Origin of the sequence: Chryseobacterium scophthalmum (assembly GCF_900143185.1) — a bacterium.
GTDB classification, from domain to species: domain Bacteria; phylum Bacteroidota; class Bacteroidia; order Flavobacteriales; family Weeksellaceae; genus Chryseobacterium; species Chryseobacterium scophthalmum.
The window spans coordinates 115,343-230,685 of sequence record NZ_FSRQ01000001.1 but is presented as its reverse complement, the minus strand read 5'-3'; the positions used below and the strand labels follow the sequence as shown (position 1 = coordinate 230,685).

General features: G+C 33.9%; 76 protein-coding genes, 2 tRNA genes and 1 CRISPR repeat array (1 of these 79 cut by a window edge). Of the genes, 27 read left to right on the top strand and 51 right to left on the bottom strand.

From position 1 onward, the window contains the following. A protein-coding gene (gene typA / locus BUR17_RS00940) for a translational GTPase TypA (RefSeq protein ID WP_074228138.1) crosses the window boundary here: on the bottom strand, window positions 1-495 show its 5' portion. It extends 1,314 nt beyond the left edge of the window; 495 of the gene's 1,809 nt are visible here — the first part of the coding sequence; the start codon lies at window positions 493-495; its stop codon lies beyond the left edge, outside the window. A gap of 358 nt (window positions 496-853) precedes the next feature. On the opposite strand from typA, the gene BUR17_RS00935 reads away from it, so the two are divergent. Beyond that, the gene (locus BUR17_RS00935; RefSeq protein WP_074228137.1) at window positions 854-3,268 is read left to right on the top strand and encodes a hypothetical protein; all 2,415 of its coding nucleotides are present in this window, start codon (window positions 854-856) and stop codon (window positions 3,266-3,268) included. A 63-nt stretch (window positions 3,269-3,331) separates the two neighbouring features. Next, a CRISPR array of direct repeats spans window positions 3,332-6,840; the repeat unit is 47 nt; unit sequence GTTGTGAATTGCTTTCATTTTTGAGTATCTTTGAGATATAACACAAC. 276 nt (window positions 6,841-7,116) lie between these two features. Here the strand turns inward: BUR17_RS00935 and cas2 are convergent. The 4 genes from cas2 to BUR17_RS00915 all read right to left on the bottom strand — a co-directional run bounded on the left by cas2 (window position 7,117) and on the right by BUR17_RS00915 (window position 13,122). Beyond that, on the bottom strand, window positions 7,117-7,455 hold the full coding sequence (cas2, locus tag BUR17_RS00930) for a CRISPR-associated endonuclease Cas2 (RefSeq protein WP_074228136.1): 339 nt from the start codon (window positions 7,453-7,455) through the stop codon (window positions 7,117-7,119). 207 nt (window positions 7,456-7,662) lie between these two features. Then, window positions 7,663-8,556, bottom strand: coding sequence for a type II CRISPR-associated endonuclease Cas1 (gene cas1 / locus BUR17_RS00925; protein ID WP_074228135.1), 894 nt, complete (start codon window positions 8,554-8,556; stop codon window positions 7,663-7,665). A 3-nt stretch (window positions 8,557-8,559) separates the two neighbouring features. Then, a complete protein-coding gene (gene cas9 / locus BUR17_RS00920; RefSeq protein WP_074230175.1) occupies window positions 8,560-12,843 on the bottom strand; it encodes a type II CRISPR RNA-guided endonuclease Cas9 in 4,284 nt (1,427 codons plus the stop codon). Window positions 12,844-13,050: 207 nt separating this feature from the next. Then, window positions 13,051-13,122 (bottom strand) — tRNA-Phe (locus tag BUR17_RS00915). Between the two features lie 393 nt (window positions 13,123-13,515). Here BUR17_RS00915 and BUR17_RS00910 point away from each other — a divergent pair. Beyond that, window positions 13,516-15,924: a TonB-dependent receptor plug domain-containing protein gene (locus BUR17_RS00910; RefSeq protein ID WP_084550326.1), complete on the top strand. Its 2,409-nt coding sequence runs from the start codon at window positions 13,516-13,518 to the stop codon at window positions 15,922-15,924. Window positions 15,925-16,005: 81 nt separating this feature from the next. Here BUR17_RS00910 and BUR17_RS00905 read toward each other — a convergent pair whose 3' ends face one another. The 3 genes from BUR17_RS00905 to BUR17_RS00895 all read right to left on the bottom strand — a co-directional run bounded on the left by BUR17_RS00905 (window position 16,006) and on the right by BUR17_RS00895 (window position 20,522). Continuing rightward, the gene (locus BUR17_RS00905; protein ID WP_074228134.1) at window positions 16,006-16,701 is read right to left on the bottom strand and encodes a GEVED domain-containing protein; all 696 of its coding nucleotides are present in this window, start codon (window positions 16,699-16,701) and stop codon (window positions 16,006-16,008) included. Continuing rightward, window positions 16,629-19,712 (bottom strand): fibronectin type III domain-containing protein, encoded by a 3,084-nt coding sequence (locus BUR17_RS00900; protein WP_074228133.1) that lies wholly within the window; start codon window positions 19,710-19,712, stop codon window positions 16,629-16,631. The genes BUR17_RS00905 and BUR17_RS00900 overlap by 73 nt, the downstream gene beginning before the upstream one ends. A 363-nt stretch (window positions 19,713-20,075) precedes the next feature. After that, complete coding sequence (locus BUR17_RS00895; RefSeq protein ID WP_143747500.1) at window positions 20,076-20,522, bottom strand: hypothetical protein; 447 nt, start codon at window positions 20,520-20,522, stop codon at window positions 20,076-20,078. Between the two features lie 350 nt (window positions 20,523-20,872). On the opposite strand from BUR17_RS00895, the gene BUR17_RS00890 reads away from it, so the two are divergent. The 4 genes from BUR17_RS00890 to BUR17_RS00875 all read left to right on the top strand — a co-directional run bounded on the left by BUR17_RS00890 (window position 20,873) and on the right by BUR17_RS00875 (window position 24,794). Then, window positions 20,873-22,996 carry a Tex family protein gene (locus tag BUR17_RS00890; RefSeq protein WP_074228131.1) on the top strand — a complete coding sequence of 708 codons (2,124 nt, stop codon included), beginning with the start codon at window positions 20,873-20,875 and terminating at the stop codon, window positions 22,994-22,996. Between the two features lie 55 nt (window positions 22,997-23,051). Next, window positions 23,052-23,687: an HAD family hydrolase gene (locus BUR17_RS00885; RefSeq protein WP_074228130.1), complete on the top strand. Its 636-nt coding sequence runs from the start codon at window positions 23,052-23,054 to the stop codon at window positions 23,685-23,687. A 148-nt stretch (window positions 23,688-23,835) separates the two neighbouring features. Beyond that, window positions 23,836-24,396, top strand: a complete 561-nt coding sequence (locus BUR17_RS00880) for an RDD family protein (RefSeq protein WP_074228129.1) — start codon at window positions 23,836-23,838, stop codon at window positions 24,394-24,396. Then, window positions 24,396-24,794 (top strand): hypothetical protein, encoded by a 399-nt coding sequence (locus BUR17_RS00875; protein WP_074228128.1) that lies wholly within the window; start codon window positions 24,396-24,398, stop codon window positions 24,792-24,794. Before BUR17_RS00880 ends, BUR17_RS00875 begins: the two co-directional genes overlap by 1 nt. A gap of 98 nt (window positions 24,795-24,892) precedes the next feature. On the opposite strand, the gene BUR17_RS00870 is transcribed toward BUR17_RS00875, so the two are convergent. The 4 genes from BUR17_RS00870 to BUR17_RS00855 form a co-directional block, all read right to left on the bottom strand. Beyond that, complete coding sequence (locus BUR17_RS00870) at window positions 24,893-26,455, bottom strand: M20/M25/M40 family metallo-hydrolase (protein ID WP_074230173.1); 1,563 nt, start codon at window positions 26,453-26,455, stop codon at window positions 24,893-24,895. Window positions 26,456-26,684: 229 nt separating this feature from the next. Beyond that, a complete protein-coding gene (locus tag BUR17_RS00865; RefSeq protein WP_074228127.1) occupies window positions 26,685-27,518 on the bottom strand; it encodes a GLPGLI family protein in 834 nt (277 codons plus the stop codon). 6 nt (window positions 27,519-27,524) lie between these two features. Further along, a complete protein-coding gene (locus tag BUR17_RS00860) occupies window positions 27,525-28,670 on the bottom strand; it encodes a hypothetical protein (protein WP_074228126.1) in 1,146 nt (381 codons plus the stop codon). A 124-nt stretch (window positions 28,671-28,794) separates the two neighbouring features. Next, window positions 28,795-29,937, bottom strand: coding sequence for an Atu1372/SO_1960 family protein (locus tag BUR17_RS00855; RefSeq protein WP_074228125.1), 1,143 nt, complete (start codon window positions 29,935-29,937; stop codon window positions 28,795-28,797). A 63-nt stretch (window positions 29,938-30,000) separates the two neighbouring features. On the opposite strand from BUR17_RS00855, the gene BUR17_RS00850 reads away from it, so the two are divergent. Beyond that, the gene (locus BUR17_RS00850) at window positions 30,001-30,807 is read left to right on the top strand and encodes an AraC family transcriptional regulator (protein WP_074228124.1); all 807 of its coding nucleotides are present in this window, start codon (window positions 30,001-30,003) and stop codon (window positions 30,805-30,807) included. A gap of 45 nt (window positions 30,808-30,852) precedes the next feature. Here BUR17_RS00850 and BUR17_RS00845 read toward each other — a convergent pair whose 3' ends face one another. Further along, window positions 30,853-31,029, bottom strand: coding sequence for a histone H1 (locus BUR17_RS00845; RefSeq protein WP_055981058.1), 177 nt, complete (start codon window positions 31,027-31,029; stop codon window positions 30,853-30,855). 502 nt (window positions 31,030-31,531) lie between these two features. On the opposite strand from BUR17_RS00845, the gene BUR17_RS00840 reads away from it, so the two are divergent. The 12 genes from BUR17_RS00840 (at window position 31,532) to BUR17_RS00785 (ending at window position 50,640) form a co-directional block, all read left to right on the top strand. After that, entirely contained in the window at window positions 31,532-32,377 is an 846-nt protein-coding gene (locus BUR17_RS00840) for a helix-turn-helix domain-containing protein (protein ID WP_074228123.1), read from the top strand. A gap of 655 nt (window positions 32,378-33,032) precedes the next feature. Further along, window positions 33,033-33,554: a hypothetical protein gene (locus BUR17_RS00835; protein WP_074228122.1), complete on the top strand. Its 522-nt coding sequence runs from the start codon at window positions 33,033-33,035 to the stop codon at window positions 33,552-33,554. A 73-nt stretch (window positions 33,555-33,627) separates the two neighbouring features. Beyond that, window positions 33,628-34,419: a fimbrial biogenesis chaperone gene (locus tag BUR17_RS00830; RefSeq protein WP_074228121.1), complete on the top strand. Its 792-nt coding sequence runs from the start codon at window positions 33,628-33,630 to the stop codon at window positions 34,417-34,419. Further along, the gene (locus BUR17_RS00825) at window positions 34,412-35,440 is read left to right on the top strand and encodes a hypothetical protein (RefSeq protein ID WP_074228120.1); all 1,029 of its coding nucleotides are present in this window, start codon (window positions 34,412-34,414) and stop codon (window positions 35,438-35,440) included. Before BUR17_RS00830 ends, BUR17_RS00825 begins: the two co-directional genes overlap by 8 nt. A 106-nt stretch (window positions 35,441-35,546) precedes the next feature. Beyond that, the gene (locus tag BUR17_RS00820; RefSeq protein ID WP_143747499.1) at window positions 35,547-38,246 is read left to right on the top strand and encodes a COG1470 family protein; all 2,700 of its coding nucleotides are present in this window, start codon (window positions 35,547-35,549) and stop codon (window positions 38,244-38,246) included. A 404-nt stretch (window positions 38,247-38,650) separates the two neighbouring features. Then, a complete protein-coding gene (locus BUR17_RS00815; RefSeq protein ID WP_074228118.1) occupies window positions 38,651-39,715 on the top strand; it encodes a 3-oxoacyl-ACP synthase III family protein in 1,065 nt (354 codons plus the stop codon). Between the two features lie 362 nt (window positions 39,716-40,077). Next, window positions 40,078-41,481 (top strand): glycoside hydrolase family 28 protein, encoded by a 1,404-nt coding sequence (locus BUR17_RS00810; protein ID WP_074228117.1) that lies wholly within the window; start codon window positions 40,078-40,080, stop codon window positions 41,479-41,481. Window positions 41,482-41,691: 210 nt separating this feature from the next. Further along, a complete protein-coding gene (locus BUR17_RS00805; RefSeq protein ID WP_074228116.1) occupies window positions 41,692-45,300 on the top strand; it encodes a DUF4450 domain-containing protein in 3,609 nt (1,202 codons plus the stop codon). A gap of 136 nt (window positions 45,301-45,436) precedes the next feature. Next, complete coding sequence (locus BUR17_RS00800; RefSeq protein ID WP_074228115.1) at window positions 45,437-47,572, top strand: hypothetical protein; 2,136 nt, start codon at window positions 45,437-45,439, stop codon at window positions 47,570-47,572. A 586-nt stretch (window positions 47,573-48,158) separates the two neighbouring features. Next, window positions 48,159-49,205, top strand: coding sequence for a GntR family transcriptional regulator (locus tag BUR17_RS00795; protein ID WP_074228114.1), 1,047 nt, complete (start codon window positions 48,159-48,161; stop codon window positions 49,203-49,205). Between the two features lie 112 nt (window positions 49,206-49,317). Next, a complete protein-coding gene (locus BUR17_RS00790; protein ID WP_074228113.1) occupies window positions 49,318-49,761 on the top strand; it encodes a nuclear transport factor 2 family protein in 444 nt (147 codons plus the stop codon). A 150-nt stretch (window positions 49,762-49,911) separates the two neighbouring features. After that, entirely contained in the window at window positions 49,912-50,640 is a 729-nt protein-coding gene (locus BUR17_RS00785) for a leucine-rich repeat domain-containing protein (RefSeq protein WP_074228112.1), read from the top strand. A 141-nt stretch (window positions 50,641-50,781) separates the two neighbouring features. Here the strand turns inward: BUR17_RS00785 and BUR17_RS00780 are convergent, their stop codons facing one another. The 15 genes from BUR17_RS00780 to BUR17_RS00710 all read right to left on the bottom strand — a co-directional run bounded on the left by BUR17_RS00780 (window position 50,782) and on the right by BUR17_RS00710 (window position 78,008). Then, window positions 50,782-51,933 (bottom strand): alpha-hydroxy acid oxidase, encoded by a 1,152-nt coding sequence (locus BUR17_RS00780; RefSeq protein ID WP_074228111.1) that lies wholly within the window; start codon window positions 51,931-51,933, stop codon window positions 50,782-50,784. Between the two features lie 82 nt (window positions 51,934-52,015). Continuing rightward, window positions 52,016-53,401: an FGGY-family carbohydrate kinase gene (locus BUR17_RS00775; protein WP_074228110.1), complete on the bottom strand. Its 1,386-nt coding sequence runs from the start codon at window positions 53,399-53,401 to the stop codon at window positions 52,016-52,018. A gap of 225 nt (window positions 53,402-53,626) precedes the next feature. Then, window positions 53,627-54,907 carry a TIM barrel protein gene (locus BUR17_RS00770; RefSeq protein ID WP_074228109.1) on the bottom strand — a complete coding sequence of 427 codons (1,281 nt, stop codon included), beginning with the start codon at window positions 54,905-54,907 and terminating at the stop codon, window positions 53,627-53,629. Between the two features lie 374 nt (window positions 54,908-55,281). Next, window positions 55,282-57,384: a bifunctional aldolase/short-chain dehydrogenase gene (locus BUR17_RS00765; protein WP_074228108.1), complete on the bottom strand. Its 2,103-nt coding sequence runs from the start codon at window positions 57,382-57,384 to the stop codon at window positions 55,282-55,284. A gap of 196 nt (window positions 57,385-57,580) precedes the next feature. Next, window positions 57,581-59,644, bottom strand: coding sequence for a RagB/SusD family nutrient uptake outer membrane protein (locus BUR17_RS00760; protein WP_074228107.1), 2,064 nt, complete (start codon window positions 59,642-59,644; stop codon window positions 57,581-57,583). Window positions 59,645-59,662: 18 nt separating this feature from the next. Beyond that, entirely contained in the window at window positions 59,663-62,707 is a 3,045-nt protein-coding gene (locus tag BUR17_RS00755; protein ID WP_074228106.1) for a SusC/RagA family TonB-linked outer membrane protein, read from the bottom strand. A gap of 329 nt (window positions 62,708-63,036) precedes the next feature. Beyond that, window positions 63,037-64,125, bottom strand: a complete 1,089-nt coding sequence (gene rhaT / locus BUR17_RS00750; protein ID WP_074228105.1) for an L-rhamnose/proton symporter RhaT — start codon at window positions 64,123-64,125, stop codon at window positions 63,037-63,039. Between the two features lie 312 nt (window positions 64,126-64,437). Further along, window positions 64,438-65,598: a glycoside hydrolase family 88/105 protein gene (locus BUR17_RS00745; RefSeq protein ID WP_074228104.1), complete on the bottom strand. Its 1,161-nt coding sequence runs from the start codon at window positions 65,596-65,598 to the stop codon at window positions 64,438-64,440. Between the two features lie 7 nt (window positions 65,599-65,605). Beyond that, window positions 65,606-66,382, bottom strand: a complete 777-nt coding sequence (locus BUR17_RS00740; RefSeq protein ID WP_074228103.1) for a rhamnogalacturonan acetylesterase — start codon at window positions 66,380-66,382, stop codon at window positions 65,606-65,608. 6 nt (window positions 66,383-66,388) lie between these two features. Then, window positions 66,389-68,269 carry a rhamnogalacturonan lyase gene (locus BUR17_RS00735; protein ID WP_074228102.1) on the bottom strand — a complete coding sequence of 627 codons (1,881 nt, stop codon included), beginning with the start codon at window positions 68,267-68,269 and terminating at the stop codon, window positions 66,389-66,391. Window positions 68,270-68,634: 365 nt separating this feature from the next. Continuing rightward, complete coding sequence (locus tag BUR17_RS00730; protein ID WP_074228101.1) at window positions 68,635-69,438, bottom strand: lacto-N-biose phosphorylase central domain-containing protein; 804 nt, start codon at window positions 69,436-69,438, stop codon at window positions 68,635-68,637. A 9-nt stretch (window positions 69,439-69,447) separates the two neighbouring features. Further along, window positions 69,448-72,219, bottom strand: a complete 2,772-nt coding sequence (locus BUR17_RS00725) for a glycosyl hydrolase (RefSeq protein ID WP_074228100.1) — start codon at window positions 72,217-72,219, stop codon at window positions 69,448-69,450. Window positions 72,220-72,499: 280 nt separating this feature from the next. Further along, on the bottom strand, window positions 72,500-73,777 hold the full coding sequence (locus BUR17_RS00720) for a rhamnogalacturonan acetylesterase (protein ID WP_074228099.1): 1,278 nt from the start codon (window positions 73,775-73,777) through the stop codon (window positions 72,500-72,502). A gap of 2 nt (window positions 73,778-73,779) precedes the next feature. Further along, the gene (locus BUR17_RS00715) at window positions 73,780-76,584 is read right to left on the bottom strand and encodes a glycoside hydrolase family 2 protein (RefSeq protein WP_228418567.1); all 2,805 of its coding nucleotides are present in this window, start codon (window positions 76,582-76,584) and stop codon (window positions 73,780-73,782) included. A 47-nt stretch (window positions 76,585-76,631) separates the two neighbouring features. Beyond that, the gene (locus BUR17_RS00710; RefSeq protein WP_084550494.1) at window positions 76,632-78,008 is read right to left on the bottom strand and encodes a rhamnogalacturonidase; all 1,377 of its coding nucleotides are present in this window, start codon (window positions 78,006-78,008) and stop codon (window positions 76,632-76,634) included. Window positions 78,009-78,270: 262 nt separating this feature from the next. Between BUR17_RS00710 and BUR17_RS00705 the strand changes: the two genes are divergently transcribed. Both BUR17_RS00705 and BUR17_RS00700 read left to right on the top strand, forming a co-directional pair. Continuing rightward, on the top strand, window positions 78,271-78,720 hold the full coding sequence (locus BUR17_RS00705) for a GNAT family N-acetyltransferase (RefSeq protein ID WP_074228097.1): 450 nt from the start codon (window positions 78,271-78,273) through the stop codon (window positions 78,718-78,720). 9 nt (window positions 78,721-78,729) lie between these two features. Further along, window positions 78,730-79,206, top strand: a complete 477-nt coding sequence (locus tag BUR17_RS00700) for a GNAT family N-acetyltransferase (protein WP_074228096.1) — start codon at window positions 78,730-78,732, stop codon at window positions 79,204-79,206. A gap of 17 nt (window positions 79,207-79,223) precedes the next feature. Here BUR17_RS00700 and BUR17_RS00695 read toward each other — a convergent pair whose 3' ends face one another. Further along, the gene (locus tag BUR17_RS00695; protein ID WP_074228095.1) at window positions 79,224-79,790 is read right to left on the bottom strand and encodes a Crp/Fnr family transcriptional regulator; all 567 of its coding nucleotides are present in this window, start codon (window positions 79,788-79,790) and stop codon (window positions 79,224-79,226) included. 132 nt (window positions 79,791-79,922) lie between these two features. On the opposite strand from BUR17_RS00695, the gene BUR17_RS00690 reads away from it, so the two are divergent. Continuing rightward, entirely contained in the window at window positions 79,923-80,549 is a 627-nt protein-coding gene (locus BUR17_RS00690; protein ID WP_074228094.1) for a chloramphenicol acetyltransferase, read from the top strand. 83 nt (window positions 80,550-80,632) lie between these two features. Here BUR17_RS00690 and BUR17_RS00685 read toward each other — a convergent pair whose 3' ends face one another. The 7 genes from BUR17_RS00685 to BUR17_RS00660 are packed head-to-tail and all read right to left on the bottom strand — an operon-like array spanning window position 80,633 to window position 86,010. Then, window positions 80,633-81,115, bottom strand: a complete 483-nt coding sequence (locus BUR17_RS00685; protein WP_074228093.1) for a (R)-mandelonitrile lyase — start codon at window positions 81,113-81,115, stop codon at window positions 80,633-80,635. Beyond that, a complete protein-coding gene (locus BUR17_RS00680; RefSeq protein WP_074228092.1) occupies window positions 81,116-82,216 on the bottom strand; it encodes an alpha/beta hydrolase in 1,101 nt (366 codons plus the stop codon). It abuts the gene before it with no gap. Between the two features lie 17 nt (window positions 82,217-82,233). Next, complete coding sequence (locus BUR17_RS20930) at window positions 82,234-82,686, bottom strand: carboxymuconolactone decarboxylase family protein (RefSeq protein WP_228418565.1); 453 nt, start codon at window positions 82,684-82,686, stop codon at window positions 82,234-82,236. Further along, the gene (locus BUR17_RS20925) at window positions 82,614-82,973 is read right to left on the bottom strand and encodes a hypothetical protein (RefSeq protein WP_228418563.1); all 360 of its coding nucleotides are present in this window, start codon (window positions 82,971-82,973) and stop codon (window positions 82,614-82,616) included. Before BUR17_RS20925 ends, BUR17_RS20930 begins: the two co-directional genes overlap by 73 nt. Window positions 82,974-82,978: 5 nt before the next feature. Further along, window positions 82,979-83,962: an aldo/keto reductase gene (locus tag BUR17_RS00670; protein WP_074228091.1), complete on the bottom strand. Its 984-nt coding sequence runs from the start codon at window positions 83,960-83,962 to the stop codon at window positions 82,979-82,981. A gap of 13 nt (window positions 83,963-83,975) precedes the next feature. Then, a complete protein-coding gene (locus BUR17_RS00665; protein WP_074228090.1) occupies window positions 83,976-85,130 on the bottom strand; it encodes an aldo/keto reductase in 1,155 nt (384 codons plus the stop codon). Between the two features lie 28 nt (window positions 85,131-85,158). Then, window positions 85,159-86,010, bottom strand: a complete 852-nt coding sequence (locus BUR17_RS00660; protein ID WP_074228089.1) for an aldo/keto reductase — start codon at window positions 86,008-86,010, stop codon at window positions 85,159-85,161. Between the two features lie 162 nt (window positions 86,011-86,172). Here BUR17_RS00660 and BUR17_RS00655 point away from each other — a divergent pair, with 162 nt between their 5' ends. Next, a complete protein-coding gene (locus BUR17_RS00655; RefSeq protein WP_074228088.1) occupies window positions 86,173-87,069 on the top strand; it encodes a helix-turn-helix domain-containing protein in 897 nt (298 codons plus the stop codon). Window positions 87,070-87,183: 114 nt separating this feature from the next. On the opposite strand, the gene BUR17_RS00650 is transcribed toward BUR17_RS00655, so the two are convergent. The 12 genes from BUR17_RS00650 to BUR17_RS00610 form a co-directional block, all read right to left on the bottom strand. Further along, window positions 87,184-88,437, bottom strand: a complete 1,254-nt coding sequence (locus BUR17_RS00650) for an efflux RND transporter periplasmic adaptor subunit (RefSeq protein WP_074228087.1) — start codon at window positions 88,435-88,437, stop codon at window positions 87,184-87,186. 1 nt (window position 88,438) lies between these two features. After that, complete coding sequence (locus BUR17_RS00645; RefSeq protein WP_074228086.1) at window positions 88,439-92,803, bottom strand: CusA/CzcA family heavy metal efflux RND transporter; 4,365 nt, start codon at window positions 92,801-92,803, stop codon at window positions 88,439-88,441. Window positions 92,804-92,962: 159 nt separating this feature from the next. Further along, window positions 92,963-93,289, bottom strand: a complete 327-nt coding sequence (locus BUR17_RS00640) for a DUF6660 family protein (protein WP_074228085.1) — start codon at window positions 93,287-93,289, stop codon at window positions 92,963-92,965. Window positions 93,290-93,394: 105 nt separating this feature from the next. After that, entirely contained in the window at window positions 93,395-94,699 is a 1,305-nt protein-coding gene (locus BUR17_RS00635) for an HlyD family secretion protein (RefSeq protein WP_074228084.1), read from the bottom strand. 38 nt (window positions 94,700-94,737) lie between these two features. Continuing rightward, the gene (locus tag BUR17_RS00630; protein WP_074228083.1) at window positions 94,738-96,933 is read right to left on the bottom strand and encodes a peptidase domain-containing ABC transporter; all 2,196 of its coding nucleotides are present in this window, start codon (window positions 96,931-96,933) and stop codon (window positions 94,738-94,740) included. 78 nt (window positions 96,934-97,011) lie between these two features. Next, window positions 97,012-97,191 carry a bacteriocin-like protein gene (locus BUR17_RS00625; RefSeq protein ID WP_074228082.1) on the bottom strand — a complete coding sequence of 60 codons (180 nt, stop codon included), beginning with the start codon at window positions 97,189-97,191 and terminating at the stop codon, window positions 97,012-97,014. A 147-nt stretch (window positions 97,192-97,338) separates the two neighbouring features. Continuing rightward, window positions 97,339-97,500 carry a bacteriocin-like protein gene (locus BUR17_RS20825; RefSeq protein WP_167442965.1) on the bottom strand — a complete coding sequence of 54 codons (162 nt, stop codon included), beginning with the start codon at window positions 97,498-97,500 and terminating at the stop codon, window positions 97,339-97,341. A gap of 10 nt (window positions 97,501-97,510) precedes the next feature. Then, complete coding sequence (locus BUR17_RS20820) at window positions 97,511-97,657, bottom strand: bacteriocin-like protein (protein ID WP_167594288.1); 147 nt, start codon at window positions 97,655-97,657, stop codon at window positions 97,511-97,513. Between the two features lie 31 nt (window positions 97,658-97,688). Next, window positions 97,689-97,832: a bacteriocin-like protein gene (locus BUR17_RS20700; RefSeq protein WP_157969176.1), complete on the bottom strand. Its 144-nt coding sequence runs from the start codon at window positions 97,830-97,832 to the stop codon at window positions 97,689-97,691. A 97-nt stretch (window positions 97,833-97,929) separates the two neighbouring features. Continuing rightward, the gene (locus tag BUR17_RS00620; RefSeq protein WP_074228081.1) at window positions 97,930-99,438 is read right to left on the bottom strand and encodes a thioredoxin domain-containing protein; all 1,509 of its coding nucleotides are present in this window, start codon (window positions 99,436-99,438) and stop codon (window positions 97,930-97,932) included. A gap of 387 nt (window positions 99,439-99,825) precedes the next feature. Further along, window positions 99,826-100,146, bottom strand: coding sequence for a transposase (locus tag BUR17_RS00615; protein ID WP_074228080.1), 321 nt, complete (start codon window positions 100,144-100,146; stop codon window positions 99,826-99,828). 84 nt (window positions 100,147-100,230) lie between these two features. Beyond that, window positions 100,231-100,566 (bottom strand): hypothetical protein, encoded by a 336-nt coding sequence (locus BUR17_RS00610; protein WP_317043300.1) that lies wholly within the window; start codon window positions 100,564-100,566, stop codon window positions 100,231-100,233. Between the two features lie 446 nt (window positions 100,567-101,012). Here BUR17_RS00610 and BUR17_RS00605 point away from each other — a divergent pair, with 446 nt between their 5' ends. The 3 genes from BUR17_RS00605 to BUR17_RS00595 all read left to right on the top strand — a co-directional run bounded on the left by BUR17_RS00605 (window position 101,013) and on the right by BUR17_RS00595 (window position 107,990). Next, a complete protein-coding gene (locus BUR17_RS00605; RefSeq protein ID WP_074228079.1) occupies window positions 101,013-102,725 on the top strand; it encodes a helix-turn-helix transcriptional regulator in 1,713 nt (570 codons plus the stop codon). A 683-nt stretch (window positions 102,726-103,408) separates the two neighbouring features. After that, window positions 103,409-104,293 carry an ABC transporter ATP-binding protein gene (locus BUR17_RS00600; RefSeq protein WP_074228078.1) on the top strand — a complete coding sequence of 295 codons (885 nt, stop codon included), beginning with the start codon at window positions 103,409-103,411 and terminating at the stop codon, window positions 104,291-104,293. Further along, window positions 104,286-107,990, top strand: coding sequence for an ABC transporter permease/M1 family aminopeptidase (locus BUR17_RS00595; protein ID WP_074228077.1), 3,705 nt, complete (start codon window positions 104,286-104,288; stop codon window positions 107,988-107,990). Before BUR17_RS00600 ends, BUR17_RS00595 begins: the two co-directional genes overlap by 8 nt. Window positions 107,991-108,453: 463 nt before the next feature. On the opposite strand, the gene BUR17_RS00590 is transcribed toward BUR17_RS00595, so the two are convergent. The 3 genes from BUR17_RS00590 to BUR17_RS00580 all read right to left on the bottom strand — a co-directional run bounded on the left by BUR17_RS00590 (window position 108,454) and on the right by BUR17_RS00580 (window position 113,418). Further along, window positions 108,454-108,527: transfer RNA gene (locus tag BUR17_RS00590), tRNA-Arg, on the bottom strand. 75 nt (window positions 108,528-108,602) lie between these two features. Beyond that, the gene (locus tag BUR17_RS00585; RefSeq protein WP_074228076.1) at window positions 108,603-110,372 is read right to left on the bottom strand and encodes a TonB-dependent receptor; all 1,770 of its coding nucleotides are present in this window, start codon (window positions 110,370-110,372) and stop codon (window positions 108,603-108,605) included. Window positions 110,373-110,454: 82 nt separating this feature from the next. Continuing rightward, window positions 110,455-113,418 carry a tetratricopeptide repeat protein gene (locus BUR17_RS00580; RefSeq protein WP_074228075.1) on the bottom strand — a complete coding sequence of 988 codons (2,964 nt, stop codon included), beginning with the start codon at window positions 113,416-113,418 and terminating at the stop codon, window positions 110,455-110,457. A 250-nt stretch (window positions 113,419-113,668) separates the two neighbouring features. Here BUR17_RS00580 and BUR17_RS00575 point away from each other — a divergent pair, with 250 nt between their 5' ends. Then, complete coding sequence (locus tag BUR17_RS00575; RefSeq protein WP_074228074.1) at window positions 113,669-115,339, top strand: APC family permease; 1,671 nt, start codon at window positions 113,669-113,671, stop codon at window positions 115,337-115,339. Window positions 115,340-115,343 lie beyond the last annotated feature (4 nt).

The following is a 115,343-nucleotide window of genomic DNA, read 5'->3' as shown; positions in this document are numbered from 1 at the left end:
TGAACCGTAGAATGTTGGGAAATCCAACTGCTCTTCAGTAGCTTCAAGATTGAAGAATAGATCAAATACCTGATCGTGAACCTCATCCGGACGACAGTTTGGTTTGTCAACTTTGTTGATAACAACTAAAGGTCTAAGACCTAATTCTAGAGCTTTCTGCAATACGAATCTTGTTTGAGGCATTGGTCCTTCGAACGCATCTACCAACAAGATAACACCGTCTGCCATTTTCAATACTCTTTCTACCTCACCACCAAAATCGGCGTGACCAGGAGTATCGATAACGTTAATTTTTGTATCTTTATAAGTAACAGAAATATTTTTTGATAAAATGGTAATTCCTCTTTCTCTTTCAAGATCGTTGTTATCCATTATTAATTCTCCACTTTCCTGATTTTCTCTGAAAATGTTTGTAGCATGAATAATCTTATCAACCAAAGTAGTCTTACCGTGGTCAACGTGTGCGATAATCGCAATATTTCTAATGTTTTGCATGAATGATTTTTACGGGTGCGAAATTAGTGATTTTTAATGAATTAACCACTATCAATATTTATTTATTAACAAATTCATAATGAGCGAATTCCATTTTACAGACAATTTTAATCAACAATTCATCAGTTAACAACAAACTACTTTACAGCAAATTAAGAGATTAAACAGTTTTAAAATAGCTGAAAAAGAGGGATTAAATCAAAATAAATGACCTAAAACATTCCGTATGAATAATTTTATCAATTATAAAATTGCTTGAAAACATCTCTAATAAATTATTAAATCATAAAGTATATTAAATATTTTATCAGACAAACAGTTTTCACTTTATTTGTATACTCTTAATGTAGTATAGAATATGAAAAGAATAATTACATTCTGTTTTCTTTTGGCATCTTTCAGCCACATTCACTCACAACAATCTGCCGACAAGGCTCTTCAATATATTAACGAAAATCTTTCACAGGAAAATCTTTATATCCTTACAGATAAAGATTTGTATCTTTCGGGAGAAACGCTGTGGTTTAATGCAATGGTTTTCAGAAACTTCACCATATCAGATCTTTCAACCAACTTTTTTATTGAGCTCTATGATAAAAATAAAAAACAGATTCTGAGAAAAAGATTTCCTATTTTTAACGGGGTAGTTCAGGGAAGTTTTCAGATTCCTGAAAGCTTGAGTGAAGATATTTATTTCGTCAGAGCCTATACTCCGATGATGAGCAATCTGAGTGAGGATTTCCAATACATTAAGCAAATCCCTATCTACAACCCTTCTTCACCTAAAAAACTAGTTACAGATAAGTCTTCTTCATGGTCTGCGACAGTACATCCGGAAGGAAATTCTTTTATTGTTGGAAATCAGTCTAAAATAGCTATACGTCTTCATAATATCGGAATACCTCCCTCGCAATGGGAAGGATATATCATTGAAAAAGACCATCCTGAAAAGAAAATCACAACTTTTAAAGGTTTAGACGAAAATGTTGGAGTTTTCTCATTAACTCCTGAGAAAGATAAAATTTACGAAGCGGTGATTACAGACAATAATGGTTTACAAAAATCTGTAGCCCTTCCGAATGCTTCTGAAAAAGGAGTAAGTCTGCAAGTGATCAGTGAAAAAGACAATATTAAATATAAAATAAAAAATACCGGAGAAAACATCCCTTATTACACTGTTATAGCCAATATTGGTGATCAGTTGGTTTACAAAGCGAAAGTTAATCAGTTAAAAGATTCATTCCAGGCAATACCAACCAATCAACTTATCAACGGTATTTTACAGCTTACTGTATTTGATGATAAAGAAAATGTATTGGTGAGCAGAATGTGTTTTGTGATGCCACAAAACTTAAATATTTCTGTTCCGGAAGTAAAATCTGAAACTTTAAGTACGGAAAAAAGAGGGTTTAATTCTTTTAATGTGAAAGCTATTAAAGATATTCCGAGTTATTCTATTGCAGTATTTGATCCTGAAGATAAAAAATCTTTGCTGAACGAAAATCTTTTAAGCTCATTATGGCTTTCAAGTGTTATTAAGTCTAAAATAGATCGTCCTGCCCAATATTTTAGTGAAAAAAGAAATACCGATGCATTGGATGCTCTTCTCATTTCGGAACAATGGAAAATGTTTGACTGGAAAGAAATTATTTCTGGAAAACATCCGGAAATAATTAATAATGCCTCAAAATATATTTCCTATAAAGGAAAATTAACGGTAAACGCTAAACCTGCTCCTCAGCAAAACCTCATCATGTTTGTTGAGGGAGACAAATCCGGAAATCAGGTTTTTCAGGTTGAAACGGATAGTAACGGAGAATTCCTTTTTGATAATATGATTTTTGAAAAACCTATTAAAATTACTTATCAGGTTAATGGAGCTAATGCCGCTTTAAAAAGCAGAACCAATGTGTATGTGCATCCCGCCAATACTTTTATCCCATTAAAAAAAGAACTACCGACAATTGAAGGATATAAACTTGTTGATAGAAATTCTACTGTAGAAAGCAGTCAGCCGGCAGAATTAACAAAAACTATTGATGCAAGAAGATATAAAAAGGAATACAACGAAAAAGTTGCTTTAATTGAAGAGGTAAAAATAAAAGCGAAAAAGAAAAACCTCAAAGATGAACTTAACAACAAACTGAGTAGCTCTCTTTACAGAAGCATGAGTGAGATTGTTTTTGATTTTGTCAATGAGAACCAATCTGCTGCGGGTTCACAAAATATATTACAATGGCTACAAGGTCGCGCTGCCGGATTAACAATTAATTACGAAAATGGAATTCCAACCCCATACATCCGGCAAGCAAAAGCGAATGTTTATCTGGATGAAATGCTAACTGATGCAAGTACTCTTACCGGCTTATCGGCAGATAATATCGCTATGGTAAAAATTATCAAAGACGGTGCAATTGGTATGAGTGGCGGTGGTAGTGGTGGTGTACTGATTTATACCAAAAGAGGAGATATGAAACCTGTAGCCAAAGCAAATACACTTTCAGAAATGGTTAACCTCAACTTTTTTGTGATGGAAGGTTATAATGAATCTGAAGGATATCCCGATTCTGATTATGAAAATTCTGAATTATCTAAAATAACTAGCGATTACAGACCCGTACTCTACTGGAATCCTAATATGGAGATAGATCCGGATACTCCCGCAAAAGTTGATTTTTACAATAATGATACTGCAAAAAAATTCCGTTTTATGATTATGGGATTTGATGCTGAAAAATACACTCCTGTTTACTATGAAAAGTTGTTGCCTTAATAATTTTTAAGTATATAAAATTTAAACTTGCAGTTCCTGAAATTATTTTGGGAACTTTTTTATTTTTAAAATTGCTTTCATTTTTGAGTATCTTTGAGATATAACACAACGATGCTATTAAGGACAACTTGAAAGGTCGTGTTGTGAATTGCTTTCATTTTTGAGTATCTTTGAGATATAACACAACAGAAATGATATTGCCGACCATGTGAGATCTGTTGTGAATTGCTTTCATTTTTGAGTATCTTTGAGATATAACACAACACCACTTGAAATCTTCAACATTGAAAACGGGTTGTGAATTGCTTTCATTTTTGAGTATCTTTGAGATATAACACAACCCTACATCTTCTTATTACATTTGCCACAGTGTTGTGAATTGCTTTCATTTTTGAGTATCTTTGAGATATAACACAACACATCTTAATCTCAGTCATTTGCTTAGTCTGTTGTGAATTGCTTTCATTTTTGAGTATCTTTGAGATATAACACACCTCACAAAACCAAATGCGAATATTGTATTATGTTGTGAATTGCTTTCATTTTTGAGTATCTTTGAGATATAACACAACTTCTAAGTTTTTTAATTGATTTAAACCGTTGTTGTGAATTGCTTTCATTTTTGAGTATCTTTGAGATATAACACAACTTTGAAAAAGAGTTTCAAGAACATTTGTTAGTTGTGAATTGCTTTCATTTTTGAGTATCTTTGAGATATAACACAACGTTAAATGTTGTTTGCTCGTTTGGCGTTGGGTTGTGAATTGCTTTCATTTTTGAGTATCTTTGAGATATAACACAACTTGTTCAAAGCAATAGCAACTGCATCTCGTGTTGTGAATTGCTTTCATTTTTGAGTATCTTTGAGATATAACACAACAATCTGAAGTTCTGGAAGGTTCAATCGTATGTTGTGAATTGCTTTCATTTTTGAGTATCTTTGAGATATAACACAACCACTGGTCATTGATAACGGAATACTTCTTTGTTGTGAATTGCTTTCATTTTTGAGTATCTTTGAGATATAACACAACGGACTTAATTACTTAACTGCAGAAATGATAGTTGTGAATTGCTTTCATTTTTGAGTATCTTTGAGATATAACACAACTTCTCTGAATCTCGATCCACCTCTCATTGAGTTGTGAATTGCTTTCATTTTTGAGTATCTTTGAGATATAACACAACTCACCTGTCATTGTCAGTTTTCGCCCTTGCGTTGTGAATTGCTTTCATTTTTGAGTATCTTTGAGATATAACACAACAACAATCTCTAACAGCCGCCCCACAAGGGTGTTGTGAATTGCTTTCATTTTTGAGTATCTTTGAGATATAACACAACAACAAGTTCAAGTCCCGTTTTTGTACTGTGTTGTGAATTGCTTTCATTTTTGAGTATCTTTGAGATATAACACAACAACAAGTTCAAGTCCCGTTTTTGTACTGTGTTGTGAATTGCTTTCATTTTTGAGTATCTTTGAGATATAACACAACAACAAGTTCAAGTCCCGTTTTTGTACTGTGTTGTGAATTGCTTTCATTTTTGAGTATCTTTGAGATATAACACAACCCTGAGCCATTGTAGCTAATTGAGTAGCTGGTTGTGAATTGCTTTCATTTTTGAGTATCTTTGAGATATAACACAACTGGAAGGTGATTTCTTGGTAAATTCAGAACGTTGTGAATTGCTTTCATTTTTGAGTATCTTTGAGATATAACACAACCGAGCTACCATATTTACTGACAGATGGCATGTTGTGAATTGCTTTCATTTTTGAGTATCTTTGAGATATAACACAACCGAGCTACCATATTTACTGACAGATGGCATGTTGTGAATTGCTTTCATTTTTGAGTATCTTTGAGATATAACACAACTTATGGGAGGTGTATTGAGTTTATTAGCCGGTTGTGAATTGCTTTCATTTTTGAGTATCTTTGAGATATAACACAACGTTAATCAATTTATCCCTGATTGGCAATACGTTGTGAATTGCTTTCATTTTTGAGTATCTTTGAGATATAACACAACCCAACCAATTGAATGTGTCATAAGTTTAATGTTGTGAATTGCTTTCATTTTTGAGTATCTTTGAGATATAACACAACATTGCTTCCGCTAACTGAGTGTATTCTTCAGTTGTGAATTGCTTTCATTTTTGAGTATCTTTGAGATATAACACAACAAATAAATATGTTATTCTATGGGATTCAGGGTTGTGAATTGCTTTCATTTTTGAGTATCTTTGAGATATAACACAACATCATAAAAGGCTAAACGATTTTTATCATCGTTGTGAATTGCTTTCATTTTTGAGTATCTTTGAGATATAACACAACCCAAAGGACATGTGGCTCATCTGTGACTGCGTTGTGAATTGCTTTCATTTTTGAGTATCTTTGAGATATAACACAACCGAAAGATTATCCGGTAGACATCATGACGGGTTGTGAATTGCTTTCATTTTTGAGTATCTTTGAGATATAACACAACCAGTTACTGTAATTCCCAAAACTTCCGATAGTTGTGAATTGCTTTCATTTTTGAGTATCTTTGAGATATAACACAACGCTTCGAAGGTTCGACTCCTTTATCATCCAGTTGTGAATTGCTTTCATTTTTGAGTATCTTTGAGATATAACACAACTCTACCCATCACAACTACTTGTCCTGATGTGTTGTGAATTGCTTTCATTTTTGAGTATCTTTGAGATATAACACAACATAATTCTGGTTGTTTAGGTTGAAGATTATGTTGTGAATTGCTTTCATTTTTGAGTATCTTTGAGATATAACACAACAAAATCGATCTTCCTAAAGAAAAGGTCAAAGTTGTGAATTGCTTTCATTTTTGAGTATCTTTGAGATATAACACAACAAAGGGCGAGTAGGTGTTTCCGACGTATGGGTTGTGAATTGCTTTCATTTTTGAGTATCTTTGAGATATAACACAACTATTCAAATTTATAAGAGAGCTTCCACTATGTTGTGAATTGCTTTCATTTTTGAGTATCTTTGAGATATAACACAACTTCTGCTTTCAACTTTCCAATAAGATCAAGGTTGTGAATTGCTTTCATTTTTGAGTATCTTTGAGATATAACACAACAATGTATAAATAAATATCACTCGACCCCCTGTTGTGAATTGCTTTCATTTTTGAGTATCTTTGAGATATAACACAACAATATAAATACAATGGCTTGTAAATTAACAGTTGTGAATTGCTTTCATTTTTGAGTATCTTTGAGATATAACACAACTAAGGAAGAAGTACAAAAGTTCGCCGCTGCGTTGTGAATTGCTTTCATTTTTGAGTATCTTTGAGATATAACACAACACTTACGCTGGTGCTACTACCTGCCGACCGGTTGTGAATTGCTTTCATTTTTGAGTATCTTTGAGATATAACACAACTCCAGGCGCAAGCCCTTGCAGGGCCTTAGCGTTGTGAATTGCTTTCATTTTTGAGTATCTTTGAGATATAACACAACATACGATGGGTACCCAGCACCACCATTAGTGTTGTGAATTGCTTTCATTTTTGAGTATCTTTGAGATATAACACAACCTCAAAAGCTAAACCTACTGTTTATCAGTAGGTTTTATTTGTTTTTAGAATTTCAAATTTTGCGTTTTTAGATGGAGTTTAAAATTAATTTCTGTCATTTTTTGATTCGTAAGAATACCAATATTAAAACTAAAGTAATTCTAGCGGCAACCACAAAACTTACATTATTACCAAGCTTAATATTTCAACTATAAAAGTCATAAGATAAACTAAAGCCAAAAGAAAAATTGGACATAATTAAAAATAACAACTAGTGCACTTAAAAAATATCAAGCCCTAAAACAATTCTAATTGTTGAAAGGTTGGTGGAGGTTCTTCTTTATTCCGAGCAAAGAAAATTTCTATATCTCCAAATTGTTTGTCGGTGATGCACATAATGGCTACTTTTCCTGCTTTTGGGAGCATAAACTTTACTCTTTTAATATGAACCTCTGCGTTTTCTCGGCTTGGGCAATGACGGACATACATTGAAAACTGAAATAGTGTGAAACCATCATCCAACAAGCTTTTCCGAAAGCGGTTGGCGTCTTTCATATTGGCTTTGGTCTCGGTTGGCAAATCGTATAAAACTAAAACCCACATAATTCGGTAAGCGTTAAAACGGTCTTGTTTCATGGGTGAAAATGTTGTTTCGGAAGCGGTGTTCTGCGTGAGGGCGCAGCTGGAAATCCTTTTCTAGCGAAGGAAATGCGGTGGCGGGAAAAGATTGAAAGCGGAGACCGACCCTTTGTTTTTGAGCAAGGAAAAATCTCAACGGTTTTTGAAACCGATGAGGTTGAGCGGTTGGAAAAACAATGGGGCACGCCCAAATAATTTGCATTTTCATACGAATTCGGGATAAGAAATCTGACGTTTTTCGCCTGTATAACATTTGTGGAGTGAGGAAGTCGTCATTTTTACAGCGATTAATAAGGGTCTTGTGACTTGATCTATCCTTACGTCTTTGGTGGCAATCTGGAGGATGTGTGCTTTGAATTCTTTTGTCAGCTCATCTGAGTCGGGATTTTTGGTAAGCCAAATCATGACCAGTTGGTCTACGAACGGGCGATAAGGCTCCATTAAATCATCAGCGAGACAGTAAGGGTTGTATTTGTTTTTATGGAAAATTCCGAGGACAGGAAGCAAACCTGTTTCTACAATCGCACGCGCCACAATGCTTCTAAGCACAGAATATCCGAAGTTGAAAAACTGATTTGGCGAGTCGCCAAAGCGTTGCCTGAGGAAATCCAGACTGATGAGGTGTTTCCAATAATGTTGAGCTGCAATGCCTTCCATATTGGTAATATCACCACTTTTCACATTTTTTTGATACTCGAGCATCGGTTCGTAATAATTTCCCAAACGCCATAGAACTTCTTTCTGATTTTCAATTTTACATTCGATAGTTTGTTTCCAAAGTTGCTTTTTGAGCGGTTCGCTGGCTTCCAACTGGTCTTTGATTCGGTCCGAATGTTCGGTATGTCCATAAAGTGGTAACATAATTCCGTGGGGTAAATGTTGCGCATCACAGCTCACAACCACCACATTATTGCCCATCATTTTCTGAATGAGCTGATGTGAAATGGTAATTTGAAAATGATCCAACATCAACAAGCCCAAATCTTCTACCGGAACACTCCCTTTTTCTGCTTTTGTTTCCGGACATAGTATTTTCATCTGATTGTCTTTTAGTTTCAGATAGGTGGGATTACCGATGTAGATGGAGCGGGTGATCATGGGTTAATATTCTCCTATTTTTACAATATCTCCGAGATTATTGAGACGTACTTTCACAATATTCCCTAAAGGATTTGTACTTCTTATACTTATATAAGCAACATCTTTTAATTGTTGCATTTCTTCAACAGCAGTTTCCAAATGATGCCTAAACATATAATTCTTAGTTGCTAATTTTTGTACTCTAAACAAATTAGGACTTATCACATTTTTATTTTTAGGGTCTAATAAATCCAATTCGTTAGGATTGAACCCTGTTTTTTCATTAGGGAAAATAAAGTATTCATTTTGCTTCATTGTGAACAAAAATTGCCAACCTAAACCATGGTTATAGTTTTTATCGATAACAGACTCTCCTGCATTGACCAACTGAACCGCGTCAAACAACGACACTACTCTTTCCTGAAGATTTCCTTTTTCGTCTCGGTAAATAGCAACATGATGATTATTCCCTGTACTCACAAAATCTACCGGAATTTTCTTACCATTATCATCTAAAATTTCGTTCCCTAAATGATCTTTTTTGTAATGTAAAAATTCTGCATTTTTCACTCCGGAAATAGTCACTCTTTTGACAGAAATTCCTTTTGCTTCATTGAGCCAAATTGGATTTTTATCTAAATCTGAAAATGCCTTTTTAGGGTCATTTCCAAATTCCTTCAGGCGATTGAATAAAATTCGTTTTATGCCTTCATCTAAAATTTTTTCAATGATTTTTATATCTTTAAAATTCTCTGGCGTGATCTCTTTTCTAATTGAATAATCTTCTTCCAGCCAAGTTAATTTTACAGTTTCCGGGAAAAGTTCAGTTTTTTCTTCATTCAAATAAATTGGATTTTTACTCATAACATTTTTCCCGGAAAATGCTTTTTTAGGATCGTTTTCATTTTCGGAAAGCCTTTGAAGTAAGAGTTTCTTATAAGTCGGATTTGCCACTTTATTAATGGTTACTTCATCAAATTTTGCACTTATTTTTTCTTCTTTATTGACGTAATATTGATATTTCCCGTAAACAGTTTCTTTGTGCAATTGTCCTCTTGGTGTAAATTCAACTTTAGTTCTTTCGCCGTTTTTAGATTTGATTTTGTTTTTATTTCTGGTTACAACTTTATTCTTAGCTTTATGTGAAACTAAAACGTTTTCTAAATGTTCTTTAGCTTGTTTTCTGAAATTTGGAATCGGCAAATTGAAAACTCTTTTTTTATTTCCTTCATCATCATATTTCCAAGTCGTTTCTTTATCTTCAATACCGATAATTGCATTATGCTCTTTATGATTTTCGCTTTTTCTTGCATTTAAAAAATTTAGATAATGAATATGATTATGTTTGGTAAAAGCTACCGTCAAAGCATCCATTGCATGATGACGATGGTCGTTTCTTTTGCTCCAATCTACAATACGTTCTTTGAAGCTTCCATCTTTTTTCTCAACTTTTTCAATTAACCCCAAAGCTTTAAATTTTTCAAAATTAAGCTCCTGCATAATGTTGACTAAATCCCAATCTTCACGCAATCTTGCAGTAACACTTCCAGTAGTTGGCGTTACCACTCTACAGATTTCATATAAAAGATTCCTTGCTTTTTTAGCAATATATTGACTGTCGCGCAAATCTCTGTCAATAAAACCATCACCAATTTCAGCTTCTTGTTTTAATAATTTTTGATATTTGGCTTTAGAAATTCCTTCCTCTTTATTTTTCTTTCCTTGCTCGAAAAGCATTTCAATTCTTGATTTGAAATCTTCAATTCCGTTTTCTCCAAATTTTTCTGAAATATAATCAAAGGCTGTCCTGTTTCCTTTGTCTAAATTATCTTTTCTAAAAACTACAGTTTTGTTTGAAAAACTATCATCAAACATTTTAGATTGAGGAATAAGATGGTCGATATCAATCTGTTTACTGAACAAAATTTCCCTTGAAATATAAGTATTGGAATATAAATCTTTGTAACCATTATTTTTCAACTCTTCATACAAACGGTAACGGATAATATCATTTCTAGTTGGATTCTTAATATGAAATTCATTTTGAAGCAATTTAAAAATCTTTTCGTGGGCAATTTTTGAAGCGTTGATATTGGTCGTTAATTCTGCTCTTTCTTTTGCGTTTTTCTTTAAATCACGAGACAGTTCTACACGTATTTCATCAAATTTGAAATATTCAGTAATATTTCCTTCTTCGTCTTTTTTGCTGTTGGTTTCAATGATAGTGTTGATAACATTTACCAATTGATTCAATATTTTTTCAACAACAGGATTTCGTAAACTATTTTTTTTGAGTAATTCTAATTGATTTTTCAAAGGACGATTTGCAATTTCTTCTTTGGTTAAAGATAAAGCAGAATGTTTATAACCCGCCTGTAAGCAAGCTTTATCATAAGTCAATTCTTTAATATGCGGATAAATTTTCCGCATTGCCTTCGTACTTAGGTTACCATAATCATCCGAAAAAGCAACGTTTGCCAAAATCTGAGAATGTTCTTTTTTGAACCCAAATTTTTCTTCTAAAAGCCTAAACAAAGTATCATTTCCGGTTTTAGAATTATCTTCCTGATAAGAATACAGCAAATGCCAAAGTTGATAAGAAGCTTGTTTTTCGAAATCTTTTCCATCCAGCTCAGCATCAAACTCTAAAATTTCTGTATTGATATTCAATATTTCAAAAACACGTTTTACCATATCTTTTATTTCCCAAACTGATGCTTTCAGCTCAGAAATATCAATGTCGTCTTTCCCTTGAAGTTTCAATAGATCTTCGTCATACCCTTCCAATTCTAAAATTCTCAGATATGCATCAAATAAAATTTTATTCGTTCTGTTACCTTCCAATTCGGAATAATTCATTTCCCAATCGGTCGATTTATAACCTAAAAGTTCAAGGATTTTTGCAGATTTTAAATTTCCTTTACTATTTAATTCATCAAATAATTTCTGCTTGGTTTCCAAATCGAAAATAAAAATTTCCTTTTCTTCATCAAATAAAGTTGGAGCATCTGCTTTTGCAACTCTTTTTCTACTTCCTTTTTTTCTGACTAAAACATTATTTAAAACCTGCCAGATTTTAAATTCCTGAAACAAAGGCGAAGATTTCGGAGCTACTTTTAAGCCTATCGTTTTCTTATGTCCGTTGATGATTTTTTTCTGACTTTCAAATTCACAAAAACTTACCAAACCTTTTTGCGACTTTAGTTTTCGTTGATAGAAAATGATAATATCCCGAATTTCCGTTTTCCATTTTTCCGTTAATTCTGGATGAAATTTTGCCTGAATTTCCCAAATTCTCTCAAATTCATCTAAATAATCCTGACGGTAAAATACCTGATTTTTCAATCTCGTATGAGGATTTGTTTTTAACTTTTCATACAAATATTGACCAACCGTTTGATTGTTAAAATATAACTCTTTGCTTCTATCACTGATTTCACCTAAATATCCGCTGGAATTATTAAGATTATTATTGATTTCAGTAACCACAAAAGCAACTTCTTCTTTTCCCAATTGCTTATTAAGCGCTTCGCTTCTCCACAAATAAGCTTGCAGTTTTTTCTCTTCTCTCGTTTTCGCTTTATTGTCTGCTGTATTAAACCCATACTTTGTCCAAAACATGGCAGAGGTCGCACGTTGCCCTTTTCCTTTTAGTTCTTTATAAAATTCATCAGTCAAAATTTCAGGGTAAAATTGTTTCTGAAAATTCCAGATTCTATCAAATTCCGACTGCAAATCTGAACGGTAAAAATCAGGCAGATACTTTTTCTCTTCTTTTAATAACCGATAAGCCAATTGGCCTGGAGTAAGGTTTTCTTCGTATAGTTTTTTCGCGATTTCCATTCCGTCGATGATTTGACCTTCATCCTCGTTTTTTGCTTTTCTACTGCTTTTATATCCTCTTTTTTTATTAATAGCTAAAAAAACTCTAGCCAATTCTTCTTTCTCTATTTTTTCAACCGCAGATTTTGCTCTAATAAGATAAGTGGAATGAGTTGTGTCTTTTCCGTTCTCGGCTAAAATAGTTTCATTTGTAATAATATTAGCTTTCAATAAAGCATCAATAAGATTTTTTCTCCGATCTTGATAACGGTCGAGATTTCGTCTTGCGCCACGTTTCAAAGTTCTGTCTGCATTTACAGAAACAGGTTTTCCTTTTTCAAAATTGGTTTGTTCATCGGTCGTTAAAGGATTTACACGAACTCCTATTTTTTTAATAGAAGATTGTTCGGGATTTTTACCTTCGAGAATATGTGCAAATCCAATAGAAGTAACACCTAAATCTAATCCTAAAATATTTTTCACCATAACAAAAAGTTTTTTTCAAGAAAGTATAAAAATAAAATATTTTGATATATGATTTATACGGATTCCCGTATTTCATAGAAAACACAACAACAACCAATTAAAAAGAGAGATTACTTTCGCAATCTCTCTAAATGTGAAAGCAATTCACAACTGATTTATTTAAATATATAATCGTTATAAGAAAATAAATCATTAATTTTGTCGTGGAGGTAACGGGAATCGAACCCGTATGTACGAATTTTCAGGCCGCCGCATTAGCCGTTATGCTATACCCCCTAAATAAAGTTATCTTAGATGACTTTATTTTTGACAATACAAATATAGATTATATATTTTATAAATCACAATACATTTTAAATATTTATTTTTTTTATTTAACTTTATAAAGCTAAAAATGTGGAAAACCGTAAACTGATTAAAAATATTATTTTTAGATTTGTATCCGAAAGCAATTCACAATAAGGATTATTCCGTTGTGAAAACATTTAGCGCCTCGCCTATCTGCGGGGCATTTTTTATGTCTGAATATTCCGTTAATGTCTATGTAAATTAAGATTTAAGGTATAAAAACACATCTTTTAATATTAATTTCATAAAAAAACTTTCAATTATTTCTCTGATAAAAGAAAAAATGTATTTTTGAAATACAATAAAAACACGAATCCGCATATGAATATATCTTTCTCGCAAAAACCACTTATTGCATTATCATTAATTGTTGCTCCATTTTATTTTTCCCAGAACAAAGCAGAAGAAGCGCTTAAAAAGTTTGAAGAAAATTATCCTCAGGAAAAAATACACCTCCTTTTAAGTAAAAAAAATTATGTTGCAGGCGAAAATCTGTGGTTTACTTCTTTTGTATTTGACGGATACAGTCCTTCTACAATTTCCACCAATGTTTTTCTAGAGCTGTATGACCAAAATAAAAAACAGATCAGCAAAAAAATATATCCTCTAATTAATGGTAAAGGCAGCGGAAGTATTAGTTTGCCTGCTAATTTGAAAGAAGATGTTTATTACATCAGAGCTTATACCACATGGATGGGGAATTTCAGTGATGATTTTAATGAAATCATACCGATCACAGTATACAATCCTTCATCGCCTGAAAAGCTAGTAAAAAATACATCTGCTCCATGGACTGCCGCTATTTTTCCGGAGAGCGGAACTTTTATTGATGGTATCAATACAAAATTTGCAGTTAGGTTACAATCAAAAGGAGAAACACCAATAAATTGGAATGGCTTTATTACAGAAGCTCAGAATCTACAAACTAAATTAGTTACTTTTAAGGGTTTTGATCAGAATATTGGCTCTTTTAATTTCACGCCTATCAGCGGGAAAAAATATCAGCTTATTGTAGAAGACGATAAAGGAATCAAACTGACTATTAATTTACCCGAAGTCGTTTCTTCAGGAGTGAATTTACAGGTTCAAAGCCAATCTGATGCCATAAAGTTTGTTTTAAAGGGTAAAAATATTGATCAAAACTCAAAATATAAAATTATAGCAACCATTAACAGTCAGTTGGTTTATAAAGCTAATGTTTCTAATATTTCAGATCGGGTTTATTCAATTCCAACCAGTCAATTGGTGAACGGGATTCTTAATCTCACTATTTTTGACGAATCTGAGAATATTGTTGCTCAGCGACTTTGTTTTGTACAACCTCAATCCCTTAAACTTAAACAACCTTCTTTAAAAGGTACTTCATTTAGTTTAAAGCCTAGAGACAGCAATTCTTTTAACATCGGTAATGACTCATCTATGTCGACTTATCTTGTAAGCGTAACAGATAATGAAAGTGAAAATCCTGAGAATGAAAACAGTTTATTGAGTACACTTTGGCTTACTGGAGATATTACTTCAAAACTTTATAATCCTGCCCAATATTTCAGTAAAAACAGAAATATTGATGCATTGGATGCATTACTGATTTCAGAAAAATGGTCAAGATTTAATTGGCAGACCATCATGTCCGGAAATTTTCCTGCTATAAAATATAAACCCGAAAACTTTCTTTCTTACAAAGGAAAAGCTACAAAACTGGGAAAACCGGCATCGGAAGCAGAGATTAATTTAATTTTCAAAATGCCGGACCAGGGAATTAAATACAATTTAATTAAAACAGATAAAGAGGGAATGTTCACTTTGAATGGTTTGGTTTTCGAAGATTCAATGGCATTTTCTTATCAACTTAATGGTGAGAAAACAAACAAAAATTCGGTACGGGTTTATTTCCAACCCTCATTTTCATTCTTACCTTTTAGAAACAATCTACCATCTAACAATTATACACTTGTACAGCGCAATTCAACAGATACAATACCTATCGAAATAGAACGTGCTGTAGCGAATAAGAGTTCACAGACAAATTTACGAGAAAAAGAAACGCTTATTGAAGAGGTTAAAATTAAAGCACAAAAGAAAGATTTAACCAAAAAACTTAATAATGAACTCAGCAGTCCCCTTTTTAGAAGTGGAAACGAAACTGTTTTTGATTTGGTGAATGAAAACCAAAATGCACAAGGCTCTCAAAATATTTTACAATATCTGCAGGGTAGAGTTGCAGGTCTTCAGATTCAGATGCAGGGTGGTAGTTATACTGCAACAAATCGTGGTGGACCTATGGAGTTTTTCTTGGATGAAATGAGAGTTGACGCAAACCAGATTTCTAATATTCCTGTCTCAAACATTGCAATGGTAAAAGTAATTAAAGGAAATTTTGCAGGAAGCTTTGGAGGAGGAAATGGAGCAGTTGCAATCTATACCCGCCGTGGCGGAACTACCGGTTCTGGGGTAGACACTACTCTATCCTCTAATCTTACAGAGGTCAAACTCAATGGATATGATAAAGAAGTGCCTTTTAATAATGGAATTTACGATGAAGAAAGCGCAAAATCTGTGCCCGAAGATAAAAGAAGCATTTTGTATTGGAATCCTTATTTAGAAAGTAAATCGGGAGAACCGACTATTGTACAATGGTATAATAACGATGATGCAAAAAATTTCCGTGTGATGATTATTGGTTTTGACGAAAATAATGATTTACTATATTACAATGAGGTTTTAATATAAAATTTTATCAATATATCTTTAATAAAACAAAATAAGCTCTCAAAATTGAGAGCTTATTTTTATAGACGGAAATTAAATCAGTTATTCTTCTTTAATGAATTTTTTCTGCACATTTCCTTTCTTATCTTCAATATCAATAACGTATACTCCGCTAAGAAGTGCGCTTACATCAATTTTATTGTTCACGATTAATCCGCTAGAAACTAGCCTTCCAGCAGCACTATAAATCTTATAATTTGCTTTCTCACTAATATTTTTAACGTTCAAGACTGATTTAACAGGATTTGGATAAATCAAAATATCTGTCTGATTAACTGAATTGACAATTGGTAATTTTGATATTCTTACTGTATAATCTTCTACTTCCCCATCGTCAAAACTGGTACAGTTAACAGGAATTGCTCCTTTAGCCATCGCTACTCTCATCACAACATATTTAGAACTGGTCATACTGATAAAAGCATCAGATGGTACAGTAAATATTGCATTTGCAGTAGAATTTGAATTAGGTCCGTCTGCAAGAATTCTCTCATTAAGATCAAAAGTTCCGTTTCTGTCGAAGTCAATCCAAACCGCAACTCCGGAATCTGCTCCCTGAGTTTTATCAATAGTAATTTGATTTCCTGTTGATCCCTGAATCAATTCAATAAATTTAGTTGAATCTCCTGTAAAATCAGAATAAGCAGCTCCTGTTGAAACATTAATCATTTCAGGCTTACCATTCGGTGTAGCAGTAACTTTTGAAATATATTCAGAAGCAAAGTTAGTTGAATGCATATTTGGCAATAAATCACTGTAGGTGTTGTAAAATAGTAAGGAGGTGTATAATTCCCTGCTCCTCCACTACAAACATTTGCAATCTGCATTTCGTATTTAGTTAGTTCTAATAATCCTGTTATTGTATAGGTATTATTACTCACATTAATAGTCGTCCAGCTTGGTATTCCTACTTTTCTGTATTTTAATGTGTAATTATTGGTAGCTCCGGTACCCGTATAAGCATCCCAAACCACTTCTGCAGTTGTAGGAGTTAATTGAGTAATCGTAAATCCTGGAGGAGGTACTTCACACACTCTTACAGTGGTAAATATCTGTGTAATCGACCATGGATTAGGATTTGTTTCCCCATTACAAATACTTGCTACTTGCACTTCATAAGTTTTATAAGATTCAAGATTCGGTATTACATAAGTATTTATTGGTGGAGGAGGCAATGTTGGCATATTCCATACTGTAGTCCCAACCTCTCTCCATCTTAAAACATAAGTAGCATTTGGTACAATCGGATTCCATGTTACCATTGCTGAATTTGATGTAATATTAGATATCACAGCGTTCGGTGGTGTAGGATCGCATCTTGTTGTAAATGTTTCTGCGGGAGTAAAAGCACCTGCTCCTCCACTACCACATACTGCGGCAACCCTAACTTCATACATTGTTGCCGGTGTTAATCCTGTAATACTCACTGGTGGATTCCCTCCTAAAACCGAAAGGTTCATCGTTGTCCATGCAGAAGCTGGATTGGTTACCGGTCTGTATTCTAAAACAAATGCATTATTATTTGCTGCAGGAGTCCAGTTGACAATAACCGAATTATGAGTAATTGTAGTAAAAGTTGGTGCTCCTGGAGTAGCATTGTTACAGGGTTTTAATCTTACTGCGTAGTCTTCCACTTCTCCGTTAACTGCATCCTGACACATCAATGGTGCACTTCCTCGCTTCAATACAACTCTCATTGTCGTTGTATTATTTCCTGTATAAACTCCTGTTGCCGGAACATTAAATGTAATTGTAAGAGGAGTTGTAGTATTGGAAGGAGTAGTCATTATTTTTTCACTATCCGTAAATATTCCATCTCTATCCCAGTCAATCCAAGCATGTACCGAGTCTCCATAGGTAGTTCCTACCCAAGCTTTTGATACTGAAATTTGATTACCCACCGAACCTACTTCCAGGTTAATTAATGTTGCAGGCGTTGTATAACTAATATAATTGGTTTGAAGTGAAATATTCTCCATAACCGGGAAATTTATAGGCGTTACTTTTACATTTGAAATGTAATCATTCGTCCCGCTTCCATTCATATTACAATAAGTAACCGGTGGAGTCGTAAAGTCTATCAATGACGAGAAAGTTCCCTGATTTCCACCGCATACTGTAGCTATTTGTACCTGATAAGCAGTTTGCTCAATAAGACCAGTAATAGTATGAAAGCTTTGACCTGCAGGAAGAGTCAATCCAGCTGCACTTGGCAACCATGCTCCCGTAGTACCTTGCCTCCACCTGATAACATAAGTCGCATTTGCTGTTGGCATCCAAGATACATATGCTGAATTATGAGTAAGATTTCCTACAGAAATACTTGTTGGAGGTGCTGTAGTACATGGTTGAAGATCAATAAATTTAATCTGATAATCTTCAACTTCTCCGTTACCCGTAAGGTTCATACAAGGATCTGTTGGAGTGCCTGAATAGACGATAACACGCATTTTGATTTTACTGTTGCCAACATAAGCATTGGCTGGTACATCAAAATTTGCAGTTACAGGTGTTGTATTAGAATACCCGAGATTCATAATTCGTTCCCCTCCTGCAGTTCCTACGGGATTATTATTGAAAAGTCCATCACCATTAAAATCAATCCATGCATAAGTAGTATAAGTACTCGAAGCAATAGTTCTTCCTACTGACAGTGTATTGTTAACAGAATTCCTTAATAAAGTAATTGTCTTGGATGGATCAGTAGAATAATCTGTATAAGTACTTGATCCGGAATTATTAGTTACCGTTGGAACATTGGTTCCTATCATTGTAATGTTATTAATAAAACCATTGGTCACTGTAGCAGTTCCTGAACCACAGTAAATAAGAGCTGGAGTGGTAAAAGGAATTGATGCAGAGAAAGTTCCCTGAGTTCCACAGATTGTAGCAACCTCTACTTCATACTGAGTTTGCTCAATAAGACCCGAAAGCAGAACATTATTTGTAAATGGTGTAGTAATATTAATCGTTTGCCATGCTCCGGATGGTAAAACTCTGTATCTTACGACATAGGTTGCATTCTGAGTTGCAGTCCATGATACCGAAGCAGAAGTGGCCATGATATTATTGACTATAATATTAGATGGTGGCACATTCGTACACGAAGGTAAAACTGTACCGATAAGTTGAAGCCTTGGCAAAACTGCATATCTGCTTGTTGCTGTTGGAGGATTCAATGGATCCGGATTAGTGGTCGTATTATAATAAAGCATTCCTCTGTTGGGTCCTGCAGAGTAGCTTCCCCAGTTAGCTGTACAAGATGTGCTTGTAGCATTTTCGTCTACTGCAATCACAACATTACTCGTTCCATCCCAAAGGAATGGTGTCGCAAGAGGAATTTCAATCCATGTTCCTGCAGTCATTGATGGTAATGTTCCGGTATAAACCTGAGTCATTGTTCCAGCAGGAATCCAGCTTGTCGTTGTAGCAAAATCATTTTGAGCTGTATTCCCCATATAAACCACCCATTGATTGTAATTTGCCTGATTTGCTGCAGTAGTAGATACAAAAAACTTTATAGCTGTAATCATATTATTTGTTCCAACCGCTGTTGCAATTTCTGTTGCCGTATAGATTTGTTGAGAATAATTATATCCTGAGCAAGAATACACCGGTAAAAATGCATGTGTTGCTGTTCCGCCACCAATCTGTCCAGGAGTAAAAGGTTCTCCTGCTACCCATAATGATTTATCTGAAGCAGAACATACCGAACGAACCCACCAATAATAGGTTGTTCCCCCAACCAAAGGAGTGATATTAGCAGAAATTCCGGGAACAATGCTTCCTACTGTTGCAGCAGTTGGAGGAGTATTTGAAGTACTGTAATAATATTCATATCCACCTGCAGGTGTCGGAGACGGAGCTAATGGTGCTGCCCAATTCAGAGTTGCAGAGTTGGGAGTAATATTTGTTGCGGGTGCAATAACAGGTTCAAAACAAGTCGGTGCCTGTATTACTTGAACCTCATCAAGAAGTATATCGTCATAAAAATTTCCGTTGTTAGCAACATCTTTGTCAACAGTAAACTTAAGCTGAATGGTCGCTCCTACATAGCTTGCGGCAAGAGGAACTCCTACCGTTCTCCATTCTGCGGCATTACTATTATCAGACTAAATTTCAACCCATCCGCTTCCGTTATTTACCTCAAGCTTCATGCTATTATTTTCGTAAGGAGGAACCGTTCCTGTTGCTGAGGTAAGATGGTTTTTTAACCATTCAAATTTTACATAAGGATTGGTCAATCCGGTCAGATTAATCTGTGGACTGATAAGTTCGACCGTATGCACGTTATCATATGGTGAAGTTGCATCAACCCAGGCAAAAGTTCCTGCAGGTTTTCCTCCGTTTCCGGTTACCCCATAACCAGCAGATGTGTTAAATCTCCATTTAACATATAAACTTGTTGATGTACTTGTAGGGTTCTGACTTGTCCAGCAGGGAGGTAATACTCCCGCGCTGAAAGATTGTAAGAAAGGGACGGGCATAGCCGTACATTGTGCGGAGACTTTGAGCTGAAAGCACAGCAAAATCCCCAGAATTGTTAAAAATCTGTTCATAATATAGAATATGGATTAGTAATTAAGATGTTTTTTTGGATTAGAGAAACATCTGAGTTTGTAAATACAAAAGGAATAGAAGAAGTAGAAAATTTCCTCATAGGCATATTATTTTGTGATGTTGCACAAATATAGTATTTTTATTCATACCACAACATAATTATCTAAAACAATCGTATAATCTACTAAAAATGTAGATTATTTATCTTTTTTAATAAATTAATATATTTTGTTCATTACACGGTTTTTTAAATATGTTTGCCTATTAATTCTGCAAAGTATAAATTGCCATTCACAGATATTTTATTCCTCTAAAAAAGTCAGTATTTTAGCCATTCTAAAAAAGCCTCATGATTGTAACAGAATTTATACATAAAACACTTAACATATCCGATAAAAGCATTAATGCTACTTTAAAACTATTATCTGAAGACTGTACAATTCCTTTCATTTCTCGTTATCGAAAAGATGCTACAGGAAATTTAGATGAAACACAAATTGAGCAAATCTCAAAACTCAACAAACAGTTTGAAGACCTAGTAAAACGTAAGGAAAGTATTTTAAAATCTATAGAAGAACAAGATGCTTTAAATCCTGAATTAAAACAAAGAATTGAAGAAAGTTTTGATATTCAGGAGTTGGAAGATTTGTATTTACCTTTCAAAAAACGCAGAAAAACCAAAGCCGATACTGCCAAAGAAAAAGGGCTTGAGCCTTTAGCTAAAATTATTATGAGCCAAAAAGCTCAGGATATTCAGTTTTTGGCTTCAAAATATCTGAATGATCAGGTTTCTTCTGAGGAAGAAGCTCTGCAAGGTGCAAGAGATATCATGGCAGAATGGATCAATGAAAATATGTACGTCCGAAAAAATCTTCGCCGTCTTTTTCAAAGAAAAACCATTGTTACTTCGAAAGTTGTTAAAGCTAAAAAAGATGATGAAGCAGCACAAAAATTTTCACAATATTTTGAATGGGGAGAAAGCCTCAACCGAACTCCTTCTCACAGACTTTTGGCAATGCTTAGAGCTGAAGCCGAAGGCTTCGTAAAAATCAATATCGAAATCGACAAAGAAGAAGCTGTTGATTTTATTGAAAATGCGATTATTAAATCTAAAAATGAAAGTTCAGAGCAAATCGCTTTAGCCATCAAAGATTCTTATAAAAGACTTTTAGAACCAGCAATTTCCAACGAAACTCTTCAGGAAGCAAAAGAAAAAGCCGATAAAAAAGCCATCGAAATATTTTCTGAAAATTTAAGTCAGCTTTTATTAGCTCCGCCTTTAGGTGAAAAGAGAATTTTAGCGATCGATCCTGGTTTCAAAAGTGGTTGTAAAGTGGTTTGTTTGGATGAAAAAGGAGATCTACTGCACAACGAAACCATTTATCCGCATGCTCCACAAAACGAAAGCGGAATGGCGATGAAAAAAATACGTTCGATGGTAAATGCTTATAATATTCAGGCAATTTCTATCGGAAACGGAACTGCAAGCCGTGAAACTGAATTTTTCATTAAAAAAATCGGTTTTGATAAACCATTGCAGGTCTTTGTTGTTTCGGAAGCAGGAGCTTCGGTGTATTCTGCAAGTAAAATCGCAAGAGATGAGTTTCCTAGTTTTGATGTAACCGTTCGTGGCGCGGTTTCAATCGGACGAAGACTTTCTGATCCGTTGGCTGAATTGGTGAAAATTGATGCTAAATCAATTGGTGTCGGTCAATATCAGCACGATGTAGACCAGACTCAATTGAAAAACGAATTGGATTCTACGGTAATGAAATGTGTAAATTCTATCGGAATTAATTTGAATACCGCAAGCAAATCACTCTTAAGCTACGTTTCCGGAATCGGAGAAAAGATGGCGGAAAATATTGTGAATTACCGTGCTGAAAACGGAGCTTTTGAAAACAGAAAACAATTGAAAAAAGTTCCGAGACTGGGCGAAAAAGCATTTCAACAAGCTGCAGCTTTCATCAGGATTACCAATGGAGAAAATCCTTTAGACAATTCGGCAGTTCATCCTGAGGCGTATGGGATTATCGAAAAAATGGCGAAAGATTTAGGCATTAAAACCAATGAATTAGTTGCCAATAAAGAGAAAATCAATTTAATTCAACCTGAAAAATATATAACGGAAGACATCGGGATTTTAGGAATAAAAGATATTTTGAAAGAACTGGAAAAGCCGGGATTAGATCCTAGAAAAGCAGCAAAAGTTTTTGAATTTGATCCAAATGTAAAAAAGATTACCGACTTAAAAACCGGAATGATTCTTCCAGGAATTGTCAACAATATTACCGCTTTCGGGTGTTTTGTAGATTTAGGAATTAAAGAAAGCGGACTGGTACATATTTCTCAATTGAAAGACGGTTTCGTTTCTGATGTAAATGAAGTGGTAAAACTACATCAACACGTTCAGGTAAGAGTTACTGAAGTGGATGAAGCGAGGAAGAGAATTCAGCTCAGCATGGTTTTGTAAATTATCCTTTGCAAAAACTCTTCAATTATATAAATCAACCTAAATAACAATCATTTTGAACAAAAAAAATTTAATTTTCGATTTAGATGGAACGCTTTGGGATCCCAGAGCTACAATCATCAAAATCTGGAATGAGGTTTTAACCCAACGTCAACTGTTGCAAAGAGAATTGAAACCTGAAGATATGGATCAATATATGGGACTTCTATTTGATGATATTTTAAAAGATATCATTCCCGGGATTTCAGATCAACAGGTGCAGGAGATTCTTGTGGAAATTGTACAGAAGGAAAATAAGGTTTTACGTACTTATGGCGGTATTCTTTATGAAGGAGTTGCAGAAACTCTGGCGAATTTGAAAAACACACACGATCTTTTCATTGTAAGCAATTGTCAGGATGGATATATTGAGGCATTTTTAGAATACTATCAATTTAATGATCTGTTTACAGACATTGAATCTCATGGACGTACTAAAAAACCGAAAGCCGAAAACATAAAACTGCTCATGGAAAGAAATCATTTAAGCTGTGAAAATTCAGTCTACATAGGCGATACACAGACAGATCATGATTCTGCGAAAGCAAACCATTTATCATTTATTTTCTGTGAATATGGTTTTGGAGCATTGAATATTCCGGAATATAAACCTTCCGTTTCAAAATTTTCAGATCTGGAGTTTTGTATTTAAATCCTATTAACTTTGGTGATCTGAGATAAAAAGTAAAGCAAGAGCATTTATGTTCTTGCTTTTTTAGTTTGAAAATAATAGCTCCGTTGAATGATTTTAATTCAAACTCTATTGATAATTTATGAAAAATATTTAATTTTGATTATAGATGAAAAGAATATCAGAGCTTAAAGAAAGAAAAACAACTCGCAGAGCAACCCGAAATTTTGATTCGGAAGGCAGACGTATTTATGATGAATTTGAATATGATTTACCTTACAAAGCTGATTTTCCACGTAGTGAGAAGCAAAGAGAATGTGCAAAAATATTAGATATAATTCCTTTATTTTTGATTTTCCTTTTCGTTTTTAAACAAAATCTTTTTCTCTCATTTTTGTTTTCAATACCATCTGTAATAATTATTGGAAGTATTACAGAAACTCTTTGGGGGACAACTTTAGGAAAAAAGTTTTTTAAGATGATAGCTATAGATGACTTCGGAAACTTTCCTGATTTTTCTACATCTTTAAAAAGGAATTTTTTGTGTCTAGCAAACTTCTACCCTTCCTTTTCAGAGTACACAACCAAAAATGTAGCATTTGGAACTCAGACATTTTTTAGAACAGATTTAAGTATGCACATGAATAATAAATTATGTAAAACTTATATTGTAAAAGAAAATCAAATTCCGGAAATTAGAAAACTGCTCAATTTTAAAACACTAAATTAATGAAATATCTATATTTCCTATTTTTTGCACTTATTATAAGCTGTAAACCAAAATCTAAAACAAATAACGGTAAAGATTTCATCGGTTCTTGGAAAACCAATGATTCATTGAACATACAATTAGAGATAAAACAGAAAACAGATGAAAATAAAATAATTGAAGACAGATATACTGTTAAAATTTCTGAACCTCAAAAAGCTCAGCGTGAACGTGAAATTAATAATAAACAGTTCAATTATAAATTTGTAAAATCTGAAGAATACAATATATTTCCCTTTAAAGAATTTCTATATGAAAATACCACTTTAAATAAGAATTTTATAGGTTTTAAAAACCAAGATACACTCATTAGAACGTATCCGGATTTTGATAATCAGGTTTTTGTTCGTGTAAAATAAAGATTTTTTCATTTTTAAATAAAAAAAACGGGTTAAGATATGGTCTCAACCCGATTTTTCATCCAGAAATAAGTTGTTACTTAAATGATAGTTTTTATTTATTTGTAATCTTTAGAATCTCTTCTTGGCTCTTTTAATTCCGGCCATTTTGCTACTTCTCCTTTATCATTTTCAGGCATTGTTCTGCGCTCTCTGCTTGTAAATTCAGGATCTTCCGATGCCATATACGCTAACGTTGCAGTAAGAATCACATTATTTTTTACTTCATCAAAAACAATTTTATCATAAGTGTCTTTCGTAGTGTGCCATGTGTAACCAAAATAGCCCCAGTTTAGCGAGCTTAAAGAAAATCCTGGAACTCCTGCTGCAACAAATGAAGCGTGATCAGATCCTCCTCCACCCGGCATTCCCGGAAAATCTGTTTTGATGTGATCTCTCACATTTTTTGGAACTGCATTCAGCCATTTCCCGATATAATCATATGATTTTACAAAACCTTGTCCTGCAATATTTACAACTCTTCCGGTTCCGTTATCTTGGTTAAAAACTGCCTGAGTTCCTTTAATAATTTCAGGATTATCGGCAACAAAACCTCTTGATCCGTTCAAACCTTGCTCCTCACTTCCCCAAAGTCCGACAACGATGGTTCTTTTAGGATTGGGATAATATTTTTTAAGAATTCTCATCGTTTCAAGCATGGTCAAAACACCCGTTCCGTTATCTGTAGCTCCTTGAGCGCCGTCCCAAGAATCTAAATGCGCAGAAAGAATTACATATTCATTAGGTTTTTCTGAACCTTTGATCATTCCAACGGTGTTGAATGTTTTCGCATCAGGAAGGATTTTTGATTGAGCGTCAATTTTAATTCTTGGTTTGCTTCCTTTTTCAGCCATCCTGTACAACATTCCGTAATCTTCTACGTCGATATCAAACATTGGAATTTTTGAAGTTTTGGCTCCGAAAATACGGTTAGCTCCCATAATTCCTGTCCAGTTTGAAATTGCAATTCCGGCTGCACCTGCTTTTTCTAAAGCTTCGGGAAGTGTATTGTTATCATATCCGATATTTTTTACATAATCGCGGAAGTCTTTTGAAGCCTGCTCTTTTTCAGCTTTCAGTTTTTCGTACAATTCAGGAGTTGCAAATTCTTTGATCTGCTCATCTGAACGACCGATTTTCTGATATTGAGCCATCAAAACTATTTTTCCTTTTGCAGAAGGAAGCCATTGATCAAATTCTGCTTTAGAAGAAACTTTAGGAAGAACTATCACTTCCGCCTCAACTGCTTTTTTCGTTGAAGGGCTCCAAGCTAATTGTGTTGCAGAAAGAGATCTTACACGTGGATAAACCATATCAACATGTGTAGTTCCTCTTTGCCAACCTTTCCAGATTCCAAATTGTTGTAAATTGGCTTCAATTCCCCAAGATTTTAATTTATTGGCAGTCCATTCATTAGATTTCAGCATTTCCGGAGTTCCCACCAAACGCGGACCGATACCGTCTAATAGCTCGAACGCCATATCTTCTAACTGAGAATGATTATTGGTTTCGTTGACAAAACTTTCAACAATCGGATTTAATTTCTGAGTGGTTGATTGTGCATTGACAAACTGACTCGCCAAAACTACTGCAGGAACTGCAAAAAAGGTGTTTATCTTCATACTTTTATTGATTGGCATAAAGATAAAGTTATTTAGCGAAAATTAAAATTCTTAAAACCTTCTATTAAAAATAAAAAATCTATGCAAACACGTATGATCAGCGGAAAATGAATTTTTATTTTCTCCCACAGATTACACAGATTTGCACAGATCTAAAATTATAAATTACTTTTATTAGAATTTAAGGCAAACTTTTTAATTTTTAATTTTTAATTTTTAATTTTTACTTTTATAATGAATATTTTATCGCTTTATCCAACTCTATCGGATTATTATATTTCCTGATTTTTTCCTTTAATCTTTCATTGACTTCACGGGAATTGTTTTGCCCGACTTTAGTTCCATCATTTAGAAAAAATTCTTCATTTGAACGGGTTTGTTGGGTTGCATTTCTTAAATAATTGACAGGGGAATCGTAATATTTTAGCTTAGAATCTTTATATTTTGTCTCATCTACAGCAATACTGTTTCCCAACATATAATCGATGAACATATTTCCTTTAGGATTAGCAATTTTCTGGGTTTTTACCAATTCAAATTTGTAATTGTTTTTATCATCGTACAATTCTGTAATTAAACCGGGAAGTCCGTGAAATTTGTAAGGGCCTTCCTGAAAAGGAATATCAGTTGTAAACCATGCTGTCCAATTTCTACCGCCCCAATTTGTAGTCGCTTTTTGCATATTCAAATCCTTCACTTTCTTTTTTTCATTAGTAAGCTTCCAGTTTTGGGTATTTTTAGAAGAAAGTTTTAAAACAACATTTTCCAAAACATCATAATAATCATAGTCTGCCGTACCAGATTTATGAGTAATAATATGAGACGTATTAAATTTTGAACCGTCAGTAATTGGTAAATTTCTAGTTACCAAAGAATCTCCAACAAAAAAATCGCGCGGGTAATATTTAATTATTTTAGATTCAATATCGAGATGATAATTTTCTTTAGTGGTGACATTTTGTGTAGAATCTTTTTTGTATTCTACATCATAAATAAAACGGTGAGTCTGCGCTTTTCCAGTAAAACCTGCTAGTAAAACTGTTGTTAAAAGTATATTTTTCATGGTAAATTATTTCTGATTGATAAATTCTTGTTCTTCTTTTGAAAGTAAAATAGTCGCTTCTTTATCTTCTTTCACCGGAACATTTTCCCAGATACTTTTATTGAAATCTACTTTTGTGTCTAATCCCTTTTTATCAGATCTTGTAAAAGTATTGTAGACTATTTCTGTAGTAAAGCTTCTCTCATCTTTTTTACCATCATAGCTTACAAAGAATTTTTCGCCGGTAATTTTTTTAGAAGGAGGGATGTAGCTTCCGTTCTTTTTATAAAAATCAAAAATCACCCTTGCATTTCCAAGCTGATAATCAAATTCTACTCCGTCTTTATTTGTTCTTTTATAAACAGGGAAATTTTCCTGCTGATAATTTAAATCATATAACGTTATTACTTTATCTATTTTATTATAAGTAATTTCACCCGATACATCTATTCCTCTTTCAGATTGTACTTTTACATAAATAACCTGGGTGTCATTATCTTCTGAAATTAGTCGACCGGTTATTTTTGAATTCTTACTATTCATATTGGCTAACAATCGATATATTTCAAAACTAAAAAAATAATCACCCATACTTGCGTGTTCAAACTCATTTGTTTTCACATTAAAAACACCTTTCGAACTATTTTTTTTATACTTTACATTATTGAGCTGTATCTGTAATATTTCGTCATAATTCTTCTTAAATCCATCTCTAAAATTGTAAGAATTGCTTTTAGTCCACAATTTAGCTTCTGCAATTACCATAAAAAACAGGCTATCATTATTAAAACCTTTAGATTTAAAAGTAATATCATAGAGTGATGGCTTGTCAAAATATCGTTTATTATAATTCTTATGCAAATCTTCAATAATCTTCTTGATATCTACATTAATAATTTTCACTTCTTCAATATTTTTAAAAACAGGTTCAAGTTTAATGACAGAGCTGAAGTTTTTAAAATTTTCTTTCTTAAAGCCCGACGCAGAAACTTCAAAGTCTTTAGAATTCTCATCTACAGGCGCAAAACCATCTTCATTAGTATAGAGCAATTGGTTTGATAAAATAATTCTGGCGTTAGCAATAGGTTTTCCGTTTTCAGCATCTACAACCTGTAATTTTTGTGCCGAGAAAAATGCCGATAATAAAACAAATAAAAAGGAAATATGTTTCATAAAAAGTTCCGCTATGGTTTATTAGCGGAACAAATATATATTCAAATGAGAATACATTTCAATAAGGTTTGATATATTTAATATTATTTGTGATTATTTAAATTTCTTTAACGATATTTTAAAACTAATCTACTTCAAAAATCGCCTGAATTTCTACAGAAGAATTTACTGGAACAGAAGAAGCACCAAATGTAGCTCTTGCGTGTTTTCCTTTATCACCAAAAACTTCTACCGCAAGATCTGAAGCAACATTCATCAAATCAGCGTGCTTTGTATAATTATCTTTCGTATTGAAAATTCCGGTAAGTTGCACCACTTTTTTCACCTTGTCTAAATCTCCGTTCACTGCATCTTTTAAAACTGCTAAAACATTCAGCATCGTCTGTTTAGTCGCTTCTTTTACCTGATTCTCATCTATAGAAACACCCAATTTTCCGGGATATAAAATTTTTCCGTCTTTCAGAGCAACCTGATTGATGAAAATCAGATTTCCAGATCTTACGAAAGGCTGATAATTTCCGGCAGGTTTCGGAACATTAGGAAGAACGATGTTTTTCTCAGCCAAAACTTTTTCAATGCTTTTGTTTTGTGAAATTTTAATTTCAGAATTTTTGTTAAAAGTTCCTTTCAAAGCAAATACAACTTTTGCAAAGTTTTTCCCTTGTTCAAAAGCGATCTCCTTTTCACCAGAGCTTGGTCTCTCTACATTTTTAATAGAAGCAAGACTTGTTACCCCCAAAACCGTATTTCCCTGCGGAATATTTTTATCTATTTTTTCAGCCCCACGAATTCCGTTTGAGACTAAAACCATCCCGTGAACGGAAAGACTGTTCCAAAAGGCCTGAACTGCCAATTCATTTCCCGCTCCGCTTCCAGCCGACATAAAAACGGTTGCAGGCATTCCTTCCAATGCGTGATTGGTCCACAAATTCACTGTTTTAGAAAGAAATTCACTCATTCCTGTACTGATATTTCCAAAATAAACGGGTGAACCAAAAGCAATTCCATCGTATGAAGATAATTCTTCCACAGAAGCCACCGGAATATCTTTTAAACTTGTATGATTGGATGATTTTACCTGTTTAATAATACTTTGAACATTTCCATTAGCTTCAATTCCTTTAGAGATTTGCTTTGCCAATTCGTAAGTTCCGCCATTGTCAGAATGAATCAGTACTAATACTTTTGCTTTGTTATTTTGAGCCATCATTGCATTTGAAATTATTGTTAAAATAAAAACTGCTAAAAATCTATTGAGTGTTTTCATGTAAATTATTTATGATAATGCAAATTTAGTGCTGTCATTTTTATTAATTTTGCCAAAAATTTTATGCAAAACGCCAAGTCAAAATGTAGTCTCATTGAAAATGAAAACGGATTTCTGGATGATTCTATTGAGAATGAAGCTTACATTTGGTACGAAGAAAATTGGCAACATGACGATGACGAGCATCTTCATCAGCGAGCACAACTTACTTTTGTGAAAGAAGGTTACCAATATTTTCACATTGACAATAAAGTTTATCTTGTTCCGCAAAATCATGTCATCTGGATTCCGTCATTGCAAAAACATAAAATAACTTCTGAAGCAGAAACTGTAAAATTGATGGTAAGTTTATTTAAAAATATCCCGGAACACCAATTTTATAAAACAACACATGTTTTTCCTGCACCTCCGATTTTAAAAGAAATGATTTTTTATGCTAAAAAATGGAATAAAGAAATAGCTGAAAACCATGAACAGGAAGCTTTTATGAATGCATTATTGATTAGCCTTCCCAATTTTTGCAAAGAAAATACGGCGTTACAAATTCCATTACCTTCGGATTTGAGATTGCTTGAAGTCTGCCAATTTATTAATTTAAATTTCAAAAATGATTACAGTATTGAAGAATTAGCAGAAACCGCAAATCTTTCTGTAAGAAGTCTTCAGCGTATTTTCAAACAGGAAACTGGAATAAGTATAAAGAAATATGCACAATTGATTAAAATTTTGAAAAGTATAGAATTGATTAACTCCAATCAGTTTACATTAAGCGAGGTTGCTTATAAAGTGGGGTACAAAAGTCTTTCAGCATTTACATCATCTTATCAGGCGATAATGAATACGAAGCCAAAAGTAAGTAAGAATATATAATTTTAACCTAAAAAAATAAGCCGACTGAATCAGCCGGCTTATTTTTTATTTTTTTGATTCTTCAACAGAAACTTTTCTGAAGTCTTTGAACAATTTGCTTAGTTCAAGAGCTGATTTACGAGCTCTAGTTCCAGCTGCTTTGTTTCCTTTTTCAACTTGTTGGTTAGCTTCAGTTGTGAACGCTTCAAATTCTGCGTTGATTTTTTCGATAAGTTCTTTCATGTCTATAAAAATTTAGGGTGCAAATATATGGTTTAAGACCATTCCAGCCTAATTGTAGAGGCATTTTTTGATATATAGAATCTAAAATAAAATATCAAAACGCTAAAAATATAAGAGGATATTTTAAAAATACATTGATTATGAATTTAATAGCTCATTCTACGGTTTAAGATAGTATTTCAGCTGAAAAATCAATTTTAACTAAAAAATCTATCATCTCACTATTCTTATTTTCTAATTCTTCATCATTTCACCCTTAATTACATCAGATTTTTAACAAAAAAGACGAGAACAAACAAAGAAATTAATGGATTCAAAATAGTTGTATGTATGATTAAATTTAGATAAATCAAGTTTTCGACAAAACTAAAATGACATAATCAAACTTGTTTTTGATATTTCTTGAAAAATTACAACAAAATATCAAAATAAAGTAACAATTATCGCCAATTAATGCCTATTTTTGAAGAATATAACCATTTTTAAAACACAAACTTCAACAATGCATCAAGTATCCGATGAATTAAAAGAAAACGGCTTCAGCATTACTCTCGTTTCTGACATAATAGAACGCAATAATTTCTCAAGAAAATTTAATACACTAGAATATTTTGCGATCTATTTGGTTGCCGAAGATCTCAATATTACTGTTGAGCATAAGCCTTATCATATCCCCGGTGGAAATTCTGTTTTTATTGGGCCACAAAAGAAAGTAGAATTTGGCAATGCATTGGGTAAAGAAATTTATGCGATTGTTTTCACTAAAGAATTTTTCGACAAAACATCAAAAGACAGTATATATCTCAATTCAAGTATTTTTTTCAACAGTAAATCTCACATTTTTGTAGCTCCGTATTTTGGTAATAATGATTACAACAAAATCATATTAATAGAAAGGCTTAAAAGATTTTCTGCCATTGATGAAAAAAACATCTATTTTTCTGCAGCACATAACGCCATAGAAAGTTTAATTCTTGATGCTCATTTGCATATTGATCATAAAAATGATCCCAAAGAACATTTAGAATCTGTAAGCTTAGTCAACCGTTTTACTGTAATTCTTCAGAGAGATTATAAGATTGAAAAAAAAGTTTCTCACTACGCAGACGAATTAAGAGTCTCCAGCCGGAAGTTAACCGATATGACTGAATTTGTTTATGGCAAATCTGCCAAGCAAATGATTATAGAAAAAGTAAGATTCGAATGTGAGAAAGCAATTAAATTCTCAACTAAGACATTATCAGAAATTGCATTTGATTTAGGATTTAAAGATGAAGGCAACTTTACTAATTTCGTGAAAAAACACAGCGGAAAAAAACCATCTGATATGAGAGAAATGATTGGCTAAAACACCTGTAATTTCCAATAAATTTATTTTTACACTTCATATTTGCTCTATTTTATAGAGCATTTTTTATTTATGTACAATTCTTAATAATAAAAATATAAAAACATTAAAATCAAATATTTACAATTTATTTTTACGTAATAATTTATAAATTTTTACGTAAAAATTATTAAATCAAACCCACAGTAAATTGCATTACGTATATATACTGACTAGATTTGCAGTAATAATTAAAGACAATAAAAAATTATCTATATCAGAAAATAAGAAAGAACACCAAATCACAAAGTTTTTATTAGTATTATAATCTATTCTTTTCAACCAATACATTCATCATATTAATAAACTTTTCATCATCAGTTTTCAATGGTAACTGGATTTATTGAATAAAATCAATGAACCCAGTTACCTTATTTTTTTTTCCTAAGCAAAATTTGTAAAAATCCCTTTCTAAAGCTATTTAAACAGTTATTTGAATTGAATATTCTCATTAAAAATGCTTTTTATTGCAGATTATCTTGCAATCTTAGTCATCTGTGTAAAAATTTGCAAAAAATAAGCATGTTTTTGCAAATCCCAATCTCTAAATGCGCTATATCTTTGCACCCGAAAAGAATAGATAATAACTTATCTAAAATTAAAACTGATTGATAATATGAAACAATTTTTATTGGCGGCAGCAGGATTATTTGCTTTCGCAACAGCTAGCGCTCAAAACGTAACATTAAACGTGAAATTAAAACCAATTCAAACGCTAGTAGTAAACAAATCTCAAGAAGAAGTAAACTTAGAGTACAAAACAACAGATGACTATGCAAATGGTGTATCATCACCAAATGCAGATCACTTAAACATCTACAGTACAGGAGGTTTTGAAGTAAAAGTAAAAAGTGAAAACGCTGCAATGCAGAATGGAGGAAAAAGCATCCAAGCAAATACTATTAGATTAACAGCTACAGCTGGTTCAGATGCTGTTAATGGAGCTCAATACTCTCAAAACGTGGCGTTAGCTGGAACCGAAAGCACTTTGGTAACTTCTACGACTGGTGGAGCTAACAAAAAGATTAGCATTGAATATAGAGGAGCTGGACAAAATACTTACATTAACAATTATATTGCAAATCAAGATCCTACTCTTTATACAACAAAATTAATTTATACGATTGTTAGTAAATAACAAACTATAACTATAGCATATTATAGTGTCACAATTTATTTGTGACACTTTTCATGTAATTTAAAACACCATCATGAACAAAATCACTTTATTTTTCGTCTTTCTGATCATACAAATCAGTGCACAGACAGGTATTTCGGTTTCTCCACCGAGAGTATATTTTGAGTCTGCAGCAGGATCTAGTAGCACGCAAAAAATAACGGTTACTAATGTGAGTGCAGAAAATACATTAGACCTTGCAGTAAGTTTGGGAGATTGGGATTATGATGAAAAAGGTGAAAATAATATGTATGCAGCCGGTACATTGAAAAACTCTTGTGCAAGCTGGATCAATATCAAAAAAAACGATAATTACTTCAGCCTGGCTCCCGGAGAAAGAAAAGAACTGGAAGTAACCCTTACTTCACCTACAGTAAATCAGGATAAACTTTCTGCGCATACTGCTGTATTATTTGTTAGCCAAATGAATCCTGTAGATGATGTAGACAAAAAAGGAGCAAAAATTAAAGTAAGTATTCGTTCCGGAATTAAAATATTCCATAGAACACCAGAAGTTGTAAAAAGAAAGATTGAAATTAAAGATTTGAAATTTGACAGTTCAAAAAAACTGTTGAATATCACCTTTGAAAATCAATCAGATATTTGGACAGATGGAAAAATCATCACAGATATCATTAATACCAGTACTGGTAAAAAAATTACGATAGACCCTATTGTTTTTTATACGTTACCCAGAAACATTAGAAAAATAAGCATTCCTGTAGAGGATTTAAAAGACAAGGGCTCATATAACGTGTCGGTTATGATTGACTATGGAGATAACGAGACATTAGAAATGGGAGAACTAAATTTTAATTATGAGTAAGGTATTAGTCGCTCTATTCATCACAATATCCATGATAGTTAATGCACAGGTTTCATTTACTTCATGGACAAACAGCTACATGCAGGTAAATTCTTATAATGGAAATAATAATCCTGATGCATATACCGTAACATTTGCAGCCAATGGTAATTTAAACATGCCTTATTGGAAACTTTCTGCAAAACTTAAGCAAGTAATCACTTCTACAGACGGACAATATACTATCCCTGGAAATAAGATATCCTTTCAACCTATTTCTTCAACAGGGCAAGCTTATCCTAATCCTACTCCATCACTTGCGCAAATCGGAGTTCCACATAATGTATTTTTACAAGAAAATGCAGAAGTTTTTTTGGTTCCACAATCAAATGCGCCAATGTACAATATGCCCGCAACGCCAAACGGCTATTATAATCTTCAGCTTAAATACGGAATTACCATCATGGGAGGCGCGTATTTGGGAACTTATCCGGCATGGACAAGGTTTGCAGCTCCCGTAGAATTTACAGCTTACGATCAATACAACAATGTGATTGGAAAAATAAGCCATACTTTTGAATTTCATATTGCTAATTTGACGGGAACGCCACCTGTAACGCAGGAAATGTCTTTAAAAGTAAACATGAATGCTGCAAACGGTTTGCTTGAATTTAATAGCATGCAGGATTACAACAACGGAACCAGTGTTGTTTATCCTAGTGGTTTGCAAATCAGCACAAATACCAACTTTCAGATAAAAGTGCGATCACTACAAAGTCATTTGTTATCCAATATTGGTAATTATTCTATTCCTGTGGGTACAATACATCTTAGTTTGCAACCTTTAGGTCAGAGTAATCAAACTGTTTTTCCGATCACATTAAGTACAGCAAGCCAGACTCTTGCCAAAGGAAATGTATCTCAAACTACAATCTACAATTACGACATCAAATATTTTACATTGCCACAAGATGAGCAATTAATTAACGCTAAGCCTACTGAGTATTCTACTACGCTACAGTACGAAATTACTCCTCAATAAAATTTAGAAGATGCCTTTTTTAAGCAGAAGATTTTTGTTCACCCTTTTTATCGTTTTATTCAGTAGCATTTTTATAAATGCGCAAAAAACTGAATCGAATATAACGATGGAAATAGAACAAGAAAGTTCGCCATCACGTTCCAGACTTTTAAATCTTGTTGTAGTTATTCAAAATTTAAATTCTAATAATTTCAGCGGAAAACTGCAGTTTGTATGTCCGAAAGGATTTAAAATTATCTCTGGTGAAGAACCAGTGATAGAACTTAAGCCCAACGAAAAAAAATATTTACCTGTAAGAGTTATTATAGAGTCTGATGCTAAAGCAGGATCTTCACCTATACAAGTCCGCTTACTCGATCAGCTTGGAATTTTGATTGCAGAAAGAATCAAAGAACATGTTATTGAGATTAATAATGACCTCAGTTTAACAGTCTTAAACGCTCCTATTTACAGATCTTCCAGCCAAGAAACTATATCCGTTAAAGTGAGAGTAAGCAACTCGGGAAATATTTCTCAGGATATTACCCTGGTTTGCAAAATCCCTGATCCTGAAAATGGAAATCAGTTTTTGGAGCAACAAGCTGTCATTAATGTAAAAAAAGATTCTACTTTTACATTTACTTATCAGCCTTCAAAAGGTTTATCCAGATTATCAAATTTTTCAATAAGTGTATCTGGTTTTAGAAATCCTGACAAAGAAATATTTAATTCCGCTACTGTTTTTGTGCAGAATATTTCCAGTGTTCAGAAATATCAGGATCCGCAGTTCAATAATTTTGCCGAAGAAACAAAAAATCAGATTACAGCTTCTTACAGAAAGGTAGGAGATAATATCGATATGTATCAGCTAATTGGTTCGGGTGGTTTCAATTTGCCTACCGGGTTTCTATTTATGAGAGGAAATATCGCACTTCTCGACAGTCAGCCACAACCTTTGGTAACCAATACGAATATTGTTCTTCAGCAAGGTAAGGATCAATATACCATTGGAAGCGTTAATAAGCTTTTAGAAATGACTTTGGTAGGAAGAGGTGTAGAATACAGCCATACTTTCGGAAAAGACAAAAAATTGGAGGTCGGGTTTATTGATCAGAATTTTAATCTTATTGAAAAAAACAGCTTTTTAAAAAACGGTTACGGTTTCTTCACAAAAGGAACACTTAACGCCAACAACAGTTCAAGAAATATTTCGGCAGCATATATTTACCGTTACGATCCTTTTGAAAAAAGTAAGCACAGTATTTTGGGAACAGAAGCCAATTATGCTTTTGATAAAGTATGGAGCATGAATGCAAAGGTAAATGCAGGTTTAAGTTCTTACGAAACTCAGGATCTTATAAAACCTTCCTTCTCTGCTGAATCTAATTATATTGGAGCTATTAAAGATTATAATCTTAGCGGAAACTACTTTTTCAGCTCAGGATATTATCCGGGAAATAGACGTGGAAGTATACAGTTGCAGCAGAATATTTCAAAGAATTACAAAAATTACAACTTTTTCGGTAACGCTATATTCTCTAATTTTTCGCCAAAATATTACTTTTTGGACCGACCACAGGTTTCTGAAAACACAAGAATTGAGTTGGGAACTAAATTTCCGAGAGTAAAAAACATTAGTTTTGGGCTTTTTTATCAGTTTCAGAATGAAAACTCAAACAGCTACAACAATTTCTTTGGAACTTGGGAAGATAGTGAATTGCGCGATCTTACGGCACATAGAATTGTAGAACAAATTTCATGGTCAGATTACAAAACAAGACAATCTGCAGTATTTGCATTTGAAACAGGAATTGTAAAATATCCGCTTTCTGACGATCAAAAATTCCAAATGAAACTGAATGGAAATTACAGTTTTAAAAACTTCAATATCAATGCGATTTACCAATCCGGAAGTTATTACTTGTCTGAATATGCATTCTCTCATTTAGCATCAGAAGACAATGATTATAAAAGACTTACAGTTTCACTTTTCTATAACAACAGCTTCATCAAAGACAAATTCAACCTGAGTACAGGATTATCTTACGTAGATGATATTATCTATGGAAAATCGCCTTCTGCCTTTGTAAATGCAAAGTATAACAGTAAAAATTTCGGTATATTTCTGAACTCTTCATGGTACAATTATTCGGTAGGAGTTTTGGCTAATAATATTCTGACATTTGAACTTGGTTTAACTTTAAACTTAAGAAATGCTGTATTAAGTCCCGACAAGAAGGGAAAAATTCAGGTGCTTGCTTTTTATGATGAAAACAACAACAACATTTTTGATTTAGGAGAGAAAACCGCAAACGATTATATTGTAAATATCAATAATGTAGCTCTTAAAACTACAGCAGACGGAAGGGCAACTTACAAAAATGTACCTTTCGGAAAATACAGACTGAAACAGTTTACTCAGCAAGGTTGGTATTATGATGAGTATGATTTTAATGTAGATTCTTATTCATTCCCTTTAAATATTCCGCTTCATCAGAACGGAACACTTCAGGGCAAAATATTTTTTGATTATAACTCAAGAGTAGCAGTTGATTTCGAGCACAGAGCATCTTCAGTGGCATTTCAAATCATTAAGCAAAACAATGTTATCCAAAGAATCGGAAGTGACGACGAAGGAAAATTCAACTCATTTTTACCAACAGGTAACTATACAATTATCATTGATGAATCTACGCTTCCCGCCAATACATATTGCGAAACAAAAAGCTTTGATATTAATATAAAAGCTGGAGAAATTGTGGTTGTTCCTGACTTCGTTATTAAAGTAAGAGAGAAAAAAATAAATAAAAAAACTTTCAGTAATTAACATTTTACTCTTCCAAATCCTTTATTTAAATTTTTCATTTTTAATAAAAGAGAAAAAACTTTTTTTAAGATTTTGCAGAAAATAAGCTGCACGAGTATTAAAAAAATAAAATTTACTTAAAATTAAATATTTTAAAATAAAAAAAAATAACATCAATTTTAAAGATTGAAAACCTTTTTGAAATGCTTAGTTTATTTTCATCCAGTTATTTATGAGGTTTATAAGGTTAAACTATTGTTATAGATTACTTTATTCGGTTCCGTATTTTTGTATGTATCGAATGTTAAATCATTGTAATAAATTATTTTTTATAGTATCTTTCGCCACAAAAAAACTACCTTTAGTATAAAAATATTAATTATTCATAATATTTTATTGAATCTCAACAATGAGATTCCCGCAATATGAAAAGTAAAATAATAGGTGTAGGAAACTACATACCATCAGAAACCATTACCAATCTGTTTTTCGATAAGCATATTTTCCTTAATGAACAGGGCGAAAATTTAAAGGAAGAAAATTCCGTAATTACCAGTAAATTAAAAAAAATCACAGGAATTGAGGAAAGAAGATATGCAAGCAATGATCAGGTAACTTCTGATTTAGGATTTATTGCGGCTAAGAATGCAATAGAAAACTCAAAGATCGATCCTGAAACTTTAGATTATATTATTTTCGCTCATAATTTTGGCGATATAAAATCTGGCACCATACAGTCAGATGCTGTACCTAGTCTTGCGTCTAGAGTAAAACATTTATTGCAAATCAAAAATAATTTCTGTGTTGGTTACGATTTATTGTTTGGATGTCCGGGGTGGATTGAAGGAGTCATTCAGGCCAATGCATTTATCAAATCTGGTATAGCTAAAAGATGCTTGGTTATTGGAGCAGAAACGCTTTCTCGTGTTACAGATCCTCATGACAGAGACAGCATGATTTATGCAGACGGAGCAGGAGCGGTAATTTTGGAAGCCAATGAAGATGATGACGATTCGGGGATAAAATCTCATGTATCAGCTTCTTTCACACTAAAAGAGAAAGATTTTCTGAACTTCGGTAAATCTTACAACAACGATAATTGTCAGGATACTCGATACATCAAAATGGATGGCAGAAAAATCTACGAATTTGCCCTTGTGAATGTTCCAGAAGCAATGAAAAAATGTCTCGATCAAAGTGGGTATTCAATAGATCAGCTAGATAAAATAATTATTCATCAGGCAAACGAAAAGATGGATGAGGCAATTGTCAACCGATTCTATCAGTTATACGACACTCCTCCTCCAGCAGATATTATGCCGATGGTAATCAGTAAGCTCGGAAACAGCAGTGTTGCAACAATACCTTCACTATTAACTATGATTTTAAATAACGAGTTGCCTTCACATACCATCAAAAAAGATGACATCGTTTTATTTGCATCGGTGGGTGCAGGAATGAATATTAACGCATTTGTTTATAAGTTTTAAAAGGTAAATCAACTTTAAACTTTACAATATTTTTAAAATATAAAGAGAAATAATATGCTTATTTCTCTTTTTTTGTTTCTAATTTTCAGAAAATTTCCCTTTTTTCATTTTCAATTTTTTGCTTTTCGAAAAGAAATTAAATGTCTCTGTTTATTTTATTCTAAGGCGTTATTAAATAAATATTTGTCTTATTTATGTTTAAATAATTTGTAATATTGACAATATGCAATCGTTTACATACTAAAATGATTGAAAAAAATTAAAGAAACGGACAGTGCAGGATAATTTTTAGATTCAATTATTTTAGATTGCGATTAGAAAAGAAAACCAGCCTTCTTAAAAACTTACAATTCTTTAGAATTATGAAAAAATATGTTTTACTCCTTTTTGTACTCCTATTATCGGTTCAAACTTCAGCTCAGTATAAACCTTGGACTTCTGCAAAACAACCTTTAAAAGAAATTAAAGCTTTAAAAAAGCAGATCAAAAAACCAGAGTTCAGAAAAGTTGATTACCTGATTACCGATTACGGAGCAGTTGGCGATGGAAAAACAAAAAATACAGAAGCTTTCAAAAAAGCGATTGAGAAATGCAGTGCAGAAGGTGGCGGAAGAGTTGTTGTTCCAAACGGAATTTTCTTAACAGGAGCCATTTATTTAGAATCTAATGTCAATTTACATTTAAGTGACGGTTCTACGATTTTATTCAGTCAGGACAGCAACGACTACCCTATCGTTTTCACACGTTGGGAAGGTATGGAATGTATGAATTATTCATCTTTAATTTATGCTTATGAAGAAGAAAATATCGCCGTTACTGGAAAAGGTACTTTAGACGGAAATTCGGATAATGACAATTGGTGGTTTTGGTGTGGCGCAACAAAATATGGCTACAACACCTCTCGTCCAGGCAGACAAAATCCAGCTCGAGCAAAACTTCATGAATATATGGCACAAAGAAAACCTGCAAGAGAAAGAATTTTTGGTGATGGTTATTATTTGAGACCTAATTTCGTTCAGCCTTACAAGTCTAAAAACTTTTATATGGCGGATGTTTTGGTAAAAAATTCTCCAATGTGGAATTTGAATCCTGTTTTGTGTGAAAATGTTTTGATTGAAAGAGTAAAAGTAATCAGTCACGGACCAAATAATGACGGTTTTGATCCGGAAGCGTGTAAAAATGTATGGATTAAAGATTCTTATTTCGATACAGGAGACGATTGTATTGCCATTAAATCAGGAAGAGATGAAGATGGAAGAGATATTGGAAGACCAGCTGAAAATCACATCATCGAAAACTGCGAAATGAAAGATGGTCACGGCGGTGTAGTCATCGGAAGTGAAATTGCAGGTGGCGCAAAAAATATTTATGCTATCGGAAATGTAATGGACAGCAAAAATCTTGATCGTGCTTTAAGAATTAAAACCAGTTCAAGCCGTGGCGGAACCATCGAAAATGTATTTTTCTACAATACTAAGGTCGGTGCTTATAAAGAAGCGGCTGTGCGTTTTAATATGCATTATGAAAAACCGGGAAATCATATTCCGACCATCAGAAATATCTGGGTTGAAAATTTAACCGTTGATAAAGGCGGCAAATATGCCGTATTTTCTGATGCTTACGAATCTTCTCCTGTAACAGATTTCACAATGATTAATGCTAAAATGGTTGGCGTTCAGATTCCTTACAAAGTAGATTATCTGAAAAACGTGACATTGAAAAATGTAACCGTTAACGGACAGCCTTTAACCGAGTTAAAGCCGTAGTAATTCAGATTCTCTATCAATGAACACAAAGTGCACAATGTTTTTAAATTATATTGCTCAAAAGTCCACAAAGCCGCTTCGCTTATACTAAGATTACTTGTAAAAACTTATAATGCTTTTTTAAGCGAAGCGGCTTTGTGAGACTAAAATTATTAGAATAATTAGGATAAAAACTCCGTGAACTTAGTGTTCTCAACTACAAAAAATAAAATGCGAAAAACAACCCTACTTGCCGGACTGCTTGTATTGTCTACACTCTCCCATTCTTTTGCCCAGTCGAAACATTGGCAGAACAAAGAACGTGAATTGCATTACAAAGAAGACAAAGGCGATTTTTTATTAGTCAATGGAAAATATCGTTTCAACCGTGCGTTGTACGGAGATAATCGTGCATCGAGAGTTGAAGCGGGAGATTTGCCGGAATTTGCATTATATCTTCCGGGAATGGGCGGAAATCTTCAGTTCGTTATTCAGAAAGGGAATTCAACTAAAAAATTAATTGAGGCTGATAAAATTGAAACTCGTTATCGCCCCGGTTCAATGTTGTATGAAATCAAAGACCCGATTCTTGGAACAGGTAGTTTAAAACTAACCGTTTTGGCTCAGGCTAAAGAAGAAGGTTTGGTTTTAAAAATGGAAACTGCAAATGTAGATTCTTCCACAAAGATCTATGCAATTTATGGCGGAGCAAGCGGAACGACTTTCAGCAGAAATGGCGACATCGGTGCAGACCCGGAATCCGGATTTTATCTGTTACCTGAATATTGTCTGAACAATCAGTTTCAGGCATTAAAGAATCAGTTTCAGTTGAATTATTTAAATAAGAAAAAAGAAATTCAAATCGTCAATGGGAACTTTTCAAATGTTCCTTTTTTACAGATGACTGATGCAAAAACATTAGAAAACCTGTCTTCTTTTACTCAAAACAAAATAGATAAATCACCGATTATTTACGCTACTTATTCTTCGCAAAAACAACCGAGTTATATACAGGTTTCGAAAGGAAAATCAGCTAAAAACTTTTCGGATGAAGAGTTGAAAAACATATTTGATAAAGCTGAAAAAGCTCGTTTAACATTAACGAATCGAATTCAGCTCAAAACTCCGGATGCAGATTTAAATAACTTCGGAGCCAATTTAGCCGTTGCCGCAGACGGAATTTGGGAAAGTCCGACCTTCCTTCACGGTGCGGTTGCTTGGAGAATGCGACTGAATGCTTGGAGAGGAGCTTACACAGCCAATGCTTTGAGTTGGCACGACCGAGCGAAAGAGCATTTTGAAAGTTACACCAATTCACAGGTTTTAAAACCCAATTCTGCACCTGTAGAAATGGATACTTTACTACATTTGGCAAGAAGTGCGGAAAAAATGGGAACTTCTGTTTTTTCAAGCGGGTATATTTCCAGAAACCCGAACGACAATTCAAAACCGCATCATTACGATATGAATCTGGTATTTTTTGACCAGATGTTTTCGCATTTCAATTACACAGGAGACAAAGAATTTCTGAAAAAAATGTGGCCAACGATGGTTCGTCACATGGATTGGGAAAAGCGGAATTTCAAACGTGGCGATTTATACGATGCGTATGCTGCGATTTGGGCGAGTGATGCGCTGCAATATTCGGGTGGAAAAGTGACGCATACTTCGGCATATAATTACAGAGCTAATCGTGAAATGTCTAAACTGGCGAAGATAATTGGTGAAAATCCCCAACCTTACGAACAGGAAGCCGATGCGATTTTAAAGGCAATGAAAAATGAACTTTGGATTAAAAACAAAGGGTATTTTTCTGAATACAAAGATGCTTTAGGTAATCAAATCGTTCACGATAAGCCGGGAATCTGGTCGATTTACCACGTTTCGGATGCTTTTATTTTAAATGAATTTGAGGATTATCAGAACTTACAATACATTAATAATCATACACCTAAAATTCCGATTACGATAAAAGGTGCAGACAATAAAGACTATTTTACGTTAGCAACTACAAATTGGCAACCTTACGATTGGTCGATTAACAATGTAGCTTTGGCAGAAAATTTACAGACCGCTTTGGCGTATTGGCAAGCCGGAAGAAACGAAGATGCGTACCAACTTTGGAAAGGAAATTTGGTTGAATCGATGTATTATGGCATCAGTCCGGGGAATTTTGAACAGCTTTCTCATTATGATGCTTTTCGTGGAGAATTGTACAGAGATTTTGCAGACCCGATTGGTGTCGCTTCGAGAACTTTAACAGAGGGGCTTTTTGGAGTTTATCCGAATTTGTTGGAGAATAAAATCAGCATCAAGCCGGGATTCCCAAAAGATTGGAATTCTGCCGAATTGAAACTTCTGGATTGGGATTATCAGTTTAAAAGAAATTCAAAGAAAACGGAATATTTTTTCAACTCAAAATATCAAAATCAGGTGGCTTTGGAAATGCAGATTCCTGTGAATTATTCCAATATCAAATCGGTAAAAGTAAATGGTAAAAATGTGGATTGGAAAATTAAACCCAATTCTATTTTACAGCCAATAATTCAGTTTACAACTCCAACTGGAAAAGATTTTAAAATTGAAATCAATTATTCCGGAGAGGAATTGAAGAACGAACAGACAGATTATATCAATTATATTTCTGAAAACCTTCAATTAAATTTCGATTCAAAAAAGAAAATAAAACAAGTTTACGACCCACAAGGACTGATTAAAAATTCCCCTCCTCTGGAGGGGTGGATTCGACCAAAGGGAGAAGACGGGGTGGTTAAGAATCAATTTAATTTAGTCCAAGAAGAAAGCAAAGGAACTTTTTTCGTACAAGTTGAGCAAAACGGGACAACTTGGTGGCAACCTGTAAATGTCGACATCCGTTTTCCATTGGAAACAAAATGGGTGAATAAAAAATTGCAGATTCAATCAAAATCATCTAATCCAATTAATGGAAAACTGACGGTTAATGGTTTAAACAAACCTTTTAGTATTCAAAAAAATCAAAACTCATTGATTGAAATTCCATTAAACTATTTAAGTAAAGGAACCAATTCTATTGACCTTGAATATAATGGAATTAAACAAAATATTGAAATCATAGATTGGGAAATTGAAAATCAAGGGCAGTTCAACAATATTTCATTATCCTCAAAATACAATGAAAAAGTAACTGAAATTTTCAACCAGAAATATCTTTCGCCAAGATTAGAAGTCCCTACTCTACAGCTTCCTTGGCAGGGAATCGGAAACTGGTGTTATCCGTTAATTACCGCTCAAATTGATGACAGTGGATTGATGAACAAGAGAAAAAATGGCAAAGTTGACTTCCTCGGAATTCCTTTTTTGATTGATAAAACAGATAAAAATATAGCTTTTGCGAGTCAGTGGGACAATTATCCAGAATCGATTGAAATTCCTTTAAATGGAAAAGGAAAGAAAATATACTTTCTGATGGCAGGTTCTACGAATCCGATGCAGTCGCAGATTGTGAATGGAACAATTATAGTTCAATATATTGATGGTTCAACTTCGGAATTAGAGCTAAAAAACCCGACAAATTGGTGGCCAATTGAGCAAGATTTGTTTGATGATAATTTTGCTTTTGAGATTCCGGATGATAAAATTCCTTATCGGGTAAAACTAAAGACGGGAGAATTGTACAAAGGCGGAACGTTGAGCAAATATTCAAGCATCAAAGGATTTACAGATCGTCAGGTTGATGGCGGTGCTGCAACAATTTTGGATTTGCCGATTGATGCGAATAAAGAATTAAAATCAATAAAATTAACGGCCGTGAGCAATGATGTAGTGATTGGAATGATGAGTGCGACTGTTTTGAGATAATGATAATTAAGTATAAAATATAATTGGCGGTTTGTCATTCCGAGGAACGAGGAATCTATTAGAAAATTAAGATTCTTCACTGCACTTTGTTTCGTTCAGAATGACAAGCGTGAAAGAATAAAACAAAAATTTAAAAATGAAGAAAATTGCAATATATCTGAGTCTTTTCTGCATTGGGTTTTCATCCTTAAATGCACAGAAAATCGACCGTAAAAAAGTTGTTCAGCGACATAATATTGTCAATGTAAAAGCAGATACTTTATCAACTTTAACGGTTGGAAACGGAAAATTTGCGTACACGGTTGACATTACCGGAATGCAGTCTTTCCCAGAATATTATAAGAATGGTGTTTCTTTGGGAACTCAATCAGAATGGGGCTGGAACAGTTTTCCAAATACTGAAAATTTCAAATTTGAGGAGACTTTAAAGCCATACGATTTCAATAATGATGGCCGGAAAGCGTTGTACAGCGTTCAAATCAAAGAACCAGAACGTAACAAAAAAGCGGTTGATTATTTTCGTGTAAATCAACATCGTTTGCAACTGGGAAATATTGGGATTGAACTGATTAAAAAGAATGGTCAGAAAGCACAAGTTTCAGATATTCAAAATATCAATCAGAAAATTGATTTGTGGACAGGAATTATCACGAGTGAATTTTCATTAGAAGGAACTCCTGTAAAGGTTTGGACAGCTTCTTTCCAGAATTCAGATAAAATCGGGGTTAAAATTGAGTCTGATTTAATAAGCCAAAAGAGATTAAAGGTTTTCGCAAAATATCCTTATCCGAGCGGACAGTTTTTGGATGAAGCAGCTTTTTATGGAAACGCAGATAAACATTCAACAAAAATCATTTCATCCAACTCAACTCAGGGATTGATCGAACATAAATTGCAGACTGCCGATTATTTCACGCAACTATATTTTACGGATGGGAAATTAAGCGAAGCTGGCAAACATTATTTTGTTTACGAACCTTCTTCAAAAAACAAAACGATTGAATTGACTGTTGAGTTTTCAGCTAAAAATCAAAAGACTTCAAAAAGTTTATTTAGTGATGCTGAAAAAGAAAGCATTTCGGGTTGGAAAAACTTTTGGGAAAGCGGTGCTGCCGTTGATTTTGAAGGAAGTACAGACACCAGAGCAAACGAACTGGAACGCAGAGTTGTGTTATCTGAATATTTAACCAAAGTACAATGTGGAGGAAGCAATCCACCACAGGAAACGGGTTTAACCTTTAATAGTTGGTACGGAAAACCACATACAGAAATGCATTGGTGGCACGGTGTTCATTATGCTTTGTGGGGAAGACCGGAGATTTTAGAAAAACAATTGGATTATTATTTCAGATCGTTTGAAAAAGCAAAAAAACTAGCTGAAAGACAAGGCTACAAAGGCGTTCGTTGGATTAAAATGTCGGATAATGAGGGTAACGAAAGTCCGTCTTCTGTTGCTGCATTTTTGATTTGGGAACAACCGCATTTGATTTATATGACCGAACTTTTATATCGTAACAATCACGACAAAAAAGTGTTGGAAAAGTATAAAAAACTAGTATTCGAAACAGCAGAATTTATGGCCGATTATGCGACTTTTGACAAAGAAAAAAACCGTTACAATTTGGGTAAAGGTGTAATTCCGGCACAGGAAGTTTTTCCTGCTAAAGATACTTACAATCCAACTTATGAAGTTGCGTATTGGGATTGGGCTTTAAAAGTTGCTCAGCAATGGAAAGAAAGACTGGGCGAATCGAGAGATAAAAAATGGGATGATGTAATCTCGAAACTGGCACCACTTCCTGTTCAGGATGGCGTTTATTTATCTACTGAATCTGCAAAAGATTCTTTCACTTATCCAAAATGGATGACCGATCACCCTGCAGTTTTGGGTGCTTTAGGAATGGTTCCCGAATCTCCAAAGTTGGATAAAAAAATTATGAAAAGCACATTGGATATCGTTTGGGAAAGATGGAACTGGAGTCACACTTGGGGTTGGGATTTCCCGATGACCGCAATGAACGCAGCGAGATTGGGTCTTCCAAACAAAGCATTGGATGCTTTATTTATGGATATTCAAACCAATACGTATTTGAAAAATGGTCATAATTTTCAGGATGGAAGGTTGAGAATCTATCTTCCCGGAAATGGTGGCGTTTTAACAACTGTTGCAATGATGTTGGAAGGTTGGGATAATTCTACCGGTGAATTTCCTGGTTTCCCGAAAGACGGAACATGGAAAATAAAAGCGGAAGGATTTAAAAAGATGCCTTAAAAATTTCACATTCATATTAATTGGAGTCTGTTCTGAAAAGGGCAGGCTTTTTTTGTGTCTGAGGGTTTGAGCATTTTAGAGTTTGAGCGATTTGATTCGATTTTTTTGAGGTTTTTTTTGATAGCAGTCCTACGGACTCCCCTATTTATTCTGAAAATCTTTTCTACACAGATACTGCTCCTCCGGAGCATACTTTTTTACAGAAATATGTCTCATCATTTTTTTAAAACTTAGACGTCTTATTTATCTTATTCAGACGTGTTATTTTTAGAGTATTTATTTTAATCTCTTTAAATCCAAAAAATGAATTTAAAATATTCAAACTGAACATTTATGAAAAGTTATTTTTAATTTAAATATTTAATAAAATTTTATAGCTGACCAACTAAAATGGTAATTTCACGTCAATTGAAAACTGCATAAATTAAAGAAACAAATATTTATAATTCAATGAATTAAAGCTGTAATCTATATTAAATTCATTAATAAAACGGTTAATGTAAATTTTTGTAAATTGTCTTCCATATTTGATCAACACTTTGACTGAATATTTTTTAACTGAAGTACCATCTCCTACCTGAAAATCATGTCTGAAACACTAGAAATTAACATTAATGAAAACTCAAGAGTTCCGAAATACAAGCAGATTGTAGACTCTATTCTGAACGGAATTGATGGCGGACAAATCAAGATTGGAGAAAAAATACCTTCTATCAATGAGCTTAGCGAATCTTGTTTTCTGTCGAGAGATACTGTAGAAAAAGCCTACAAGGAGCTTCGTAAAAGGCAAATTATTGAGTCGGTAAAAGGTAAAGGATATTATATTTCGCGTATCAATAAAAATGATATTATTAATATTTTCTTTCTGATCAACAAACCGAGTACTTATAAAATGATGATCTATAATTATTTCGTCAATGCAATCGGTACCAAAGGGAATGTTGAGATGTATATTTATCATTGTGACGAAACACTTTTCATCAATGCTTTACAAAAAAATCTCGGTGGATTTGATTATTATGTTATTATGCCCCATTTTCGTGATGAGCAGTCTAAACACACCAGTTCTACGCAAGGCGCAATCGAAATGATTGAAAAAATCCCGAAGAATAAATTGTTGATGCTTGATAATACGAAACCTAATATTTCAGGAGAATACGGTTCTATTTTTCAGGATTTCGAGCATGATATTTACAACGCTTTAAAGGAAGGTTTAGAGAAAATAAAAAAATACGAGAAAATCATTCTCGTTTATCCGAATAAATCGATTCATCCCTATCCTTTCCGTATTGTACGTGGCTTTGAGAAGTTTTGTGAGGATTTTAAACTGGATTATGAAATTTTGGATGAAATTTATCCCGACATGGAACTTCAGGATAAAGATATATTTATCACCATCAGAGAGCGTGATCTGGTGAATTTGGTGAAGCAAATCAGACAAAAAAATCTTGAGTTGGGAAAAGACATCGGAATTATTTCCTACAACGAAACTCCTTTGAAAGAACTATTGGGAATTACCGTAATCACGACAGACTTTAAAGCAATGGCAGAATCTGCAGCCTATATGGTTCTAAAAAACAAAAAAGAACAGGTGAATAATGTATTTAAATATATTGAAAGGGATTCTTTGTAAATGGTTGATAGTTGATAGTTGATAGTTGATAGGAATTACACTTTAATTAACTAAAATACAAATAGTTACTAAATAAAATAATTTTAAATTTTTCAAACAATATTTTATAATAATGATCAATAAATTAATTTTTGCCATGAGTTTTCTGATGGCAATTGCTGTTTTCGGGCAGAAAAAAGATGATACTCAAGCCATAACAGATGCGGCAGAAAAACTCAGATTAGCCATGATTAGTGGTGAAAAATCAGCGTTGGAATCATTAATTGTACCGGAATTGACTTACGGACACTCAGGAGGGCATATTGATGATGCGAAAGAATTTGTAGAAAAATTAGTCAACAAAAAATCTGATTTTTTAACCATTGATATTACTAATCAAAACGTCAGTATCGTTGGAAATACGGCAATTGTTCGTCATCATTTTTATGCTACGACTGCTGATCTTGGAAAAGCTCCGGGAGATGTGACTTTGGATATTTTACTGGTTTGGACGAAAGCTAAAAAAGACTGGAAATTGCTGGCGAGACAGGCTGTGAAATCGGAGAAAAAAAAGTAAATAAATCTACTTTGGTATGAAAATACGGATTAATAATTTGTTACTCATGCTGAAGAACTCCGAATTAGCTTATCTTAGATTTTTAAAATTTATTGCAAACTTTTAAAATTTGTTGATAATTATTCGTAACACTATGCTTAGAAATTTATTATGAAAAATTTACTTTTAATATTTATTCTTTTTCTCACAAATAATTTACACTCTCAGGATTTAAAATTTAAAAACCCTCATTTTGAACAAGTTATACTAAAAAAGTATCCAGAAATTGACATTAATAAGAATGGAAAAATTGAGATTAATGAGGCTACAAAAGTTGATAGTCTTGATTTAATGGAAGAAAACTTAGTTAATGTTGAAGATCTAATATTTTTTAAAAATCTAAAAAGTGTTTCATTAACAATAAATGAAATCAAAACACTCAAATTAAAAGACTTTCTACATCTTGAAAAATTATATTGTGCAAGAAATAAACTAACAAAACTAGAAATTTCAAATATGCCTAAACTAAAAGAATTAGCATTTGGTCTCAACCTTTTAGAAGAAGTAACAATTAAAGACTGTCCAAATATTGAGATGTTAAATTTTATGGATAACAAAATAAATAAAATTGAACTGAATCAATTTTCAAAATTAAAATATTTATCTGCTGATGATAATAAACTTACTAAAATAGAATTCTATAAAAACCCACAATTAATACAATTTTCAATAGACGGAAATCAAATTAAGGAAATTGATATTACTAATAATCCAGATTTAGATTTGAAAATTCTATATATGGATAAGAATGTCAAAGTTAAAGGAACCAATCAGCAAATAAAAAATTATTCTCCTATTTCTCCGCCTCCGCCTGTACTGCAAAATAATTTACAAAAATAAATAAAACCACTCTATCGATAAATTTTGAAACTTTTATTACTCAAGCATTTCTAAATTATCTAGTATTTAATCCAAATATTTTTTTCCCGCATCTACCGTCACAAAACCAAAATCCTTCGCCTCACAGTTTACCAGCAAAATCTACTTTACTCTAAATTTCTGCAAATCTTCCGGTTTATCACAGCAGACCTGCTCCATTACCTGCCTGAATTGCATTTTAAGCATTTCAATAATATGATCGCCGCCTTTTTCGCCTAAAGCACCGACTGCATACATAAAAGTACGTCCCATAAAGGTAAACTCTGCGCCACAGCTTAAAGCTCGAGCAACATCAGGACCGGTTCTCACGCCACTATCCATCATGATCTTGATCTGACCTTTATATTTTTCGCTGATTTCTTTAACTACAGAAATCGTAGATTCTCCTGCATCCAATTGTCTTCCGCCGTGGTTTGAAATAATCATTCCGTCGAAACCTAACCGAACTGCTTCTGCAGCATCTTCATCAGAAGCAACGCCTTTAATGACAAGTTTCCCTTTCCATTTATCACGAATTGCTTTGATTCTGTCTGAATTTAATCTTCCGGAAAATGTAGAATTCATGAACTGTCCCAGCTGTTTTACGCCCATATTTTTGTCCATATATTTTTCCATCGTTTTAAAACTGGGAACCCCATGTTTCAAAATTTCCAGACACCATTCTGGCCTTGCTAAAGCCTGGGAAACATTTCTGAAATTCAATTGCGGCGGCATTGCCAAACCGTTTCTGATTTCCTTTGCTCTGTATCCAAAAGTAGGAACATCTGATAAAACACAGAGTACATCATAACCAGAAGCTTCACAACGGTCTAGAATATCATCACGCAACCATTCTTCTCTGGGATGATACAATTGATACCAAGCTTTTCCTTCGGTTAATTCTGCAATTCTTTCGATACTGCTTGTTGTTACGGTACTTAAAATAAAAGGAATATTATGTTTAAAAGCTGCTTTCGCTAAAATTTCGGGAGCATTGGGCCACATTAATCCTTGTAAACCAACAGGAGAAATTCCGAAAGGTGCAGAATAAGTCTTTCCGAACAATTCAGTTTCCATATTGGCTTCTGAATAATTATTGTTCAGGTATTGCGGACGAAGCAAAACTTCTCTTAGCTCGCTTGTATTTCTGTCTCGATTGATGTTTTCATTACATCCACCATCCAAATATTCGAAAGCGAAACGGGGCATTCTTTTTTTTGCTTTTTCAATAAGTAATTCGAGAGAAGCGTAATTGGTATCAAATGGAAACGACATAATTGGTTGTTTGTTGTTGGTTGATAGTTGTTGGTTTTGAGGTTTTTGCCATCAACTGACAACTATCAACCAACAACAAAATTTAATAATTTAAAATTAATGGCTGAAGCACTTTCATCTGATAATGCTGCTGTAAAAAAGTTTCGTCGATTTTTTTATTGGAAATTACCATTGAAGCTCCCAATGCAGAACCCAGCGGAGAATGAGTAGACATCACATTGTAATGCTGAAAATGATGCGACATCAGTTTCATAAACACATCATTGTCTGTAAATCCGCCATCAATGTAAATATTTTTTATATCTGAATTTCCAATCGCATTTTTAATCGTATGAATCTGTAAATCCATCAATTCAATCATTAACTGATGATAAGCTTCTTCAAAAGTTTCGAATGAATTAAGATCTGTTGCAGTAATCATTTTTCTTTTTAAAATAATGCCTTCAAAACGGAAATAAACCGCTTTATGTTTCATTAAACGAAGATACAGATCCTGGTCAAATTGTACTTCTCTATGGAAACCATATTCTTTTCCGTAATAATCGCAGAGTTTTTCGACCTGAATTTTATATTCATTACCCATGAAAAAACGTGATGCTTTCACACGTTTCCCATCGATTCGCATATAGTTCAGGCAGTTATTTTCGATGTCTTCGTCTGTTAAACTTTCATCATTAAAAGGATTCAGAGAAATACTCCATGTTCCTGTTGAAAGTAATAAAAAAGGTTCTTTCTTGCTTAAAATATAAGGCAATAGCGCTGATGAACTGTCGTGAATACCGACACCGATCTTAATTTTTTTATTTCTGTAAGACGTATTGATACTCGCAGAAGTTGGAACGATCGGAGGTAATAAAGCATCAATTTCTTCTTCGTAAACCCAATCGTGATAATCTGCTTTGTCGTAATCCCAAAGATTCGTGTGACAACCGATTGACGTAAATTCTGAAACACAAATCCCAGTAAATAAATACGATAAATATTGTGGTAAATGTAAACTGTAACGAATTTTTTTGAAAACTTCCGGATGTTTATATTTTAACCAAAACAACTGCAAACCCGAATTCAACATTCCTGCTTGTGGAGATGCTGTTTCACGGGCAATTTTTAATTTCCCGCCGTGTTTTTCGTAGAATAAATCAAGAATATCCTGATCCATCGGTTTTGTATAGTTGTACAAAGGCGTAAGAACATTTCCTTTCTGATCAAGATGCACAAAACTCGCTCCGTAGGTAGAAAAATTAATGGCTTTTACTTCAAAATTTTCATCATCCAAAATAGCATTAAAGTTTTCTTTGATCCAATTTTGCAATGCAGGAAGATCTTCAGTTGGGTAACCGTCTTCGTCTGTCGTAAGCGGTAATTCTGTATATTCCCGAACGACTTCTTTATAATTTTTATCAAATAAAAAGAATTTTTTATTGGTCTTTCCAATATCAAATACTATGGTTACCTTCTTCTTGGACATTCTTATGATGAATTATTTATTTAAACACAAATAGCGCAAATATTTTCATTAATAGCACTAAGTTGTTTATTTTAATTATAAAAAACAAATCATTAAGGAGTGTTTAGACAATAAGAAAAACTTAATAATCTAAACACTTTTCCCTTAACGAAACTATATAAGGATACATATAATTAAACTCTCAATTGCACTTGAAAGTTGAAATTATCAAATTTAAAACAGATTTTATAATCCTGTTGCTTTTACATTTAAACCTCTTTCGGAAATCAATTGCTCTCTTACTTTAAGGTTTCTGTATGTTGCGATCGGGTCTAAAGCCGCCCCTGTCTGTAATCTCGCCGCTCTTAATAACGGACGAACATCAGTTCTGTATGCGTTCTGCAAAATATCCTGAGCCAAAACAACATCATTATTTTGCTGTGCTTCTTTTAACGCTTTCTGATCTACCAAAAGTGCGGTTGCATACGCTATTAATATCGCTTCCAAAGATTGTAATAGATCTTCCAAAGGATCTTTGATGTTATGACTTGCATCGATCATCCAAGCCGGATAAGGATTGTTTGGATTATTTTCCATTCCATACACCAATTCATTGAAGATCAAGAACAAAGCATAAGGCTTAATAGAACCTACCGTTAAATCGTCGTCTCCATATTTGCTGTCGTTGAAATGGAAACCTCCTAATTTTCCTTTGTACATCAAGGTTGCAACGATTTGCTCAATGTTTGAGTTTGGTAAATGATGGCCTAAATCTACCAAAGTATACGCTCTGTCTCCGCAAGCATTTGCCAACATGAAGGAAGTTCCCCAATCCTGGATGGTTGTTGAATAGAAATTCGGTTCGTATGGTTTGTATTCGATGAACAATTTCCAGTCTTCCGGTAAATCTGAATAGATTTCTTTTAAACTTTGTTCAGTTTTAGCCAAAGCAGTCTGGAAATTCAACTGTCCTGGAAAACTTGATCCATCTGCCAACCAAACAGTTAAACTTTTTGAATCTAATTCTTTTCCAATTCTGATGACTTCTTTGTTGTGTTCAACTGCGTAAGCTCTTGCGTCTTCATTCGTGGCATTTAAAGAACCAAATTTATACGATTGTTTTGCATTCGGTTGATCCTGAAATGTGTTTGAATTCATTGCATCAAAGATCAATCCGTGAGATGTTGCTTTTTCTTTGATCGCTTTCACATCAGTCGGAATATCCCAAGGAATATGAAGAGAAATAGCGCCTGCAGAATGCGTTAAAGCGTGAATTAACCCTACATCATCTAACTTTTGTTCTAAAGAAGATGGTTCGCCACCGTAAGAAAATCTTCCGAAACGGGTTCCTCCAGCGCCTAAAGCCCAACTTGGAATTGCCACTTGGAAATCGGCAATTTTGTTGACGATTTCAGCAACGTTTGAACCTGATTTTGTTAATTTATTTTGAAGAAAATCAAAGTCTGAATTAAAGTTTTCGACTTCGTTTTTATTGTATTGTTCAATGATATCTTTTCCTATAATCATAGTTTGATTTTTATTTGTTTAAACCACAAAAGTCACAAAAGAATTTTTGTTTGATTTTTATTAGCCTTGTCAAGGTTTCGAACCTTGACAAGGTTGAATTGATTGATTAAAATTAGTATTAAATATTTATTCCTTCATAGGGCTTCACCCTATGCTATTTTATGTCGCCACTTTGTGGCTCTTTTTGAATCTATCTCTTCCTAATTATTTTTTTTATTTTGAACAGATGAATCCCGTTCCTAGATTTCTCGCAGCCCGACCTGAGTGGAGCTCTTTTTGCGAGGAGAGATCCTTCGACAAGCTCAGATAGGCTAGCAAAAAAGCGGGAACGGAGGGCGGATTAAGCTGCCCAAATAAAATATATTAACCAATAATTATCTTGGGAAAGCATTTGCCATTCCGCCATCTACATTGATGATATTTCCTGTGGTTTTATCTAAAATCGCTACACAAGCGAAAACTCCGTTGGCAATGTCTTCAGGAAGAATAATTTCGTTTAACAGATTTCTCTTTGCGTAAAACGCAGGCAATTCTTCTACAGAAATTCCGTTTGCTTTTGCACGACCTTCTGCCCAAGAACCTTCCCAAATTTTGCTTCCAACGATAACTCCGTCCGGATTTACAACATTTACTCTGATTTTATCAGTTGCTAATTCTGCTGCCAATAATCTCGTCATGTGCTGTTGTGCTGCTTTTGCAGTTCCATACGCTACGTTATTTGGTCCGGCAACTAAACCGTTTTTGCTTGCAATATTGACGATGTCGCCACCTAAATTTTGCTTTTTCAAAATTTCAGCACCGCTTTTAGCCATCATAAACTGACCTTTTACCAAAACATTTTCCAATAAATCCCAGTCTTTTGTAGTCGTGTCTTCCAAAGATTTAGAAATCGCCAAACCTGCAGAATGTACAATAATATCTACTCCGCCGAATGCTAAAACGGCTTCTTTGAAAGCATTTGCAATTGCTTCTTCGCTTGTCACATCACAAGGGACGGCAACCGCTTGGTCTTTGCTGTATTTTGATGTTACAGAATCCACCGCTTCCTGATTAAGGTCTGTGAAAACAACAACCGCGCCTTCAGCAACCATTTTGTCAGCGATTGCCTGTCCGATTCCACCGCCTGCTCCGGTTACGATTGCCACTTTTCTTGAAAGAGGTTTTTCTTTTGGCATTCTCTGCAATTTAGCTTCTTCAAGTAACCAATATTCTATGTCGAAAGCTTCCTGTCTTGGTAAAGAAGTATATTCTGAAATTGCTTCTGCACCACGCATTACGTTGATTGCATTCACATAAAACTCATTCGCAACACGTGTTGTCTGCTTATCTTTTGAGAAACTGAACATTCCCACTCCCGGATAAATGATGATCACCGGGTTCGGGTCACGCATTGCAGGACTGTTTGGATGCTTACACGTTTCGTAATATTCTTTGTATTCTTGTCTGTACTGTTCGAAAAGTGGATTTAATTTATCTAAAATAGCTTTAGAATCGCTTAAATCTTCATTTTTATCTAAAGTCAACACCAAAGGTTGAATCTTTGTTCTTAAAAAGTGATCCGGGCAAGAAGTTCCAAGCGGAGCCAATCTTTCTAAATCATTGCTGTTGATGTATTCTAAAACAACATCGCTGTCGGTGAAATGACCAACCATTCTGTTTTCAGAAGAAGCCAAACCTCTCAACAAAGGAATCAACTTAGCAGCTTTGTTTTTACGTTCGTCAGCTGGAAGCGACTCTACTTTTTGTCCGCCGAAAACCTGTCCGTTTTCTTCAATTTTTTTAGCAATATATTCAGAGGCGGTTTCAATTACTTCCAAACTATTCATATAACATTCGTAAGAAGTATCGCCCCAAGTGAACAATCCGTGGCTTCCTAAAACGATTCCTCTGATTCCAGGATTATCAGCTAAACATTTTTCAAGCTGTAAACCTAGATCGAAACCAGGTCTTTGCCAAGGAACCCACCCCATTGTGTCACCCCAAATTTCTTTGGTAATTTTTTCGCTGTCTTTTGCTGCTGCAACTGCAATTAATGCATCCGGGTGAAGGTGATCGATATGTTTAAATGGAAGTAAACCGTGTAGTGGTGTATCAATAGAAGGCGCTTTGCTATCCAGATCAAAAATACAGTGATCGAATAAACCAACCATTCTGTCTTCGTCTGCTAAACCTCCGTAAACATTTTTAAGATTTCTTAGTCTTTCCGTATATAATCCGGCAATTCCTTTTCTGGTCAACGTTCCGATGTCTCCACCTGAACCTTTTACCCACATTACCTCAACTTCTTCATTGGTTAGCGGATCTTTTTCGATGGTTTTGCAACTTGTGTTACCACCACCATAATTGGTAATTCTAAGGTCTGCTCCTAATATGTTTGAACGGTATAAAAATAAAGCAACCTGATCATCTCCCAAAGAAGCTGCTTTGCTTTCATCCCATAAATAATCTACGTATTTGAATGTTTTTACGTTTTCCATTTGTTTTCTTTTTGTTTTCTGAATTTTAACCCAAATTTAGACTGTAGTATTTTTTACAGCATCCCGTACTATACTGCTGAATCGATTATTTAAAGATAAATTAACAATGATATTTATCACGTTTCGATTCAGCTGTACAGTCATTTCATTAAGGTTAAGAATAAATTAATATTTTGATTGGTGAATAGTTTTTTAATTAATACCCAGGAAGCTGAGTAAGGTTTGGATTATCAATCAACGGATGACCTGCAGAAGCTGCTGCAAACGGAAGCAATTCTGTTTTATTAGGTACAAATCCGTAGAAAAGACCGTCTCCACCACCTTCGATCCAGTTTGGATAGGTTCCTCCATTTTCTGCTGAACCGGTTGGTTTTGTGTAGATAATATTTCCTATCTGAAGTGCATTAAATCCGGCTGTAAATCCTACAGCTTTTCTAGCGTTACCATTAAATGTACTTGTATAAGCCTGGAACATATTTGCAGGATACCATTTGTCATCAATTGTTGAAGTTTGTCCGTTTGCTAATGCTATAGCTTTCAAAGTCGTTTGATACGCCGCATAACCTGATGAATTGGTAGGAACTGCCTGAACTTGCGCAATCTGTGCAGGATCAGTTAAATCAATATAAGTCACTGCCAAGAAAGGATCTCCGTAAACCTGAGCATTTTTATGAAATTTGTAAAGGCGGTAAACTGGCGTAGAGGCAAACTGACCTGTACGATTTGACAAGTTTTTCATTGCTGTTCTTGTCGCATCAATTTCGCTTGCAATACGATTCATTCTGATCAAATCTGTACGAAGCATAAATTCGTCTGAAAATTCCCATTTACGCTCCTGAACTAATGCTGATTCAAATGCTTGCTGACCACTTGGAATTGGTAACGAACCAATTCCTGCACGGTTTCTTACCTGTTGTAGCGCCGCGATTCCTGCAGCTGTAGGTCCTGAATTTAAATAATTTTGTGTTTCTGCATACATCAATAAAACATCTGCATATCTGATAATAGGAATATTCAAATTACGAGCATCTGCAGCTTGTGGCTCGACACACCAAGAAATTCTGAATTTTCCCGGCATAATACAAGAATAGGTTGTTCCTACATCTACCCAAGTATCACTTGCGTTACCTGAATTTAAGAAATAAATACTGTAAGATGTAGTCGCAACATCTCTACGTTTATCTGCCGCATTAAAAGAAAGATAATAACTTGGTAGTATGAACTGTAACGCTTTACGAGAACCATAAGTACCTCCTCTAGAACCAGGATGTGCATACACCCCAAATGCTGAATTGGTATTTGGTCCGTAGGAAGCAATGTGCCAAAGCATTTCCTGATTTACTGCTGAAAAATTTCTTCTGTCAAAATTAAACCACAAAGCTTCGAAACCGCTTTTTCCACCTTGAGCCTGTACCAGACTATTTGTACCTGCATTGATTACAGAAAGTGCTGCTGCATCTGCAATCTGATACAATTGCTGAACTCTCGCATTATCAGGACGACGAGACATGATCCCCGGAGAACTTGTATTCAGCTCCCAACGAAGAGAATATCCTGCTGCATATAAAGCAATTTTTGCTAAAAGCGCATTGGTTGATTGTTTATTTAATCTTTCCGGTGTTCCATTAGAAGCAGGCATATTATTTATAGATTCTTGTATATCTGCAATAACTTTATCATAAATCACATCACGAGAAGCACGTTTAGGATAAAGCGTACTCGGATCATTAGGATCTGCTTCCTCCAAAGGAATCCAAATTGCAGGAACATCACCATAAACTCTAATTAAGTTGTAGTAGCAAAATGCACGAATAGCCTTTGCTTCTGCCAATAAAGCATCACGCTTTTGGCTTGCAGGCATATCTGGTAATCTGTCGATGGCGATATTGGTTCTTTCGATCACCGCATACATTGCAGAGTAAATTCCTGTAACGGTATTCGGTGTTTTTGAATCGTACTGAAAATTACAGATATTGTATTTAGAATTATTGGTTGATCCGTCTTCCGCAGAATGGGTAACAGTATCACCTGCTCCTAATTGATAAAACATTTCTGTAGGAACAATACCTCTATATAAGCCTTGAACAAAAGCGTCCGCAGTTTCTATATTGGTAAATACAGATTCTGTATCTGATGAATTATACGCAGGTTGATTTAAAAAATCATCGCTGCACGAATTGATGCTTAAACCAGCAATCAAAATAGTTGGAACTATTATTAGATTTTTTAAAAGACTGCGATTAGTAAATATATTTTTCATGACTGAAACATTTAAATATTAAAAAGTAAGATTGATCCCTAAAACATAACTTCTAGATCTTGGGAATGAAGAGTTGTCATAACCAGGTGTAACGGTAACACCGCTTGCCGCAGAGACTTCCGGGTCAAATCCTGAATATCCCGTAATGGTTGCTAAGTTATTCACTGTTGCATAGATACGTGCATTGGTTAACTTAATATGACTTAAAAATTCTTTAGAAAAAGAATACCCCAATGTTACCATAGAAACTCTCAAATAAGAACCATCTTCTACGTAATATGATGAAGGATAAGTGATGTAGCTTGAATTCGTAGTTCCTAAGCTCCAAAGGCTAGAATCTTCATTAGGATTAAGCTCTTTTAATCTCACTAAACTTGTTGCAGCCTGTCCTGTATTAGGATCGATCACATGATAATAGTTATCTCCGAATTCTGAAGGTACATTCTGGAACATTGCATACGGACTCATGCTGTGCTTGGTTGCATTATAAACATCACCACCTACACTGAATTTCAAAAATACCGCAAGATCAAAACCTTTGTAAGAAAAGTTATTGCTAATACCTCCAATAAAATCAGGAGTACCATTTCCAATTTTTACCAATTTTCTTGTAAACTGATCTCCCGCTTCATTATCTGCAGCAAACTTAATATCCCCCGGTTTTGGAGTTCCTGAAGCCGGTTTTACAACTCCCGGTTTTAGAGTTAATGTTCCGTTTCCAGCCTGAGTAAAGTCATCAGTTGTATAAATACCCTGATAAACATATCCGTACATATCTCCTAATTCTTCTCCAACCGTAGCATAATAGGTTACCATACCTGCTCTGTTGCTTCCTACACTGAAATTTCTGAAATTTCTTCCTTCATCAAGAGATAATACTTTTGATTTATTGAAACCTACATTAGCGTCGGTAGACCATCTGAAATTTTCAGATTTTATATTGATTGAATTTAATGTAAATTCCATACCGGTATTTTTCATAGAACCGACATTCACAAATTGACTTTTATATCCTGTAGATGCTGGAAGTACAGTTTCCAATAACATTCCGCTTACGTTGTTATTGTACCATTCAGAAGTTAATTTAATTCTGTTGTTAAATAATGCAAGATCAACACCTACGTTAGTAGATCGCATTTCTTCCCATTGTACAATACGGTTACCCAAAACACTGCTTGTCATTAAGGCTAAGTTACCAATAGTATTATTTAATGGATAATCAGTCCCCACTACATTGGTTCTGAAAACGTTGTTTGGTATGCTATTATTTCCTACAATTCCATATTCGAATCTGAATTTCAGATCATTAATATAATTTTCAATTTTAGAATTTTTCCACAAACTTTCTTCTGAAACTCTCCAAGCTGCAGCTACAGAAGGGAATGTCCCCCATTTTTTATCAGGACCAAATTTTGATGAGCCGTCTCTACGGATCGTTGCAGTTAATAAGTAGCGATTATCATAGTTATAATTTACACGTCCAAAATAAGAAATCAGAGCATTGGGATCTCTATCTGAATCTTGGCTAGCAATTGTACCTAATTTTATGTCATCTAAGCCAAAATTCAGAATAGTTGGAAATTTTATCAGTCTTATGCTATTGCTTTCGTTTTCCTGATAAATAATTTCATTACCAATTAAACCAGTCAGTTTATGTTTTTCTCCTAAAGTTTTATTGTAAGTTAATGTATTGGTGATTTGATATCTATATGCTTCAGAATTTGCAATACTTCCGTTGATTCCTGTGTTAACAGGATCTGTAAGAAATGCACGAGAGTTTTTATCTGAGAATGCAGTAGATTTACTATTTGTCCAGTTATAAGACCCTGCAGTTCTGAATGTAAAGTCTTTCAACAAATCAAACTCAAGACCTACATTCGCCAAAAATGTTCTGGCTCTTCTGTTTTGAGTAGATGCCGCCGTTTCTATATACGGGTTTTCTGTATCAAAAGAAGAATCTAAACTTGAATAATCCGCAAAGGTCTGTGTATTAAATAACTGATCCTGTGTGAATAATGTTCCTCCCGTAATAGGCTGCAGAAGTATTTTTTTCATTCCTGAATATGCTCCACCACCGTTTGTAGAATTGGAAGTAAACATTGAACTGAAATCTAAACGTATCCCTTTGTACAATTCTGAATTGATATTCGCACGCAATGAGTTTCGTGTTTCGCTAAAATTTTGTAATAAACCATCCTGTTTATTGTAATTGTAACTGATAAATGCCTGAGTTTTATCTGTACCTGCAGAAACACTTACGTTATGATTCTGAGTCAACCCAGTTCCGCCAAGCATTTTTTCTTGCCAGTCTAAACCATTTTCAGATCCGTATCGATTGCTGATTCTGTTAAAAGCACCTGTATAAAATCCTGGCGAATCTATCCCTAAGCTATTATCAAAAACATTACTCCATTGGGTTGTTTTTCCCTGCAGTTGTGCCATTTCGTACTGATACTTCACATATTGTTCAGGATTTGAAACCATATCCAATTTCTTCGAAAGCATATCAAATGCCATAAAAGAGTTATACTGAATGGTAGTTCTTCCTTTTTTTCCACTCTTCGTTTTAATAACAATAATACCGTTGGATCCACGAGCTCCATAGATTGCGATTGCAGAAGCACCTTTTAAGACATCAATACTTTCAATATCATTCGGATTGATAATATTTAATGCATTATCCAACTGAAAACCATCTACAATATACAACGGCTCTGTCCCCTGAGTAATAGAAGCACCACCACGAACAGTTACATTAGCAGTAGCTCCAGGAGCACCACCTGCCGTTACAATATTTAATCCTGCAGCTCTTCCCTGTAATGCCTGCAAAGCATTCATTGCCGGTGTAGCTGCTAAATCTTTCGCAGATACTGAAGATACAGATCCGGTAAGGTCAGACTTTTTTACTTTTCCGTATCCGATCACTACCACTTCTTCGATATCTTTAGTATCTGTTTTGGCAGAATCACTTACTGCCTTTTGTCCGAACATAAAGCCAGACGCAAGCAAAAATAGCGGTGCGATAAGTGGCTTAAAATTCTTCTGTTTAATTATTAAAGACATATATATTAACTTTTATTTACATTAATTATCATGTTACCAAAGTACACAGTTGCTGAAGTTCTGGCATCCTGCAATATCCTGCATTATAAAACTCATAATTTTTCTTAAATATTTACAAAAATCAAATTTAAAATTTGAAATAATTAGTAATTCGATTATATAAACTTTGATGAATTTTAGAATTATAAAACAATAGTATCATGATTGTCATCAAAAAAATATTCATTGATTAGTATAAAAAAGACACTGAAAGATCAGTGCCTTAGTGAGCTTCTAACTCTTAACTATATGAATATGATAAAAATAAAATTTGTAGATGCCGTACATTTTTATCGCAAAGAATTTCCGTATCCTACAATTAAAATGGAAATAAACATGACGATCATTCCAAAAACAATCGTAGAAATCGTTTTTTTGGAAACTCCTTTCCATTCTTTGATGATGACACCCCACAAATTGGCTATTAAAATAATAAATGCCATGTGCAAGATCCATGAACTTGGGCCATTTCCCATTTTACTTTCTCCCATTCCGTAGAAAAAAAACTGTAAAAACCACATCGTTCCTGCCAATGCGCAGAAAATGATATTTTTTACAACAGGAACATTCTTTTTTGTGTAATCTGAATATGATTTATTTTTAAATGACAAATAAAGGCAACCAATAAGATTAGAAGCCATTCCGCCCCAAAGAACCACAACATAGGTTACATTATTCTGAAAAAGAAATTCTCCCTGCGAAGGATTTGCTATTTTCCAGGCTTCATTAGCTACGTTTGCCATTGGTTTTCCCGCTTCCAAACCAAAATTGAAGCATGCGCTTAAAACACCGGAAATAATGGCAACGATTAATCCTAACCCAAATTTATATTCTGTTTTTACTTCCATCCCATGCGGATCGATAGAATCAGATTGAAGTTCTTTATCTTTCATCACACCAGCTTTTCCACTGATGACAATTCCAACTACACAAATCAAAAGTCCTAAAAGAACCATTCTTCCCCAATCGCTTGAAAGCATTAAACCAATATTGTCTTTTCCGTCTTGTGGATTAAATTCATAATAAATAGAAGGTAAAAGAGATCCAATAACCATGGTAAGTCCCAACATGATACTGCTACCCAAAGCAACACCTAAATAACGAACTCCCAAACCATACATAAAACCGCCAATTCCCCACAAAGCACCGAATAAAAACGTCAGTCCTAAAATTGATGAACTTTCATTCTGAATAATTTCCCAGAAATTAGGAATCGTAAGAAATGCAGCCAAAGGTGGAACAATAATCCAGGAAAATACACCACCAATCAACCAAAAAGTTTCCCATTGCCATCCCTTCACTTTCTTGTAAGGCAGATAAAAACTACCTGAAGAAAAACCTCCTAAAAAATGGAAAATAACTCCTAATAATGCATTCATAATTTATCGTATTGGTTGAGTTTGAAAATTAACAAGATGTAATCGATTGCGCATCTTGTAGTGTCATGCTTAAACTTTTGAAAAAATAAGATTTTTTATCATTTGAAACATAAATTCTTCAACTCACTGTTTTACTGATAATTACAATCACTTTAATCAAATTGTATTTAAAAACTGTTAAACAAAAATATGCATCAATTCTTTATTATTCTTGCTTTTTAATAATTTAAATACAGCTTTTATTTTTAAATCAACAAAAAAGGCTTAACGATTTTTATCATTAAGCCTTTCAATTTTACTTAAAAGTTAAATTTATTTCAACTTATAAACCTCGCTTCCGGCAAGCAATAAACACCCTAAACCGTAGTCTTCAAAATCCGGTTCTTTACTTACAGAAAGCGGTTGTCCGTCTTTTGGTTCTTTTCCAGTTCCCTGTACCCAACCTAAAAACCCATTAGGCTGAACTGAATCTTTCACAATTGCATTCCAAGCTTTTACTAAAACAGGTAGATAAGTATCTCTGTCGATTAATCCATTATTAATTCCATACGCCATTCCGTAAACGAATAAAGCGGTTCCGGTCATTTCTTTTCCTCCAAAATTCGTCGGATCGTGCAAACTCACATTCCAAAAACCATCTTCACGCTGAATCGGAAGCAAAGCAGCCAGCAAATCTTTATAATCCTGCAAATATTCCTGATAATGAGGATCAGATTTTGGAGTGTCTTCAAGGGTTTTAGCCAAAGCAGCCACTACCCAACCGTTTCCTCTGCTCCAATAACAATCTTCCCCATTCGGTTCTTTGTAAGGCGGAACAAAACTCTTGTCTCTCCACCAAATTTTATCAGCCTGATTGTACAAACCATTTCCACCGTGTTTATATTTTGTGTAAGCATACATTTCGTAGTTTTTATCAAAATATTTTTGCTCTCCTGTGATTCTCCCCAGTTTCGTGAAAATCGGCATGCTCATTTGGAGCGCATCAATCCACCACCAATCATCAACTTTTGGTGTAGCAATCATACTGTCCATCGAAGCTTTTACATTTTTAATTCTTTCAGGATGCTTTTTACCGTCGATTTCATACAAATCTATGTAGGTTTGTCCGCAAGCCTGATGATCGGCATTTCTGGTGTAAGTTCCACGCATCAAATCCCATTTGTGATTATTTGCCCACGACATCGCGTAATCATAATATTCTTTTTTAGGATCAACTTTATACAAAGCAATGAGTCCTTCATAATAAACAGCTCTTGTCCAAAGATTACTTGGCCACACTTTTTTACCAACGATATCTTTTCCTGTATCGGGCCATTTGCTCATAAAATATTGATTGGCTCTTCTTGAAACTTCCAAAACTTCTTTTTTATTCGGAAGCTCCACTTTGCTTGCGGTAGTCTGTTTCTGAACCGAACAGGAAGTCACGCCTCCCAAAATCAGTGCAAAAAAGCTTGCTGTTAATAGTTTTTTCATAATATTTTTATTTTATATATTTTTTAAGTTGGCAACCTTTTAAATCTGTAATTCCTTTTGTCACCAATTCTGCATTGAGAGTTGCTCCTGCTTCATTGGTATGAGTATGATCTTTTGGAAAGAACGTTTTCACTTTTTCAGAGCCTATTTCTTCATATTTTGCAATGACCATTGTATTTAAATCTAAAAAATAAGCACCTGTTTGTTTTGCAACTTCTTGAGCCCAAATTCCGTATTGATCTTTTTCTATCTTTCCGTTTTTATCAAATTTATTTCTCGGAACAGGAGAAACGATAATAGGAATCGCTCCTTTAGCTTTCGTTTCATTCGCATATTTCCTCATATAATAACCGTAAGTGTAAACTGTTTCATTTACTTTACGAATCGGATTGTAAATATCTTTAGACTCTTCCCCAATCCCTTTGATAGTTCCTCTTGCTCGTAATGTATCGGCTAATTCACCGCCATCGTTATGACCAAATTGCATTAAAACATAATCTCCTTTTTTTATCGTTTTCATAATAGAATCCCAACGACCGTCTGTCAAAAAAGTTCTGCTGCTTCTTCCATCTTTTGCGTGATTTTGAATTTCAATTTTATTGGTATCTAAAAAAAGATTCATAAAACTTCCCCATCCCCAAAGCGAATCAGAGCCTTTTCCAGAACCATTTTGTACCGTTGAATCTCCAATAATATAAAGAACAGGTTTGTTCTGAAGTTTCTGAAATGAAACTCCAACAAATAAAACCAATAAGATAAGCGGAATAATGATTTTAATTTTCATAATTGATTATTTTTTAGGAATTACCGTATAAATATTGGGTTTCGGAATTTCTTTCACCGATTCATCCAGATAATAATCGGTATGCGGTGGCTGATTGTAGCCTACATTTTGCCAAACAATACTCAAACGATATTGTGAATTGTGCATCAAAGTATACAATCTGTGCTTGGTAGGAATTGTTGTAGAAAAAATTCTCAATTCCTTGTTATCAGCTGTTCTGTACATTACTTCTTCACGCCAATCGCCAAATAGATCTGCAACCAGAGATGGATTTTTCTTTGTTCCGTTATTAGATTCGCACTGAAAATTTTTAGCATCAAAAATTAGATTCGATTTTTCTTTTTTCCAGTCCCATTTTGAAACAACTGTTCCGTCTAAAATTTCGCTTAAAAAATCTCCGTCCCAATAAATCCCCATATTGGCAGGAGGATTTTTTTCGCTGATTTTTTTTCCTTTTGTATTGTAAACACCTTTCAAACCTGCTCCGGCTGCCCAAGATTCTGAACCTTCATGACGAGGATCAATATTTAAAGACAAACCTCTTCCCGGTCCCTGAAATTTACCTGCTTTACTATAAACTGTAGAAGGTAATTTCCATAAAACTTTTCCTGTTTTTCCGTCTCTGAAATGTGCTCCCGCATCATCAAATCTTTCCTGAATATCAAAAATTTCCAGTCCGGGATTTGATGGATCGAGATCTCCAACGTGTAAAGCGTCACCGTGACCATAACCTGTGCTGTTTAAAACTTTTCCATTGTCATCCACCGTCATTGCACCAAAAATAATTTCGTCTTTTCCGTCATTATCTACATCTGCAATGCTCAAATTGTGATTTCCCTGTCCACGATATTTTTTATTTTCTTCCGAACTTTCGGTATCAAAAAGCCAGCGAAGGCTCAATTTTTTATCTTTAAAATTCCAGGCTGCAATTGCAGTTCGTGTGTAATATCCTCTCGACATAATTACACTCGGCGTTTTTCCGTCCAAATAAGCAACAGCTCCCAAAAATCGATCGATACGGTTCCCTTTTGCATCGCCCCAAGTTTCAGTCATTTCTTCATTGGTTGGATTTAAACTTCCTGCAAATCTTGGAACTTCATAATTGACAGTATGAATTTCCTCACCAGTTTCTCCATTAAAAATCGTCAAATATTCCGGTCCGGAAAGAATCATTCCGTTTTCATTGACGTAATTTTTGGTTGGGTCACCAATAAATTTTCCTTTTCCGTCTTTGCTTCCATCAGCGGTTTTCATTACTACTTCCGCTTTTCCGTCCTGGTCTAAATCATAAACTAAAAACTGCGTGTAATGCGCTCCTTCTCTGATATTTTTGCCTAAATTAATTTCCCACAAAAAAGTTCCATTCATTTTATAAGCCTGAATAATTGGCTCATCAGTCATCCCTTTCTGGCTGTTATCTTTTGATCTTCCGGTTTGATGAAGAATAATCTCATATTCTCCGTCGCCATCCAAATCAGCAACCGATGCATCATTCGGAGTGTACCCTTCCGGAGTTTTTAATGGAATTGAAAAATAAGGTTTTTGATTTGCTTTGTATTTTGCAAAATCCTGGTCAACTTCCTGGTTTTTGGTATTAGATTTAACAAAATAAGTATAATTCTTTCCTTTGTCTGCAGTTTTATCTAAAAAATTGGTTTCGTTAAGCAACGGTTTTGAATTCAATTTTATGGTTGAATTATTTTCCGTTCGGTACAAATCAAATTGTGTATTCTGAGCTTCTGTTCCCAACAAACGCCAACTTACAAAAACGTCAGATTCTGAAGGTATTGCAACAATTCCTCTTTTCAGATATTCCATTTGTCTTTGAGCAAAAATTGTTTGCGAAAGAAAAAGGGCGGATGTAATGAAGATATATTTGATTTTCATAATTCTATATCAATATCTAATTATTTTTATGTTTTGGCTAAAGCCGAATTTGAAACTTCATTTTTTTAAACGGCTTCCTTCGACAAGCTCAGAATGATATGCCCGTTCCTATTGATTTTAATCATTTTTGATCCCAATCCTTGTCAAGGTTTTGAACCTTGACAAGGATTTTTGCATTGAATCTATCTCTAATGCTTTATTTTCACTTTGAATCGATGAATCTCGTTCCTCGATTTCTTGCAGCCCGACCTGAGTGGAGCTCTTTTTGCGAGGAGGTACGACGAGCAAAAAAGCGGGAACGGAGGGCGGAAAAAGCTGCCCAAATCAATTTAATGACCTTAGTTCAACCGATTGCGCAAATTCAATTATTTCGTAGAAGTCTGCTTCAGCAACCACTTTACCCATTCTTCAGTCCCCTGATAATTCGTGAAATCTGCAGGTAGTTTTTTCCCGTCGATATATTCGTTGTAGCACCACGGGTCGCCCAATGCGAAAACGGTTCCTTTGCCAATCTTTGCGATGGCTGCGATATTTTTGCCTTCCGCAGAGAGCAATTCTTTCGCTGGACTTTTCACGGAAACTGTCGCTACTTCCTTCATATATAATTTCTGTTCGGAGAAAATTTCGTTTCCTTTGGGAACCATTACTTTTCCTTGCTCAAATTCTCTTTTCTGAACTCGGTTGTAACTGTCTTCATTGAAATGAATTCCTAATTTATTTGCCAGCTTATTGAAATTTTCAAACTCGGAATTTCCTTTGTCATTGCTCAATAAAACCAGAACACCTCCTTTTTCAACCCATTTCACGAGGTTTTTAATGGATTTGGCATCGACTAAATTCGCTTTTCCGCCGTATGCTTCTTTGTCGATATCCGCATCAACGATGATGTAGACATTGGCATTTTTTAAGTCATTTTTTGATGGAGCGGTCGTTAAAGTGCTGATCTCTGCGCCTTGCTTTTGGAAGATTTCTCCTAACAGAGAAAACCCTCCGTTGGTGGTATCATTCCACGTGTAATGCCAAGATTCTAAGGTTTTTGTTTCTTTGTTTTCTCTTTTCTCATTGTTGAAAAAGTTATCTAAAATAACTTTCGGTTTCTGTTGAGCATTGGCAAAACCGACGGTCAGCAAAGTCCCTACAACGAATGATCTTATAATATTTTTAGCCATAATTAATTTTTATTTTGAATAATGGATTGGGATTAATTGAATATTTCCATCAAGACCGGAAGGTTGAACTTTCCAATTCGATGCATCAAAAGCTTTATAATCAATATTCACAAAATTAATTTCGTGATAATTTCTCCATTGAATTTTATTTTGATCCATAAAGCGAATTCGGTTCGCCATCAGATTAGATACTTCAATTTGAATCGTGTTTTTCCCTTTTTTCAGATATTTTCCAATGTTGATTTCAAAAGGATTGCTCCACACAATTCCCGCATCTTGTCCATTGATGATGACTTTTGCACTTTCAAACAATTTGTCGAATTTCATCACAAAATCGTCTGCTTTTTTATTTAATTTAAATGAAGTTGTATAAACTCCTGTTCCTGAAAAACTCTGTGTTGAAGCATCTTCTGTGAAATTTGTCCAAGGTTGAAGCTTTTCAATTGATCTTGACTTCGGAAGTTCAGGTCCACCTTCTTTGAAACTCAGTTGCCAAGCTTGATCTAAAACAATTGGTGCATCAGTTTTCTCAATATATTTCCATTTTGAAATTGAATTATCCGGAATTTCTGAAGCTTTTATAATTAAAGATCCTCCTGATTTTAGCTGAACTTTCACCGAATTATTCTGAATTTCGGCAACTCCGAAATCGCCATTTTCAGGATTCATCAATGCAAATTGTTTTCCTAAATAATTCAAAGGAACAAACTGATTGATTTCTTTTGAAGTGTGATTAACAATATAATAATATTTCCCGCCATCAAACTTTCTTCTAACGAATTTCAATCCGGTATCGGTCAATTTTTCTCTTTCGATTTTTAAAAATTCCAACGCGTTTTCAACATCAGAACTCAGGAGAATTTTCCCCTTTCCGAATGTTGCTGATTTTAGATTTCCATTTTGTTGAAAAGGAATTTTAGCCAATAAAAAATGTAATTCACCTCTTCTTTTCTCGACTTCAAAAAATCCGGGAACATCTTTCGGCTCATTTTGAAAAATTACAGAAGCTCCATTTTGAGCTAAATTCAGGATGTTTTTTAAAGTAGATTCAGAGAAATAGTTCAGTTGAGGAATAATTAAAACCTTGTAAGAACCACCATTTTTCGAAACCTGAATATTCTGATTTTCAAACTTCGCTTCAGAAATCATTTTATCAGAAATCATATCCAGAGAATACCCTGATTTTCCTAATTTCTCAAGATTTTCATAAAATACAGTCGGATGCAACCATTTTTCAATATTGTGAATTTTGAATGCTACATCTTTCCCTTTCGGACTCGCCCATTGGTCGTAAACCGGCCAGTACATCAGGATTTCATTATCTGATTTTCCACTTTGTAAAACAGATTGAGTTCTTTCGATGTAAGAATTCAATCCTTTAATATTCGGCCACAAACTATTTTCAGGAACAAAATTGGTTGAGGCATAAAACAACCACCCCGGAAATTTAACATCTGCAGGTGTATAAGTCGTTCCGTGATAAAATAGATGATTAATTCCTGACAAAAAAATTTGCTCTGCTTCCGGTTTTACCTGTGACCAAGACGTTTTAAAATGCTCTGTTAGCCAAGTAAACGATTCATTGGAAATCAAAGGTTTTCCGGTAATATTGGCTGCCGAAGACGCAAATTTCAGCATATTGATATCAGGAACTTCTTTCGTGTTAATATCTTCCAGATTTCTTCTCAAGCCCTGAATATCGAATTTTGTACTTCCAAAAGTTTCAGATTCTGGAATATCTACAGCAGCATATAAATCCAATAAATTTCCTGGCGAACCGTGCGCCTGATTGGTGTTTTTTGAGTTTTTAGAATGTGCCCAATTGGTAAAATCTTTTGTAAAATTGTTTAAAATCAATTCGCTCAGCGTTTCCCTGTAATCTGATTTTATTCTGCCGGAAATCTCACTTTCCTCATCACTCACCAAATATTTGATGTATGGACTAAAATCGTATCCTCTTCTTTTCTTAAATTCATCTTTAAAATCAGCCGTCCAGTCTGCATTGTAGACTTCGTAACTATCATTGAAAAAAGAACGGATTCCGTAGTTAGAATTTCCAAAAGCTTTATCGAAAGTTTTCAGATAATCTTTTGTGGCATTTGGTGAAAAATGGTCTAAAGTATAGCCTTCTCCACCCGGAGCTGCACGTTTTACTTTTTGTAAAGTTTTACCAATAAAAACTGCGTAGATTGTCCATTTTCCAGAACCTGATTTCCAATCTAAAACGCCATCGTCATTTACTTTATCAGTTAAAACAACTGCTTCGTTTTTTTCATTGTAAGCGGTTATAATGTCCAGCTTTATTGTTTTTAAATTCTTCTGTTTTCCGTCCTTTAAAACAATCTTTTCTGAAAATTTTTCATTTGATTGAATCTCGTACTTTTGAACAATCATCTTGGTCGCCGCGTCATTTTCGGTGACTTGCAGTCCACCAATTGGCCAACCCGTTCCGACCGCCATATCAACACCCATTTGTAAGCTTTTTGCTTTGTTCGTCGTGAACTGTAACATTTTCATCCATTCTGGCGAAAGATAATTGATGTATTTATTTTCAAAACCTTTTGCACCGTAAATCGGGACAATTTCCACTCCACCAAAACCTGCTTTAGAAAGTGTTGTCAATTGTTTGTCTAAACCTTTTTCGTCAACGGCACTTCCCATCCACCACCAACGCGTCCACGGTTTTGCGGTCTCGGTAGTTTTTGGCCAGGGATTTTGTGCGGAAAGATTTCCAAAGGCGAAACAGATGACGCTGAGTTTTATGATATTTTTAAATTTCATTTTTTCAACTTTTAAATTTAACCACAAAGGTTTTAAGCACTTAAGTTTTAAAAAATTAAAGTTTTTTGTTTTATTTCAACATTAAGAAATAAAGATTTTAGCCTTATCTTAATGATTCTTATTCCAAGCCAATTTATTAGTTTTTAAGATTGAACTCCTACGGAGTTCTCTTCTTTCTATCATACTATTTGTTCTACACAGATTTCGCTCCTACGGAGCGAGTTATAGTTAAACATTAATTTCCATCGGGTTTTAAAGATTCCATAAAAATAGATTCGGGTCAATGGAATTTCTCAACATCATCGGGTTTATTGGGGTTAAAATTTTTCTCAATTTTTGAAATATATTTCTTTAAAGGCAAGTTTTGGTCAATGATAGATTTTACTACACATTTCGCCAATTCATAAGCTCCGTAAGGATTAAAATGTGTATCGTCTGCCAAAGCATTCGGTTGATTGGGATAAGCGTTTGCGGGATAATGAACAAATGCTTTCTTCGCTTTTTCAGGTCCCAATGCTTCGAACAATGTTTTGCTTAATTTGTTTAAATCGATTAAATCAACTTTTTCTTCCTTTGCAGTTTCCCGCATTGCATCAGGAAAATCGTCTAAAGTATTGACTATTCTATTATTGTCATCAAAAACTCTGCGATTCATCGAAGTTACCAAAACAGGAATTGCACCTAATTCTTTGGCTTTTAAAATCCACTCTTTTAATCTTTTTCTGTAACCGGATTTTGTGCTGTTTCCTGCTTTTTGGTCATTGTGTCCAAATTGAATGAACAAATAATCTCCCGGTTTTATTTTATTCCAGATTTTATCGATTCGATGGCGGTCTTCAAAGGCTTTTAAGGTTTCTCCACTTTCGGCATAATTGGCAATTACCACTTCATTCGGAACGAAAAAATACGGTAATATTTGTCCCCACGAAGCCCACGGTTCATATTGCGCATCCACAACCGTTGAATCTCCCGTTAAATAAATAGTTTTCGCCGTTTTGTTGGGTTGAATGATGACTGAGCAAACCTTTGGAGCTTTATCATTGAATTCAATTGTTAACAAATTATCCCAATGTAAATATTTTCTTTCTCTTGGTTTTAATTTTACAATTCCGATTTTTTCGCCGTTTTGATTTTTAATAATGCTGTCTTTAACGTGAACAGTGATTTGTTTTTCGACAATTTCGCCTTGTTTAGTTTTGATATCATTCAACATCAATCGGCGGTTTTCTACACGAACTGTTGTTTCAGAAGTACCATTTATATCACCTAAATTAAGTTTAATATCATAATTTCCTTCAGGAAGAACCACAGAAAAATAGAACGGCTTGTCACTTGTAATAAAATCTCCCGTCAACGCATTTCCACCGTTATCAACAGATTTTAAGCCAGAAATATCCATAAATCCGTAACCTATTTTTTTGTCAAATTTTGAAGTTGATGTAATCGGAATGAAACCTTTTTCGACTCTGTTTCCGCCAAAATCAAACTTGAAAGTGGTTTGCTGCCCAAAATATAATGAACAGACTAAAACTATTAAAAAAGAGAACCCGTTTTTCATTATTAATCCGTTAAAATATTTTCTTTTGGCATTGTAAACTGTTTATTTTCATCGCCCAAATCCGGCAATCCAAAATAGAAATATAAAGTTCTTTTAAACTTTCCATTTAAGTGATTCAATTCGCTTTCAGGTCCTAAAGTTTCCGTTTTATCATTAATATTAAACGCCAAAACAGTTCCTAAAGGAGGGATTGCATCTAAAAATGAGATATTTCCTGTCGGCAATTTCGGATAACCTTCTGTTCCGTAGATTCCGTAAAAATCAAAAAGTCTGACGAACATTTTTTCCTCTTTTGTTCCAACTGTTATTTTCCCTTCTGCTGTATCTAATTGTAACCAAGAAACCTCATCAAAATATCCTTTGAATTCAGGATAAATCCACGGAGATTGTCCGGTTCTTGCTGAGTTTTTTAAGTTTTGCCAAACATTAAAAGTTTGTCCTTGAGTTCTGTTTTTCCAAACATAATAAGGTCCTTTTCCGAGCCACTTTGCATTGATGACATAGTTTTCAGGATAATCGAAACTTACCCCTGCAAATTGATAATCTCCAGACAAAGAATATTCATAATTTAATTCTAAAATTCCGTTTGGATTTAGTTTCCAAATTATTTTGTTTCTGTTTTTATAATTGACTTCAATCAGTTGATTTTGTCCTTCTGCAAAAGATTTTATGGATGATAATTCCATTTTTCCATTGACGAAAACAGGGCCATTTTTAAAGGTCATTTTTTTGCCTTTTTTATCTAAAATAACAGCTTTTAATAACCCGTCTTTTTTTCCAAAAGTAAATTCTTTTTCGTCAGATTTTAAAATAAATAATGAATCATTTTCTACAACCAAAACTGGAAATTCTTGGATTAAAGATTTTGAAAATTGTTTTGAAATTTCATCATTTGACTTCAATTTCCAAGTCCAAGTATAAATTTCTTTTCCAAATTTATCTATTGCAGTTAATAATAAAGCTTCACTTTCTCTCCAGTTTTGAGGAAGATTCAAATTTATATTTCCTTTCTCTGTTGGTTTAATATTTGGAGATTCTACTTTTCTAATTTTAACTAAATCAAATCCTGATTCTGATGAAAATGGTGTTTTAAACTTAACTAATTTCCATTCAAACTGGCATTCATTTAAGTTCGCAAAATGATAACGGTTTTCAATAGGAATGATTCCATTAAAATCATTTGATAAAGTTTTCAAATCAATTTTTACCGGACTGTAAATCTCCCGAATCGCATAAAAACTTCCTTCCTTTTCACGATGTGGACCCAAAACTCCGTCGGGAGCGTTGATAGCGTTCACATCAATCTGATTGTTAAAATCTGTTCTCACCAAACCTTCATCCGCAAACGCCCAGAGAAAACCACCAGCTCCTTTTTTAGAATTCCAGTGAAGTTCCCAATAATCGGCTAAAGAAGTTCCGCCACCGCCGTCGTCTTGAGCGTGCAAAAACTCGGTCGGCATATAAATATTTTCACCTTCAAGAATTTTTTTTGTACTGTAATAATCTTCGTAATGATTGCAGTCGATTCCGTTGAAAGCATTTCCTGGCTTGTGATGTGCGTGAATTACTGGACGGTTTGATAAATCATATTTTGCAAATTCTGCATCCAAATCAAAATTATGTCCGCCTTCGTTTCCATTGCTCCAAAAAATAATCGAAGGATGATTTGCATCTCTTGTAACCATTTCTTTCACCAACTTTTTGCCAACTTCTGTGCTGTATTTTTTTTGCCAACCTGCCAATTCATCCAAAACATATAAACCGAGAGAATCGCAAATTTTCAAAAACGATTTATTGGGTGGATAATGAGAACAACGAACGGCATTCATATTCATTTCTTTGATGAGTTGAACATCCATTAAATCGATGTTTTCATTGACTGCTCTACCCGTTTCCGGCCACCAAACGTGACGATTGATGCCTTTCATTTTCACCTTTGTTCCGTTGATATAAATGCCGTCACCCTTCTTGATTTCTATCGTTCGAAAACCGAATTTTTCGTCGGACTGAAAGATTGTTTTTCTGCTTTTATTTAAAGTGAATTTTGCTTTGTACAAATTCGGTGTTTCCGCCGTCCAAAGTTTTGGATTTTTAACGGAAAACTGAATCTGTTTTAAAGTATCACTTTTTTGGATTGAAATCTGAGATTCGCCAACCAAATTATTTTTAGCATCAAAAATTTCGACCTTTACATTATTGGCAGATTGGATTCCTTTTAAATGAATATTTGAACGAAAAGTTCCGTCTGCTTTTGCATCAATCGCTGTCCAGGAAATATGTTCTTTTGAAGTTGCTTCTAAATAAACAGGTCGGAAAATTCCTCCTAAAACCCAATAATCAGCAAGGCGTTCTGCATTATTAACCGATTTATCAGCAGACATTTTGGAAACTTTGACTTCAAGAATATTTTCTTTTCCAAAAATTAATTTGTCTGAAATATCATATTTAAATTCATAAAACGCACCTTGATGAATAGCTCCGACTGATCTTCCGTTGATCTTCACTTCGGTATCGGTCATTGAGCCTTCAAAAACGATGTTGATGGTTTTTCCTTTCCAGGAATTTGGAACTGAAAATTGGTGTTTGTACAAACCTACTTCATCATTGAATTTAAAATTTTTGCCGTAGGTGACATAATCGCGTCCATAATTGTATGAGCCAAAACCCTGCTGTTCCCATTGAGAGGGAACCTTAATTTTATCCCAGATTCCTGATTTTCGTCCACCGTTTATCCAAAAATCCCATTCTTTGGTATGCTCAGAATCTTTCCCGCTCAGGAATTGAATTTCCTTAGATTGAGAATGCAATAATTGAAAGCATAAACATAAAAGAACGAATATTTTGGAAAAACAACTCATTTTGCAGCAATATCGGAATCGTCTTTTTTATCGTAAGATTGCGTAAGAGAAGCAACTTGCTCCACCTTAATATTTTTTTGTTTTAAGTTTTGAATATAATTAAGGTTTTGCATTTCAGGTTTTAAGGCTTTGATTTTGAAATTTTCTAAAGTGAAATCTTTCAAATCAAACAAATCTGATTTTTCAATAGAAAACGCTGTTTCACAACTTAAATCGATGTTTTTGATGGTAATATTATTAGCCAAACCTTTTCTCGGTCTTTCTTCGCCTTTTAAATCAAAAAACTGATTCCAGCCTTTTACATAAAGGAAAGTTTTTACGTTTCCTGTAATATTTTCCACCGTAAGATATTCGTAATGTTGTGGCGTGTCTGGGCGCATTTTTAAGTGTAATAACCTTGAAGCATCTTTCACTGTAGAATTGCGTAAAACAACGTTGTAATTGTGAATCGATTCACTTCCGCAAGTCAAAACACTGTGGCAAAATCCAAAAGAGTTATCTTCGATTAAAATATTTCTGTTTTCTCCATTATTAGGGTCTTTATCAGCTTTCGGACCTTTTCCTCCTTTTAACGCAATCGCATCATCGTTAACCGACATATAGCAATTTTTAATCAGGAAATTCGTGCACGCATCAATATCAACCGCATCTGTGCTTGGTGCTTTTACAGGTTCTTTCGGAGCAAGAATCGTTAGATTTAGTAATTTAACGAAATGTGATTTATAATAATGAGTGCTCCAAAACGGTGAGTTTTTAATCGTAATTCCTTCAACCTGAACATTTTTCGAATTGGAAACGTAGATAATTCTTGGTCTCATTTCATCCATATTGGTGCATTTAGGATTCCATTCGCGTCTTTTCCAGAATGATTTCCAAAAACGAAGTCCGTTACCATCCAATGTTCCTTTTCCTGAAATTGTGAAACCATCCAATCCGTCTGCGTTGATTAAAGCTGGAAAGTATTTTACGGTTTGTCCTTCCATTCTTGTTGTCACCACCGGAAAATCGTTGATATCATCGCTTCCTTTTAATTTTGCTCCATTTTCCAAATGTAAATGGGTTCCTTGTTTAAAAAAGATTGAACTGATAAGAAAAGTCCCTTTGGGTACGACAATTACACCACCATTTTTTGAAGCTTCATCGATGATATTCTGAAGTTGTTTTGTCTGAAGAATGGTACTGTCATTCTTTACGCCAAAATCTGTGATAATATATTTCTTACCTAATTTACTGATGTCTGTAGGTTTGTTTTCTTTAAACCATTTCGGAATTACAGTTCCGTCGGGGAATTTGTCCTGACTTTTTAGTCCGGTTGAGCATAAAGCGAGAATCAAGAGAGACCCAATGAATTTGGATGTATTTGGAAATTTCATAATGTATTTATATTGCTGTATGATCTGATCCTTGTGAATAGCTGTTAAAAAAACACAAAAATCAGTAAAATAATTTTCATTCATTAAAGAAAATTATTCTTTCATTTCATTTTCATAAAAATATACATTTCGAGACTTTACAGCATCCTGCTCTTTCATGTTGGAAGTTTTTAAGATGCTTTTGACTTTAACAAGCTTTCAAATTAGATGAGTTTTCAGTAAGTTTACTTCTTTTATTAAATGAAGTTGAAAATAAATAATCATGAAAATAATTTCAGTAAGACAAAATCCCGAATATAAAGAAAAAGCAATTGAATATTTCCAGAAAAGCTGGTCTGAAATTTCGCCAATTATTTATCAAAACTGTATATCGAATAGTATTGATGCAGAGCAATCTCTACCTCAGTGGTATTTATTAGAAAAAGATGAAGAAATTATTGGTTGCGGCGGATTAATTACCAATGATTTTATCAGCAGAATGGATCTGTATCCGTGGGTTTGTGCTCTATTTATTAACGAAGATCACAGAGGAAATCATTACAGTGAACTTTTGATGAATAAAGCTAAAGAAGATACCAAAGATTTTGGATTTAAATATCTGAATTTATGTACTGATCATATTGGATTTTACGAAAAATATGGTTTCAAATATATCGGACAAGGGTATCATCCGTGGGAAGAAGAATCTAGAATTTATCAGATTGAAGTTTAATTATTTTTTATGCTTATTGAATACCGAAACCTTTTGCCAGACGAAAGTAAAGCGTACCGAAAAATCCGTTTGGAAAGTTTAAAAGAATTTCCGGAAGCTTTTTCTGCAACCTATCAGGAAACTTTGAATGTAGAAAAACTTACATTAGAATACGATATTGAAAATCAAGCAGCCAATAAGTTTGTACATGGTGCTTTTGCACATCATGAACTGATTGGAATATGCACTTTTGTAAAGAGCAATGAAAACACCGGAAACATTTATCAAATGTATGTTCAAAAAGGATCTCAAGGAAAAAACATCGGGTTGAATTTAGTTCGTTCAACTATAAAAAAAGCCCAGAAACGATATGGTAGTCTGGAAATCTTTCTTGAAGTATCTGTAGACAATTTACAAGCTAAAAATTTTTATTTAAAAGCCGGTTTTGAGCAAATTCAGCAAGTTGAAAACTCAAGTGATCTTTTAATGAAATACAAAGGTTTGTAAATTAATAATTCTTAAAATTATTCTGCCAGGTTCTTCAAACTTCTGTTCAGGCTTCTTACCGAAATCCCCAAATACGCTGCCAAATCTTCCTTGGAAAGCTGAATGTCCTGTTTTGACTGAAGTTCAAAAAGCTTCCGCAAACTGTGCTCAACCGTATATAATTGCTGGAAAGAGGCTCGCTTTGAAGTATTCACAATTCGCTCTGCAAAAGCATCGACAAGCAAAGCATTGAGTTCTAAATTATTTTTTAAAAGTTCGCGAAAATAAGGAACCGACAACGCATACACCGAAACATCGGTCATCGCCTCGATATTGCATAAACAGGGAATATTTCTAATGCATTCTATCTCACCAAGAATTTCGCCTTTCCCTAAAAACTCAAGAATAAATTCTTTATCGTTTTCTTCACTGAAATAACATTTTACGATCCCCTCTTTCATCAGCATGACTTTGGTCGATTTGTCGTTCTGCATCAAAAGTCTTTCTCCTTTTGTAAACTGTTTCAAGATCACATCTTCTTTTCGCTCCTGTTTCTCGTAAAGTTTTGTGATAAAATCTAAAAATGTCTGGTTTGTGCGTAACATATTTTTATTCGGGACAAATGTCCTTTCGGGATTTTTTATATAGGTTGAAATTTGCGGCAGAAAAATACACAATACTGCTGAGAAATAAAATTAGTGATTCTCATCAATTTTTAATATAAAATTTAATAAAATATGAAACAGCTTATAAAGCAAGAGGACTGGAAAAGAAAGGAACATTTTCTATTTTTTTCAAAATTTGAAGAACCTTTTTTTGGAGTAACCATTACGATCGACTGTACTTTAGCCTATCAACAAGCGAAAGCAAAAGGAAACTCTTTTTTCCTTTATTATTTATACAGGTCTTTAAAAGCTGCCAATGCAATAGAAAACTTCCGTTATAGAATTATTGATAAAGAAGTGTATCTGTTTGATCAGATCAATGCTTCTGCAACCATCAACAGACCCGATGAAACCTTTGGTTTTTCTTATATGGATTATGATAAAAACGAAGAATTATTTAACCAAAATGCAAAAGAAGAAATTGCAAGGGTACAGCAATCTAAAGGTTTAATTCCTGCAGGTTCGGGAGAAAATGTCATTCATTTTTCTGCTGTTCCGTGGTTTGATTTCACGTCACTTTCTCATGCAAGAAGTTTTACATTTCCGGACAGTTGTCCCAAAATTTCATTTGGTAAAGTAACTGAAAATAATGGTAAAAAATTGATGTCTGTCTCTATTCATGCGCATCACGGATTGATGGACGGTTTTCATATCGGATCGTTTGCTGAAAAATTTCAGGAATTGATGAATGAAATATAATTTCAATAATTATAACAAAAAACATCGTCTGTGAAATTTGCAGACGATGTTTTTAATATTGAAGTTAGTATAAAATACATTAATTATTTATGATAAACCTCATCGCTCACCGGAAGTAACCAAACTACCGAGCCTTTATCATTATTGCTAATTGCCAAATGAGAAAAATGGCTGTCAACACTTGCTCCATGCCAATGCTCTACATTGGGCAGACATTTTATAACATCACCTTTTCGCACAATTTTCTTTGGCTGCCCTTTTTCCTGATAATAGCCGGTTCCATCAGTAACCAGAAGGATCTGACCTGCAGGATGTAAATGCCAATTGGTTCTTGCTCCTGCTTCGAAAGTGACATTTCCTACAGTTACAGGGTTTTCCTTGTCATTTGTGATCAACATTTTAAGATAAGCCGTTCCTGTGAAATTTTCGCTGTTTAGCTTTTCACCTTTCTCAAAAAGAGTTTTAAATTCAGGTTCATTTGTTTTTTGAGTTTGAGATTTAAAATTATGAGTTGAAAGCATCAATAAACAACTGCTTAAGATCGTAATACACTGTAAGTATTTCATTTATAAATTTTTAGAATAAAATTCCAGTAATTTTGCAACTGCCTCATTTACATATTCCGGTTTCCAGTAAGTTTGAATATGAGTAGCACCATCGATAATAAATAGTTCTTTGCTTTTTGCATTGATAGCTTTTGGGAAAGCTTCATCGGTCATATATTTCGTATCGGCTTTGCTTCCTACGATCATCAAAAGGGGTTGATCGATCAAATCCATATTTGCAGTTGCATCCCAAGTCATTAAGTCTAATAAATTGCTTGTAGGATAAAGAAAAGTTGAATTGGGATGTGCATTGGTCCGATAGTAATAAATATAGCCTTCACGATAAAGATCTGTTGAAGTTTTTTCAATCTCTTCATCTGTAATTTTTGCTACTCCTGAATAGATGATCTTACCGCCTGCAGCTTCTTGCGCTCTTGCATCAGAAGCTTGTTTTAAACGTTCCTGTATTGTATTTGATCCCGAATTCTGAAAACCATTACGTCTTACTTCGCCAGAATTAAACATACTTAAAGTAACAACGGCTTTTACTCTCTTATCAGATTGTGAAGCTTTTAAAGTATAACCACCACCGCCACAAATTCCAAGCGCACCGATCCGGTTTTCATCAACACCTTTATATTGGCTGATAAGATCTACCATCCCATGAATATCTTCAGTTCGGTATGCAGGATTATCGGTATGTCTGGGTTCTCCACCACTTGCTCCTTGATAAGCTGCATCAGCTGTAATTGTTATGTAACCTATCTCTGCTAAACGCTGTGCATACAAACCTGCAGTCTGCTCTTTCACACCGCCATTGGGATGTGCGATAACTATTGCCGGATATTTTTTTGACTCATCATAATTTGCGGGAGTATAAACATTGGCAGCAATGTCAATTCCTTTTAATTTATAATTTACGTGATGGATGTTTACTTTTCCTGATACGTTTTCTGTAATTGCCCCGTCATAAACCAAACCGAATGGATTATTGCGAGTGACTATTTCGATTTTTTTTATTTTCACTTTTTTTGTCTGGTCAATATTTTTCGTTTGTGCATTAATACTGAAGTTTATTATAGCTGTCGTCAATATCGTTATTGAAATTATTATTTTTTTCATTTTTTAATTTTTACAATTTATTTGGATATTCGATCTTTTAAAATCTCTTTTAAAACCATCGAAGCTGCTGTTGATTTTTCTTTAGTGATCGTGGGAGTGATCATTGTGATGAATTCATTCAACTGTTCAGGTGACCAACCCACATTTAATGAAATTCCTAAATGTGATCGAAGCATCGGATCTGCATCGCCAATGGCAGTGATTACTGAAATGGTGACCAATTCTCTTTGGGCGTAAGTCAGCACATCTCTTTCAAATATGTCTGCAAACAAATGTTCTTTTAAAAATGTATCGATGGCAGGTGCAAAAGCAGAATATCCGGAAAGTTTATAGGCTTGTGGTGTTCCGGAAAGTTTCCCCAATATGTCTTTGCCTCTCTCATATTTACTTTTCTTATTTACAATTGGCGAAGCTTCAGCTCCTTCATTATCTTTGATCCCTTTTGCTTTTCGTTCTTCAACGACTTCCATAAAGGTCTGCAAACCTCGGATACTTCTGGGAAAACCACAATATGCATAGGAATGAACGAGCATTTCTTTAATTCATTCATAGTCAATCCGGCATCAAGACCTGAATTTAAGGCATCTTTCAGTTCAGTCAGCTTCCCCTGTGCTGTAAAAGATGAAATGGTAATTATATTTCTGTCTTTTGAATTTAATTGTGAATTAGATGTTGCCATTTGCTGGGCTTTTAGAGTATTGAGAAACATTGAAGTTCCTATCAGTAATACTGTTAGAATTAATTTTAAACTTTTCATGTTTATTATTTTCCAACGTTTTTCTGTAAATGTTGAGGATAGCGCTCTCCTACAATTTTTATTTTTTCGGCAGCCTTTTCAATATTATTCAAATCACCTGCGGTTAATTCTACTGATGCTCCGCCAAGATTTTCTGTTAAGCGGTGTAGTTTTGTCGTTCCAGGAATTGGAGCGATCCAGGGTTTTTGCGCCAATAACCAAGATAAAGCGATCTGTGCAGGAGTAGCTTCTTTTTCTACGGCAATTGATTTCAATAGATCTACCAATGCTTGATTAGCTTTACGGTTTTCTTCTGAAAATCGTGGTACAATATTTCTGAAATCATCTTTTTCAAACTGAGTGGTTTCATTGATCGCTCCCGTTAAAAAACCTTTACCGAGTGGACTGAAAGGCACAAAACCAATTCCCAGTTCTTCCAGAGTTGGTATAATTTCATTTTCAGCTTCACGATAAAATAATGAATATTCACTTTGTAAAGCAGTTACAGGTTGAACGACATTTGCCTTACGAATTGTTTGTACTCCTGCTTCAGACAACCCAAAATGTTTTACTTTTCCTTCTTCTATTAGTTCTTTCACTGTTCCTGCAACATCTTCAATCGGAACATTTGGGTCAACTCTGTGCTGATAAAATAAATCGATGACGTCGGTTTTCAGTCTTTTCAATGATGCTTCAGCAACCGCTCTTATAGTTTCCGGTCGGCTATCCATTCCTAGATCTGTTTTAGCATTTTTAAAACCAAATTTAGTAGCAATCACCACATCTTTTCTAAATGGTTCGAGTGCTTCACCTAGCAAATCTTCATTGGTATAAGGTCCATAAACTTCTGCAGTGTCAAAAAAAGTGACTCCCTGTTTATAAGCAGCTCTAATTAATTGTACGGCATCCTGTTTTTCGGTAGGCTTTCCATATCCAAAACTCAATCCCATACATCCTAAACCTAATGCAGATACTTCTAATTTATTTTTTCCTAATATTCTTTTTTCCATTTTTCTTACTTTTTTAATTATTCTTTTTTAAAGGCACTTCCACATTTGAAAACTGTAAAACGTTTGCCGGTAATCTTTCGCCTAATATTTTAACGGCATCAACTTCTGTATTGAATTGTTTTAATTCATTGGCTGTAAATTTCACCTGCTCAGCTTTTAGATTTTCCAGCATATGTGCCATTTGTGTTGTTCCCGGAATGGGTACGATCCAAGGTTTTTGAGCCAATAGCCAAGCCAGGGAAATTTGTCCGGGAGTTGCATCTTTCTTTGTTGCCCATTTTTTAAGTACTTCTATCAAAGCCAAATTATTAGGAAGGTTTTCTTTTGAAAAACGACTTTCACCACTGCGTATATCTCCGGGAGCAAAACCCGTATTTGCATCAATCGCCCCTGTTAAAAATCCTACACCCAAAGGACTCCACGGAACAAAACCAATTCCCAGTTCTTCACAAAGCGGGAGAATAGTTTCTTCAGACCCTCTCCATAATAACGAATATTCATTTTGAATCGCTGTAACAGGATGAATTGAATGTGCTCGCCTTAACGTTTCAACGCCTGGTTCTGAAAGTCCATAATGCAATACTTTCCCTTCTTTCATTAAATCTTTTATAGTTCCTACAACATCTTCAATGGGCACTTCAGGATCAACCCGATGCTGATAAAGCAAATCGATACGGTCTGTACGCAAACGTTTCAGCATTCCTTCCACCACCATTTTTATATGCTCTGGTTTGCTGTTCAGACCCAGTAAACGCTGACCGGTCTTTTGATCAATATTCCATCCGAATTTTGTTTCAATTACTATTTTATCACGAAAAGAAGATACCGCTTCACCTAAAATTTTCTCCACTTCAAAAGGACCGTAAGCTTCTGCGGTATCAAACAATGTAACGCCATTATCAAATGCTTTTCGGATGATATTATGCATTTCTGATCGGTTTGGGATTGTAGTTTGATATGTTCGGCTCATATTCTGAACTCCTAATCCAATAGCAGAAACTTCCAGTGATTTCCCTAATTTTCTGCGACTGCTAAGAACATCCTTGAAGCTTTCGTTTTGAAAATTGTTTAGTTGCTGACTTCCTGCTTTAGCTAAGGAGTCAAAAGGTAATAATGCAGTACCTGCAGCAGCTAATCCAACAGCTTTTAAAATATCTCTGCGATTCATTCTTAATATTTTTTGGTGAAATAATGTTTTAAACGTCCAATTTTCTTTCGCTTAACCATTTGACCATATTCGGATCTCGATGATCAAAAAATAAACTTGCATTTGTATCTAATGCTTGAATAGTCTGAACATCTTCTTTCGTTAATTCAAAATCAAAAATGTTAAAATTTTCAGCCATTCTTTCTTTACGAACCGATTTCGGAATAGCAATAACATTTCTCTGAACCAACCACCGTAGAATTACCTGAGCTACAGTTTTGTTGTATTTATGAGCAATCTCACTTAATAATTCATTCTGGAAAATATTGTTTTTGCCTTCAGCAAAAGGTCCCCAAGATTGAATTTGTACTTTATTTTCTTCTAAAAACTTTTGAGTTTCTATTTGCTGGTGAAAAGGATGCGTTTCTATTTGATTGATTGCCGGAACAAATCCGCTATTGGCAATTAAATCAGCAATTCTGTCAGGATGAAAGTTGGCAACCCCAATTGCTCTTATTTTTCCTTGAAAATAGAGCTCCTGCATAGCTCTCCAAGAACCGAATACATCTCCGTAAGGTTGATGAATAAGATATAGATCTAAATAATCCAGCTGAAGATTTTTCAAAGACTTATCAAACGCTTTCAATGTATTTTCGTAACCTGCATCCTGAACCCAAAGTTTCGTCGTGATAAAAAGATCTTCTCTGGGAATATTACTATTTTTTATCGCTTTACCTACGGCTTCTTCGTTAAGATAAGAAGCGGCCGTATCAATTAATCTATACCCTGTTTCGATGGCATCCAAAACTGCCTGTTCACATTCTTTAGGATCGGGAATTTGAAAGACCCCAAAGCCCAAAACAGGCATCTGTAATCCGTTGTTTAATGTTATATTGTACATCTTTTAATTGTATTTGAACGTTTGTTATGCAAAGTTCCCAATTGATAATAAACTTGTTGGTATACATATTACTGCATTTATAACCAATATTACCGATAATGCTGTAATGGCTTTAATTTGAATATTTTAATATGTAATTTCGCTTTATCAAAAGATAAAATCATGAGTAAAGTAGTTAATTTTGAAACGGTCGACGATTATAATCAGTTTAATAATCATGAGACTTTGCATCCTTTGGTAAGCATTATTGATTTTTCTAAAGCTCACCCAAGAACCGGCTCTAAAATGAACTTTAACTTATACTGTATTTTTTTGAAGGATGTAAAATGTGGTGATTTAAAATATGGCCGCGCAACTTACGATTATCAGCAAGGTACTTTGGTTTTCGTTTCTCCGGGACAGATTCTGGATGTAGAGAATAAAACAGATCTATACCAACCGACAGGACACGGAATTGCTTTTCATCCGGATCTAATTAAAGGAACTTCTTTGGCAAAAGCAATTTCGGAATATCATTTTTTCAGCTATAATACCAATGAAGCGCTTCATCTTTCAGCCAAAGAACGTCAGTTAATTCTTGATCTTTTTGGTATTATTGATAATGAATTGAAACAATCTGTAGATAAACACAGTAAAAAACTTATCACATCTAACATTGAATTGTTCTTTAATTATTGTGAACGCTTTTACGACCGCCAGTTTATCACCCGCGAAAATGTAAACAAAGGACTTTTAGAAAAATTTGAACATTTATTGAATACCTATTTTTCATCTGATAAACCTTATTCTGTCGGATTGCCTTCTGTTGCTTATTGCGCAGATCAATTGCATTTATCTGCCAATTATTTCGGGGATCTAATAAAAAAAGAAACCGGTAAAACTGCTCAGGAATATATTCAGAATAAAATAATCGATGTAGCGAAAGAAAGGGTTTTTAATATTGACCAATCGATAAGTCAAATTGCTTACGAATTGGGATTCAAATATCCGCAACATTTTATTAGACTTTTTAAACAGAGAACTGGTGTAACGCCTAATGAATTTAGAAATTTAAATTAAAGCTCAAAAATATTTTAAAATAAATTGAACCAACTTTGAGCATCATTTATAGAAAAAGCAACACCCATAAATTTGGATGTTGCTTTTTTTAGTCACAGAATTATAGTTTTACAATCAATGCGCATGGTCGCCTGAATTTGATAATTTGGCATTCACAAAAAAGGCACCTTTTGTAACCACAGATGCATCTGCAGGAATTTCGTTAACGGTAATAATTGCCGTATATCCCATATCGGAAGAACCTTTTACAACTTCAATCTTTTCGAAATTGACTGTCTTAGATTCTTTTTGGTTTGCTTTTTCTTCGTGTGCGTGTTCACCTTTTTCTTCAGCGTGTTCTTCAGGTTTTTTATTGGTTTTAATAAAAATATAATATTTGCTGTCTGCTTCTACAATAGCTTCATTCGGAACAGCCGGTGTCGTACTTTTATCAAGACTTACAATTCCGGTGATATTCATTCCGTCGATTAATCCGGCTTTATTTCCGGTGACAGAACAGTGTACAGAAATGGTTTTGCTTTCGTTTTCAAAAGATGAACCGATGCTGAATATTTTTGCATCGTACTCTGTTTCCGGGTTGTTAGTCAGTTTAAAATGAACAATTTGCCCGACTTTCATTTTTGGTAAATCTTTTTCAAAAACCTGTAAATCAAGATGCAGAGAACCGTTATCAATCACATCAGCAACCGGTGATGAAATATCCACGTAACTTCCTATCTGCGCAGAAATATTACTCACCGTTCCGCTAATTGGCGATGTGATGACCAAACCTGAACGTAAATTACCATTATTCACATTGGCAGGGTTGATTCCCATAATCTGAAGCTGTCTTTGTAAAGATGATTTTTGCGTTCTTAAAGTTTTCAGTTCGGCATCAGAACTCTGCAGATTTTTCTTTGCACCTGCATCATTATCGAACAATTCTTTTTGTCTTCTGTATTCATGCTCGGCAAACGCAATTCTGCTTTTCACTGTAAGAAATTGCTCTTGTAATTGGATATATTCAGGATTACTTATCGATGCGATGACCTGTCCTTTTTTTACAAAATCCCCAATCTGAACATTCAAAGTCTTTATAATTCCGCCATACATCGAAGTGATGGTCGCTTTATTATTATTTGGAACCCTTAATGTACCATTCGCTTTAATCGTGGAAGTCAGTTCTTTTAATTCAATTTTTCCTAAAGTAACCCCCACGCTTTTTATTTGCTCTTCGGTAAGACTTGCAATCGTTTGAGGAGCTTCTTCGCCGTGTTCTTCGGTTTGTTCTGTCTTAATTTCTCCTTCAGGTTCTGAAGTTGTTTCTTTTTTCCCACAGCTTACGAGGAAAATAAAAGTAAGGATGATATAGATGATATTTCGTTTCATTTTATTTGTTGATTAAAGAATTAATGATGATTACAGACTGATTGACCTGTTGTATAGACTCTAGGTATTTCAGCTGAATATTGGTTGCAGTCTGCAAAGCAAATAAATATTCAACATAAGAGATTTCTCCGGTTTTATAACCAAGTTGCCCTGCTTTAACGATTTTTTCGGCATTGGGTAAAGCCTGGTCAACGTAATATTGATATTGCTGAATGTATTGCTGATATTGGTTTAATGCATTTTCTAACTGAGCGGTCAATTGTTTTTGTTGCTGTTTTGCATTCGATTCTGCCATTTGTTTTTGATATTCTAAAGACTGAATTCGTGCTTTGGTCGCTCCAAAAGTCAACGGAATCGCAACTCCGATACTTGCAACACTGAAGCGGTTTCCTGCATCATAATATTTTTCCTGACCATTCAACGTATGAAAACCTATAATCGACTGATTGGTATAGCCTAAAGTAAATTCAGGCAAACCTTGTGATTTTTCAACATTTTTATTCTTATCGGCAATTTCCATTTCCTGATAAAAAGCCTTTACAGTAGGATGATTGGCAATAGCTGTGCTGTCCAGAACATATTCTGCTTTCAAAGGTTCATAGTTTTTATTAAAAGTAATCTGAATATCATCATCGGTATTCAGAAGGGTTTTTAAATTTTTGTAGGCATTATTAAGATAAATTTTATTCTGATTTAATAATAAATTGATTTCCCCTTTCTGGGTTTCTGCGGTACTTATTTCTATTTTTTTGATGTCACCCGCATTAAATCTTACGGTTGCAATCCTGATAAAATCCTGATAAAGACCTTCCAGTTTCAACAGTTTGTTTTGATTATAATGCAGATATTCAATTTGATAAAAATACGTTCTTACTTGTTTCGCCAATTCATTAACCGTAATTTCTTTATTGATTTGCTTTCCTTTTATTTCCTGCGCAATCAATTCTTTTCTCGCTTTAAATAAAGTGGGAAACGGAATACTTTGCGAAATGGAAAACGACTGGTCAAATTTCGGACTGTTGTATTGCCCCAATTGTGCATTGAAACTCAATTTAGGAAGTTCATTTGCCGTTGGTTTCAGGCTTTCAGAAACTTTAACATCTAAGTCTTTAGATTTTATTGAATAGTTATTATTCAGCGCTATTTCTGTCGCCTCTTCTACCGACAGAGTCTTTGTCGTTTGAGCCCTCAATGTTTGTCCAAACAATAAAAAACCTAAAATAATCACCGTCGTTAAAGGCTTCATTTTTATATTCTTTATTTTGAGTTTTGTGCTGAAAATAATGTAAAGCATTGGTAAAACAAATAAAGTAAGGAAAGTTGCCGTTATCAATCCGCCAATCACAACAGTTGCCAAAGGTTTCTGAACTTCTGCACCAGCTCCGGTGGAAATCGCCATCGGAAGAAATCCTAAAGACGCAACTGATGCTGTCATCAAAACCGGACGAAGCCTAGTTTTAGTTCCTTCAAAAACACGTTTCAGAATATCAGTTTCTCCATCTTTTTCCAGTTGATTGAAAGTTCCAATCAAAACAATTCCGTTTAAAACCGCTACTCCAAACAAAGCGATAAAACCAATCCCCGCACTAATGCTGAATGGCATATCCCGAATAATCAATGCGAAAACACCACCAATCGCACTCATTGGAATCGCTGTAAAAATTAATGCGGCTTGCTTTAAAGATTTAAATGTAAAATAAAGCAGCATAAAAATTAATAAAAGAGAAACCGGAACAGCAATCATTAATCGTTTACTTGCAGCCTGCAAATTTTCGAATTGTCCGCCATAAGTAAAGTAATACCCCGAAGGAAGCTTTACTTTATCATCCAGTTTTGCCTGAATATCTTTCACCACACTTTCCACATCTCGGTTTTTCACATTAAAACCGATTACGATTCTACGTTTTCCTTCTTCACGACTTATCTGCGCAGGACCGAGTTTGTAACTGATATTAGCAACCTGCGAAAGCGGAATCTGATTTCCTGAATTGGTGGAAATCATCAGATTATTCACATCGTCAATATTGGTTCTGTGAAGGCTGTCTAAACGAACAACCAAATCAAAACGTCTCTCATTTTCAAAAACCAATCCCGCACTTTTTCCTGCAAAAGCTGTACTTAGCGTATTATTCACGTCTTCAATATTCAATCCGTAGTTTGCCATTCTTGTTCTGTCATATTCTACGTTAATTTGCGGAAGTCCACTAACGCGTTCAATCTGAGGTTGAGTTACACCATCCACCGATTGAATTACATTATTGACTTTATTTGCATAAATCGCAAGAGAATCTAGGTTTTCACCAAAAATTTTCACCGCAACATCCTGACGAATTCCGGTCATTAATTCATTGAAACGCATTTGTATCGGCTGATTTTTCTCAAAGAAAACACCAGGAATATTTTCCAGTTTTTCAGAGATTTCATCTGCTAATTCATCATAAGATTTCTTTGTTTTCCATTCTTTTTGTGGTTTTAAAACAATAATCATATCCGTTGCTTCCGGTGGCATCGGGTCGGTAGGAACTTCGGCGGAACCTGTTTTTCCTACAACCATTTTCACTTCATCAAACTGTTTTATAATTCTTGATGCCTGCATCGATGTTTCTACACTTTGAGTAAGCGAACTTCCCTGTGGCAAAATGCAGTGAAATGCAAAATCTCCTTCCTGCAATTGTGGGATAAACTCGCCTCCCATTCTGCTGAATATAAAAATACTGACTGCAAATAAAGCGACTGTAGCCGAAACTAAAATATATTTTAAACGCAGCGCTTTCTGTAATAACGGCTGGTAAATATTCTGCAATCTGCGCATCATTTTATCTGAAAAATTTTCTTTTGTGGAAGGTTTTTTAGATAAAAATAAAGCACTCATCATCGGGATGTAAGTCAATGATAAAATCAAAGCTCCTAAAATCGCAAAACCTACTGTTTTTGCCATCGGTGTAAACATTTTACCTTCTACTCCAACCAAAGTTAAGATAGGAATGTAAACGATGAGAATAATAATCTCGCCAAAAGCTGCGCTGTTTCTTATTTTTGAAGCGGAAAGAAAAACTTCTTCATCCATTTCTGCTTGAGTCAGTTTTTGAGTCGATTTTCTGAGTCCTAAATGGTGAAGTGTAGCTTCTACAATGATGACTGCACCGTCTACAATCAGCCCAAAGTCGATTGCTCCAAGACTCATCAGGTTTGCACTTACGTCAAAAACATTCATCATTCCTAGTGCAAAAAGCAATGCTAATGGAATTGCAGAAGCAACGATTAATCCGGCTCTGAAATTCCCAAGAAATAGCACAAGAACAAAAATGACAATCAATGCACCTTCTATCAGGTTTTTTTCGACAGTATTGATGGCTCTTCCTACCAAATCCGTTCTGTCTAAAAATGGTTCGATAACGACATCTTTGGGTAAAGATTTTTGAATCGTCGGAATTTTTTCTTTTACCAAATTCACCACTTCATTACTGTTGGCTCCTTTAAGCATCATTACAATCCCTCCTACTGCGTCAACTTTTCCGTCAAACGTCATTGCTCCATAACGTACTGCGCTTCCCAATCTTACATCGGCAACATCTTTTATAAAAATCGGAACACTGCCTGTGTTGTTCTTTACAGCAATGTTTTTTATATCTTCAAGAGAAGCGACAACGCCAATTCCACGGATGAAATAGGCATTCGGTTTTTTATCGATATAAGCTCCTCCTGTATTCTGATTGTTTTTTTCTAATGAGGTGAAAATATCAGTCACACTTACGCCCATCGCTTTCAGTCGGTTAGGATCAATAGCGACTTCATATTGCTTCAACTCACCGCCAAAACTATTGACTTCCGCTATTCCCGGTGTTCCATTAAGCTGTCTTCTCACAATCCAGTCCTGCATTGTTCGCAGTTCTTGAGAAGAATATTTGTTTTCACTTCCCTTTTTAGGATGCAAAATATACTGATAAACCTCGCCTAAACCGGTACTTACGGGAGCCAATTCAGGAGTTCCGATGCCTTTTGGGATTTCTTCTGCAGCTTCTTTTAATTTTTCACTGATAAGTTGACGCGCAAAATATACATCAACATCTTCTTTGAAAACAACGGTTATAACCGATAATCCAAATCTGGAAATACTTCTTGTTTCCTGGATGTCCGGAATATTGGCAATACTTTGCTCAATGGGAAAAGTAACCAGCTGCTCTACTTCCTGACCTGCAAGTGTAGGACAAACCGTGATTATTTGCACCTGATTATTGGTAATATCGGGTACAGCATCAATCGGTAATCTGGTTGCGCTCCAAACGCCCCAAATTATCAGCAACAAAGTCATTATCCCAACGACAATCTTGTTTTTGATGCTAAATTTTATGATTTTATCTAACATAGAATTTTATTTAATTTTTATTGACCTGCAATCTCTTTCCTGCATCAAATAATTGATGCATTCCTGAAATGCAAAAATGACTAAGAATACCATGCAATGATATTGCAAAGTTTTCCTAAAGGTTGTGATGAAAGGCTTCTTTCATCTGATCGTTAAAAATTAAATTTTGGGAGGTTGCCAAATGTGGTCGTAAACCTGATAAGCAATGTTGTTTCTATGAAAAAGAATTTTCTTTGAAAAATAGGCTTTTACCTGTAAAGGAACGTCTAAAAAAGGTTCCATTTTAAATGCAGTTACCGTAATCTGGCAACAGCTGCAAAAGCAGAAAGGAGAACAGCCATCATCTATATTATGAGAATGAGAATCCTCAGTATTGAGTGAAATTTGGGTGTGATTATCTTTTCCAGATTCAGCTTTGACATCACTGCACGGCATAATCAGCAGTGCAATGAAATAAATTGTCAATATAAATCTTAAAAGTTTCACTTAGCAAAAATAGAAAAATAGTTTGTATAAACTGAACTTTTATTGCAGTTCAGTGGTCTAAAAAGCTGTTAAAAGGAACATTTCAAAATAATTATGTTATAATTTTTAGGATTGATAGCCTAATAGTTTTCTAATCTGATAGAAAAACCTTTCGATCAATCGTAGATCTTGTGTTACGATTTCGGCATTTCCTCTCAGTTCTTTATCAAATTTCAATGTTTTATTGTAGGAAGTTTTTAAACCTTTAGGAAGAACAACATCTACATAATAATTTCCTTTTTCATCAGGAATTAATGAAATATTCTGAACTTTTCCTTCGATGATTCCATATTCCTGAAAACGGTAATTATCTAATTTAATCAATACCTTTTCACCCGGAATAATTTTCCCTGAATTGGCTGTAGGTACAGACATTCTTCCAACTATTTGCTCCGTATGATCCGGTAAAATAGAAAGTATAGGATCACCTGCTTTTACAAACTGATTTTCACCATAAAATTGTTGAAAACTTGCCATTCCATCAGTTGAAGAAATAATGAGATAGCTCTGTTCCCACTGTTTTAAAGATTTTCTAAGTTGCTCAAATAACTGAAGGGTTTGAGATGAATACGTGATTTTATCTTTTTCTGTATTGATCGCTGTTCCGCTTTTTGTTTTATTGAAATTGGAAATGCTTTCCTGCAATTGAGAAAGAGAAATATTTAAGTTTTCTAAGTTTTGTTGCGCCTGAAGATATTTTATTTTTTCATTTTCTAGCTCTACTGCAGCAATCACGCCCTGATTAAATAATTCCTGTGATCTTTGATAGCTTTTACGTGAAAGTTCAGCCTTTGCAAGTTCAAGATTTTTTTGTTGTTTTAAAGTAGCAATTCTGCTTCTGGATTCAGATATACTAAGGTTAGTCGCAATGTTTTCTGGAGCATAGGGTTGTAAACGAGTAAATAAACTCTCATCCTGAAAAGCTTTTGCAAAACTATTGTAATCGCCCTGAAGTTCACCCAATTTGAAATGAGAAGCTTCTTTAACAGGGAAAGAAAGCAACTGATCTGAAGCGATAGAATCTACGAGTTTTTTAAGCTTTAAAACATCCTGATAATTTGCTGTAGACTGCAAAACCATCATTACATCACCTTTTTTTACTTTTTGATGATCTTTAATAAATATTTTTTCGATTTTTGAACTGCTTCTTGCTTCAATTTTCTCCGGTGGATTTTGCGATGTCACTACAATAGGAGCAGGAACAAATTCCGGATATTTGATGATGTAACTCATTGCAAGAATAAGCAGCAGAATAATAAATATAATCGTATTTCCCCATCGGAACATCCAATGTGGTGGTTCTGTGAGTATATCCTGAACGCTTTCTGAGCGAAGTTCTATATTGTCTAAAATGTCTTTATGTGTTTCCAAATTTTATGTTTTTATTTTGAAACTTTGTCAAAGTAAAATCAATTACCTAATTCCAGTTGATTTTTAACAAGTCTGTAATATTCTCCTTTTAAAGCTACCAATTCCGCATGGTTTCCTTCTTCTACAACTTTTCCTTTATCGAGAACAATAATTTTATCAGCATGTTTTACGGTTGATAATCTGTGAGCAATCACAATGGCGGTTTTACCTTTGAAAAACTGTTCCAGATTTTCCATAATTACCTTTTCATTATTGGCATCTAAAGCAGAAGTTGCTTCATCAAAGAAAATATATTCAGGAGATTTGTAAACCGCTCTTGCGATGAAAAGTCTTTGTTTTTGTCCGCCACTCACACCGACTCCTTCATTTCCTATTTTTGTGTTATAACTTAAAGGTAAATCTTCTATAAATTCTTTAATATTGGCGATTTCTACAGCTTTTCTTAGTTTTGATTTATCTACATAATCTTCTCCTACTGCAATATTATTAGCAATCGTATCATTAAAAACGTAGCCTTCCTGCATTACCACGCCACACTGATCTCTCCAGAATCTTGGTGAGATGTTTTTCATTTGGGTATTTCCAATTTTAATTTCCCCTTCGTTAGGTTCATAAAACTTCATTAGTAATTTCAGCAATGTCGTTTTCCCGCTTCCACTGGCTCCAACAATTGCCGTTGTTTTTTGGTGAGGAATATTTAAGTTTAAATTTTCAAAAACCGGAACATCCGAACCGATGTATCTGAAAGACATATTATTGATTTCTATATCTTTATCCGGAATTTCTGTGGCATATTGATCGTCTTTGCTTTCCTCATCTTCTTTATCATGAATTTCTCGTAGTCTTTCTAAAGAAATTTTGGCATCCTGAGTTTGTTTTACAAAATCGATCAATTGTAATAGTGGACTATTCAACTGTCCGATAATGTATTGCACAGAAAGCATCATCCCTAAAGTAAGATTTCCTTCCAGAACCAATTTAGCAGAAAGAAAACTTACCAAAATATCTTTCATTTGGTTGATGAAATTTCCTCCAACCGATTGCCATTGCTCTAATGACAGCGATTTTATTTTTAGTTTAAAAAGTTTTACCTGTAAGAATTCCCAATCCCAGCGTTTTTGCTTTTCAGCGTTATGCATTTTTATTTCCTGCATTCCGTTGATCAGTTCAATTACCTTACTCTGTTCCTGCGAAACCTGTGAAAATCTTTTATAATCAAGCTCTTTTCTTTTGTTTAGGAAAAACGTAATCCATCCAATGTATAAAGCCGCTCCAACAATGTAAACGATAAACAGACGATAATCATAAAACAGCAATACGATACTGAAAATAATCAGATTGACTAATGAGAATAATGTATTTAGAGAAGAATTGGTCAGAAGTTGTTCGATTCTGTGATGGTCGTTAATTCTCTGCATAATATCTCCGGTCATTCTTGTATCAAAGAAACTGATGGGAAGTTTCATCAATTTAATAAAGAAATCGGAGATAATTGAAATGTTGATTCTTGTTGAAAGGTGAAGCAAAATCCAGCTTCGGATAACCTCAATTCCCATTCTACCCAGAAAAAGCATTACCTGAGCGAGAAGAACCAGATAAATAAAGTTCAAATCCTGATTCTGAATTCCCACATCCACAATACTTTGAGTAAGAAAAGGTAAAATAAGCGACAATAAACTTCCTGCTAATAATCCTACTGCCAACTGAACAATAAGCGATTTATATTTTAGTAGATATTTAGATAAAAAAGAAAAACTGGCTTTACTTTCCTGATCGTCAAATTCGGTTTGGAAAAATGCTGGTGTAGTTTCCAGAATCAAAGCAATTCCTTCCTCTGTATTTTCATTCGCATTTTCGCCAATCCATCGCTTGATAAATTCTTCTCTGGAATAGGTAATCAGTCCGTAACTTGGATCTGAGATATACACCAAATTATTTTTATCAATTTTATAGACAACCACAAAGTGATTTTTGTTCCAGTGTACGATGCATGGGAAAGGAACTTCTTCAGCTAATGTATTAAAATCAACCTGAACTCCCAAAGAACGGAAGCCCAAATCTTCGGCAGCATCACTTAAACCAAGTAAGCTGCTTCCTTCTCGGGTTGTTTCTGAAAGGTTACGAATCTGTTGCAGGGAAATACTTTTTCCGTAATGTTTGCTGACAATTCTGAGACAGGTGGGGCCACAATCTTTGGAATCGGGTTGTATGTAATTGGGGAATTTTTTTTTCAAAATTTAATTCAAATTATTTAAAACAAATTGTCGCCTCAGAGACGACAATTTTTCTTCTAATTTATAAGCTTTTAGACTTTAGTAGCAAGACTTATTGCAATAACGAATGCAAAAACCACCTGAATTAGGATCATTTACGCATTCTGTGTTTGTGTTGTAGCACTTTGCAGATGCAGCTTGCCCTTGTGCACATTCAAGAGTAATTCCTCCCTGTACAGTTTTAAGATTTTCTCTTGAAAGTTTTTTTAAGTTTTTCATAAATATAATGTTTGGTTTCCTACTCTATTTAAGCTTTTCGGATGCCGCTTTATTTTTATCCCAATTTAGGGATTTTTTTAAAATACAAATATTATATCTAATAAAAATTATTCGATTTTTTAAATCTCATCGAATAATACAAAATTTCTATGCATATTGCGGACAAACTACTGCCGGGCAAATCAATTTTGGGCATTTAATTTGTCCAGGAGGCGGACAACAGATATTTACGCATTGTTTTACGATTATTCCACCGCTTCCGGTAATATTTTTCATTTGATTTCTTGAAATTTTTTTTAAATTTTTCATATAATTATTTTTAAGATTCTACGGGACATGGTGCAAAACAATAAATATTGGGACATCTTTTAATTCCCGGAGGAGGGCAACATGCTTGAGAACAAGTTGAAGCTCCGCCGTTGATGTCTTTCATCTGACTTCTTGAGACTTTTTTAAAATTTTTCATAATAAAATAGTTTGGTTGATTTGATGATTAATTAAGGTTGGTTTCCGCCGCCGCATCCGTCGTATGGCATGCATTTCCATTTTCCGTTGATCAGACAAAGCTGTCCACCTGTACAGACAATACCTCCCTGAATCGTTTTCATTTCCTGTCGGTTGATTTTTTTTAGATTTTTCATAAAAATTGAATTTGGTAATTTCCTACTCTTTTTAAGCTTTTCGGATCCCGCTTTTAATTCATTTAAAATTAATCAATTTTGATTAATCAAAAATAATTTAAATTGAAAAATCTTCATCTTCAATCAATTCACCGATAAAGTAATGAATATCATCGCGGTCATATTTATCCGGAAACTGATAACCATTAATGATAAAAACAGGCGTGAAATTAAGTCCTGCAGAACTATTTTCCGAAGTCATCTGAATGATATTTGTAAGATCTTCCGGATTTTGTGTTCCAGATTTTCTATTAATTTCGCCTTCATCTTTATTTTTAAACCAAGTATCAACCGCGCTTAAAAAATCTTTTTGTGATTTGTTTTTATAAATGCTCAAAAAGTCTGAAATAAGTTGGGTATATTTTTCTCCTGCGCTTTCACCTGAATAATTAAATCTCATCTGTGCAGAAATCTCATCCGGATATTTTGCTACTAAATCTTCAAGAATTTTATGTGCATCTTTACAAAACCCACAATAAGGATTTGAAACTACCGAGATATGAAGTTTTGCGTCTTTGTTTCCTAAGAAGAAAGTGTTTTTATCTGAAAATTCAATTTTTTCTTTATCTAAAAGTTCTCTTTTGAACAGATCATAATTTCTTTTGAATCTAAGATTTTTCGCATTTGATTTTTTAAGCTCTTCTTTCTGATTCATCAGATTATTTAGAAAAGCAATCGTAAAAAACAAAGAAATAAATGCAATAACGCTGATAAAAACAATCGGTAAAGAAACCACCAAACTGAAATAGAAAGAGCTGACTGCAATCTGCGCCAATAAAATAAAAATGATAAAGAGACACACTCTGCAAAGTGATTTTTCTACAAAAGTCTGAACATAAAGTGAGTATAAAATCACGACAACTGAAATCAGTGAAATAATTTTTAAAACAAACTGAGCGCCCGGAAATAAAAGACCAATAAAGGTAATTCCCAAGAAATAAATTAAGCTAAAATCGGAAAGCTTTAATCCTAAAATATTCGTTTTATCAGCAGAAAAAATGGTTGCACATGAGCTTTTAGAATTACTATTTGCTGCGCCACCACAAATATTGCTTACGACAACAGATTCTTGCCCGAATTTCTGATTAAAAAGCTCTAAAGAAATGTAAACTCCGAGTAATGACAATAAGTTGAAAATGCTTTCATACCAAGTGAACTGCAGGAATGAATAGAGAAGAATTATCCCGAAAATTGCATAAATAAACGGTTTAAAATTAAAAAATGATGTTGACTTTACGTTCTCTGTTTTCTCAAAAAGAAGTACAAAATCATCCGAATTTTTATAAAGTTCTTCTTTACTTAAATTCTTTACTTTATCAGAATAAATGATGAAGTCCTTGTCTTTCTTTTTTACTAATGAAAAAGAATTGTTGACCAAAGCCATAAATTCTTCAGGTAATTCGTCCCAATACTCTTTATCCAATTCATAAGCGTCATTTTTTAAACCCAAAAAATTGAGAGTGTCGCTGAAAGCTAAAGCCGAAGGATAGTTGGGATGAGAATTAAACTGAAAATAAAATTCTTGTTTGTCTAGTTTAAAATGGTCTATTAGTTTGTCGAAGTTCATTGAGTAATTTGGTAATGTTTAACGGGGTCAAGATAATAAAAATTATTTTCTCAACACACATTGGTGAATAAAATAATTATCATTTTCTGTTTTTCTTTCAAAAAAAGACATCGACATGGCTTTTTTATTGATCGATATTTATATTATCCTTTAAAAACGGCAATCATTAATAGTCTGTAAATCATTTAAAAAAAAAGTAAACAGAATTTGAGTTTAAAGAAACAATCATTTAGTAAACAACAACGCCAATGAATTTCATTGGCGTTGTGTTTTTTTCAACATTTGTGATTGAAAACATATGGTCCTGAACCATTTATATTAAATTTTTATATAAACCTGTAATAATATCTTCAGGTTTTTATGCTTTGTTTAAATCTCATATTTAGTTTAAACCAGAAAATATTTCTTCCATTTGGCAACCGTATTTCTGCTGAGTCCATAATGTTTTGCCAATTCAGTATTGTTCAGATTGTGTTTTTTCTGATAATCTAAAATTTTAAAAATTGTTGATTTATCATAAGACCTATGAATTCCATTATTATGTGAATCTTCATTTTTGGTTTCTCCAAATAAAATATTTTCAAATTTGATTACATCCAATTGCGAAAAATTCTTTTTATTTAATAATGGAAGGCAATCTTTTTCTTTTTCAGGAAATTTCAGTTTTAAAAGATCCGTATAAATTCTTTGGTAATCTGGTTTAATCATTTTATTATGTTTTTTTTGTCTTTTATGTAAATATTATATTCTCTTTTCTTGAATTAGAAAAGTGTTGTTAATAGATATTATCTCCTAATATTTTTCGATCCATTTTAATAGTGTGTTTTTAGGAATTTTATATTCTTCTATAATCTGGGCTTTAGTTTTCTTTCCTGTACGAATAAGTTCAAGAACAAAATTGATAATCTCCTTTGTATAAAGATTTTTTCTGTAATTGGGAAGAGAACTTTTACTTTCTTTAGTATCCGTTGCTTTCGACTTTTGTTTTGGGGTAGAAAACAAAATCAGGTGCTGCGAATAAATTCTAAAAAAATCGTATTCAAGAAGTTTACACCATTTTAGCAGGATATTAGTAGGAAGATCAGTTGCTTCGTACATTTCTTCTATTTCTTTTTCAGTACAATTCATAAACTTGCAAATGCGACCACTTTCAATTTTTATTGCTTTGATCTCTTCGCGAATTAAATGCCCAATGTTTATTTTTTTATAATCTAACTTCATTTTAAAAATTATCATTTTCATAAACCATTATCTATAACAATGAAATGATTCAAATTTTATTAAATTGTTTATTTTAAACTTTATTTCAAATAGACCTTTATTTTTTTCAGATCGTATATTAAACGAAATTACATGCAGAAGAAGAAATTTATAAGAAAACAGAGATTAATTAACATTAACTAAAATTTAAAAAATTAAAAAAACGTTAATTACCAAAATATAAATAATTGAAAACAAGTATTTTATATTTTTAAAAGCATTAATTTTACAAAAAGTATTTTTTTATTATTTTTCACCCTATGATTAATAAAAAAATTATACTGATATTGCCACTATAAACACATTTACCATAAATGATTAAATATTTACTCTACTTTTCATTCTTTAGTTTTTTATTTATTTCTTGTAATTCTTCAGGAGGAGATGAATATTTTGATGCATTAAATAAGAAAATAAGCAAGTCTCTTTCAAATCCAAAAGCAGATCGTCGCATAATTATTAAAAGATTTTATAACGAGGAATTACAAAAATATAATGAAGATAATAACAAGCTTCACCAGATAAGCAGTAAATATGTTGATGTTCTTATTTATTCTGAAAAAAGAAATGAGCAAATTCCGCTTGTGTATGAACTAATAAAGCTTAATAACGGAAAGTATAAGTATGTAGATATTGCCTGCAATTATAATCTAGCAACTCATTTTGAACTTAGCTCTCCAGATTGGTCAATGAAGTATATCAATGAGGCTATAGAATTAAATGAAAAAGTAGGAAATCAATACTTCCTACCTCATTTATACCATTTTAAAGGAAGACTATTATACAATAAAGAGGAGTATAAAAATGCATTCGTTTTTTTTAAGAAAGCATTAAATACTTTTGATAGAAAGAAAGACCTGCTTTATATTGCTTCTATGCATAATAATTTCGGGATGTGTTATGATAAAATGGGGAAAATAGATCTGGCCATTAAAGAAACGAACATAGGAATACAGATATTAACGCAGAGAAATAAAATAAGTAATAAACAAAAGGTTTTTGTTTATTATATGAAAGGAAGTCTGGCTCAATATTATTTGGAATTAAAAAAATATGATATTTCTGAAAAATTATTTTTGGAAAAATGGAAATTCTCTTTTAAAAACGGAAATGATAGAATGGCACTTTTAGCAGCCAAAGATATTTTGGCCATTTATGATATTACAGGCAAAAGAACCAATGAAGTTGAAATAATAGAATCACTGAAAATTATTGAACCTAAGTTGCAAAAAGTAGAAGATAAAATTATTTTAACTAAACTGATAAAAGATTATTATTTAAGAAATGATAATTTCAAAGACTTTAAAGGTATTTCAATGAGATTGGCTGCATTGAATGATGAGCAGGACCTGTCATCTCAAAAAGAATTAAGCAAAACGGTAGATGCTATCGACAGTTATATCATTAAAGAAATCAATAAAGAAAAAGAGGATCAAAAGAAAAAATATGTATTCTTAATTTTTTTCTTAGCCCTCATAATAGTGGTTTTTATTGGTGTTATAATTATTTTAAGGATGAGAAAAAAGAAGAAAGAAGAGCTTCTAGAAAAAGAAAAAATCATATTTGAAAATTCAAAAGAAATTCTTGAAAAAGACCTTCAACTGCAAAAAGAAAAGGTAAAAAATCTTCATCTCAATCTTAATCTGAAAACTGAAACACAAAAAGCATTTTTAGAAAATTTAAAAAAATTAAAGAAAACCAATAATATTGAGCCTGAAGAGATTCTAAAAGATTTGCAGTTTAAAATAAACAATTTAATACAACTTGACAAAAAGGATAATGAGCTTATTAACGAAAGTTCTCTGGAAAACAAATTGTTTATGGATAAACTTTCTGAACAATTTCCGATTCTTACTCAACAGGAATTGAAACTATGTGTCTATTTTAAACTGAATTTATCAGGAAAAGAAATCGCTCTTCTGGAAAAATTTACTGTGGGAAGTATAAGAGTTTACAAAGCTAAGGTAAAATCAAAAATAGGATTAACAAAAGAGGAAGATTTAAGTGAGTTTTTGAATACGATTTAAAAAGAAAATAAATGTTTATTATTCTAAAATTTAGGGCACATTAATTTACAGACCAATAAATTTCCTGAGGATTTACCTCGGCTTCTAACGAAACAAAATAGACATAAACAATAAGCTATAAAAAAGGCGGACAAATACTAATCCGCCAAAGATATTTTAATAATTTTTAATTTGAAGTGGAAAATACATTTACTTAAAATTATTGAATATTGTATTTTTAAAATGCCTTTAAGTAAATATTTCTTGGTAGATAATTCTGGAGTAATTAAAACTAATTTAAGTGCAGCAAAAAACTTGAAAACTTCACTTTGATTAAAAATTTATTTGACATTAGAATAAGATTTTATAATTAATACATCTACTCTTTCGAGATACAGAATTGTTATTACTTTCTTGATTTTGGAATTTCCATTGATAACAGAAATATCATCTTTAAACTTTGAAGAATCCAATGACATACTCAATTGATTTTTCGGCTTCTTACGAAATTAGCAGCTCCAAATTATGATTTGATTTTTTTTTAATTAAACATGATAGAAAAAAAACTAATTTCAATCCCTTTTTGATTACTTAAAAACACACAATACTGTGCTGATTTATTTTATATTTTCCTTTATTCTAAAATTTTTGTAACAAATAATATTAGTAATCGTCTAATAAATTATAATAATAAAAGAATAACTATGGAACTGAAAATAAATAACATCAGTAAAACCTACGGAAATGGCTTGAAAGCTTTAGACAATGTAAACCTCACAATTGGAAAAGGAATGTTTGGATTACTCGGTCCCAATGGTGCCGGAAAATCATCATTGATGAGAACTATTGCAGGATTACAGGCTCCAGATTCGGGAGAAATATTTTTGGGAGATCTAAATGCTCTGACTCAAAAAGAAGAGCTCAGAAAAATTCTCGGCTATCTTCCTCAGGATTTTGGATTTTATCCTAAGGTAAATGCGGTGGAACTTCTTAACCATTTTGCTATTCTAAAAGGAATTTCTAATAAATCTGAACGTAAAGAAATTGTAGATGGTCTTCTTCATCAAACCAATCTTTTCGAAGCCAGAAAAAGAAATGTAAGCGAATATTCTGGCGGAATGCGCCAAAGATTCGGAATCGCACAGGCACTTCTTGGAAATCCGAAATTGATTATTGTAGATGAACCGACTGCAGGTCTCGATCCAATGGAGAGAAACCGTTTTCATAATCTCCTAAGCGAAATCGGTGAAAACACCATCGTTATTCTTTCCACGCACATTGTGGATGATGTTAAAAATCTTTGTAACCGTGTTGTTGTTCAAAATCAGGGACAGATTATTCTCGACGGAACACCTAGAGGAGTAATTGAAGATTTTCAGGGGAAAATCTGGAAAAAACTTGTAGAGAAATCAGAAGTTGAGGCTGCAAAAGAAGAATATCAAGTTATTTCAACCCATACTTCTGAAGGGAAAGTTGAGATTCGTGTTTTTGCAGAAACTCAGCCAGATGCAGGTTTCATTCCAGTAGAATCTAATTTGGAAGACGTGTATTTCTCAAGTATCACAAAAAAAATGACGGCTAATGTTTAAAGAATTATTCTCATTTGAACTCAGAAACGGTTTCAAAAAATGGAGTACACAGATTTATTTTTTAGTTTTTCTCACATTGGGTGTTCTTGTAGGATTGGGAACTACCGGTGCTTTTGATACTTCTACTTCAGATTCCATTCTTATCAAAAATTCTTCTCTGGCAATTGCAAAACTGATTGTCGGGATGAGCGGGAACATTATGGTTCTCATCAATGGCGTTATGATGATCAGTATAATGGCAACAGCCATTCAGAAAGATTATGCCTATAATTTTCACGGCTTGTTGTACACGACTCCGATTACAAAGTCAGGTTATTTTTTTGGAAGATTTTTAGCTAATTTTCTGATATCGGTTTATGTTTTTTCAGGAACGCTCATCGGCTACTTCTTTGGAACTTTGTACGGACTCGGAACTCCGCAGTTAGGCCCGATCGATGTCTTCAATTATCTATTGCCTTTTTTGATTTTCACAGTCGTGAACACTTTGATTATCGGCTCTATTTTTTTCGCATTGACAACGCTTACAAGAAGTACTTTGTCTTCATATCTTTTTTGCATTATTTTGCTTTTACTTTCGATTTTGAGCGATAGTATTTTATCGGATATTCAAAATAAAAATTTGGCTTCCCTTATCGATCCGTTCGGAAGTTTTGCATTGAGACAGACCACCGAATATTGGACGCCTTTTGAACAAAATGAAAATGCAGTTCCATTCTCGGGTATTTTGCTTTGGAATCGCTTATTTTGGTTGGGCATTGCGTGTTTATGTGTAGGATTTACTTATTTTAAATTTGATTTTAACCAGTTTCTACAGCCTTTTTCTCTTTTCAAAAAGAAGAAATCAAACGCAGAAGAGGTCGTTTATTCCAATTCTGGAAAGTCATTACAGGAAATTCTTACCGTTCAAAAAGATTTTGGATGGATTGCCAAACTGAAAGAGCTTTTCTACCTTTCTTTTTTCGAAGTAAAAAGGATTGTTTACACGCCATTTTTTGGAATTATCAGCTTCATCTTCGGTGTCATGTTGATTGTGATTTCCAATTTTATGAAATCGATGTACGATGCAGAAGCTATTCCTGTTACATTTCTGTTGGCAGAATTGGCAGAAGAAGGTCTTTCTTTTTTCCTGCTTTTGTTGATTGTTTTCTTCTCAGGAAATATCGTTTGGAGAGAACGTGAAAATAAAATAGATGAGTTGATTGGCGTAAGTACAGTTTCCAATTTCAACCTGATGTTTTCCAAATTTTTGGGAATGGTTTGGATGGTTATCATTATGCAGATTTTTTCAAATTTAATCTGTATTGGAATTCAGTTTTACAAAGGCTTTTATGATGTAGAACCATTAACTTATTTGAAATTTAATTTATACAACCTACCTTATTATTTGGTTTTAATAGGTTTCAGTTTGTTTGTTCAATTCATTGTCAACAACAAATATTTTGGATTTTTCTTAGCCATTTTCCCTGTTGTATTTCTTCCGATTTTGTATAATTATCTGGAAATTGATGGCATTCTGTACAGTTTCAACTCTAATGGTCCGCAACTTCCCTATTCCGCTTTGAATGGTTTTGGACAAGTACTTTACAGCTATTTTATTGTAAAATCTTACTGGATTTTGATGATGTTGTTCTTATTGTTCATTGCACTTATCGCTTTCCCAAGAGGTAAGGAAAAAGGATTATCTAAAAAATATCTTCTTTCAAAAACATCATTCAAATTAAAACATAAAGCTTTACTGTTTATATTCCTGCTTTCAACTGTTGGACTTGGTGGATATATTTATTACAATACCCATATTCTGAACAAAACCTACACAGAAGTTGAAATAGAAAAAATGCGTGTTGATTATGAAAAAAAATATAAATATTTAGAAAAAATCAGCCAGCCAAGAATTGTTTCTTCAGATTTGAAGATCGATATTTATCCTAAAACATCTGGCTGGAGCGTAGATGGAATTTATTACTTAAAAAATAAACAACAGAAACCCATTGACAGTATTATTATCAAATATCCAAACAATCTCGATGGGCACTATTCTTACCAGAAAATACAATTATCAGCTTCCGGAAAAGAGATTTTTAATGATGAAAAAGTTGGTTTAAAGCTTGTAAAGCTCAATAAACCACTTCAGCCGGGAGATTCTGTTGCTTTTAATTTTCAATATAAATTTCAACCGAAAGGTTTTGCCAACTCCGAGACAGAAACCGATGTGGTAGGAAATGGCTCATTCTTCAATTCTCATAATTTGCCAGGATTAGGATATGATTCAGATACAGAACTTTCTGAAAATGATGCCCGCAAAAAATATGGTTTGAAACCAAAACCGAGATTGGCAAAAGTGAATGACCAGAAAGCGAGAATGAATAATTTCATTTCAAACGATGCCGATTGGATCAGATTTAAAACGCAGATCTCTACAGATGAGAATCAGATTGCGATCGCACCGGGCTATCTTCAAAAAGAATGGAAAGCAAATGGCAGAAGATATTTTACGTATAAAATGGATTCTCCGATTCTCAATTTCTATGCATTTCTTTCTGCGGATTATCAGGTAAAAAAATCAAAATGGAACAATGTAAACATTGAAATTTATTATCAGAAAGGTCACGAATATAATGTTGGCAGAATGATTTCATCTATTCAAAACAGTTTAAGCTATTACACTAAAAACTTTGGGCCTTATCAGCATAAGCAAGTCCGGATTATTGAGTTTCCACGTTATGCTTCATTTGCACAATCTTTTCCAAACACGATTCCATACTCTGAAGAAATTGGATTCCTGACGAAAGTTGAGCCTAATAAACCTGAAAAAATAGACCTCCCTTTCTATGTAACGGCTCACGAAGTGGCGCATCAATGGTGGGGACATCAGGTAGCCGGTGGAAATGTTCAGGGAAGTGCAATGATGTCTGAAACATTTTCACAATATTCTGCTTTGATGGTGATGGAGCACGAATACGGCGCTCAAGCCATGAAAAAATTTCTGAGTTATGAGCTTGATAAATATCTAAAAGGAAGAAGCCAGGAAAGCAAGAGCGAAATGCCTTTGATGTTAGTTGAAAATCAAAACTACATTCATTATAATAAAGGAAGTGTAGTGATGTATGCACTCAAAGATTATTTGGGAGAGGCAAAGCTGAATTCTATTTTGAAAAAATATTTAAATCAAACTAAATTTCAGGAACCACCATACACCAATTCTGTAGAATTTGTAAATCTCCTGAAAAAAGAAACACCAGACAGTCTGCAATATTTGGTAAAAGATATGTTTGAAAACATTATATTGTATGAAAACTACGTGAAAAATCTTTCCTACAAAAAAATTGGAGCTAAATATCAAGTTAAACTTACCGTAGGAAGTGCCAAATACCGAGTTGACGGAAAAGGAAAATCTAAAAAAATTCCTGTTGCTGATTACATTGATATTGCTGTTTTAGCTGCAAAATCTAAACAATTTCCGGAAGGAAAAGAACTTATTTTCAAAAAAGTAAAAATGGACAAGCCCGAAAAAACTTTCACGTTCTTTATAAACGAAGAACCTTTGGAAGCAGGAATTGATCCTTACGCCAAGCTCATCGATCGTAATACTAAAAATAACGTCCACGATTTCAAATCTCAACCCGCAAAAGTAAATCTGGATGAAGATGACAAATCTGGAGGAGCAGGAATGAAAGTGACTGTAAATACAGGAGATTAATTGTCTCTATCATATAAGAGCCTCTACATCTAGAGGCTCTTTTTATTTTTATCATGAGTTTAGTTTTTACCAAAATGAAACACAACCTATACGCTTTAAAGCTTAAGGAGATAATTTTTATTTCCTATAATTGGTTTTTAAAACTTTACCATTTTTCGAATCGTTAATCTTGTTTGATTTCATCTAAGTTTTAAAAAATTAATCAATTGATCTAATGAATATTTTTGATAAAAATTGAGTCATCATGTTGATACTTAACGCTCCAAATTCTCGATTCCCACCTCTTTTTAAAATAATAACCGGACATTTGCCTTCTTTTTCAGGCTGAATAAAAAATCCGCAAATTTTTAAATTGTCAATTTTTGACTACAACAAAACACATTAGAATCTACTATTTCATTAAATAAAAATACCAGAAAACTCAACGTTTTCTGGTATTTTTTGATACTCAAAAGGTCATTTGTGACTTCGGAGGGATTCGAACCCCCAACCAACGGAGCCGAAATCCGCCATTCTATCCAGTTGAACTACGAAGCCGGTTTTTATAAGTAATGAGTAATTAATAATAAGTAATGCAAATATTGCTCATTACCAATTACTCATTATTTATATTTAGAACGTAATTTTCACACCTCCTACAACCTGCGCACCAAGAACTTTATAGCCTTTGTACGTTTGGTATTTTGAGCTTAGAAGATTGTTTCCGAGTGCGAAAATACTGAAATTTTTGTGAATTTTGTACTCTGCTGACAAGTTTAAATCTGCATAACCACCAACTTTATCATTGGTATCTTCAGTTGATTGGAAAATCATTGATGGACTTCCCACTCCTTCAAGCATATACGAATTTGTCGTTCTGTCTGTTGCGAAAATTCCTTTAAAGCCTAAAGACAATTTTTTCTCAAACATTGTATATTTTGCACCGATGCTTCCTGTTACTAAAGGTACGTTATAGATATTTTCGTAATTCTTTAAATCGTACTTTAAAAATCTTACATCAGCATCTACAATCAGGTTTTCTAACGGGAAATATTGCAAGCTACCTTTAATATCGCTCACATTTCCGTCATCATAAATTGTAGAGAAAGTATTGGCAAAATCGTAACCGGGTCTGTCTAAAGTAAACTCATTAGTGAAAAGACTATTTGCTCCAAAGAACATAATATTTTTCATTTTCCCAAATCCGGCAGAAACATCATATTTAAAAGTTTCCTCGATATCCCCTCTTAAACCTGCATAAAAATGGTATTGCGTTTCTGTAGGTCTCAACATTTGATCTGAAACCAAGAATGGATTTTCCTGTAATAATTCAGCATACGTATTTAGTTTTAAACCACCGTCAACTCCACCATAGAATTTGAATTCTTTAGAAGCAGCCACCTGAAATTCAGCTTGTGGAAACCAATATGTTTTGTTATTTTTTAATTCTTCTGCTAAAATCAAATTAGAATTTCTTGCATTTAAAAAATTAAATGAAGAACCCAACATTAAATAAGATTCACCTTTAGCAAAGGTTACTTTCGGAGCAATATCTGCATTGAAAAACGTTGAAGAATTTTTGTTTAATAACGCAAAATCTGTTTTTACCGTTTCCAAACCTAATCCTAGATCAGCATTCATTACAATTCCGTTGTCTGAAAGTTTTACAGCATGCTTTGAAAGGTTAGCTAAAATGGAAGCCTGATTTTCTTTTGCATCAAAATGATCGCTCAAAAATGAAGATTTTACTCTTACATCATTCAGAATTTCATTAGAATAAAAATCATAGTAACCATTCACTTTAAACTGATTGACTTTTTGTTGTAAATCTACATCAGCTGAAGGATTGACCGCATAAATTCCATAATAATTATAGTTATTTAAACCATATTCAGCATTTACATTGATTTTCCCTTTTTCACCGTATGAATTTAAGAAAGCTCCCAATGTTGCCGAACTTTGTTTAGAATCCCAAGGATAAACTTTTTTAAGTCCGTTTGTAGATAAAACATGAACATCTGCCCCAACTTCTAGCTTATTCTCTAAAGTTGTAGAAATAGTAGCATCGGCTAAAATCTTCCCGTAATTCCCCATTCCAATTTGGAAATAGTTATTTTGAGCCGTTCCGTCAAACTTCGGAGTAACATCTTCACCCTGAATCGTAGAAGTTTTAAAATCTGAAACTGCAGGAACATCTGTAATCGTATATTTTACAGGATTCGCAGATTTCTCTTCAGGCGGATAATTTTTCTCTATTGCTACAGAAGTTTTCTTCTTCTCAATTTTCTTTACTTCCGGTTCTCTTTTCTTGTTAAGAATCAGCTTTTCTTCTCTGATCTGAGAAAACGCCACAGACGAGATTCCCAGAAATAATATAGATAGTATTTGAATTTTCTTGTTCATATATATTGTATTAATGTATAAAGTAAAAAGTATTAATGATTAAATCACATGAATACATTTTACATAAATACGACAGTACATTTTATTTTTTAATCTGCTTTTTAACTTCCTTCGCTTCTGCAACAATTTCAGGGAAATCTGCATAGTTTGAGATGATCTGGTCGCAAGTATAACTCGCCTGATAATTATCTTTCAGACCTATATAGTTTTTCGCCATTAACACCAATGCTTTCGCTCCCCAATAATCTTCTGATGCGTAATTATTGGCAATTTTAAAGATCGTTTCATTGGAAGATTTATACGCTTTCGCTTTGTTTTGATAAAATGCTTTTGCATAGAAAGCTTCAGCTGCAACTTCGGTGTTTGAAGATTTTTCAAGAACTGTATAAGCCGTTTGTGCGTCTTTATCTTTTCCTGAATTCATCAGACTTCTTGCCTTAATTACTTTTGCAGTTTCAATAACTGCAGCAGAGTTTTTATTGTTGGCAATTACAGCATTGGCTAATTTTTCAGCTTCCGAGAAGTTCTTTTCCTCAGCATACATTTTCATCAACTCAACATTAGCATAATTTTTAACGTTGACATTGGATGAATTTTTAATATTTTCTAAATACTTTTTAGCTTCAGCAGAATTTCCTTGAGCAAGATAAATTTGAGAAACTCGAGTTGCTGCATCATCCTGATAATCGTTCTGCACATTTGCAACTTCCTGAAGAACCAATAATGATTTCGTTGGATTATTGGTCTGGTAATAACTTTCACCCAACTCGTATTTAGCCTGATAAAGACCTTCACCTGTAGGATTTTGAGTTAAATATTTCTCGTAATAAGAAATTGCATTTTTGTAATCTTTTTTGGTAAAATATTGTTTTCCGGTTGATAAGTTGATTTCATCAATTTCAGATGCATCGATATTTACGCCTATATTTCTTGCGAAATCAGCATAACCTGAAACATCCCCATTTTTAGTAAAAATCGGTTTCGCAGCCTGAACAATTTTCTGTGCGTAAGCTGTATTTTTGTATTGTTCACCCAAAGATTTTAATTCAGATAACGCTTTATCATTTTGGTTTTGGTCAATATAATTCTGCGCTCTGTAAATCGACGCATTCGCTATCAAATCTTTATCTGAAGAAGATTTAATTACTTTTCCGAAGAAATCATTTGAATTGGCAAAATCATTCTGAGCGGCATAAGCAACTCCAATTTCGTATTGTGCATCATCGATGTATTCTGAAGCAGGATATTTAGAAATTAAAGATTTTAAGTTGGTGATTTTCGCAACATTGTCGTCTTTAAACCCTAAAGCCAACGCTTTTTGATATAAAGTATAGTCTGTAGCGTCTTCGTTTTTATCATAAATCGCAATCGCACGATCCAAATCGTTGTTGGCGTAATTAATATCTGCTAAACGAAGTTCTGCATCGTTTTTAAACTCAGGTTTCGGATTTTTTAAATATTGCGTAAAATATTGTTCTGCCTGATCGAATTTTTTAGATTTAAAATAAGCATATCCCAAATCGTAAGGAAGCTGCTGTTTTTCAGGAAAAGTTTCGTTGGTTAGTTTTTCGTAACGCACAATCGCAGAAGGATAATTTCCTTTCTGATAATAAACCTGACCCAACCAATACAAAGCTCTGCTGTGGAATTCTTTATTTAAATCAAATTCTAAACTTCTAAGGAAATATTTTTCAGCTTCGTCGAAATTCCCTTTATTGAATTCTTCCGTTCCCAAAAGATAAGAAACTTCCTGATCTACTTTATCAGTTTCAGGAGTTGAGTTTGACAATTTGTCAATCGCATTCAACGTTTCTTTAAAGTTCCCGGAATACAAATAAGATTTCACCAAAAGTGATCTCATTTCTGCAGTTTTCGCATCGGTATTATTGATGGTAATATAATTCTGAATAACCGTTGTAGGACTTTCAAATGGGTTACCAATATCGTAACTCAGTTTTGCATATTGTTCGTGCGCCAGTTTTTTTACACTTGCATCATAATCCATCTGATAAGACGAACGGAATGCTGAAAGTGCTTCCTGCTTTTTCTCAACCGCCAAATAAGCATTTCCTAATTGGTAATAAGCATTCTGAGCCAGAGCCGAATTGCTGTTTAACAACTGATTGTAATAAGAAACCGCTTCGTCATATTTTTTAAGCTGAGCTGCAACAAATCCCATTTCATACAAATCGTTTTCAGAAGGGTTTTGCTGAACATTTAAATAATCTTTCAAATGTGGATACGCAGAATTGTAATCATTTTTCATGAAATAAGATTCACCAATGATTTTGTGAACTTCCGCTTTATAAGAAGCTGAAATATCTTCATTCAACAAAGAATTTCCTTCAGAAATTGCTTTATCATAATCTTTATCATTATAATACATCTGCACATAATACGGACGCACCAGTTTTGAATATTTAGGCTGATCTTTTACCGAATCAAAATACTGAAATGCCTGCTCATTCTGTCTTTTAGAATAATACAAATGTCCCAACATGTAAGCGATATCGCCTTTCTGAGATTCATCGGCTGTTTTGTGAGCTTCTTCCAATGCATCAATCGCACCTTTAGAATCACCCATCATAAATTTAGCATACCCCAATTTCAGAATATACTGTGTATTTTCTTCTTTGGTTAATTGATATTGATTAACTTTCTTTAAAGTTTTTAAAGCTTCCTTAAAATCTTTTTTAGCTAAATAATAATCAGCCAAAGGTAAGTTTGCCTGTGCAAAATAGGCAGAATTTGGATATTCTTTCATGAAAGCCGTCAAACCGTCTTCCGCATGATTTTTCTGAAGAATAACTCCAATGACGTTATCAAAAAACTGCGCAGCTTCTTTTTTCGACTGCTCCAGATTCTGATTATAGAAATACTGGCGTGCATATTCGTATTGAGAAGCGTTGTATATTTTTGTCTGATAAAGATTCTGAGCTAAGTTAAACCTATAGTTTTCCTTTTGGGTAAAGTATTGAGACTGTTGCGCTTCGGAAACTCCGAAATAGAAAACAGCAGCCGCTAAAAGTATTTTTTTTGATTTCATTAATATCAAATTTAAATTGGATAAGCCTTCAAAAACAAGACCAAATATTTTAATTTTCAGATAAGATTTATCCACAATCCATCAACGAAAATATCGAAAAGATATTGTATAAACAAGTCTTTTTGCACATTGTTAGTATCTCAATTCTTTTTTAGCAGTAATTAACTTTTATATAAGAAATATTAAGAAAATCTTAATTATTTCACAGAAATAATTACATTTGTTTTTTTCAACTTTATATAAACATTGAATGAATCAACTTTTCAGAAGGAAAACCTATTCAGAGACAGACACATCCACTAATCTTTTAAGAGTTCTCGGAACTTGGGACATTGTTTTTTTTGGTATTGCAGCTATTATTGGAGCAGGAAGTTTCAGTAGTTTGGGCGAAGCCGTTTTCAGAGGCGGTCCCGGTGTGATTCTTCTTTATTTAATTTGTGGTTTTGCCTGTGGTTTTACTGCTTTATGCTACGCTGAATTTGCAAGTAGAATTCCAACGGCGGGTTCTGCTTATACCTATGCTTACGCCAGTTTTGGAGAATTGATTGCATGGGTAATCGGTTGGGCTTTGATTATGGAATATTCTTTCGGAAATATTTACGTTGCCTTTTCCTGGTCAGATTATTTCACCAGTTTTCTAGAACGTCTTGGAATGCACATTCCTGATTATCTGACTTGCAGTTATACCGAAGCTAAAAAAGCTTTTACAAACGGTTCTGAAAATAAAGAATTGATTAACGCATGGGTAAATGCACCATTATTGGGAAGTTTAAAATTCATCGTCGATATTCCTGCATTGGTTATTAACGGGTTGATTACATGGTTGTGTTACCGTGGAGTGAAAGAAAGTAAAAATTTCAACAATTCTTTAGTTATATTAAAACTTGCTGTAATCGTTTTGGTTATTTTGGTTGGTTTTTCTTACATCAATACTGAAAACTGGACACCTGTAAGTATAGAAGGAACTCCTTCTTTTATGCCAAATGGTTTTGCGGGAGTAATGAGCGCTGTTTCAGGAGTTTTCTTTGCCTACATTGGATTTGACGCATTGAGCGTACTTTCTGAAGAAACAAAAGACCCACAAAAAACCTTACCAAAAGGGATGATTATTTCTTTGGTTCTTTGTACTGTAATTTATATCGCACTGACTTTAGTCTTAACCGGAATGGTAGATTACAGAAAATTTGACGGCATCGGAGATCCGTTATCATTCATCTTTGAAAAAACAAATGCCAATGTTGCATGGATGGAATTAACGGTTTCCTTCGTGGCAATTGTGGCAATCACTACTGTTTTATTGGTTTTCCAAATGGGACAACCTAGAATCTGGTACGCAATGAGCCGTGACGGATTGATGCCGAAAAAGTTTCAGGATGTGCACCCAAAATATAAAACACCTTCGTTTGCAACGATTATTACCGGTATTGTAGTAGGAGTTCCTATTATTTTTACCGACAAAAGTTTCATCTTAGATTTTACAAGTATCGGAACTATTTTCGCATTTGTATTAGTTTGTGCAGGAGTTTTGATGCTTCCGCCAAAAGAAAAACTTAAAGGACGTTTTCACCTTCCTTATATTAACGGAAAAATTATTTTCCCTGTTATTTTTATTGGTTCATTGGTAGGATTCCATTATTTCCAGCCTGATTTTTTTGATCATTTAATGGAATGGTCTGATCCTAAAGAAGGTGAATTCAAAGCTTCGATTTTCTTCTTTATCATAATTAATCTTGGGCTTTGTGTCTTGACATTTATTAAAAATCTATCTCTAATTCCATTGATTGGTTTAAGCTCTTGCTTATATCTTCTTACCGGAATGAGCCATGAAAACTGGTTTTATTTCGGAATATGGTTTGCCATTGGTTTGATTATTTATTTTTGCTACGGATATAAAAACAGTAAGCTGAGAAAAGAAGCATAATCGA

Coding starts and splice junctions, on each gene's coding strand:
- BUR17_RS00680 (WP_074228092.1), bottom strand. CDS start 82,216: ATGAAAAAAATAATAATTTCAATAACGATATTGACGACAGCTATAATA.
- BUR17_RS00775 (WP_074228110.1), bottom strand. CDS start 53,401: ATGTCCAAGAAGAAGGTAACCATAGTATTTGATATTGGAAAGACCAAT.
- BUR17_RS20820 (WP_167594288.1), bottom strand. CDS start 97,657: ATGAAAAATTTTAAAAAAGTCTCAAGAAGTCAGATGAAAGACATCAAC.
- BUR17_RS00855 (WP_074228125.1), bottom strand. CDS start 29,937: ATGAAAACACTCAATAGATTTTTAGCAGTTTTTATTTTAACAATAATT.
- BUR17_RS00730 (WP_074228101.1), bottom strand. CDS start 69,438: ATGGCTAAAAATATTATAAGATCATTCGTTGTAGGGACTTTGCTGACC.
- BUR17_RS00785 (WP_074228112.1), top strand. CDS start 49,912: ATGAAAAATTTACTTTTAATATTTATTCTTTTTCTCACAAATAATTTA.
- BUR17_RS00780 (WP_074228111.1), bottom strand. CDS start 51,933: ATGTCGTTTCCATTTGATACCAATTACGCTTCTCTCGAATTACTTATT.
- BUR17_RS00870 (WP_074230173.1), bottom strand. CDS start 26,455: ATGAAGATAAACACCTTTTTTGCAGTTCCTGCAGTAGTTTTGGCGAGT.
- BUR17_RS00585 (WP_074228076.1), bottom strand. CDS start 110,372: ATGAACAAGAAAATTCAAATACTATCTATATTATTTCTGGGAATCTCG.
- BUR17_RS00580 (WP_074228075.1), bottom strand. CDS start 113,418: ATGAAATCAAAAAAAATACTTTTAGCGGCTGCTGTTTTCTATTTCGGA.
- BUR17_RS00910 (WP_084550326.1), top strand. CDS start 13,516: ATGAATATATCTTTCTCGCAAAAACCACTTATTGCATTATCATTAATT.
- BUR17_RS00690 (WP_074228094.1), top strand. CDS start 79,923: ATGAAACAGCTTATAAAGCAAGAGGACTGGAAAAGAAAGGAACATTTT.
- BUR17_RS00895 (WP_143747500.1), bottom strand. CDS start 20,522: ATGAACAGATTTTTAACAATTCTGGGGATTTTGCTGTGCTTTCAGCTC.
- BUR17_RS00865 (WP_074228127.1), bottom strand. CDS start 27,518: ATGAAAAATATACTTTTAACAACAGTTTTACTAGCAGGTTTTACTGGA.
- BUR17_RS00890 (WP_074228131.1), top strand. CDS start 20,873: ATGATTGTAACAGAATTTATACATAAAACACTTAACATATCCGATAAA.
- BUR17_RS00830 (WP_074228121.1), top strand. CDS start 33,628: ATGAACAAAATCACTTTATTTTTCGTCTTTCTGATCATACAAATCAGT.
- BUR17_RS00650 (WP_074228087.1), bottom strand. CDS start 88,437: ATGAAACGAAATATCATCTATATCATCCTTACTTTTATTTTCCTCGTA.
- BUR17_RS00695 (WP_074228095.1), bottom strand. CDS start 79,790: ATGTTACGCACAAACCAGACATTTTTAGATTTTATCACAAAACTTTAC.
- BUR17_RS00755 (WP_074228106.1), bottom strand. CDS start 62,707: ATGTCTTTAATAATTAAACAGAAGAATTTTAAGCCACTTATCGCACCG.
- BUR17_RS00760 (WP_074228107.1), bottom strand. CDS start 59,644: ATGAAAAATATATTTACTAATCGCAGTCTTTTAAAAAATCTAATAATA.
- BUR17_RS00815 (WP_074228118.1), top strand. CDS start 38,651: ATGAAAAGTAAAATAATAGGTGTAGGAAACTACATACCATCAGAAACC.
- BUR17_RS00685 (WP_074228093.1), bottom strand. CDS start 81,115: ATGAAATACTTACAGTGTATTACGATCTTAAGCAGTTGTTTATTGATG.
- BUR17_RS00645 (WP_074228086.1), bottom strand. CDS start 92,803: ATGTTAGATAAAATCATAAAATTTAGCATCAAAAACAAGATTGTCGTT.
- BUR17_RS00725 (WP_074228100.1), bottom strand. CDS start 72,219: ATGAAATTTAAAAATATCATAAAACTCAGCGTCATCTGTTTCGCCTTT.
- BUR17_RS00825 (WP_074228120.1), top strand. CDS start 34,412: ATGAGTAAGGTATTAGTCGCTCTATTCATCACAATATCCATGATAGTT.
- BUR17_RS00840 (WP_074228123.1), top strand. CDS start 31,532: ATGCATCAAGTATCCGATGAATTAAAAGAAAACGGCTTCAGCATTACT.
- BUR17_RS00700 (WP_074228096.1), top strand. CDS start 78,730: ATGCTTATTGAATACCGAAACCTTTTGCCAGACGAAAGTAAAGCGTAC.
- BUR17_RS00710 (WP_084550494.1), bottom strand. CDS start 78,008: ATGAAATTTCCAAATACATCCAAATTCATTGGGTCTCTCTTGATTCTC.
- BUR17_RS20930 (WP_228418565.1), bottom strand. CDS start 82,686: ATGGAAGTCGTTGAAGAACGAAAAGCAAAAGGGATCAAAGATAATGAA.
- BUR17_RS00765 (WP_074228108.1), bottom strand. CDS start 57,384: ATGGAAAACGTAAAAACATTCAAATACGTAGATTATTTATGGGATGAA.
- BUR17_RS00935 (WP_074228137.1), top strand. CDS start 854: ATGAAAAGAATAATTACATTCTGTTTTCTTTTGGCATCTTTCAGCCAC.
- BUR17_RS00605 (WP_074228079.1), top strand. CDS start 101,013: ATGATTAAATATTTACTCTACTTTTCATTCTTTAGTTTTTTATTTATT.
- BUR17_RS00735 (WP_074228102.1), bottom strand. CDS start 68,269: ATGAAAATCAAATATATCTTCATTACATCCGCCCTTTTTCTTTCGCAA.
- BUR17_RS00665 (WP_074228090.1), bottom strand. CDS start 85,130: ATGAATCGCAGAGATATTTTAAAAGCTGTTGGATTAGCTGCTGCAGGT.
- BUR17_RS00740 (WP_074228103.1), bottom strand. CDS start 66,382: ATGAAAATTAAAATCATTATTCCGCTTATCTTATTGGTTTTATTTGTT.
- BUR17_RS00860 (WP_074228126.1), bottom strand. CDS start 28,670: ATGAAACATATTTCCTTTTTATTTGTTTTATTATCGGCATTTTTCTCG.
- BUR17_RS20700 (WP_157969176.1), bottom strand. CDS start 97,832: ATGAAAAATCTAAAAAAAATCAACCGACAGGAAATGAAAACGATTCAG.
- BUR17_RS20925 (WP_228418563.1), bottom strand. CDS start 82,973: ATGAAAAGTTTAAAATTAATTCTAACAGTATTACTGATAGGAACTTCA.
- cas2 (WP_074228136.1), bottom strand. CDS start 7,455: ATGAAACAAGACCGTTTTAACGCTTACCGAATTATGTGGGTTTTAGTT.
- BUR17_RS00610 (WP_317043300.1), bottom strand. CDS start 100,566: ATGAATTGTACTGAAAAAGAAATAGAAGAAATGTACGAAGCAACTGAT.
- BUR17_RS00615 (WP_074228080.1), bottom strand. CDS start 100,146: ATGATTAAACCAGATTACCAAAGAATTTATACGGATCTTTTAAAACTG.
- BUR17_RS00850 (WP_074228124.1), top strand. CDS start 30,001: ATGCAAAACGCCAAGTCAAAATGTAGTCTCATTGAAAATGAAAACGGA.
- BUR17_RS00795 (WP_074228114.1), top strand. CDS start 48,159: ATGTCTGAAACACTAGAAATTAACATTAATGAAAACTCAAGAGTTCCG.
- BUR17_RS00625 (WP_074228082.1), bottom strand. CDS start 97,191: ATGAAAAACTTAAAAAAACTTTCAAGAGAAAATCTTAAAACTGTACAG.
- BUR17_RS00595 (WP_074228077.1), top strand. CDS start 104,286: ATGTTTAAAGAATTATTCTCATTTGAACTCAGAAACGGTTTCAAAAAA.
- BUR17_RS00820 (WP_143747499.1), top strand. CDS start 35,547: ATGGAAATAGAACAAGAAAGTTCGCCATCACGTTCCAGACTTTTAAAT.
- BUR17_RS00620 (WP_074228081.1), bottom strand. CDS start 99,438: ATGAACTTCGACAAACTAATAGACCATTTTAAACTAGACAAACAAGAA.
- rhaT (WP_074228105.1), bottom strand. CDS start 64,125: ATGAATGCATTATTAGGAGTTATTTTCCATTTTTTAGGAGGTTTTTCT.
- BUR17_RS00660 (WP_074228089.1), bottom strand. CDS start 86,010: ATGTACAATATAACATTAAACAACGGATTACAGATGCCTGTTTTGGGC.
- BUR17_RS00670 (WP_074228091.1), bottom strand. CDS start 83,962: ATGGAAAAAAGAATATTAGGAAAAAATAAATTAGAAGTATCTGCATTA.
- BUR17_RS00845 (WP_055981058.1), bottom strand. CDS start 31,029: ATGAAAGAACTTATCGAAAAAATCAACGCAGAATTTGAAGCGTTCACA.
- BUR17_RS00720 (WP_074228099.1), bottom strand. CDS start 73,777: ATGAAAAACGGGTTCTCTTTTTTAATAGTTTTAGTCTGTTCATTATAT.
- cas1 (WP_074228135.1), bottom strand. CDS start 8,556: ATGATCACCCGCTCCATCTACATCGGTAATCCCACCTATCTGAAACTA.
- BUR17_RS00745 (WP_074228104.1), bottom strand. CDS start 65,598: ATGAAAAAACTATTAACAGCAAGCTTTTTTGCACTGATTTTGGGAGGC.
- BUR17_RS00770 (WP_074228109.1), bottom strand. CDS start 54,907: ATGATTATAGGAAAAGATATCATTGAACAATACAATAAAAACGAAGTC.
- BUR17_RS00790 (WP_074228113.1), top strand. CDS start 49,318: ATGATCAATAAATTAATTTTTGCCATGAGTTTTCTGATGGCAATTGCT.
- BUR17_RS20825 (WP_167442965.1), bottom strand. CDS start 97,500: ATGAAAAATTTAAAAAAAATTTCAAGAAATCAAATGAAAAATATTACC.
- BUR17_RS00600 (WP_074228078.1), top strand. CDS start 103,409: ATGGAACTGAAAATAAATAACATCAGTAAAACCTACGGAAATGGCTTG.
- BUR17_RS00655 (WP_074228088.1), top strand. CDS start 86,173: ATGAGTAAAGTAGTTAATTTTGAAACGGTCGACGATTATAATCAGTTT.
- BUR17_RS00835 (WP_074228122.1), top strand. CDS start 33,033: ATGAAACAATTTTTATTGGCGGCAGCAGGATTATTTGCTTTCGCAACA.
- BUR17_RS00905 (WP_074228134.1), bottom strand. CDS start 16,701: ATGCATTCAACTAACTTTGCTTCTGAATATATTTCAAAAGTTACTGCT.
- BUR17_RS00800 (WP_074228115.1), top strand. CDS start 45,437: ATGAAGAAAATTGCAATATATCTGAGTCTTTTCTGCATTGGGTTTTCA.
- BUR17_RS00810 (WP_074228117.1), top strand. CDS start 40,078: ATGAAAAAATATGTTTTACTCCTTTTTGTACTCCTATTATCGGTTCAA.
- BUR17_RS00705 (WP_074228097.1), top strand. CDS start 78,271: ATGAAAATAATTTCAGTAAGACAAAATCCCGAATATAAAGAAAAAGCA.
- BUR17_RS00575 (WP_074228074.1), top strand. CDS start 113,669: ATGAATCAACTTTTCAGAAGGAAAACCTATTCAGAGACAGACACATCC.
- BUR17_RS00875 (WP_074228128.1), top strand. CDS start 24,396: ATGAAATATCTATATTTCCTATTTTTTGCACTTATTATAAGCTGTAAA.
- BUR17_RS00880 (WP_074228129.1), top strand. CDS start 23,836: ATGAAAAGAATATCAGAGCTTAAAGAAAGAAAAACAACTCGCAGAGCA.
- BUR17_RS00805 (WP_074228116.1), top strand. CDS start 41,692: ATGCGAAAAACAACCCTACTTGCCGGACTGCTTGTATTGTCTACACTC.